The organism is Lysobacter niastensis, assembly GCF_031457115.1.
GTDB classification, from domain to species: domain Bacteria; phylum Pseudomonadota; class Gammaproteobacteria; order Xanthomonadales; family Xanthomonadaceae; genus Lysobacter_J; species Lysobacter_J niastensis_A.
In genome coordinates, this window is record NZ_JAVDVY010000003.1 from 225,841 (window position 1) to 334,332 (window position 108,492).

The 108,492-nt window shown below is 66.6% G+C and carries 123 protein-coding genes (2 of these 123 cut by a window edge); 50 read left to right on the forward strand and 73 right to left on the reverse strand.

Translation table 11 applies throughout. The features are described 5' to 3' along the window. On the reverse strand, positions 1-920 hold the beginning of the coding sequence (locus J2X06_RS15630) for a DEAD/DEAH box helicase (RefSeq protein ID WP_310064006.1). Its footprint begins 3,547 nt before the window's first position; 920 of the gene's 4,467 nt are visible here — the first part of the coding sequence; it begins with the start codon at positions 918-920; its stop codon lies off the left edge, out of view. 106 nt (positions 921-1,026) lie between these two features. Between J2X06_RS15630 and J2X06_RS15635 the strand changes: the two genes are divergently transcribed. Continuing rightward, positions 1,027-1,893 carry an NAD-dependent protein deacetylase gene (locus J2X06_RS15635; RefSeq protein WP_430539619.1) on the forward strand — a complete coding sequence of 289 codons (867 nt, stop codon included), beginning with the start codon at positions 1,027-1,029 and terminating at the stop codon, positions 1,891-1,893. A 48-nt stretch (positions 1,894-1,941) separates the two neighbouring features. Here J2X06_RS15635 and J2X06_RS15640 read toward each other — a convergent pair whose 3' ends face one another. The 6 genes from J2X06_RS15640 to J2X06_RS15665 form a co-directional block, all read right to left on the reverse strand. Continuing rightward, entirely contained in the window at positions 1,942-3,363 is a 1,422-nt protein-coding gene (locus J2X06_RS15640; RefSeq protein ID WP_310064010.1) for an amino acid permease, read from the reverse strand. Between the two features lie 146 nt (positions 3,364-3,509). Then, the gene (gene cfa, locus J2X06_RS15645) at positions 3,510-4,646 is read right to left on the reverse strand and encodes a cyclopropane fatty acyl phospholipid synthase (RefSeq protein ID WP_310064012.1); all 1,137 of its coding nucleotides are present in this window, start codon (positions 4,644-4,646) and stop codon (positions 3,510-3,512) included. An 84-nt stretch (positions 4,647-4,730) separates the two neighbouring features. Beyond that, a complete protein-coding gene (locus J2X06_RS15650; protein ID WP_430539611.1) occupies positions 4,731-5,588 on the reverse strand; it encodes a DUF3298 and DUF4163 domain-containing protein in 858 nt (285 codons plus the stop codon). 82 nt (positions 5,589-5,670) lie between these two features. Then, on the reverse strand, positions 5,671-6,384 hold the full coding sequence (locus J2X06_RS15655; RefSeq protein WP_310064016.1) for a pseudouridine synthase: 714 nt from the start codon (positions 6,382-6,384) through the stop codon (positions 5,671-5,673). Between the two features lie 87 nt (positions 6,385-6,471). Then, complete coding sequence (locus J2X06_RS15660) at positions 6,472-6,762, reverse strand: GNAT family N-acetyltransferase (RefSeq protein ID WP_310064017.1); 291 nt, start codon at positions 6,760-6,762, stop codon at positions 6,472-6,474. Between the two features lie 22 nt (positions 6,763-6,784). Next, positions 6,785-7,573: a hypothetical protein gene (locus J2X06_RS15665; protein WP_310064019.1), complete on the reverse strand. Its 789-nt coding sequence runs from the start codon at positions 7,571-7,573 to the stop codon at positions 6,785-6,787. A 129-nt stretch (positions 7,574-7,702) separates the two neighbouring features. Between J2X06_RS15665 and J2X06_RS15670 the strand changes: the two genes are divergently transcribed. After that, the gene (locus tag J2X06_RS15670) at positions 7,703-7,900 is read left to right on the forward strand and encodes a hypothetical protein (protein WP_310064020.1); all 198 of its coding nucleotides are present in this window, start codon (positions 7,703-7,705) and stop codon (positions 7,898-7,900) included. Positions 7,901-7,910: 10 nt separating this feature from the next. On the opposite strand, the gene J2X06_RS15675 is transcribed toward J2X06_RS15670, so the two are convergent. From J2X06_RS15675 to J2X06_RS15690, 4 genes are all read right to left on the reverse strand, one after another. Continuing rightward, positions 7,911-8,513 (reverse strand): rhomboid family intramembrane serine protease, encoded by a 603-nt coding sequence (locus J2X06_RS15675; RefSeq protein WP_310064022.1) that lies wholly within the window; start codon positions 8,511-8,513, stop codon positions 7,911-7,913. Positions 8,514-8,581: 68 nt separating this feature from the next. Then, positions 8,582-10,174 carry an oligopeptide:H+ symporter gene (locus J2X06_RS15680; RefSeq protein ID WP_310064024.1) on the reverse strand — a complete coding sequence of 531 codons (1,593 nt, stop codon included), beginning with the start codon at positions 10,172-10,174 and terminating at the stop codon, positions 8,582-8,584. 220 nt (positions 10,175-10,394) lie between these two features. Then, positions 10,395-11,153: a hypothetical protein gene (locus tag J2X06_RS15685; protein WP_310064025.1), complete on the reverse strand. Its 759-nt coding sequence runs from the start codon at positions 11,151-11,153 to the stop codon at positions 10,395-10,397. After that, positions 11,150-11,782 carry a glutathione S-transferase family protein gene (locus J2X06_RS15690; RefSeq protein ID WP_310064026.1) on the reverse strand — a complete coding sequence of 211 codons (633 nt, stop codon included), beginning with the start codon at positions 11,780-11,782 and terminating at the stop codon, positions 11,150-11,152. Before J2X06_RS15690 ends, J2X06_RS15685 begins: the two co-directional genes overlap by 4 nt. Positions 11,783-11,963: 181 nt before the next feature. Between J2X06_RS15690 and J2X06_RS15695 the strand changes: the two genes are divergently transcribed. Together J2X06_RS15695 and J2X06_RS15700 are read left to right on the forward strand one after the other, a co-directional pair. Next, a complete protein-coding gene (locus tag J2X06_RS15695; RefSeq protein ID WP_310064028.1) occupies positions 11,964-13,730 on the forward strand; it encodes a M14 family metallopeptidase in 1,767 nt (588 codons plus the stop codon). 54 nt (positions 13,731-13,784) lie between these two features. Beyond that, positions 13,785-14,255 (forward strand): YbaY family lipoprotein, encoded by a 471-nt coding sequence (locus J2X06_RS15700; protein WP_310064030.1) that lies wholly within the window; start codon positions 13,785-13,787, stop codon positions 14,253-14,255. Between the two features lie 13 nt (positions 14,256-14,268). On the opposite strand, the gene J2X06_RS15705 is transcribed toward J2X06_RS15700, so the two are convergent. From J2X06_RS15705 to J2X06_RS15715, 3 genes are read right to left on the reverse strand one after another with little or no spacing between them, the layout of a single operon-like run. Then, positions 14,269-14,394 (reverse strand): hypothetical protein, encoded by a 126-nt coding sequence (locus J2X06_RS15705; protein WP_310064032.1) that lies wholly within the window; start codon positions 14,392-14,394, stop codon positions 14,269-14,271. Positions 14,395-14,398: 4 nt separating this feature from the next. Continuing rightward, complete coding sequence (locus J2X06_RS15710) at positions 14,399-15,010, reverse strand: DUF1294 domain-containing protein (RefSeq protein WP_310064034.1); 612 nt, start codon at positions 15,008-15,010, stop codon at positions 14,399-14,401. A 58-nt stretch (positions 15,011-15,068) separates the two neighbouring features. After that, a complete protein-coding gene (locus J2X06_RS15715) occupies positions 15,069-15,674 on the reverse strand; it encodes a YdeI/OmpD-associated family protein (RefSeq protein WP_310064036.1) in 606 nt (201 codons plus the stop codon). Positions 15,675-15,757: 83 nt separating this feature from the next. Between J2X06_RS15715 and J2X06_RS15720 the strand changes: the two genes are divergently transcribed. Continuing rightward, positions 15,758-16,063, forward strand: coding sequence for a hypothetical protein (locus J2X06_RS15720; RefSeq protein ID WP_310064038.1), 306 nt, complete (start codon positions 15,758-15,760; stop codon positions 16,061-16,063). Here J2X06_RS15720 and thpR read toward each other — a convergent pair. From thpR to J2X06_RS15745, 5 genes are all read right to left on the reverse strand, one after another. Continuing rightward, positions 16,027-16,605, reverse strand: coding sequence for an RNA 2',3'-cyclic phosphodiesterase (thpR, locus tag J2X06_RS15725; RefSeq protein ID WP_310064040.1), 579 nt, complete (start codon positions 16,603-16,605; stop codon positions 16,027-16,029). The genes J2X06_RS15720 and thpR overlap by 37 nt on opposite strands. 29 nt (positions 16,606-16,634) lie before the next feature. Next, positions 16,635-17,204, reverse strand: a complete 570-nt coding sequence (locus J2X06_RS15730) for an SRPBCC family protein (RefSeq protein ID WP_310064042.1) — start codon at positions 17,202-17,204, stop codon at positions 16,635-16,637. A gap of 66 nt (positions 17,205-17,270) precedes the next feature. Then, positions 17,271-17,876: an alpha-ketoglutarate-dependent dioxygenase AlkB family protein gene (locus tag J2X06_RS15735; RefSeq protein WP_310064043.1), complete on the reverse strand. Its 606-nt coding sequence runs from the start codon at positions 17,874-17,876 to the stop codon at positions 17,271-17,273. Between the two features lie 62 nt (positions 17,877-17,938). Then, positions 17,939-19,822, reverse strand: a complete 1,884-nt coding sequence (locus tag J2X06_RS15740; RefSeq protein WP_310064045.1) for an ATP-binding cassette domain-containing protein — start codon at positions 19,820-19,822, stop codon at positions 17,939-17,941. Positions 19,823-19,887: 65 nt separating this feature from the next. Further along, positions 19,888-20,538 carry a hypothetical protein gene (locus tag J2X06_RS15745; protein WP_310064047.1) on the reverse strand — a complete coding sequence of 217 codons (651 nt, stop codon included), beginning with the start codon at positions 20,536-20,538 and terminating at the stop codon, positions 19,888-19,890. A 116-nt stretch (positions 20,539-20,654) separates the two neighbouring features. On the opposite strand from J2X06_RS15745, the gene J2X06_RS15750 reads away from it, so the two are divergent. Beyond that, positions 20,655-21,575 (forward strand): oxygenase MpaB family protein, encoded by a 921-nt coding sequence (locus J2X06_RS15750; RefSeq protein ID WP_310064478.1) that lies wholly within the window; start codon positions 20,655-20,657, stop codon positions 21,573-21,575. 30 nt (positions 21,576-21,605) lie between these two features. On the opposite strand, the gene J2X06_RS15755 is transcribed toward J2X06_RS15750, so the two are convergent. Both J2X06_RS15755 and J2X06_RS15760 read right to left on the reverse strand, forming a co-directional pair. Beyond that, a complete protein-coding gene (locus J2X06_RS15755; RefSeq protein WP_310064049.1) occupies positions 21,606-22,247 on the reverse strand; it encodes a DUF5666 domain-containing protein in 642 nt (213 codons plus the stop codon). Positions 22,248-22,315: 68 nt separating this feature from the next. Continuing rightward, on the reverse strand, positions 22,316-23,872 hold the full coding sequence (locus J2X06_RS15760) for a protein adenylyltransferase SelO (protein ID WP_310064480.1): 1,557 nt from the start codon (positions 23,870-23,872) through the stop codon (positions 22,316-22,318). Positions 23,873-24,015: 143 nt separating this feature from the next. On the opposite strand from J2X06_RS15760, the gene J2X06_RS15765 reads away from it, so the two are divergent. The 3 genes from J2X06_RS15765 to J2X06_RS15775 all read left to right on the forward strand — a co-directional run bounded on the left by J2X06_RS15765 (position 24,016) and on the right by J2X06_RS15775 (position 28,522). Continuing rightward, a complete protein-coding gene (locus tag J2X06_RS15765; protein ID WP_310064050.1) occupies positions 24,016-25,410 on the forward strand; it encodes a metal-dependent hydrolase family protein in 1,395 nt (464 codons plus the stop codon). A 97-nt stretch (positions 25,411-25,507) separates the two neighbouring features. Further along, positions 25,508-27,634 (forward strand): DEAD/DEAH box helicase, encoded by a 2,127-nt coding sequence (locus J2X06_RS15770; protein WP_310064052.1) that lies wholly within the window; start codon positions 25,508-25,510, stop codon positions 27,632-27,634. A 120-nt stretch (positions 27,635-27,754) separates the two neighbouring features. Continuing rightward, positions 27,755-28,522: a type 1 glutamine amidotransferase gene (locus tag J2X06_RS15775; RefSeq protein ID WP_310064053.1), complete on the forward strand. Its 768-nt coding sequence runs from the start codon at positions 27,755-27,757 to the stop codon at positions 28,520-28,522. Between the two features lie 18 nt (positions 28,523-28,540). Here J2X06_RS15775 and J2X06_RS15780 read toward each other — a convergent pair whose 3' ends face one another. Continuing rightward, on the reverse strand, positions 28,541-29,443 hold the full coding sequence (locus tag J2X06_RS15780) for a pseudouridine synthase (protein ID WP_430539612.1): 903 nt from the start codon (positions 29,441-29,443) through the stop codon (positions 28,541-28,543). 96 nt (positions 29,444-29,539) lie between these two features. On the opposite strand from J2X06_RS15780, the gene J2X06_RS15785 reads away from it, so the two are divergent. The 4 genes from J2X06_RS15785 (at position 29,540) to J2X06_RS15800 (ending at position 32,623) form a co-directional block, all read left to right on the forward strand. Further along, the gene (locus tag J2X06_RS15785) at positions 29,540-30,097 is read left to right on the forward strand and encodes a YaeQ family protein (protein ID WP_310064055.1); all 558 of its coding nucleotides are present in this window, start codon (positions 29,540-29,542) and stop codon (positions 30,095-30,097) included. Positions 30,098-30,099: 2 nt separating this feature from the next. Further along, the gene (locus J2X06_RS15790) at positions 30,100-31,290 is read left to right on the forward strand and encodes an NAD(P)/FAD-dependent oxidoreductase (RefSeq protein WP_310064056.1); all 1,191 of its coding nucleotides are present in this window, start codon (positions 30,100-30,102) and stop codon (positions 31,288-31,290) included. 209 nt (positions 31,291-31,499) lie between these two features. Continuing rightward, positions 31,500-32,039 carry an SRPBCC family protein gene (locus J2X06_RS15795; protein WP_310064057.1) on the forward strand — a complete coding sequence of 180 codons (540 nt, stop codon included), beginning with the start codon at positions 31,500-31,502 and terminating at the stop codon, positions 32,037-32,039. A gap of 149 nt (positions 32,040-32,188) precedes the next feature. After that, positions 32,189-32,623 carry an FKBP-type peptidyl-prolyl cis-trans isomerase gene (locus J2X06_RS15800; RefSeq protein ID WP_310064059.1) on the forward strand — a complete coding sequence of 145 codons (435 nt, stop codon included), beginning with the start codon at positions 32,189-32,191 and terminating at the stop codon, positions 32,621-32,623. Between the two features lie 36 nt (positions 32,624-32,659). Here the strand turns inward: J2X06_RS15800 and J2X06_RS15805 are convergent, their stop codons facing one another. Continuing rightward, positions 32,660-33,109, reverse strand: coding sequence for a hypothetical protein (locus J2X06_RS15805; RefSeq protein ID WP_310064062.1), 450 nt, complete (start codon positions 33,107-33,109; stop codon positions 32,660-32,662). A 110-nt stretch (positions 33,110-33,219) separates the two neighbouring features. Between J2X06_RS15805 and chrA the strand changes: the two genes are divergently transcribed. From chrA to J2X06_RS15825, 4 genes are all read left to right on the forward strand, one after another. Continuing rightward, positions 33,220-34,416, forward strand: a complete 1,197-nt coding sequence (gene chrA, locus J2X06_RS15810) for a chromate efflux transporter (RefSeq protein ID WP_310064064.1) — start codon at positions 33,220-33,222, stop codon at positions 34,414-34,416. Positions 34,417-34,595: 179 nt separating this feature from the next. Beyond that, entirely contained in the window at positions 34,596-35,309 is a 714-nt protein-coding gene (locus tag J2X06_RS15815) for an RNA polymerase sigma factor (RefSeq protein ID WP_310064065.1), read from the forward strand. 10 nt (positions 35,310-35,319) lie between these two features. Then, positions 35,320-35,664, forward strand: coding sequence for a hypothetical protein (locus J2X06_RS15820; RefSeq protein WP_310064067.1), 345 nt, complete (start codon positions 35,320-35,322; stop codon positions 35,662-35,664). Next, positions 35,661-36,095, forward strand: a complete 435-nt coding sequence (locus J2X06_RS15825; RefSeq protein ID WP_310064069.1) for a DUF2231 domain-containing protein — start codon at positions 35,661-35,663, stop codon at positions 36,093-36,095. Before J2X06_RS15820 ends, J2X06_RS15825 begins: the two co-directional genes overlap by 4 nt. 3 nt (positions 36,096-36,098) lie before the next feature. Here J2X06_RS15825 and J2X06_RS15830 read toward each other — a convergent pair whose 3' ends face one another. Next, complete coding sequence (locus J2X06_RS15830) at positions 36,099-37,760, reverse strand: serine hydrolase (protein ID WP_310064070.1); 1,662 nt, start codon at positions 37,758-37,760, stop codon at positions 36,099-36,101. Between the two features lie 108 nt (positions 37,761-37,868). Between J2X06_RS15830 and J2X06_RS15835 the strand changes: the two genes are divergently transcribed. Then, a complete protein-coding gene (locus tag J2X06_RS15835) occupies positions 37,869-39,113 on the forward strand; it encodes a TIGR03862 family flavoprotein (RefSeq protein ID WP_310064072.1) in 1,245 nt (414 codons plus the stop codon). A 338-nt stretch (positions 39,114-39,451) separates the two neighbouring features. On the opposite strand, the gene J2X06_RS15840 is transcribed toward J2X06_RS15835, so the two are convergent. The 19 genes from J2X06_RS15840 to J2X06_RS15930 all read right to left on the reverse strand — a co-directional run bounded on the left by J2X06_RS15840 (position 39,452) and on the right by J2X06_RS15930 (position 53,751). After that, positions 39,452-40,072 carry a hypothetical protein gene (locus J2X06_RS15840; protein ID WP_310064074.1) on the reverse strand — a complete coding sequence of 207 codons (621 nt, stop codon included), beginning with the start codon at positions 40,070-40,072 and terminating at the stop codon, positions 39,452-39,454. Positions 40,073-40,184: 112 nt separating this feature from the next. Next, on the reverse strand, positions 40,185-40,937 hold the full coding sequence (locus J2X06_RS15845) for a sulfurtransferase (RefSeq protein ID WP_310064076.1): 753 nt from the start codon (positions 40,935-40,937) through the stop codon (positions 40,185-40,187). Between the two features lie 9 nt (positions 40,938-40,946). Next, the gene (locus tag J2X06_RS15850; RefSeq protein WP_310064077.1) at positions 40,947-41,615 is read right to left on the reverse strand and encodes a DUF998 domain-containing protein; all 669 of its coding nucleotides are present in this window, start codon (positions 41,613-41,615) and stop codon (positions 40,947-40,949) included. A 13-nt stretch (positions 41,616-41,628) separates the two neighbouring features. Continuing rightward, on the reverse strand, positions 41,629-42,138 hold the full coding sequence (locus tag J2X06_RS15855; RefSeq protein WP_310064079.1) for a DUF1993 domain-containing protein: 510 nt from the start codon (positions 42,136-42,138) through the stop codon (positions 41,629-41,631). 89 nt (positions 42,139-42,227) lie between these two features. After that, the gene (locus J2X06_RS15860; RefSeq protein WP_310064081.1) at positions 42,228-42,704 is read right to left on the reverse strand and encodes a YbhB/YbcL family Raf kinase inhibitor-like protein; all 477 of its coding nucleotides are present in this window, start codon (positions 42,702-42,704) and stop codon (positions 42,228-42,230) included. A gap of 317 nt (positions 42,705-43,021) precedes the next feature. Next, positions 43,022-43,630 (reverse strand): HD domain-containing protein, encoded by a 609-nt coding sequence (locus J2X06_RS15865; protein WP_310064083.1) that lies wholly within the window; start codon positions 43,628-43,630, stop codon positions 43,022-43,024. Between the two features lie 37 nt (positions 43,631-43,667). Next, positions 43,668-45,485, reverse strand: coding sequence for a sensor domain-containing diguanylate cyclase (locus J2X06_RS15870; protein ID WP_310064084.1), 1,818 nt, complete (start codon positions 45,483-45,485; stop codon positions 43,668-43,670). 18 nt (positions 45,486-45,503) lie between these two features. Next, positions 45,504-45,782, reverse strand: coding sequence for a hypothetical protein (locus J2X06_RS15875; protein ID WP_310064085.1), 279 nt, complete (start codon positions 45,780-45,782; stop codon positions 45,504-45,506). A gap of 39 nt (positions 45,783-45,821) precedes the next feature. After that, positions 45,822-46,634 carry an SAM-dependent methyltransferase gene (locus tag J2X06_RS15880; RefSeq protein ID WP_310064087.1) on the reverse strand — a complete coding sequence of 271 codons (813 nt, stop codon included), beginning with the start codon at positions 46,632-46,634 and terminating at the stop codon, positions 45,822-45,824. Between the two features lie 68 nt (positions 46,635-46,702). After that, a complete protein-coding gene (locus J2X06_RS15885) occupies positions 46,703-47,275 on the reverse strand; it encodes a GNAT family N-acetyltransferase (protein ID WP_310064089.1) in 573 nt (190 codons plus the stop codon). Between the two features lie 16 nt (positions 47,276-47,291). Beyond that, positions 47,292-48,554 carry an RNA polymerase sigma factor gene (locus J2X06_RS15890; protein ID WP_310064091.1) on the reverse strand — a complete coding sequence of 421 codons (1,263 nt, stop codon included), beginning with the start codon at positions 48,552-48,554 and terminating at the stop codon, positions 47,292-47,294. A gap of 100 nt (positions 48,555-48,654) precedes the next feature. After that, positions 48,655-49,182: an SRPBCC family protein gene (locus J2X06_RS15895; protein ID WP_310064093.1), complete on the reverse strand. Its 528-nt coding sequence runs from the start codon at positions 49,180-49,182 to the stop codon at positions 48,655-48,657. 41 nt (positions 49,183-49,223) lie between these two features. Then, positions 49,224-49,616 (reverse strand): YciI family protein, encoded by a 393-nt coding sequence (locus J2X06_RS15900; protein WP_310064095.1) that lies wholly within the window; start codon positions 49,614-49,616, stop codon positions 49,224-49,226. 10 nt (positions 49,617-49,626) lie between these two features. Beyond that, positions 49,627-50,046 carry a VOC family protein gene (locus J2X06_RS15905; RefSeq protein ID WP_310064097.1) on the reverse strand — a complete coding sequence of 140 codons (420 nt, stop codon included), beginning with the start codon at positions 50,044-50,046 and terminating at the stop codon, positions 49,627-49,629. Positions 50,047-50,070: 24 nt separating this feature from the next. Next, a complete protein-coding gene (locus J2X06_RS15910; protein ID WP_310064099.1) occupies positions 50,071-50,511 on the reverse strand; it encodes a YciI family protein in 441 nt (146 codons plus the stop codon). Between the two features lie 106 nt (positions 50,512-50,617). After that, entirely contained in the window at positions 50,618-51,184 is a 567-nt protein-coding gene (locus J2X06_RS15915) for a YceI family protein (protein WP_310064101.1), read from the reverse strand. Positions 51,185-51,308: 124 nt separating this feature from the next. Then, positions 51,309-51,860, reverse strand: coding sequence for an NADPH-dependent FMN reductase (locus J2X06_RS15920; RefSeq protein WP_310064103.1), 552 nt, complete (start codon positions 51,858-51,860; stop codon positions 51,309-51,311). Between the two features lie 101 nt (positions 51,861-51,961). Beyond that, the gene (locus J2X06_RS15925) at positions 51,962-52,300 is read right to left on the reverse strand and encodes a zinc ribbon domain-containing protein YjdM (protein ID WP_310064104.1); all 339 of its coding nucleotides are present in this window, start codon (positions 52,298-52,300) and stop codon (positions 51,962-51,964) included. A 137-nt stretch (positions 52,301-52,437) separates the two neighbouring features. Next, positions 52,438-53,751, reverse strand: a complete 1,314-nt coding sequence (locus J2X06_RS15930; protein WP_310064106.1) for an aminotransferase class V-fold PLP-dependent enzyme — start codon at positions 53,749-53,751, stop codon at positions 52,438-52,440. Between the two features lie 241 nt (positions 53,752-53,992). Between J2X06_RS15930 and J2X06_RS15935 the strand changes: the two genes are divergently transcribed. Continuing rightward, the gene (locus J2X06_RS15935; protein WP_310064108.1) at positions 53,993-54,457 is read left to right on the forward strand and encodes a hypothetical protein; all 465 of its coding nucleotides are present in this window, start codon (positions 53,993-53,995) and stop codon (positions 54,455-54,457) included. 131 nt (positions 54,458-54,588) lie between these two features. Continuing rightward, entirely contained in the window at positions 54,589-55,056 is a 468-nt protein-coding gene (locus J2X06_RS15940; RefSeq protein ID WP_310064110.1) for a hypothetical protein, read from the forward strand. A gap of 15 nt (positions 55,057-55,071) precedes the next feature. Here J2X06_RS15940 and J2X06_RS15945 read toward each other — a convergent pair whose 3' ends face one another. Beyond that, on the reverse strand, positions 55,072-55,440 hold the full coding sequence (locus J2X06_RS15945) for a VOC family protein (protein WP_310064112.1): 369 nt from the start codon (positions 55,438-55,440) through the stop codon (positions 55,072-55,074). 140 nt (positions 55,441-55,580) lie between these two features. Then, a complete protein-coding gene (locus J2X06_RS15950) occupies positions 55,581-56,396 on the reverse strand; it encodes a helix-turn-helix domain-containing protein (RefSeq protein WP_310064113.1) in 816 nt (271 codons plus the stop codon). 133 nt (positions 56,397-56,529) lie between these two features. Here J2X06_RS15950 and J2X06_RS15955 point away from each other — a divergent pair, with 133 nt between their 5' ends. After that, the gene (locus J2X06_RS15955; protein ID WP_310064115.1) at positions 56,530-57,510 is read left to right on the forward strand and encodes an alpha/beta fold hydrolase; all 981 of its coding nucleotides are present in this window, start codon (positions 56,530-56,532) and stop codon (positions 57,508-57,510) included. A gap of 49 nt (positions 57,511-57,559) precedes the next feature. Here J2X06_RS15955 and J2X06_RS15960 read toward each other — a convergent pair whose 3' ends face one another. Then, positions 57,560-58,267 (reverse strand): DNA alkylation repair protein, encoded by a 708-nt coding sequence (locus tag J2X06_RS15960; RefSeq protein ID WP_310064117.1) that lies wholly within the window; start codon positions 58,265-58,267, stop codon positions 57,560-57,562. Between the two features lie 211 nt (positions 58,268-58,478). Here J2X06_RS15960 and J2X06_RS15965 point away from each other — a divergent pair, with 211 nt between their 5' ends. Next, entirely contained in the window at positions 58,479-59,465 is a 987-nt protein-coding gene (locus J2X06_RS15965) for an NAD-dependent epimerase/dehydratase family protein (protein ID WP_310064119.1), read from the forward strand. A gap of 41 nt (positions 59,466-59,506) precedes the next feature. Here the strand turns inward: J2X06_RS15965 and J2X06_RS15970 are convergent, their stop codons facing one another. Then, a complete protein-coding gene (locus tag J2X06_RS15970; protein WP_310064121.1) occupies positions 59,507-59,773 on the reverse strand; it encodes a DksA/TraR family C4-type zinc finger protein in 267 nt (88 codons plus the stop codon). A 265-nt stretch (positions 59,774-60,038) separates the two neighbouring features. Here J2X06_RS15970 and J2X06_RS15975 point away from each other — a divergent pair, with 265 nt between their 5' ends. Then, on the forward strand, positions 60,039-61,319 hold the full coding sequence (locus J2X06_RS15975; protein WP_310064123.1) for a hypothetical protein: 1,281 nt from the start codon (positions 60,039-60,041) through the stop codon (positions 61,317-61,319). Positions 61,320-61,376: 57 nt separating this feature from the next. On the opposite strand, the gene J2X06_RS15980 is transcribed toward J2X06_RS15975, so the two are convergent. Then, positions 61,377-62,810: a M20/M25/M40 family metallo-hydrolase gene (locus tag J2X06_RS15980; protein ID WP_310064125.1), complete on the reverse strand. Its 1,434-nt coding sequence runs from the start codon at positions 62,808-62,810 to the stop codon at positions 61,377-61,379. A 112-nt stretch (positions 62,811-62,922) separates the two neighbouring features. Continuing rightward, positions 62,923-64,152 carry a CapA family protein gene (locus J2X06_RS15985; protein WP_310064127.1) on the reverse strand — a complete coding sequence of 410 codons (1,230 nt, stop codon included), beginning with the start codon at positions 64,150-64,152 and terminating at the stop codon, positions 62,923-62,925. Positions 64,153-64,293: 141 nt separating this feature from the next. Between J2X06_RS15985 and J2X06_RS15990 the strand changes: the two genes are divergently transcribed. From J2X06_RS15990 to J2X06_RS16000, 3 genes are all read left to right on the forward strand, one after another. After that, positions 64,294-64,683, forward strand: a complete 390-nt coding sequence (locus tag J2X06_RS15990) for a BlaI/MecI/CopY family transcriptional regulator (RefSeq protein ID WP_310064129.1) — start codon at positions 64,294-64,296, stop codon at positions 64,681-64,683. Further along, positions 64,676-66,574: a M56 family metallopeptidase gene (locus tag J2X06_RS15995; protein WP_310064131.1), complete on the forward strand. Its 1,899-nt coding sequence runs from the start codon at positions 64,676-64,678 to the stop codon at positions 66,572-66,574. The genes J2X06_RS15990 and J2X06_RS15995 overlap by 8 nt, the downstream gene beginning before the upstream one ends. Positions 66,575-66,722: 148 nt before the next feature. Then, complete coding sequence (locus J2X06_RS16000) at positions 66,723-67,721, forward strand: cupin-like domain-containing protein (protein ID WP_310064133.1); 999 nt, start codon at positions 66,723-66,725, stop codon at positions 67,719-67,721. Between the two features lie 21 nt (positions 67,722-67,742). Here J2X06_RS16000 and J2X06_RS16005 read toward each other — a convergent pair whose 3' ends face one another. Then, on the reverse strand, positions 67,743-68,228 hold the full coding sequence (locus J2X06_RS16005) for a hypothetical protein (RefSeq protein ID WP_310064135.1): 486 nt from the start codon (positions 68,226-68,228) through the stop codon (positions 67,743-67,745). Positions 68,229-68,521: 293 nt separating this feature from the next. On the opposite strand from J2X06_RS16005, the gene J2X06_RS16010 reads away from it, so the two are divergent. Both J2X06_RS16010 and J2X06_RS16015 read left to right on the forward strand, forming a co-directional pair. Further along, complete coding sequence (locus J2X06_RS16010; RefSeq protein ID WP_310064137.1) at positions 68,522-69,505, forward strand: tetratricopeptide repeat protein; 984 nt, start codon at positions 68,522-68,524, stop codon at positions 69,503-69,505. Positions 69,506-69,667: 162 nt separating this feature from the next. Further along, the gene (locus J2X06_RS16015) at positions 69,668-71,206 is read left to right on the forward strand and encodes a phospholipase D family protein (RefSeq protein WP_310064139.1); all 1,539 of its coding nucleotides are present in this window, start codon (positions 69,668-69,670) and stop codon (positions 71,204-71,206) included. Between the two features lie 47 nt (positions 71,207-71,253). Here J2X06_RS16015 and J2X06_RS16020 read toward each other — a convergent pair whose 3' ends face one another. Beyond that, on the reverse strand, positions 71,254-72,648 hold the full coding sequence (locus J2X06_RS16020) for a pyridoxal phosphate-dependent decarboxylase family protein (protein ID WP_310064141.1): 1,395 nt from the start codon (positions 72,646-72,648) through the stop codon (positions 71,254-71,256). Between the two features lie 514 nt (positions 72,649-73,162). Between J2X06_RS16020 and J2X06_RS16025 the strand changes: the two genes are divergently transcribed. After that, on the forward strand, positions 73,163-73,765 hold the full coding sequence (locus J2X06_RS16025) for an MEDS domain-containing protein (RefSeq protein WP_310064143.1): 603 nt from the start codon (positions 73,163-73,165) through the stop codon (positions 73,763-73,765). A 291-nt stretch (positions 73,766-74,056) separates the two neighbouring features. Next, positions 74,057-75,352: a vanadium-dependent haloperoxidase gene (locus J2X06_RS16030; protein ID WP_310064145.1), complete on the forward strand. Its 1,296-nt coding sequence runs from the start codon at positions 74,057-74,059 to the stop codon at positions 75,350-75,352. 64 nt (positions 75,353-75,416) lie between these two features. Here J2X06_RS16030 and J2X06_RS16035 read toward each other — a convergent pair whose 3' ends face one another. The 3 genes from J2X06_RS16035 to J2X06_RS16045 form a co-directional block, all read right to left on the reverse strand. Beyond that, positions 75,417-75,872, reverse strand: a complete 456-nt coding sequence (locus J2X06_RS16035) for a PaaI family thioesterase (protein ID WP_310064147.1) — start codon at positions 75,870-75,872, stop codon at positions 75,417-75,419. A gap of 75 nt (positions 75,873-75,947) precedes the next feature. Further along, a complete protein-coding gene (locus J2X06_RS16040) occupies positions 75,948-76,862 on the reverse strand; it encodes a dienelactone hydrolase family protein (RefSeq protein WP_310064149.1) in 915 nt (304 codons plus the stop codon). Positions 76,863-76,960: 98 nt separating this feature from the next. Then, a complete protein-coding gene (locus J2X06_RS16045; protein ID WP_310064151.1) occupies positions 76,961-78,568 on the reverse strand; it encodes a winged helix-turn-helix domain-containing tetratricopeptide repeat protein in 1,608 nt (535 codons plus the stop codon). Between the two features lie 606 nt (positions 78,569-79,174). On the opposite strand from J2X06_RS16045, the gene J2X06_RS16050 reads away from it, so the two are divergent. Beyond that, positions 79,175-79,345, forward strand: a complete 171-nt coding sequence (locus J2X06_RS16050) for a hypothetical protein (protein ID WP_310064153.1) — start codon at positions 79,175-79,177, stop codon at positions 79,343-79,345. Positions 79,346-79,569: 224 nt separating this feature from the next. Here the strand turns inward: J2X06_RS16050 and J2X06_RS16055 are convergent, their stop codons facing one another. Beyond that, complete coding sequence (locus tag J2X06_RS16055) at positions 79,570-79,944, reverse strand: hypothetical protein (RefSeq protein ID WP_310064155.1); 375 nt, start codon at positions 79,942-79,944, stop codon at positions 79,570-79,572. Positions 79,945-80,149: 205 nt separating this feature from the next. On the opposite strand from J2X06_RS16055, the gene J2X06_RS16060 reads away from it, so the two are divergent. From J2X06_RS16060 to J2X06_RS16070, 3 genes are all read left to right on the forward strand, one after another. Continuing rightward, entirely contained in the window at positions 80,150-80,500 is a 351-nt protein-coding gene (locus J2X06_RS16060) for a hypothetical protein (RefSeq protein ID WP_310064156.1), read from the forward strand. Positions 80,501-80,519: 19 nt separating this feature from the next. Then, on the forward strand, positions 80,520-80,996 hold the full coding sequence (locus J2X06_RS16065; protein ID WP_310064158.1) for an NUDIX domain-containing protein: 477 nt from the start codon (positions 80,520-80,522) through the stop codon (positions 80,994-80,996). A 152-nt stretch (positions 80,997-81,148) separates the two neighbouring features. Further along, a complete protein-coding gene (locus tag J2X06_RS16070; protein WP_310064159.1) occupies positions 81,149-82,294 on the forward strand; it encodes a serine hydrolase domain-containing protein in 1,146 nt (381 codons plus the stop codon). Between the two features lie 20 nt (positions 82,295-82,314). Here the strand turns inward: J2X06_RS16070 and J2X06_RS16075 are convergent, their stop codons facing one another. After that, on the reverse strand, positions 82,315-82,674 hold the full coding sequence (locus J2X06_RS16075) for a helix-turn-helix domain-containing protein (protein WP_310064160.1): 360 nt from the start codon (positions 82,672-82,674) through the stop codon (positions 82,315-82,317). A gap of 369 nt (positions 82,675-83,043) precedes the next feature. On the opposite strand from J2X06_RS16075, the gene J2X06_RS16080 reads away from it, so the two are divergent. The 3 genes from J2X06_RS16080 to ahr all read left to right on the forward strand — a co-directional run bounded on the left by J2X06_RS16080 (position 83,044) and on the right by ahr (position 85,176). Further along, complete coding sequence (locus tag J2X06_RS16080; RefSeq protein WP_310064161.1) at positions 83,044-83,589, forward strand: peroxiredoxin; 546 nt, start codon at positions 83,044-83,046, stop codon at positions 83,587-83,589. Positions 83,590-83,592: 3 nt separating this feature from the next. Next, complete coding sequence (locus tag J2X06_RS16085) at positions 83,593-84,045, forward strand: hypothetical protein (protein ID WP_310064162.1); 453 nt, start codon at positions 83,593-83,595, stop codon at positions 84,043-84,045. Between the two features lie 123 nt (positions 84,046-84,168). Next, on the forward strand, positions 84,169-85,176 hold the full coding sequence (ahr, locus tag J2X06_RS16090) for an NADPH-dependent aldehyde reductase Ahr (protein WP_310064164.1): 1,008 nt from the start codon (positions 84,169-84,171) through the stop codon (positions 85,174-85,176). A 57-nt stretch (positions 85,177-85,233) separates the two neighbouring features. Here ahr and J2X06_RS16095 read toward each other — a convergent pair whose 3' ends face one another. Both J2X06_RS16095 and J2X06_RS16100 read right to left on the reverse strand, forming a co-directional pair. Next, positions 85,234-85,602: a YciI family protein gene (locus J2X06_RS16095; protein WP_310064166.1), complete on the reverse strand. Its 369-nt coding sequence runs from the start codon at positions 85,600-85,602 to the stop codon at positions 85,234-85,236. 188 nt (positions 85,603-85,790) lie between these two features. Further along, entirely contained in the window at positions 85,791-86,219 is a 429-nt protein-coding gene (locus J2X06_RS16100; RefSeq protein ID WP_310064168.1) for a VOC family protein, read from the reverse strand. Between the two features lie 209 nt (positions 86,220-86,428). Here J2X06_RS16100 and J2X06_RS16105 point away from each other — a divergent pair, with 209 nt between their 5' ends. Further along, positions 86,429-86,794 carry a DUF1428 domain-containing protein gene (locus J2X06_RS16105; protein WP_310064169.1) on the forward strand — a complete coding sequence of 122 codons (366 nt, stop codon included), beginning with the start codon at positions 86,429-86,431 and terminating at the stop codon, positions 86,792-86,794. 138 nt (positions 86,795-86,932) lie between these two features. On the opposite strand, the gene J2X06_RS16110 is transcribed toward J2X06_RS16105, so the two are convergent. Beyond that, positions 86,933-87,361, reverse strand: a complete 429-nt coding sequence (locus J2X06_RS16110) for a GFA family protein (protein ID WP_310064170.1) — start codon at positions 87,359-87,361, stop codon at positions 86,933-86,935. A 233-nt stretch (positions 87,362-87,594) separates the two neighbouring features. Here J2X06_RS16110 and J2X06_RS16115 point away from each other — a divergent pair, with 233 nt between their 5' ends. From J2X06_RS16115 to J2X06_RS16140, 6 genes are all read left to right on the forward strand, one after another. Then, on the forward strand, positions 87,595-88,899 hold the full coding sequence (locus J2X06_RS16115) for a BamA/TamA family outer membrane protein (protein ID WP_310064173.1): 1,305 nt from the start codon (positions 87,595-87,597) through the stop codon (positions 88,897-88,899). Positions 88,900-89,012: 113 nt separating this feature from the next. Continuing rightward, the gene (locus J2X06_RS16120; protein ID WP_310064175.1) at positions 89,013-89,501 is read left to right on the forward strand and encodes a plastocyanin/azurin family copper-binding protein; all 489 of its coding nucleotides are present in this window, start codon (positions 89,013-89,015) and stop codon (positions 89,499-89,501) included. 178 nt (positions 89,502-89,679) lie between these two features. Continuing rightward, positions 89,680-90,585: a hypothetical protein gene (locus J2X06_RS16125; RefSeq protein WP_310064177.1), complete on the forward strand. Its 906-nt coding sequence runs from the start codon at positions 89,680-89,682 to the stop codon at positions 90,583-90,585. 140 nt (positions 90,586-90,725) lie between these two features. Beyond that, positions 90,726-91,475, forward strand: coding sequence for a phosphatase PAP2 family protein (locus J2X06_RS16130; protein ID WP_310064178.1), 750 nt, complete (start codon positions 90,726-90,728; stop codon positions 91,473-91,475). Between the two features lie 120 nt (positions 91,476-91,595). Next, the gene (locus tag J2X06_RS16135; RefSeq protein WP_310064180.1) at positions 91,596-91,739 is read left to right on the forward strand and encodes a hypothetical protein; all 144 of its coding nucleotides are present in this window, start codon (positions 91,596-91,598) and stop codon (positions 91,737-91,739) included. Next, positions 91,736-92,197 carry a YaiI/YqxD family protein gene (locus J2X06_RS16140; protein WP_310064183.1) on the forward strand — a complete coding sequence of 154 codons (462 nt, stop codon included), beginning with the start codon at positions 91,736-91,738 and terminating at the stop codon, positions 92,195-92,197. The genes J2X06_RS16135 and J2X06_RS16140 overlap by 4 nt, the downstream gene beginning before the upstream one ends. A 71-nt stretch (positions 92,198-92,268) precedes the next feature. On the opposite strand, the gene fabR is transcribed toward J2X06_RS16140, so the two are convergent. Next, the gene (fabR, locus tag J2X06_RS16145; RefSeq protein WP_310064184.1) at positions 92,269-92,985 is read right to left on the reverse strand and encodes an HTH-type transcriptional repressor FabR; all 717 of its coding nucleotides are present in this window, start codon (positions 92,983-92,985) and stop codon (positions 92,269-92,271) included. Between the two features lie 65 nt (positions 92,986-93,050). Here fabR and J2X06_RS16150 point away from each other — a divergent pair, with 65 nt between their 5' ends. The 3 genes from J2X06_RS16150 (at position 93,051) to J2X06_RS16160 (ending at position 96,417) form a co-directional block, all read left to right on the forward strand. Further along, a complete protein-coding gene (locus tag J2X06_RS16150) occupies positions 93,051-94,172 on the forward strand; it encodes a ferredoxin reductase (RefSeq protein WP_310064186.1) in 1,122 nt (373 codons plus the stop codon). 7 nt (positions 94,173-94,179) lie between these two features. Then, a complete protein-coding gene (locus J2X06_RS16155; RefSeq protein ID WP_310064188.1) occupies positions 94,180-95,316 on the forward strand; it encodes a fatty acid desaturase family protein in 1,137 nt (378 codons plus the stop codon). 159 nt (positions 95,317-95,475) lie between these two features. Beyond that, positions 95,476-96,417, forward strand: coding sequence for an alpha/beta fold hydrolase (locus J2X06_RS16160; protein ID WP_310064190.1), 942 nt, complete (start codon positions 95,476-95,478; stop codon positions 96,415-96,417). A gap of 3 nt (positions 96,418-96,420) precedes the next feature. Here the strand turns inward: J2X06_RS16160 and J2X06_RS16165 are convergent, their stop codons facing one another. After that, positions 96,421-97,884 (reverse strand): HD domain-containing phosphohydrolase, encoded by a 1,464-nt coding sequence (locus J2X06_RS16165; RefSeq protein WP_310064192.1) that lies wholly within the window; start codon positions 97,882-97,884, stop codon positions 96,421-96,423. A gap of 198 nt (positions 97,885-98,082) precedes the next feature. Between J2X06_RS16165 and J2X06_RS16170 the strand changes: the two genes are divergently transcribed. Further along, positions 98,083-98,853, forward strand: a complete 771-nt coding sequence (locus tag J2X06_RS16170) for an alpha/beta hydrolase (protein WP_310064194.1) — start codon at positions 98,083-98,085, stop codon at positions 98,851-98,853. An 85-nt stretch (positions 98,854-98,938) separates the two neighbouring features. Here the strand turns inward: J2X06_RS16170 and J2X06_RS16175 are convergent, their stop codons facing one another. The 5 genes from J2X06_RS16175 to J2X06_RS16195 form a co-directional block, all read right to left on the reverse strand. Further along, positions 98,939-99,394 (reverse strand): DUF6010 family protein, encoded by a 456-nt coding sequence (locus J2X06_RS16175; protein ID WP_310064195.1) that lies wholly within the window; start codon positions 99,392-99,394, stop codon positions 98,939-98,941. Between the two features lie 133 nt (positions 99,395-99,527). Further along, a complete protein-coding gene (locus J2X06_RS16180; protein ID WP_310064197.1) occupies positions 99,528-100,181 on the reverse strand; it encodes a hypothetical protein in 654 nt (217 codons plus the stop codon). Between the two features lie 25 nt (positions 100,182-100,206). Beyond that, positions 100,207-100,992 carry a DUF899 domain-containing protein gene (locus J2X06_RS16185; RefSeq protein WP_310064199.1) on the reverse strand — a complete coding sequence of 262 codons (786 nt, stop codon included), beginning with the start codon at positions 100,990-100,992 and terminating at the stop codon, positions 100,207-100,209. 179 nt (positions 100,993-101,171) lie between these two features. Next, the gene (locus tag J2X06_RS16190; protein WP_310064200.1) at positions 101,172-101,858 is read right to left on the reverse strand and encodes a glutamine cyclotransferase; all 687 of its coding nucleotides are present in this window, start codon (positions 101,856-101,858) and stop codon (positions 101,172-101,174) included. 44 nt (positions 101,859-101,902) lie between these two features. Further along, positions 101,903-103,123 carry a helix-turn-helix domain-containing protein gene (locus tag J2X06_RS16195; RefSeq protein ID WP_310064202.1) on the reverse strand — a complete coding sequence of 407 codons (1,221 nt, stop codon included), beginning with the start codon at positions 103,121-103,123 and terminating at the stop codon, positions 101,903-101,905. A gap of 443 nt (positions 103,124-103,566) precedes the next feature. On the opposite strand from J2X06_RS16195, the gene J2X06_RS16200 reads away from it, so the two are divergent. Continuing rightward, entirely contained in the window at positions 103,567-103,965 is a 399-nt protein-coding gene (locus tag J2X06_RS16200; protein ID WP_310064203.1) for a tautomerase family protein, read from the forward strand. A 97-nt stretch (positions 103,966-104,062) separates the two neighbouring features. Here the strand turns inward: J2X06_RS16200 and J2X06_RS16205 are convergent, their stop codons facing one another. After that, on the reverse strand, positions 104,063-104,584 hold the full coding sequence (locus tag J2X06_RS16205; RefSeq protein WP_310064482.1) for a M48 metallopeptidase family protein: 522 nt from the start codon (positions 104,582-104,584) through the stop codon (positions 104,063-104,065). Positions 104,585-104,654: 70 nt separating this feature from the next. On the opposite strand from J2X06_RS16205, the gene J2X06_RS16210 reads away from it, so the two are divergent. Further along, a complete protein-coding gene (locus J2X06_RS16210; RefSeq protein ID WP_310064205.1) occupies positions 104,655-105,209 on the forward strand; it encodes a DUF2058 domain-containing protein in 555 nt (184 codons plus the stop codon). Positions 105,210-105,287: 78 nt separating this feature from the next. On the opposite strand, the gene J2X06_RS16215 is transcribed toward J2X06_RS16210, so the two are convergent. The 6 genes from J2X06_RS16215 to J2X06_RS16240 form a co-directional block, all read right to left on the reverse strand. Further along, positions 105,288-106,382, reverse strand: coding sequence for a M23 family metallopeptidase (locus J2X06_RS16215; protein WP_310064206.1), 1,095 nt, complete (start codon positions 106,380-106,382; stop codon positions 105,288-105,290). 257 nt (positions 106,383-106,639) lie between these two features. Beyond that, positions 106,640-107,089: a DUF1801 domain-containing protein gene (locus J2X06_RS16220; protein WP_310064208.1), complete on the reverse strand. Its 450-nt coding sequence runs from the start codon at positions 107,087-107,089 to the stop codon at positions 106,640-106,642. A gap of 56 nt (positions 107,090-107,145) precedes the next feature. Next, on the reverse strand, positions 107,146-107,361 hold the full coding sequence (locus J2X06_RS16225; protein WP_310064210.1) for a hypothetical protein: 216 nt from the start codon (positions 107,359-107,361) through the stop codon (positions 107,146-107,148). 73 nt (positions 107,362-107,434) lie between these two features. Then, positions 107,435-107,842, reverse strand: coding sequence for a VOC family protein (locus J2X06_RS16230; protein WP_310064211.1), 408 nt, complete (start codon positions 107,840-107,842; stop codon positions 107,435-107,437). Next, positions 107,839-108,300, reverse strand: coding sequence for a helix-turn-helix transcriptional regulator (locus J2X06_RS16235; RefSeq protein ID WP_310064213.1), 462 nt, complete (start codon positions 108,298-108,300; stop codon positions 107,839-107,841). The genes J2X06_RS16230 and J2X06_RS16235 overlap by 4 nt, the downstream gene beginning before the upstream one ends. A gap of 89 nt (positions 108,301-108,389) precedes the next feature. Beyond that, a protein-coding gene (locus J2X06_RS16240) for a nuclear transport factor 2 family protein (protein WP_310064215.1) crosses the window boundary here: on the reverse strand, positions 108,390-108,492 show its end. It continues 332 nt past the right edge of the window; 103 of the gene's 435 nt are visible here — the last part of the coding sequence; the start codon falls outside the window, past its right edge — the gene reads right to left on this strand; it ends in the stop codon at positions 108,390-108,392.

Consider the following 108,492-nt stretch of genomic DNA (forward strand, 5'->3'; position numbering starts at 1 on the left):
AGGTTCTTGGCCGTGCGTTCGGCCATGCGCCGCGTGTTGACGAACACCAGCGTGGTGCGGTGCTGTTTGACCAGTTCGGCCACGCGCGCGTAGACCTGCTCCCACTGATCGTTGGACATCACCGCACTCAGCGGCGTCGGCGGCAGTTCCAGGGCGAGGTCGCGCTGGCGCGTGTAACCGATGTCCACGATCTCGCAGTCGGGCGTGCCATCGGCCGCCACGGCGGCGGCGCCGACCAGGTAGCGGGCCACTTCCTCGATCGGCTTCTGCGTCGCCGACAGGCCGATGCGGGTGAGGCGCCGACCGCAGAGCGCCTCCAGGCGTTCCAGCGACAGCGCCAGGTGGCTGCCGCGCTTGCTGGCGGCGACCGCGTGAATTTCGTCGACGATCACCTCGCGCACCGTCGACAACATCGCGCGGCCGGATTCGGATCCGAGCAGCACGTACAGCGACTCGGGCGTGGTCACCAGGATGTGCGGCGGCTTGCGTCGCGCCTGCGCACGCTCGGCCTGCGGCGTGTCGCCGGTACGCACCGCGGTGCGGATCTCGACGTCGGGCAGGCCCAGGCGTTCGAGTTCGGCGCGGATGCCCGCCAGCGGCGCTTCCAGGTTGATGCGGATGTCGTTGGACAGCGCCTTCAGCGGCGAGATATAGACCACCACGGTTTCGTCCGGCAGACCCGACTCCGGCGGCTCGTAGCCGAACAGTCCCTGCCCGCCCCCTTCCAATCCTTGCCGCACCAGTCCGTCGATTGCGGTCATGAACGCGGTCAGCGTCTTGCCCGAACCGGTCGGTGCGGCCACCAGCGTGTTGCGGCCGCTGCGGATGGCCGGCCACGCCCGCACCTGCGCCTGCGTCGGCGCGGGAAACGCGCCTGCGAACCAGGCGGCGACGGCGGGATGGAAGGCGTCCAGGGGCATGGGATCGGATGCTGCCTTGGTGGCGTCTCAACCTGTGAGACAAGGCCCGGCGCTGCCTGAACGGCCCGACACGGCAGCGACGGCGCGGAATGAGAACATGGGCGCCATGAACCTGCTTTCCAACCCGGCGACCACCCTATCCAGCAATGGTCCGGAGGACGCCGCATTGCAGTTGAAGCAATGGCTACAGCCGCTCAAGCGCGTATTCGTGTTGACCGGCGCCGGGTGCAGCACCGCCTCGGGCATTCCCGACTACCGCGACACCGACGGCCAGTGGAAACGCACGCCGCCGGTCACCTACCAGGCATTCACCGGCGATGCGCAGATCAATGCCCGCTACTGGGCCCGCAGCTTCATCGGCTGGCCGCGCATGGCCCAGGCGCATCCCAACGACGTGCATCGGGCATTGGCGCGATACGAGGACGACGGCCGCATCTCCAGCCTGATCACGCAGAACGTGGATGGACTGCACCAACGCGCCGGCAGTCGCGAAGTGATCGACCTGCATGGCCGCATCGATGCCGTGGTGTGCCTGGGCTGCGGCGCGCAGCAGCCGCGCGCCGCGGTGCAGGAACGGCTGGCAGTGATGAATCCCGACTGGGCCGGGCTCGAGGCCGCGACCGCGCCTGACGGCGACGCCGACCTCGACGGCCACAACTTTTCACGCTTTCGCGTGCCGGCCTGTGACCACTGCGGCGGCATGCTCAAGCCCGACGTGGTGTTCTATGGCGAGAACGTTCCGCGAACCCGCTATCACCAGGCCCAGGCCGCCCTGGTCGCGTCCGACGCGGTGCTGGTGGTCGGCTCGTCGCTGATGGTCTATTCGGGCTATCGCTTCGTGCGGCAAGCCGCCGAAGCCGGTGTACCGATCGCGATCCTCAACCGCGGCCGTACCCGCGCCGACGATCTGGCCTCGCTCAAGCTGGAGGCCGATGCCGGACCCACGCTGTCGGCCGCGGTGACCAACGCCTGACAAAACGGCGGACACACACGCTGTGTCCGCCGCAAGTATCCGGATCGATCAGGCTTCCTGGCCGCGCGCCAGCAGACTGCCGCGTCGGCCCCACACCATGTAGGCCACCAGGCCGACCGCATTCCACACCAGGAACCACAGCTGCGTCTTATGCGGCAGGCTCCAGAACAAGTACATGCAGCCCAGGATCGCCACCGGCCCCACCACCCACGCCAGCGGCGTGCGGAACACGCGCGGACGCAGGGGCTCGCGCTTGCGCAGGACCAGCAGGCACGCCGCGACCGCGACGAAGGCCGCCAGCGTGCCGGCGTTGGCCAGCGCGGCGATTTCGTCCAGGCGCGCCACGCCGGCCAGCGCCGCGACCAGCACGGCGGTGAAGGCGGTGATGGCTACCGGTGTGCCGGTGCGCGGGCTGACCTTCGACAGCGCGCGCGGCAGCAGGCCGTCGCGCGACATGACGAAGAAGATGCGGCTCTGGCCGTACAGGAATGCCAGCAATACGGTCGGCAATGCGACCACCGCGGCACCGGCCACGATCTTCGACGCCGTACCCTGGCCCAGCTCGCGCATGATCAGCGCCAGCGGTGCCGGGCTCTGCGCGAACGCCGTGTAGCTCATCGCGCCCACGGCCGCCAGCGCGACGATGATGTAGATCAGGGTGCAGCCGACCATCGAACCGATGATGCCGATGGACAGGTCGCGGCCCGGGTTCTTGGTTTCTTCCGCCGCCGTGGAGATCGCATCGAAGCCGTAGAAGGCGAAGAAGATGATCGCCGCGGCCGCCATGACGCCGCGCTCGACGCCATCCGCGCCCATCTCCTTGGCGAAGCCGAACGGCATGAACGGCTGCATGTGGCCGGTATCGAAGTGCGGCATGGCGATGGCGACGAACACGCCCAGCGCCAGCACCTTCACGATCACCAGCACCGCATTGAGCGTGGCGCTCTCCTTGGTGCCCGCGATCAGCATGCCGGCCACCAGGAAGACGATCAGCACTGCCGGCAGGTTGACGATGCCGCCGGCATGCGGTCCGGCCGCCAGCGCCTGCGGTATGTGTATGCCCAACCCGTTGAGGAACTCCATCACCGAGCCGGACCAGCCCACCGCCACCGCGCTGACGACCAGCGAGTACTCCAGGATCAGGCTCCACCCCACGATCCAGGCGATCGACTCGCCCAGCACGATGTAGCTGTAGGTGTAGGCGCTGCCGGCGGCCGGCATCATCGTGGCCATCTCGGCGTAGGCCAGCGCGGCGCAGGCGCAGACGACGCCGGCGACCAGGAACGACAGGAGAACCGCCGGGCCGGCCAGGTTGGCGCCGACGCCGATCAGCGTGTAGATGCCGGTGCCGACGATGGCGCCGATGCCCAGCGCGATCAGGTGCGGCCAGCTCAGGGTCGGGACCAGCCGCCGCCCTTCCTCATGCACCGTGACCTGATTGATGTCCTTGCGCCGGAACCATGTCTGCATAAACCCCCCAAGGTGGATCGCCCCGCGTAGAGCGGACGAAATGGCGCCCATAGTGAGCCATCGGCGGCGGCGATGCGATGTGCAGTGCAGCTTGCGCGCGGGGCGTCGATGTTGTGGGTCCCGGGCACCCGACCTGCGGGACTCTGTCAGCGCGGTGCGACGTATCCGCCCGGCACGCCTTCCGGCGATAGCACCACCTGCCACAACTGCGCGCGGCGGCTGCGGAACGTGGCCATCGACGCACACAGATAGAACCGCCACATCCGGCGGAAGCGCTGGTCGTATTGAGGCGGCAGGCTGGCCCAGGCCGCATCGAGGTTATCGCGCCAGGCCTGCAGGGTGCGGTCGTAGTCGGTGCCGAAGTTGTGCCAGTCCTCGATGACGAAACGCCCCTCCACGCTTTGCGTGATCTGCTCGGCGGAAGGCAGCATCGAGTTGGGGAAGATGTACTTGGCGATCCAGCGGTCGGTATGGCGCACGGAGTGGTTGCCGCCGATGGTGTGCAGCACCAGCAGTCCATTGCGCGGATCCAGGCAACGGCGGGCGGTCTCGAAGTACGTGTCGTAGTTGCGCACGCCGACGTGCTCGAACATGCCGATCGAGAAGGCGCGGTCGAAGCGCTCGTCCACTTCCCGGTAATCCTGCAGGCGGATCTCGACGGGCAAGCCTTCGCACAGCCTGCGTGCGTATTCGGCCTGCTCCTTTGACACCGTCACGCCCACCCCGCTCACACCGTAGCGCTCGGCAGCGAACTTCAACGCCTCGCCCCAGCCGCATCCGATATCCAGTACGCGCAGCCCCGGCCCCAGGTCCAGCTTGCGGCAGACCAGGTCGAGCTTGGCTTCCTGGGCGGCGTCCAGATCGTCCAGCGGCATGCCGGTCGCATCGCGCCAGTACGCACAACTGTAGACCAGCCGCTGGCCCAGCATCGCCGAGTAGAGGTCATTGCCCAGGTCATAGTGCCGGCGCCCCACGGTGAAGGCGCGCCGCATCGACTGCATGTTGACCACCCGGGCTTTCACGCCGGCGAGTACGTCGCCGAGGCTGTGCACACGCTCATCCACGCGCGCGTGCAGCAGTTGGAACAGGAATCCGTCCAGCGAAGGCGCGTCCCACCATCCGTCCATGTACGACTCGCCCAGCCCGAGAGATCCCTGCGCCAGCACGCGGGCGAAGAAGCGCGGTTCGTGCACCTGCACGTCCCACGGCCGCTCGCCACCGACCCGGATATCGGCGGTGGCGAGCAGTTCCTCGACCTTGCTGCGGGAAGACAATGCCGGCATGGCGACCTCGGCGCGAAGACCGTCGGCGAGCGCCGGTTGGCGTCGGCGCCCCGTTCATCGTAACGAGGCGACGTATACGCGGCGTCAGCCGCCGGAGAACAGCGCGCGGTAATCCGGGGCAACGAAGGGCAGCAGCACCGATGCCGGCACATCCACGGTCTGGGTCCCGTCCGAATACGGGCCGACCTGGTAGGGCGCGAACACGAAGCGCAGCGCCGCCACCTTGCCGTCCCGCCCCATCACTGGTTCGAACTGGGCGAAATGCGCGGCGTCGGCCTCGGTGCCGTCGTCGATCATGCGTCCGGCGTTCTTGATCACTTCGGCGCGCTGGGTCGCATCGAGGTCGTCGGCGTCGATGCGCTGCGAAAGCGCGGTATGCAGTTGCTCGCGCACGTAGCCCGAGATCGCCGACCAGCCCTGCGCATCGGGCACCAGATCGCTGGCACGCAGGCGACGGTTCTGTTGCGGCAGCCAGACGAAGCGTTCGAGCAGTGGCGCGCCATGGGCGCCGCCGGTGTAGCTGCTGCCATCGGCAGCGACCGCCACCAGTGTCGGCGAGTCCAGCACCTGGGTGAAGCTGAGCGACAGATCGTAGGGTGCCGGCGCATCCGGCCTGCGCTCCGCCGCCGCCTCCAGCAGATCGGCGCGGGCGGCCTCGGCATAACGCTTCAGCTCGGCGGCCAAGCCCGGGTATTTGCTGGCCGAGGGCGGGTAGCTGATGCCGATCACGTAGCTCGACGTAGTTTCGACGACGTCCTTCAGCTCCCCCGTCACCGGAGCGCTCGGGGTAGTCGCGGTCGTGGTCGCGGACGGCTCCGGCTGCGGCGCAGGCGCCTCACGGCGGCAGGAGCACAGGATCAGCAGGGCAATGGACAGCAACGCCCAGCGCGAGAACCGGGCGAGTCTATTGGGGGAGGCGTACAGGACCACGACAGATTCCATTCCGAAGGAGTGATAACGGAATCATAACGAACGTGACGTGATGCTGAAATTGACATCGAAGTGCCGGACTTGCCCGGTCAACTCACCATTGCGTGCGCTGCGGCAGCAGTCCCTGCAGCTCGGCGTCGGTCAGGTTGCGCCACTGCCCCACCTTGAGATGCGCCAGCTTGACGTTGCCGATGCGCACGCGCACCAGCTGCTTCACGCGGAACCCGAAATGCGCAGCCATCAGGCGTATCTGCCGGTTGAGTCCCTGCACCAGCACGATGCGGAAGCCGAACTTGCCCAGCCGGCCTGTCTTGCACGGCAACGTGGTCTGGCCGTGGATCGGTACGCCACGGCTCATGTTGCGCAGGAATTCGTCGGTGACCTGATGGTTCACCCCGACCAGGTATTCCTTCTCGAGCTTGTTCTCCGCGCGCAGGATCTCGTTGACGATGTCGCCGTTGCTGGTCAGCAGGATCAGGCCTTCGGAGTCCTTGTCGAGCCGTCCGATCGGGAAGATGCGGCGCTCGTGGCCGACGAAGTCGACGATGTTGTCCTTCACCCCGGACTCGGTCGTGCAGGTGACGCCCACCGGCTTGTTGAGGGCGATGTAGATGTGCTGGCGTTTTCCGGGCGCGACCTTGCGCACGCGCAGCGGCTTGCCATCGACCAGGACCTCGTCGCCCTCGCCGATCTCGGCACCGATCCGGGCACGGGCGCCATTGACGGTGACCCGTCCCTCGCCGATCAGGCCGTCGGCCTCGCGGCGCGAGCAGAATCCGGTGTCGCTGATGTGTTTGTTGAGGCGCATGCGGGCCGGCGCCGGGGGGCGCCGCTATTCAAGACGGGCGCGCATGATACCCGGGCGGGGTGCGGCCCACGATGATGCCGCGCCCGGTCAGCCCAGAAGCTGGTTGTATTCCGGGTGCCGCTCCACCCAGGCCGCCGCGTAGGAGCAGGCCGGTCGCACGTGCCAGCCCTGCGACCGGGCGTACTCGAATGCGGCCCGCACCAGTTCGCCGGCGATGCCGCGCCCGCCAATGGCGTCGGGCACGCCGGTGTGGGTGATGACCATGCGCTGGCCTTCCAGGTGATAGACCAGCTGCGCCTGGACGCCATCCACGGTGGTGCTGAATTCGTGGGCCTCAGGGTCGTGCTCGATGGTGTGCGTGGTCATGCGATTGGCCATGCCTGGGACTTGGTCACCGGGTTCATCGATTATCGCGCTTGCCCTGGCTGTGCCGATCCTGGCTGCTGATGCTGCCCTGGATCGCCTGCATGCGGCTTTCGCCGGCGTGCAGTTCCTCGGCCTTTGCCGCCGCGCCCTCGGACTGGTACCCCGGTCCCGGCACGTGCCCGTGATGCGGATCGAGCTGCTGCCACGGCTGCGCCTGGCGATCGTGCTCGTGCTTGGCCTCCAGCAACTGGAGCGTGTTGGCCAGCGCCTGTTCCGGGCTGATCTTGCGGCGCGAGACCTTCTTCGGCGCGACCTTGCGGGCCGACGTCTTCTTCACCGCGACCTTGGCGACCTTCTTCGCCGCCGTTTTCTTCACGACTTTCTTCGCCGCCTTCCTGGTCACGGCCTTCTTCGCCAATGCCTTTTTCGCCACTGCCTTCTTCGCCACTGCCTTCTTCGCCACGGCCTTCTTCGCTACGGCCTTCTTGGCGACTCGCTTGGCGACCTTCCTGCCCGCTACTTTCTTGGTAGCAGCCTTTTTGGCTACGGCTTTTCTGGCTACTTTCCTGGTCACGGCCTTCTTGGCCACTTTCTTAGCCACCTTGCGGGCCGCGACTCTCTTCACGGCTTTCTTCGCAGCCTTCTTCGTGGCTTTCTTGGCGATCTTTTTCGTCGCGACTTTTCTGGTGGCTTTCTTCGCAGCGGTCTTGCCGGCACGGCGGGCACGAGTGGCCATGGCGTCTCCTTCGATCAGGTGAGCAACAGGTGAGCGAGGTTCGTGCGCGTAGCGATACCACGTTCGACCTGCACGACGGGTGAGCATGCGCCTAGCGTCATGGCGGGGTCTTGTCCATCCCCCGTCATCACCCGCCGCGACGTCCCCGATCCGGGGCCTGATCAGGACGACGGAGACGTTCTATATCCATACCCAGGCAACAAATGTGGACCTGACATGCGCATCATCCAATGCATGCCGGATGACAATAGCGACGATGGCCTACTCACCGCACGGCTGTTCGAGTTGGCGCTCAACGGCGATACCGACAGTGCGGAACTGAATGCGATCGATGCGGTGGTCTATGCCCGTCTCGAGGAAACCTACGGACGCGATGAGCAGCGTCCCCGGACGCGTACACACCTGACGTCCTGAGAGGACCGCCTCAGCCCCATCTCGGGTTCAGCAGACGCTGCACGAAGTCCGCCCCGACCCCGGGGTCCATGAACAACATGAACAACACGCCGTAGATCGCGCCGGACAGGTGCGCGCTGTGGTTGATGTTGTCCCCGCCGCGTCGGTCCATCCAGAACGAATACGCCATGTAGCCGATCGCATAAAGAAACGCCGGTACCGGGATCGGGATAAAGATCAGCGACCACGGTTGCAGCAGGATGAATGCGAACAGCACTGCCGACACCGCACCCGAAGACCCCAGGCTGCGGTAATGCGGATCGTGGCGATGTCGCAGGTAGGTCGGCAGGATCGCAATGACGATCGCCGACAGATAAAACAGCACGAACCCGACCGGCCCGATCAGCGCGCTGATCTCCCGTTCGATCACGCGACCGAAGAAGTACAGCGTGATCATGTTGAACAGCAGGTGCGACCAGTCGGCATGGATGAAGCCGTGGGTCAGCAGACGGTCGTACTGCTTGCTACGATCGATCGCCGGCGGCCACAGGATCAACCGGTTGAGAAGCGCCGGGCGCTCGAAGGCCAGCCACGACACCAGTACGGTCGCGGCGATGAGGGCGAAGGTCAGCATCCAGGCAGGGCTCGGAAGTCAGTCGGGTTGGCGAGGCAATGTAAAGCGGCGCTCAGGCGGCGCGATGTTCATGCGGCACGGTAGTTGTCCTGCATCGGATAAGTCCGCGCATACAGGGCGAACGCCGCTGCTGCCAGGAACGCGAAGCCGGCGAAGAAGAACATCAGGAACGCGTTCTCGCTGAGCCCGGTGCTGGCGATGTGCGAAATCACCGCGTCGTTGCGCACACCGGCATTGGTCAGCAGCACCCACAGGCTGCCGAAGGTGCTGGCCAGGTACCAGAACGCCATGATCACGCCCTTCATCGCCTGCGGTGCCTGGCTGTAGGCGAACTCCAGCGCGGTCGCCGACACCAGCACCTCGCCGAACGTCAGCAGCGCGTACGGCAGGGTCTGCCAGACCAGCGACACCGGATCGCCGCCGTCGATGTACAGCTGGATGATGCCTGCGACGATCCACGCCATACCCGAGAACGCGATGCCGAACCCCATGCGACGCAGCGCGGTCGGGTTGAAGCCGAACTTGCGCAGCGCCGGATACAGCACCAGGTTGTTGAACGGGATCAGCAGCATCACCAGCGCGGGGTTCAGCGCCTGCATCTGCGCGGCGTCCTTGACCAGCCAGCTCGGCCACCACCACGACTCGTGCGGCATGACCATCTCGTTGCCCTGCAGTATCCAGGTCGAGGCTTTCTGGTCGAACAGCGACCAGAACGGTGTGGTCAGCGCGAACACGATCAGGATGCGCAGCACCGCGCGCACGCCGTCGACCGCCTGATCCGGATGCTTGCCTCGGGCGCGGTCCAACTGCATCGACGCGCCGACACCGCCGAAGGCGATGACCAGGCCCAGCGCCATGCACGCGCAGATCACGAAGCCGAGCTTGGGAATCAGCAGCAGCGCGCCGATCGCAAGCACGCCGCCGATGGCCGCGACCATGAGCCCCGGACGCCCCTGCCCCGGCGCGTGCGCCAGCAGCGCGGTACGGGCCACGTGCAGGAACGAATCCGGATCGGTCTTGGTCGGCGGCACGTTGACGTACTGCTTGCGCCCCAGCCAGAAGATGAAGGTGGCAATGAACATCAGGATGCCGGGAATGCCGAACGCCACGGCCGGGCCGTAGCTGCGCAGGAAGATCGGCATCAGCAGCGAGGCGAAGAACGAGCCGAAGTTGATGATCCAGTAGAAGGCATCGAAGACGACCTTGGCCAGGTGTTTGTTGGTCTGGTCGAACTGGTCGCCGACGAAGGACACCACCAGCGGTTTGATGCCTCCCGACCCCAGCGCGATCAGGAACAGGCCCGTATAGAAGCCGCTGCGGTTGTCCTCGAAGAACGCCAGGCAGGCGTGGCCGGCGCAGTAGATCAGCGAGAACCACAGCACCGTCTTGTACTTGCCGAAGAACCGGTCCGACAGCCAGCCGCCCAGCAGCGGAAAGAAATACACGCCGATGACGAAGCTGTGGAAAACCTCCTTGGCGATGCCGGCGCGCTCGGCCTCGGGGGCGTAGAGCAGCAACGTGCTGACCAGGAACGGGGTCAGGATGTTGCGCATCCCATAGAAGCTGAAACGCTCGCAGCCTTCGTTGCCAATGATGTAGGGAATCTGGCGCGGAAGCTTGGCGGCGCTCTCGGCGGGAATCGCGCTGGCTTGGGTCGTCATCCGGTTCTACCTGGGGCGTACGCCTGTGGGCGTGTGGGTCGGAACGAATCCATTCGCGGACGGGCACGACCCGTCTTGAGTCACCGGGCGCGACGGCGCGCACCCGGTTCCGGACAGAAAAGCGGAGACAGGACTCGGCTCGCCGGCGAGAGTAGCAAGCGGCGAACGACAAGCGAAGGCTTGACGCCGCCCGGCATGCCCGGGCAGCGGCCAGAGCCCACTACTGGACAGCGCCCGCCACGTCGCCGGGTTCGCCATCCACTTCGAGTTCGTAGCGGAAGTTCTGCATCGTCTGGCGCGGGCCATCGCGGAACGTGGCGGCGACGGCGAGCTGGTGCTTGCCCGGCGGTAGCGGCTTCAACATCAGCCAATAGCCGTCGCTCGCACCGGACAATCCGTCGGGAGAGGCGAAGCAGTCGCCGCCGGCGACACGCATGCGCTGCAGTTCGCCGACCGGACGACCGTCGAGCAGGACCAGCCCCGAAACCACGTGATCGGCAAACCGCTTGGCCCGGGCCTGCTTGTCGGCGCACGACATTCCATCGTTGGGCAGATCGTGCGTGACCACCCAGGTGATCAGCGGCACGAACAGGTGCTTGCCCGCCGGGATTCGGCAGTCGCGCACGGCATCGAAATTGCCGTCGGTGCCCGCCAGGAACCAGACCGGTCCCTGCCCCTGATGCTGGGCGCAACGACTACCGTCCACGTCCAGGTACGGCGCCTGGTCGGAAAATTGCCCCACCCAGTGCCACCAGTGTTCGCTCCAGCGTGCCTGGCTGGTCGCATCGACGGCGCTGTTCGCCGGAATCCAGTGCGACGCCAGCGAAGTGGCTTCGACCGGCAGGGTTCTGGCCTCCTCCCGTTTGATCCAGCCCAGTTCCTCGCCGATGTCCTTGATCTCGTTGCAGCCGGTGGCCAGCAGCGGAAGCAACAAACATGCAGCGACCCGCGCCGCGAAGCGCTGACGAATGCGGATCATGCCCATTCGGTCAGCCCTTCGCGCTCATAGAGGGTCTTGAACGACGGGCGCGCCTTCATCCGCTGCGCCAGCGCGGCCAGGTGCGGCCACTCATGACCGGGCCGCGGCATGTTGCGGGTCCAGCGCATCAGCATGGTCAGGTAGAAATCCGCTGCGCTCACGCGCTCGCCGAGCAGGTACGGGCCATGGGCCGCCAGGTGCGCGTCGAGACGGTCCCAGGTCGCTTCTATGCGCCGGCGCGCGCCGTCCTTGATGGTGTCGGCCTGCGCCTCTTCGATGTCCTGCGGATACCACCACAGGCGCAGCGGCGATTGCAGCGTGTTGGCCAGGTTCAAGACCCACTGCAGATACTCGCCACGGCGGGCATCGTCCAACGCCGGTGCGAGACCCGATTGCGCATGGCGATCGGCCAGATGCAGCACCAGCGCTGCCGCCTCGTACAACGGCTTGCCGTCGTCATCGATCAGTGTTGGCACGACGCCGTTGGGGTTGAGGGCCAGGTATTGCGCGCTCTTGTGCTGCTTGGCCTGGGTATCCACCAGTCGCAGTTCGTGTGGCGCGCCCAACTCGATCAGCAACCAATGGACGACAAGACTCGCCGCGCCGGGCGCGTAATACAGGCTGTACATGCAGGGCTCCCCAGGGTGATGCCGCATCATCGCACGCGTCCGCGCGGGGCGGACGTGCCGCAACGCACACGTCCTGCTGCCATCGGCTGTCAGCAGCGTGACCCACGACGGGCAAGGCCCCTGTGTCACTGGGCTACCATGCGCCGACTTCATGCCCCCGTTCCGGCGAGACATCCGCACAATGACCCGCACCCTGCTGCTCACCGCGCTGCTGGCGATCCTGCCGTCCTCCGCATTAGCTTCCGACGACACGTTGACGACGTTGTCCGAACGCAGCGGCTTCGTCCGCACCGGTCGATATGACGAAGTGATCGCGCTGTGCGAAGCCTTCGCGCGACGCTATCCCGACGCCGTGCGTTGCGCCGACTTCGGCACGACGCCGGAAGGCCGGCCGATGAAGGTACTGATCGCGTCAAGGACCGGTGCGCTGACGCCCGAGGCCGCCAAGGCCAAGGGCCTGCCGGTGCTGCTGATCCAGGGCGGCATCCACGCCGGCGAGATCGACGGCAAGGACGCGGGCTTCCTGGCCCTGCGCCAGGTGCTCGATGGCCAAGCTGCCGCGGGCGCGCTGGACAAACAGGTGCTGGTCTTCGTGCCGGTCTTCAACGTCGATGGACACGAGCGTTTCGCCCGCTGGAACCGTCCCAACCAGCGCGGTCCCGAGGAAATGGGCTGGCGCACCACCTCGCAGAACTACAACCTCAACCGCGACTACGTGAAGGCCGACACGCCCGAGATGCAGGCGATGCTGCGCATGCTCGATGCGTGGGATCCGCTGGCCTACATCGACCTGCACGTCACCGACGGCGCCAAGTTCGAGCACGACGTGTCGATCCAGGTCGAGCCGGTCAACAGCGGCGACGAGTCCCTGCGCACGGCCGGCAAGGCGCTGCGCGACGGCGTCATCGAACGCCTGGCCGCACAGGGCTCGCTGCCGCTGCCGTTCTATCCCTCGTTCGTGGTCGGCGACGACCCGTCGTCGGGATTCGAGGACGGCGTCGCCACGCCGCGCTTCTCGCAGGGTTACTACCAGCTGCGCAATCGCCTGGGCATGCTGGTGGAGACGCATTCCTGGCGCGACTACCCGCATCGGGTCAAGGTCACCCGCAACACCATCGTCGCCCTGCTGGAACTGATCGCGCAGAACGGGACGCAGTGGCGACAGCAGGCCGCAGCCGCAGACGCGCGCGCCGCGAAGCTGGGGGGCGAGACAGTCGCGCTGGATTACAAGGCCACTGCGAAGACGCACACCATCGCGTTTCGCGGCTATGCCTACACGCGAACGCCGTCGGAGGTTTCCGGCGCGCTGATGACGCGGTACGACGAGAGCAAACCGGAAACCTGGCAGGTGCCGATGCGCGACGAGGTCGTGCCGGATCACGTCGTCGTCGCGCCCAGGGCCGGCTATCTGGTGCCGGCCGCGCACGCGGCGTCGGTCGCGGCCAAGCTCGACCAGCATGGGGTGAGCTATCGGCGCCTCGACAGCGCCCTGCCGAACGCCAACGTCGAAACCTTCCGCGCCGACCAGTCGAGCTTTGCGGCGCAATCAGTGGAAGGACATCAGCGTCTGACCGTTTCCGGCGCGTGGAAGGCGGAAACGCAGGACTTGGTCAAGGGTGCGCTGTTCGTGCCCATCGCCCAGCCCAAGGCACGACTGGCGATGGCGCTGCTGGAACCGCAGGCGCCGGACGCGCTGGTGGCGTGGGGCGAGTTCAACACCCACTTCGAGCGCAAGGAATACATGGAGGACTACGTCGCCGAGGAAGTGGCACGCGAGATGCTTGAGGATCCCCAAGTCAAGGCCGACTTCCAGCAGCGCCTGAAGGACGATGCCGGGTTCGCCAAGAGCCCGCAGGCGCGGCTGGAGTACTTCGCCCGCCGGCATTCGTCGTGGGATTCGCGCTACCAGCTGTATCCGGTGCTGCGTACCGATCGCGTGCCGCGATGACGCGGCCTGAACACCGGCAGGGCTAGTCTGCGCGCACATTCGAGGAGCCCTGCCATGACGATGACCCGCCGACTGTCCGGCCTTCTGCTCGTTCCCGCATTGGCCTTTTCGCTGGCTGCCTGCCAATCCACGCACGCCGGCGAATCCAGTGGTGGCACGCCCTCTGGAGAGAAGCCCTCCTCAGGGGCTGCCCAGAAGGTGATCACCGGCACCGCGACCTACCTGGAGCGCGTCAAGATGCCGCCCGGCGCGAGCCTGCATGTGCAGCTGATCGACAATCACATGGCCGACACGCAAAAGGCGGTGATGTCCGAGATCACGATGAAAGACGTGGCCGGCCCGCCCTACAAATTCACCCTCCCCTACGATCCGAACAAGCTGTCCGACGTCGGCGTCTACACTCTCAATGCGACCCTGAACGGGCCGGACGGGCAATTGTTGTTCGCCACCACGGAGCGGCAGCCGTTCGACCCGATGGACGGCACCCCCGTGGAACTGCGCATGCAGCGCGTGGGAAACCCCTGAAAAGGTTTGGCCTTTACGCCGCATCGCCCACCGGCGCGACTTGAGCCCGGTGGACGGGCGGCGCCAGCGGGATCGACACCTGCCAGCCGAGCGGTGCAGCGGCCTGGGGGCTCAGCCAGCGCCACGAAACCGCGCTCACGTTGTCATCCGCCTGTGACGTTGTGGGCGAACCGTTCTGCGATGCCGCTGGATGCCAGCCAAGCGGCGACGACCAGGTTGACGAGGACCGTGAGCCAAAAAGTGAGCTGGAACGACGCCTTGACCGTCTTGTGCCGGAACTGATGCTGGGCGACAAGCGCGCCGGGCCAACCGCCGAGCAAGTCCACGAAGTGCAAGTTGGCTTCCGGAGTACGGCGCTGGCCCTTGCTTGCCGCGGCCTTGTCCACGCAATACATGACGTAAGCGATCAGGCTCAACAAAACGTAGGCGGCAGCCAGGATCATCGGCAAGTGGCCGAGCCCGACGCCAACCGATACAGCGGCGAGGAAGCCGAGCGCGATGGGAAGGCGGGGGATCTGCCGATGGCGCCTGGGTGGCTCGATCTTTTGCCCAGCGAAACGAATGGTCTGCGCGTTGAGACGGCCTTTTGAGTCTTTGACCGCGTCATAGGAGATCAGATCGCCCTCCGCAGGCCGCCGCGACCCCGGTTGAAATGCCTTGATGTGCACGAAGGCGCGATCGCCTCCGCCGTGAGGGACGACGAACCCGAAACCTTTCTCGTCCTTCCAGTCGGTAATGCGTCCGACAATTCGCATGCAATGTCCTGTCAGCGGCCGACGATCATGACCAGGTCCGAGCCCTTTCGCGCCCGACTCAACACTTCATGTACTTCCAGTTGCGCGACTTGCCCTCGGCCAGCCACTCGACGGTCTGCTTCAGACGGCGCTGGCGCGTGTCCTCGCGCTTGGCTTCGGTGATCCACTCGATGTAGTCGCGGCGGTAGCTGGGCGCGAATCCGTCGAACGTCGCGCGGGCTTTCGCGTCCTTCTTCAGCGCCGCGGCGAGATCGTCCGGCACTTCGAGCGGCGCACGTGGCGTGGCGGCCCCGGTCGGCACGCGTTGGGCACCGCTGTCGATCAGGGCCATCGCTTGCCGTACGTAGCCGGTGAGTTCGCGCTTGCCGGGCAGATCGGACAGCCGGGTCAACTTGCCGAACTGCCCCATCCCCTCGCCTTCCGCCTCCGTCCCGTTCCCGGTCACCTGCGCGCCCTGCCAGAAACCGAACGAGGCATGCTGCTTGAACGCCGCCATGCTGCACAGGATCTTGCCGCGATAGGTGAAGCTGGGCATCCCCCACTTCACGGTCTCCTCCGCCTCCAGGCAGGCCGCGTGCACGGCCGCGCGCAGGTGACGGAGGATCGGCCAGGCGAATTCGGCCGATTTGGCGATGTAGGCGTCGATGCGCGGGTCTGGGGTCATGGCCTGTTCCGTCGGGTCGCGTCCTATTGTGCCGCTGCTTTCGCGTTGGCATCGACATGCAGGCCAGGATGGGAGGGGATGCCATGAACCTTCGCGACCGACGCGCGCCTTCGACGGGCATCGTGGTGCAACGACGGATCGGGCTCACCCGGCGGCAGGCACAGGCACTGAGCGATTGTGAACGCTTTGGCTGGAAGCTCGCCTTCGTCCGCGAGCCGCTCGAGGACCCCATGCCGGTGCTGTTCGCCACGGCCGACAATTACGTGGTGGTGCGCCTGGACGGCAGTGTCGACCTGAATCCGGACATCGAGGTCCGGCAGATCGGGATCGGGCACTGCCTCGACCCGGCGGCTCAGGCGGCCAGCGGCCAGCGGCCCACCACGGTGTAGGGACGACCGGGCTGGCTGTCGATCAGGGCGAACTCGCCGACGTGCCACCGCAGCGGCGCGATCTGCAGTGCTGCGATGTGCCGCCTCACGTCGCGTTGGATGGTCAGGTGCGGTGCGAACGGCTGCGCCGACGACTTCACGCGCACCCGCGCCTGCAGCAGCGCCTGCCCCAGGCTGTCCCACAGATTCTGCAATCCGGGCGGCATGGCATGGCTGCCGAGCCACCACACATTGCTGCCGCGGAAACTGCCTGCGCAGTCCAGCATCAACTCGAACGGCGCCAGACGTACCGTGGCGGCGGCGGCGCAGGCGTCCTCGACCAGGCGTGGCGGCAAAGGCTGGAAATCGCCGAGGAACTGCAGCGTCAGGTGATAGCGGTCAGCGCGAAGGCGACGGCCTCCCGGCGCATGTTCGCGTTCCAGTTGCGCGGCGACCTCGTCGATGCGCTTGCGCAAAGTGTCGTCTGGCCACAGCGCGAAGAACAGGCGATGCATGCCGTCCTGCGCTGCGTGCCCGCCAAGGCCGGAAAGACCGGGTTGCATCATCGTCTGCTCGAAACCTCAATCATGGATCAGGGTTTGGCGGCGGGCTTGCCCGCATTCTTGCGCAGGTAGTCGGCCAGGCCACCGAGCTGCAGGCCCTGCACCTTGTCGACCACCGGCGCGAATTTGCCCAGGTCGTCGGGTGAATAGCCGCCGCTGCGGCAGTACAGCGTGATGCGCGTGCCACCGCCTTCGGCCGGTGCCAGGCGGAACTCGACCACGCCGCCCAGGCCCATGCCCTGCAACGGCCCGAGGCCACCGACCATGCGCAGGGTCTTGCCCGGATCGACGAAGGTCACGGTCAGGTGCTGGGCCTGCTGCGCGCCAGCGATTTCGCAGAAGCAACCGCCCGCGCGCGCATCGATCGACAGCTTCGATGCTGCACCCCACCAGGTATGGTCCTTCGGCCACCAGCGATCGACGTCCTGGGTCAGCGCCTTCCATGCGGTTTCGGCATCGACCGGAACGACCTGCGTGTTCTCGACCGTGAATCCGTTGGCCGCCGCATCCTTCACGGCCGCCGACACGGATTGGCAAGGCAGGATCGTCAGCCCGGAAGCGACCAGTATCGAACCCAACACCAGACTCGTCATGCGCATGTTCGTGGCTCCCGTCGGTTGCGGCGCATTAACCCATTGCGACCTGACGATCGCAAGTGCGGCACGTCAACGATGTCCGGGTTCGAACGGCCGCACTCGAAACGCCAGGCTGATGCGCGGCCCCACCGCCTCACGCGTCTTGGGAATGCCGTGGTCGTAATGCCGCTGCGAGGCGTGGCTCATCACCAGCAGGCTGCCGGGTTCGAGATCGATATGGCAGGTCCGGTGCGGCGCCTGCTTGGTACGGATGGTCATGCGTCGCGGCGCCCCCAGCGAGAGCAGCGCGATCGGTTGTCCCGGCACCAGGCTGTGCAGCTTGTCGTTGTGCGGGGCGACGCTGTCGCGACCGTCACGGTAGTAGTTCAGCCCGACCGCGTTGAAGGGAGCCGGCAGCGCTTCGCGCAACCGCTGCTGCGCTTGTGCGAGCGGTGCGGGCAACTGCGGATCGTCGAGGCGGTACGCCGCCACCAGTCGCGGCACGTCGACGATATGTTCGTACATCGGCCGTTGCCGCGCTTCCCAGGCAACGCGGTCGCGCAAAGCCTCGAACCAGAGTTGCGCTTGCTGCCCCGCGATGAATCCGGGGCAGTAACGCACGCCGCCCTCCGCATCGTCGAGCAACGTGTGGGGGCCGGCATCGAACAATGAGGTCTGGGCGGCGGAGTGACGCATGGACAAAACATGCAATGCCTGCGTCTCACAGGCTGCGCCGGAACTGCGGCGCAGCTGAACCATCAACCTTCCAGTTCGTTCCACCGCGCGTAAGCCGCGTCGAGGTCGGCCTGGGCCGCGGCGAGCTGGCTGTTATGCGCGGCCACCGCCGCGCGATCGCCCTGGTAGAACGCGGGGTCGTGCATGTGCGCGGTAAGTGCAGCGACACGGGTTTCCAGCGCTTCGATGCGCGCCGGCAGTTGCTCGAGCTCGCGCGCGTCTTTGTAGCTGAGCTTGCGCTTGGGCGCTGCCGGTGTTGCGACAACCGTTGCTGCCGCCGCGGGCGTCGCCGTGGCTGCCTTGGCCGCGGATGTGATCGCTGGGACCGCAGGACGCTGCCGCACCCAGTCGCTGTAACCGCCGACGTACTCACCGACGCGCCCATCGCCCTCCATCACCAGCGTCGAGGTCACCACGTTGTCGAGGAAGTCGCGATCGTGGCTGACCAGCAGCAGCGTGCCCGGATAGTCGGCCAGCATTTCCTCCAGCAGTTCCAGCGTCTCCACGTCGAGGTCGTTGGTCGGTTCGTCCATCACCAGCAGGTTGGACGGCTGCGCGAACAGCCTGGCCAGCAGCAGGCGATTGCGCTCGCCGCCGGACAGTCGGGTGATCGGCGCGCGGGCACGTTCGGGCGTGAACAGGAAATCCTGCAGATAGCCGATGACGTGCTTGGACTTGCCGCCGACGTCGACGAACTCGCGACCCTCGGCCACGTTCTCCAGCGCGTTCCAGTCCTCGCGCAGCGTGGCGCGGTACTGGTCGAAATAGGCGACCTGCAGGTTGCTGCCCAGGCGTACTTCGCCCCTGTCGGGCTTCAGCTCGCCCAGCAGCAGCTTGATCAATGTGGTCTTGCCGCTGCCGTTGGGACCGATCAGACCGATGCGGTCGCCGCGGAATATCGTCGTCGACAGATCGCGCATCAGCGTGCGCTCGCCGTAGGCGAAGGAGACATCCTTGGCTTCGACCACCTTGCGTCCGGACGAGTCGCCCTGGGCCAGCGCCATCTTGACGTTGCCGGTCTGCTCGCGCCGTTGCGCGCGTTCCGTACGCATCGCCTTGAGCCGGCGCACGCGACCTTCGTCGCGGGTACGCCGCGCCTTGATGCCCTGGCGGATCCACACTTCCTCCTGCGCCAGAAGCTTGTCGAAGCGTGCATTCTCCTGCGCTTCGGCGTTGAGCCGCTCCTCGCGCCGGCGCAGGTAGTTGTCCCAGTCGCCCGGCCAGCTGGTGACACCGCCACGGTCGATCTCGACGATGCGCGTGGCCAGCGCACGCAGGAAGCGGCGGTCGTGCGTCACGAACACCAGCGCGCCCTGCCAGGCCTTGAGGAATCCTTCGAGCCAGTCGATCGCCTCGATGTCGAGGTGGTTGGTGGGCTCGTCCAGCAGCAGCAGGTCGGGCGACGACACCAACGCGCGCGCCAGCAGCACGCGACGCTTCATGCCGCCCGACAGCCGCGCGAACACCGCATCGCCATCGAGGTCCAGGCGCTCCAGCGTCTCGGTCACGCGCTGGTCGAGCGACCAGCCGTGCGCGTCCTCGATCTTCGCCTGCACCTTGGCCAGCGCATCGGTGTCGACGTGTTCGGCATGGCTGAGATGGTGGTATTGCGCCAGCCACGCGCCCAGTTCACCCAGGCCACCGGCCACCACGTCCCAGACATCGCCTTCGGCGCCGGCCGGCACCTCCTGCTCGAGCCGCGCGACGCGCACGCCACCCTCGCGGCGGATTTCTCCGTCGTCGGCCTGGATTTCGCCGGCGATCAGGCGCATCAGCGTGGATTTGCCGGCGCCGTTGCGGCCGATCAGGGCGATACGCTCGCCGGGTTCGATCGAGAGGACGACATCGGCCAGCAACAGCGGACCGCCGACGCCGTAGTCGACGTTGTTCAGGGTAATCAGGGGCATGACCGTATTCTACGGGCGACGGGGATTTCCGTCGCCGCGCCGGTCAGGTTGCCTTTTCGATCAGGTCAGGGCCCGCCGTGCGGCGGCAGCAGGACGACCTTGGTGGCCGTGCGGTCCTTGACATCCTTGCGAACGGCCATGTCCAGTTCATCGCCTGGTTTGAGCGAGCTCAACTGGATTGTTTTGCCGTCTGCGTCGAAGGCCCGAGTGTTGTCGTCGTAGCGGATCCGGACGAAGTTCAGCGTCTCGGCCTGGTCGATGTGGACGCTGCGGGTTGCCTTCTCGATCGAGCGCAGCGTGCCGTGCAGGTAGCGGCCCCAGTCCTGGCCCGGCGAGGTACTGGGCAGGACCCTCACGCGCGAGCCCTGCGTCCGGTTGCCGCTGCGCTGCGTCGCCACCAGCAGGCGCTCGCCCACTTTCAGGTCGGTCATTTTTACCGGGCTGCCGGACCGCGTGATCACGGTCGACGGCGACAGGTAGATGTTGTCAGGGGTCCCCTGGCCGACCGCGTTGCCAGTTTCCGAATCCCTGCTCAGCACGATCCGCGATTGACCCGAATCCACCCGCGCCAACGTGCCGACGGCGTGGTCCGCCTCCGGCGTTGCCGCCCAAGCCGCCATGCATATCCCGACGAGCCCTGCCAGCAGCACGGTCCGGGCCGCTGCGCGCAGCCTGGCCATCCGCGTGCCGCCACTGGAAACGACGATCGTTAGCATCGCTATGCCTCCCGCCCCAACGGGCCACCATGATGCGCTCGCTGCATGTAGGGGGCGTGTGAGCGGGGTGCAAACCGGCAGTGATCCAACGCGCGGCATGGGATCATCGCAGCGAGATGGAACCGCTGCTGCGCGCCCTTGCCGCTCCCGCTTCGGCCAGGATCCGGGCCTGGGTCCTGGGTGCGTTTCCGCGAGGCCAAAGCGGCATCGATTACGACCATCCTGCGGGCGATCCCGGCCTGTTCGGGCCCGACAGCACCACCTGGCGGATCCACGCCGACTTTCCCGGGATGCTGTCGGGCGGCCTGTGCGCGCTGATGTTGCAGACGCTGCACCCTCTCGCGCTCGCCGGGGTCTGGGACCACTCCCAGTTCCGCACCGACCTGGTCGGACGCCTGCGCCGCACCACCAACTTCGTCGCCGGCACCACCTATGCCGGCCGCAGCGAAGCCGAGCGGTTGATTGCGCATGTCGACCGGATACATGCACAGGTCAGCGGCGTCACGCCGGACGGTCGGCCCTATCGCGCGCGGGATCCGCAGTTGCTGACCTGGGTGCATGTCACCGAGAGCTACGGTTTTCTGGAAGGCTTCCGCCGCTACTCGCCGGTGGCCCTGCCCGCGGGCGCGGGCGATGCCTACTACGCCGAGGTGCGGCGCATCGCAGAGCGCCTGGGCGCGCGCGACGTGCCGGCATCGGAAACCGAGGTCAGCCAGTACTTCGCCGATATCGGCAAACTGCTGCGCTTCGATGAGCGTTCGCGCGAGGTGCTTGCGGTGCTGGCGCGCATTCGCCTGCCGGTGCCTGCGGCCAACCTGTCGCGCGAAGTATTTCTCGGTGCGGGTGCGGTTCTGCTGCCGGACTGGGCGGCATCGCGCCTGCACCTCACGCGGGCACAGCGCGCCAAGGCGCGCGTGTCGGCACGGGCACTGCGCGCGATGGCGCCACTGTTCCGCTCCGCATTGCGCGACGGCGTCGCCCAACGCGCCTGCAAGCGCGTGGGCGTGGATCCGGCGATCCTGGAGCGCTGGCCCTGATCGGCAGACTCAGACTCAACCAGGCGGCGCTCAACCTCCGCCGGAGGAACTCACCACCACCACTTTGGTCGCCGTGCGTACGTTGTTGACCAACCGGTACGCAATATCGACGTCGTCGCCCGTCTTCAATTGGGCGAAGGTCATCGGACTGCCATCCAGTGCGAGCACCTTGGTGCCCTGATCGTGGCCTATGCGGTAGCGGATGTTGGTCCCGGCCTGAGCGACCATGAAGACCTGCGTCCGGTCCACCATCTCGCTGATCGTGCCGTGCACATACCGTCCCCATCCCTGGCCGGGCGTGGTGTCCGGAAGCCACTGGACCGATTTCGCGCTGATCCGGTTGCGCGCCTCGGTAGTTTTCACCATCAGGCGGTCGCCCACCTTCAAGTCGGTTGCCGCCTTGGCACTGGATCCGCTGATCGTCGTCGTGCCGTCATAGTAGATGTCGATCGGCGCGCCCTGCCCGAGCGAGTCTCCCTCTGCGGCATCGGTGCCGAGAACCAGGCGATGCTCTTTGGTATCGATGCGATCCAGCGTGCCGACCGTGTGGCCATGATCCGAAGGCGTGGCCGCCATCGCCATGCCGCCGGCCAGTGCAACAATCGCTGCTGTTGTCGCCAACCGGGCAGACACTCGCCCGGCGGCGGTAGGAACCCATTTGCTGCAGGACATGACGCCACCTCCACGCTACTGGTGCTGGATCATGCGCCCAAGGGGAGTAAAAACCGCGTCGTCGCCAGTCAGGAACTGCAGGACAGCATCGAGCATCCGGCACGGCTGCGTGCCCAGTCCGGTCTTTTCGCCGCGTAAGCCTCGCGGCCCGGCTGATCGTCGTAGGGGCGGCGCATCACGTCCAGCAGTTCGGTGACGCCGGAAATATCGCCCTGGGTGGCCTGATCGATGGCCTGCTGCGCCAGGTAATTGCGCAGCACGTAGCGCGGGTTGGCCGCGTTCATGGTGTCGCGGCGCATTAGCTCCGGCAGGTCCTGCTGCTGCATCCGTGTGGCGTAGCGCGACAGCCATTCGCGCAGTTCCGGCTCGGCGGCATCGCGCTTCCCGTCGTCGTAGAACGCTTCGCTGAACAATGCAGGCTCCGGCGCCAGCGGGTCGAGATCGGCCAGGCGCCGGAAGAACAACGTCATGTCGACCTCCGCCTGCGTCAACAGGTCCTGCAGCGCCTGCATCAGGCCGATGTCCTCGTCGCGGCATTCGACCAGGCCGAGCTTGCGCGCGGTGTTGTCCCGATCGGCGGCGGTGTAAGTCTCGACGTAACGCCGCAGGCCGTCCTGCAACGGTGCGACATCGTCGAACAGCAGCGACAGCGCGCCGGCGAGCCGACCCAGGTTCCAGTACGCGACCTGCGGCTGCTGTCCGAACCGGTAGCGCCGCTGATGGCGATCGGTGGTATTGGGCGTCCAGCCGGGGTCGAAGTTGTCGATCCAGCCGTAGGGGCCGTAATCGATGGTCAGTCCGAGGATGGACATGTTGTCGGTGTTCATCACGCCGTGGACGAAACCGACCCGCATCCAGTGCGCGATCATCACCGCGGTGCGCTCGCAGACCTGGGCAAACCATTGCGCGTACAGCGCCTGTCCCTCGCCGCGCAGTTGCGGGTAGTCGCGGCGGATGCAGAAGTCCACCAGCTGCCTCAGCAGGGCTTCATCACCGCGTGAGGCCGGAAGCTCGAAGTTGCCGAAGCGAATGAACGACGGCGCGACGCGGCAGACCACCGCGCCGGGCTCCATCTCCGGATGGCCGTCGTAGAACATGTCGCGCTCGACCAGCTCGCCGGTGCCGACCAGGCTCAGCGCACGCGTGGTCGGCACGCCAAGGTGATGCATCGCCTCGCTGCACAGGAACTCGCGGATCGACGAGCGCAGCACCGCACGCCCGTCAGCGGTGCGCGAGTACGGCGTCAGGCCAGCGCCCTTGAGCTGCAGTTCCCAGCGCTCGCCTGCTTCGTTGACCAGCTCGCCCAGCGTGATCGCGCGGCCGTCGCCCAGTTGCCCGGCCCATTGGCCGAACTGGTGCCCGCCGTAATTGGCCGCGAACGGCTGCATGCCGGGCAGCAGCGCGTTGCCTGCGAACACACGGGCAAACTCTTGCGAGGCGGCGTCGGCCTCGGTGAAACCCAGCCGCCGCGCCATCTCGGCCGAATATGCCAACAGGCGCGGCGCCGCGACGGGGGTCGGATCGACCCGAGACCAGGCCTGGCCGACCTGACGGATGCCGGGGCCGGTATCAGGATCGCCCGGCAGCTCGCGGACGAAGGCATTGTCGAAATCGGGATTCAGCATCGGCGCAAGACGGGTGGACACCTTGGGAGATGGTGGTCGCTGCCGCAACAGACAAGCACGGCACACAGGAAACCGGGCGTGATCGCAAAACGGCCCGCCGCCAGCGCTTATGCTCCTGCGTCCAGACAGGGGAAACCAACGCAATGACCGCAATTTCCGGCCGCGCCGGCCGCACCGTGTTCGGCGCACGTTCCATGCTGTTCGCCTCCATCGCCCTGGTGGCGGCCGGGCCGCTGCAACCCGCACAGGCAGCCGGGGCAATGCCGGCGCAGTCCCCGCAATGGACCGTGGTCCACGCCGGCCACCTGCTCGACCGCCCGGGCCAGGCTCCTCGTGGCGCCAGCACGTTGCTGCTGCGCGATGGCCGGATCGAGGCGGTCCGCAATGGCTTCGTCGAACCCTCCGCCTTTGCCGGCGCGCCGGCGGACGCGTCTGTCGTCGACCTGCGCGACCGCTATGTGCTGCCGGGGCTGATCGACAGCCATGTCCACCTGACTTCGGACAAGGCCGGCGTCGAAGGCCAGCTCGAAGGCGTCACGGCCAATATCGCCGACCTGGCCTTTGAAGCGGCCGTCAACGCCCGCAAGACCCTCGCCGCCGGCTTCACCACCGTGCGCAACCTCGGCGACGAAGGCGGCGTGACGCTGGCGCTGCGCGATGCGGTGGCCGCTGGCAAGGTACCGGGGCCGCGCATTGTCGACGCCGGCAGCGCCATCTCCACCACGGCCGGCCACATGGATCCGACGCTGGGCTTCCGCGACGACCTGCACGCCGCCCTCGACGTCAACGGCAACACCTGCGACGGCGCCGAGGATTGCCGCCGCGCGGTGCGTCGCCAGGTCGGACGCGGCGTCGACGTGATCAAGATCGCCACCACCGGCGGCGTCAACAGCCGCATCGGCGCGGGCCTGGGCCAGCAGATGTTCGACGACGAGGCGCGCGCGATCGTGGAAACCGCGCACCTGTACAAGAAGAAGGTCGCCGTGCACGCGCACGGCGCCGACGGCATCGCCGTGGCCCTGCGCGCCGGCGCCGACTCGATCGAGCACGGCACGCTGCTGGACGACACCGACCTCTCGCTGCTGCGCAAGACCGGCGCCTACTACGTGCCGACGCTGTCGACGGTGAACGGCTACAAGGAGCGCCTGGCGAAGAACCCCGATGCCTACACCGGCGAGGTGCGCAGCAAGATCGAGTGGCGCATCGGCATCACCGGCAAGGCGCTGGAGCGCGCGGTCCCGGCCGGCGTGAAGATCGCCTTCGGCACCGATGCCGGGGTCAGCCTGCACGGCCGCAACGCCGACGAATTCGAGCTGATGGTCGCCCATGGCATGACGCCTGCGACCGCGATCCAGGCCGCCACCGTGAACGCGGCCGATCTGCTCGGCCTGGCCGACCAGGTGGGCAGCCTGGAACCGGGCAAGCGCGCCGACCTGATCGCCGTGTCGGGCGACCCGCTCAGCGACGTGACCACGCTCAAGCACGTCGATTTCGTCATGAAGGACGGGCGCATCGAGAAGGATCTGCGCGCTCGCTGAACAATGTGGTGGCGGCGTATACGGGAGCGATACGCCGCCGTCCGTTACACTGTTCGGTCTTCCGACCGGCGTATGCCGGCGCTGCCGAGCACCCCCCATGAGCGCCGAGACGCCCAGCTCCGCCGATTCGAGCCCGAACCCCGAATCCCCCCCGACCATCAAATTCACCGACCTGGCCCTGTCCGAGCCGCTGCTGCGGGCCCTGTCCGACGTCGGCTACGAGTCGCCCTCGCCCATCCAGGCCGCCACCATCCCGCCGCTGCTGGAAGGCCGCGACATGCTCGGCCAGGCCCAGACCGGCACCGGCAAGACCGCCGCGTTCGCGCTGCCGATCCTGGCGCGGATCGATCCCAGCCAGCACAAGCCGCAGGCGCTGGTGCTGGCGCCGACGCGCGAATTGGCCATCCAGGTCGCCGAAGCCTTCCAGAAGTACGCCCATCACCTGCCCGGCTTCCACGTGCTGCCGATCTACGGCGGACAGAGCTATTACCCGCAGTTGCAGGCGCTCAAGCGTGGCGTCCAGGTCGTGGTCGGCACCCCGGGCCGCGTCATCGACCATCTTGAGCGCGGCTCGCTGGACCTGTCGCAACTGCGCTGCCTGGTGCTCGACGAAGCCGACGAAATGCTGCGCATGGGTTTCATCGACGACGTCGAGACGGTGTTGAAGAAAACCCCGGAGACGCGCCAGGTCGCGCTGTTCTCGGCAACCATGCCGCCGCCGATCCGGCGCATCGCCCAGACCTACCTGAAGGATCCGGTCGAAGTTTCGATCAAGGCCAAGACCACCACCGCGGCCAACATCCGCCAGCGCTACTGGTCGGTCAGCGGCGTGCACAAGCTCGACGCGATCACCCGCATCCTCGAAGCCGAGCCGTTCGACGCGATGATCGTGTTCGCGCGCACCAAGCAGGCCACCGAGGAACTGGCCGAGAAGCTGGCGGCGCGCGGCCTGGCTGCCGCTGCGATCAACGGCGACGTGGTGCAGGCGCAGCGCGAGAAGACCATCCAGAACCTCAAGGACGGCAAGATCGACGTACTGGTGGCCACCGACGTGGCCGCGCGCGGCCTCGACGTGGAGCGCATCAGCCATGTGCTGAACTACGACATCCCGTACGACACCGAGAGCTACGTCCACCGCATCGGCCGCACCGGCCGTGCCGGCCGCAAGGGCGAGGCGATCCTGTTCGTCACGCCGCGCGAGCGCGGCATGCTGCGCGCGATCGAACGCGCCACCCGCCAGCCGATCGAGCCGATGTCGCTGCCGACGGTCGAGACGGTCAACGAGCAGCGCGTGAACCGCTTCCTCGGCCGCATCACCACCGCGCTGGAAAGCAACGAGATCGGCCAGTTCCGCGACCTGGTGGAACGCTACGAGCGCGAGCAGAACGTGCCGGCGGTCGAGATCGCCGCGGCGCTGGCCAAGCTGGTGCAGGGCGACATGCCGCTGCTGCTGGACGTGACCGCCCAGCAGTTGCGCCCGCACGCCGCCGCCGGCTTCGAGCGTGGACCTCGCGAGGACTCACGCGATCGCGGTCCGCGGCAGCGTGAATTCCAGCCGCGCGAATTCCAGCAGCGTGAATCGCACCGCGACCGCGACACGGCGCCCCGCCAGGCCCGTGAGCCGCGCAGCTTCGATCGCGACGAGCGTCCGCGTCATGCCGAACGCCAGTTCACTCCGCCGACCGCCGCCGGCGCCGGCGCCGGCGCCACCAACTTCGGCGAGACGATGTTCCACGACGACGCCGCGCCGCGTCGCGAGACGCGCGAACCCCGCGAGTCTCGTGAAACGCGCGCGCCGGAAGTCGGAATGGAAACCTTCCGTGTCGAGGTCGGCCACGTGCACGGCGTCAAGCCGGGCAATATCGTCGGCGCCATCGCCAACGAGGCCGAACTGGAAAGCCGCTTCATCGGCCGCATCGACATCCGCGACGACCACAGCCTGATCGACCTGCCCGAAGGCATGCCGCGCGAGGTCATGGATCACCTCAAGCGTGTGCGCGTGGCCGGCCAGCAACTGCGCATCAGCCGCGCCGACGAAAGCGGCCACGGGCAGCCACCACACGGCCGCTTCGAAGGTCACCGCGCCGGCGGACATGGCGAGGGCCGCCGCCCCGACGACGATGGCCGGCCGCCGCGCGGGCCGCGCCCGCATGGCGGCAAGCCTCACGGCGGCCCGCCCCGTCCGGGCGGCTTCAAAGGCAAGCCGCGCCTGCCGCGCGGCTGATGCCCCGCAGGGTGTCATGACGGACGCTCATGACACCCTGACGATCCGGAAGGGCGCGACGGCGCCCATCCATCGCGCTGATTTGGCATAGTCGGGCCGTATCTCGCCCGCTCCCGCACCATGCCCCGCCTGCTCGTCTTCCAGCACGTCGCCGCCGAACCTCTCGGCACGCTCGATCCGTTGATCCGGCGGCGCGGGCATCGCATCCGCTTCGCCAACTTCGAGCGGCATCCCGACCTGCAGCCCAACGTGGACCGCTATCGCGGCCTGATCGTGCTGGGCGGACCGATGAACGTCGAGGATCACGCGCACCGTGCGCACCTGCTGACCGAGATGCGCGCGATCGAGCGCATGCTCGAACTCGGCCGGCCAGTGCTCGGCATCTGCCTGGGCGCGCAATTGCTTGCGCACGTGCTGGGCGCGCCGGTGGTGCGCCACGAGCAGCCCGAGATCGGCTGGTATCGGCTGCGCACCACCGAGGCCGGCCGCGCCGACCCGGTGCTGGCGCCATTGGGCGATGGGACGCCGGTGTTCCAGTGGCATCGCTACCGCTTCGACGTGCCGACGGACGCCACCCACCTGGCCCGTACCGACAGCTGCGAGCAACAGGCCTTCCGCTATGGCGACAACGCCTACGGCTTCCAGTTCCACATGGAAATGGACCAGCCCTTGATCGAACGCTGGCTGGCCAACCCCGTCTATCGTGATGAACTGGCCGAACTGGCCGGCATCGAGCCTTCACATGCCACCGAAGAGCTGATCCGCACGCGCACACGCGAACACATCGCCACGATGCAGGCGCAGGCCAACGAAGTGTTCAACGGCTTCCTCGACCTGGTCGGCGTGCCTCAGCGGCGCTACACGCTCCCCTCGCGCGAATGGGTCTGATGGCGGGAATGCGCCCGTTCAAAGACGCCATTGGCTTTCGAACCGCCGCTCGACGCCGTTGAGCGGATCGACGAAGGACAGCGCGCGGGCCAGCAGCTTGAGCGGCTTTTCGTAGTTTCCATCGACGTGCTGCGCCACCAGCGATGGATACAAGGTGTCGTTGAGAATGGGCGCGCCCAGTCCGGCCATGTGCACTCGCAACTGGTGCTTGCGGCCGGTGACGGGTTCCAGCGCGTAACGCCAGACGTCCTCGCCACGTTCGAGCACGTCGATCCTGGTCTCGCTATTGGCTGGCCCCTCCACCTCGCACATGCGGAAGAACGGCTCGCCGGTTTGCAGGCGTGTCTTTCGCAACAGAGGAAATGCGCAGTCGGGCAATGGCGGCGCCAGTGCTTCGTAGCGCTTGTGGATGAGGCGTCGCGGAAACAGCGCCTGGTAGCGGGCACGCGAGTCCGGGTTCGGTGAAAACAGCACCAGGCCGGCCGTGCCGCGATCGATCCGGTGCAACGGCACCAGTTGCGGATTTGCGAGCCTGCGCACCAGCCGCGCCAGCAGCGTTTCGGCGACGAAGCCGCCGGCTGGCGTCACCGGCAGGAAGTGCGGCTTGTCGACGACGACCAGGTGCTCGTCGACGTGCAGCACGACCTCGTCGAACGGAATCCGGGGCTCGTCCGGGACCTCGCGGTAGTAGCGGATCTCGGCGCCAACCCGGTAGAAAGTGTCCGGCGTGATCGCGTTGCCGTCCGCATCGCGCACCAGGCCGCGCGCCATTCGATCGAGCCAACGCGCACGGTCGACCGCCGGGAAACGCGCGCACAGGCCATCCAGCACCGTCGCCCACGGCCCCGGCGGCAGTTGCCAGCGGCTCGCAGCGACGCCGTCACGATGCAGGGATGCTCCGGTCACGCCCCATTCTGGCATCGCCGATGGACATCGCACCGCCCCATCGCACCGCCATACAGGCAGCATCGGCCTCCAGCGCCTAGAATGCGCGCTGCTTCCCACCGGACATCGCACATGGCGCTCAAGGCCACCGTGGTCAAGGCCGAGCTTCAGATCAGCGACCTGGACCGGCATCACTACGCCACTTACCCCCTCACCCTCGCCCAGCATCCGTCGGAAACCGACCAGCGGCTGATGGTGCGGCTGATCGCTTTCGCGCTGTTCGCCAGCGAACGCCTGGAATTCGGCAAGGGCCTCAGCACCGAAGACGAGCCGGACCTGTGGCGCCGCGACTACACCGGCGAGATCGAGCTGTGGATCGACCTCGGCCAGCCCGACGAATCCCGCATCCGCAAGGCCTGTGGCCGTGCACGCCAGGTCGTGGTGGTTACCTACGGCGGCCGTACCGCCGACCTGTGGTGGGACAAGCAGTCCGCGGGACTGTCGCGGCTGGATAACCTGACCGTGATCGACATCGCCCCGGAATCCGTCGAAGCGCTGGCGGCCATGATCGAACGCAGCATGCGCCTGAACGTGCTGATCCAGGACGGAGAGTTTCAGCTGATGGGCGATACCGGCACGGTGATGCTGCGCACCGTCACGCGCATGGCGTCGGACCCGCAAGCAGTCTGAGCATGACCGGGCATTTCGATGTCCTGATCGTTGGCGGCGGCGCCGCCGGCCTGATGTGCGCGCTGACCGCCGGCCAGCGCGGCAAGCGCGTGCTGGTCGTCGAGCATGCCAACCGCGTCGGCAAGAAAATCCTGATGTCCGGTGGCGGACGCTGCAACTTCACCAATACCGGCACCACGCCCGCCAACTTCCTCTCGGCCAACCCGCACTTCTGCAAGTCGGCGCTTGCCCGCTTCACGCCATGGCATTTCATCGACATGGTCGAGCGGCACGGCATCGCCTACCACGAGAAAGAGCTGGGCCAGCTGTTCTGCGACGTGTCGTCGAAGCTGATCGTGAAGATGCTCGTCGACGAGTGTCATGCCGCCGGCGTGCGCATCGAGACCAGTTGCAGCGTCGAGCGCATGACGCATGGCGAGAGCGAGGATGCAGCCTTCCGACTGCACACCACGCACGGCAATTTCGCCGCGCCCGCGCTGGTCGTCGCCAGCGGCGGGCTGTCTATCCCCAGCATGGGCGCGACGGGCTTTGGGTATGAGCTGGCCAAACAGTTCGGCCATGCGGTGCTGCCCACGCGCGCGGGGCTGGTGCCGCTGACGTTGAGCGGCAAGCACCAGGAAAGACTGGCCGACCTCAGCGGCGTCGCGTTGCCGGTCACCGCCCGATGCAATGGACGCGCCTTCAGCAACTACATGCTGGTCACGCATCGCGGCCTCAGCGGGCCTGCGATCCTGCAGATATCGTCCTACTGGCAGCCGGGCGACGACCTGCGCCTGGACCTGCTTCCGCAGCACGATGCGTTGCAGGCGCTGCAGGACTGGCAACGCGAACGTCCCGCCGCCGAACTGAAGACGGTGCTGGGCGATGCCATGCCCAAGCGTTTCGCGCAGCGGTTGTGCGAACTGTGGCTGCCCAACCGGCCGATGAAGCAGTACAACATGCCGCAACTGCGCGAGATGGCGCAGGTGCTGAGCGACTGGTCGCTGGTCGCCAGCGGCACCGAGGGTTACCGCACCGCCGAGGTGACGCTGGGCGGTGTCGACACCGACGAGCTGTCCTCCAGCACCATGCAGTCCAGGCGCGTCCCGGGACTGTATTTCATCGGCGAAGTCATCGATGTCACCGGCTGGCTGGGTGGATACAACTTCCAGTGGGCATGGGCATCGGGGCATGCGGCGGGTAATGCCGTTTAGCGCAGACTCTCGCCTCAATATTTCACCGACTGGTTGACAATCGTCTCGACCGGGACCGAGATTTCCCTGGCGGCGGCCTCCCAGCACATCAAGGTGCTCGAACGCGCCCTCTGCGCCGATCGCATCCAATCCGGCTGGAACGACGTGCTGGCATCGCTGGCGCAACAGCGCTCCCCCACCCAGCTCTCCCCAACATGAAGGAGACCGACATGAACGACTACGGCACCGTCATCGCGCCAGGCACCGTGCGCATCGAACGCAGCCTGCCCGGCCCGATCGAACGGCTCTGGGACTACCTGACCGATTCGCGCAAGCGCGGCACGTGGCTGGCTGCGGGCGACATGGACCTGCGGGTCGGTGGAAAGGTCGAGCTGGTGTTCCGCAATTCCGAACTGACGACCGACGACGATCCACCCCCGGCCAAGTACGCGCAATACGCCGGCGAGAGCCGGATGGGCGGCCGCATCACCGCCTGCGAGGCACCGAACCTGCTCGCCCATACCTGGGGCGAGGACGGCGGCGGCGACTCGGAAGTACGCTTCGAATTGACGCCGCAGGGAGACCGCGTGCGACTGGTGGTCACCCACAGTCGCCTGCCCGATCGCGACACGCTACTCAGCGTCGCCGGCGGCTGGCACACGCACCTGGGAATCCTGCAAGCGCGACTGGACGGGCGCGAACCGCCGGGGTTCTGGCGCACTCACACGCGCCTGGAATCGGAGTATGCGCAGCGGATTCCGCCTGGCTGAATTCCGCACGCCGGACGAAGCCTTCGAGCGCTTGGCCGACGTACCGGCTCGGGCGCGATGATCGGTGCCATCGTCAGTCCGAGCCGCGGTTCGCTGGACGACTGAAGGAACGCGCTACCCTTGTCCGCTTCTCCTATCGAACGCCGACGATGCGCCTCGCCCTATCTGTTTTGCTTGCCGCCTGCCTGCTCACCGCCTGCGCCGATCCCGGCCCGCCGCCTGGCGGCACCATCGCGGCGTTCCAGGCGATCGACGAGAAAGTCGGCGACGGTGCCGTGGCGAAATCCGGCCAGGAAGTGGTCGTCCACTACACCGGCTGGAACTACGACGAGAAGGCGCCGGACAAGCACGGCAGCAAGTTCGACAGCTCGCGCGATCGCAACGAGCCCTTCACCTTCCTGCTAGGCGCCGGCCGCGTGATCCGCGGCTGGGACGAGGGCGTGGCCGGCATGCGAGTCGGCGGCAAGCGCGTGCTGATGATTCCGGCGGCCTACGGCTATGGCCGCAAGGGCGCCGGCGGTGTCATCCCGCCGAACGGTTCACTGGTGTTCGAGGTCGAGCTGCTCGAGGTGCGCGAGCACTGAGGGCGCGCGTCGCCTGACACGCTCGAGTGGTCGGGCTCACCACAAATCGAACGCGAGCCCTTCGCGCTCGTTGTCCCAGATCGTGCTGAACACCCACCAGCGACCGTGTTCGTGGCACAACTGGATGCTGTTGGCGCCGCGCTTGAGCAGCACCGGCGAGTCCGGCGCCGGGCGCGCCTCGTACAGACTCCATACGTGCGCAACCTGGCCGAAGCGCTGGACGCGCTGCTCGATCTCGACTTCATGGAAAGCGTGAAGCGCGAAGAACGGCGTCACATCGGCAATGTAGCTGTCGACGTCGAACACCTTGGCGCTGGTCGTGCCGTCGGCCTCGACCACGGTGCGCAGGCTGCGTGCCTGCGGATGCTGCAGGTAGCGGAACCGCTCCCAGTCGCGCGGCGCGCCCGCCGCTCCCGAAATGCATTCGTAGACCGCGCGCACCAGCCGCGGAATGTCCTGCGTGTCCTGCCACCAGGTTTCGTTCATGGGTGAGGTCCCTTCATGCCTGGCCGGAGAGTACGTGTACGACCAGCTCCCACCAAGTGCCTGAGGTTGTTCCTGCGTGATAATGCCGCGTCGCCACCGACGCTCATTCCATGGCCTTCAGCCAGCCGCTCCCGGCCCGCGAAGTGTTCCGCGTATTCCTGCACCTGGGCCTGACCTCCTTCGGCGGGCCGATCGCGCACCTGGGCTATTTCCGCGAGGAATTCGTCGTGCGGCGCGGTTGGCTCGACGATGCGCGCTATGCGCAGTTGCTGGCGGTCTGCCAGTCGTTGCCGGGACCGGCCAGCAGCCAGATGGGATTCGCCATCGGCCTGCTGCGCGCGGGCTGGCGCGGCGCCCTGGCGGCGTTCCTCGGCTTCACGTTGCCCTCTGTGCTGCTGATGCTTGCCTTCGCGGGGTTCGCGCCATGGCTGCAGCACGGCATGGGGTTGGCCTTGCTGCACGGTCTGAAGCTCGTGGCCGCCTGCGTCGTTGCATACGGCGTGTGGGGCATGGCCAGGCAGATGACGCCGGACCTGCCGCGCCTGCTGCTGGCCGCAGCGGCGTGTGCGCTGGTGCTGCTGTCGGGAACGGCCTGGGCGCAACTGCTCGCGATCGCGCTCGGCGCGCTGATGGGCCGATGGCTGTGCCGGCACGTGGCGGCGCAATCGCCCGCTGCGTTTCCCGCGCATTACGGACGCCGTCCTGCCGCGATGACGATGGCCCTGTTCCTGGCCGCGCTGGTCCTGGCCCTGTTGTGGCCGTCGCGTGATCCGACGGCGACAGCGATGTCCGCAGCGTTCTACCGCGCCGGCGCGCTGGTGTTCGGTGGCGGCCATGTGGTGCTGCCGCTGCTGCAACAGTCGCTGGTCGACAGCGGCTGGATCGGCTCCGACACGTTCCTCGCCGGCTATGGCGCAGCGCAGGCGCTGCCTGGCCCGATGTTCTCGATCGCCGCCTTCCTCGGCGCCGAAGTGCCGACCGGCCTGCCGCGCATGCTGGCCGCCGGCCTGGCCGTGCTCGCCATTTTCCTGCCCGGCTTCCTGTTGCTGACAGCGGCGCTGCCGGCGTGGCAACGGCTGACGGCCTGGCAAGGCGCCGCACCCCTGCTGGCCGGGATCAACGCGTCGGTGGTGGGCCTGCTCGCCGCCGCGCTGTACGACCCGGTGCTGACACAGGGCGTGCACCACTGGAGCGATGTCGCCATCGTCGCAGTGGGCCTCGTGTTGCTGTTCCGCCTGCGCCTGGCCGCACTGTGGACGGTGGCCTGGTGCGCGACGGCCTCCATCGCCGCGCATCTGCTGATGTGATCTGCTGATGTACTCCGGGCCGGCCTCGCACCGCTTCGCCCGCCCATCACGCCACCCGTCCGGGTGCGCTCTCGCTGCCATGCCAACAGCAGCCTAATGTGGCCTGCACGATCCCTTCACGGCCGGCGGGAACCTTTCGGCTACTGCTGCGTCTGCTGCTTAGGAGAAGAGGAGACACCATGGCCCCCACCGACGCACGGCACGCCATCGACTATGCCGCCCTGGACGACGCGGCGCTGATCGCGCTGGTGCAGCATGGCGACCGCGACGCCTTCCGCCAGATCATGCGCCACTGCAACCAGCGCCTGTTCCGGGCCGCACGTGGCGTGGTCAACGACAATGCCGAGGCCGAGGACGTGGTGCAGGAAGCCTACGTCCATGCTTTCGAGAAGATCGGCACGTTTCGCGGCGAATCCTCCGTCCTCACCTGGCTGACCCGGATCGTCCTCAACGGCGCACACAGCCGACTGCGCCAGCGCCGCGAGACCGTCGACATCGAAGAGGCCGACCGTTACGCAGCCTCTTACGGAGACCGCATCGTGCCGTTCCCATCGAAATTCGGAAGCGAGGACCCCGCCGCCGCGGCCGCACGCAGCCAGATCCGCACGCTGGTCGAGAACGCCATCGACGAACTGCCAGAACCTTTCCGCATCGTGTTCGTGCTGCGCGAGATCGAGGGCTGTTCGGTGGAGGAAACCGCATCGAGCCTGGAACTGCGCACCGAAACGGTGAAAACCCGGCTGCACCGTGCGCGGCGGATGTTGCGCGCGGCACTGACCGACACCGTTTCCGCGTCGCTGACCGATGCCTTTCCGTTCCTCGGTTCGCGCTGCGAGCGGATGACCGAAGCGGTGCTGGAAAAAATAGACACCGTTCCAAAAACCACCCCGTAAAGGAGTCGACATGCTGACCTATGCACTCATCTGTTTCGCCCTCGGCGCCATGGGCGGCCTGGTCCTGGCCGCGCACGTGCTCAAAGGCAAGTTCGCGCCGTGGGCGGTTTCCGTGCTGCATGCGCTGCTCGGCGCCAGCGGCCTGTTGCTGCTGGTCGTCCTGGTCGTGCAGGGCACGGCTTCGTCGCGCGTCATGGCGGCATTGGGGCTGCTGGTGCTGGCCGCGCTGGGCGGCTTCTACCTGGCCTCGCTGCACCTTCGACGCGCAATTCCGCCGAAGGGTGTCGTCTTCATCCATGCCGGCGTCGCCGTGGCGGGATTCCTGACGCTGCTCAGCGCGCTGCTGGCCGCATGAGGCATCGGCATCCACTGCATCCGGCGCTGGTCCACTTCCCCGTCGCCTGCTGGTCGCTGGCGACGGCCGCGGACTTCGCCGGATTTATCTGGGGCGAACCGGTGTGGCGCTTGGCCGGCATTCTCATGGTGACCGGGACCGTCATCGCCGTCGCGGCCATTGCCGCGGGCTTCATCGAATACATGAAGCTGGACGAGAACAGTCCCGCCCTGCCCGACGTGCACCGGCACATGCTGCTCGCCGCGACCGCATGGAGTTGCTATGCAGCGAGCCTGTTCCTGCGCGTGCAAACGGGCTCGCTCTCCAGCCCCGACGGCTTCGCCGTGGCGCTTAGCGCGGCTGGCTTCGTGAGCCTGGGGTGCGCCGGATGGATGGGAGCCAGGCTCGTATACGGTCACGGCATAGGCGTGGCGAAACCGCCTTCGTCCTAGGGCTCAGCTTCCGCTTTCGCTTTTGGCCTTCTGCGGCGCCAGGCGCAGGTCCTGGAAGTCGAAGCTGAAATCGGTCAGCGGCGAGATCGCCTCCATGCGCGCCTCGCGGATCGCGCCGTCGGCATCCAGCGCGAAGGTGACGAAGGCGTCGGCGTTGAGCCAGCGCTCGTCCCAGCGGACGATGAAAGTGTCGTGCTGCCAGTGCGACAGCTCGCCAACCAGTTGCCTGGTGTGGCTGAAACGCATCACCAGCTTGTCGCCGCGCTGCTCGATGACGACGTCGCCATACCAGGGATCGCGATAGGTCCGTGCATAGTCGGCCAGCGGCAGCGACGGAAGCGAGTTGGCCGCGCGCACCTTCTGGTGCTTTTGCCAATCCTCGTCGGCCTTGTCGCGCGACTTCGCCAGCGCTGCGGCATAGGCGGCGTTCCAATCGGTCCTGGGCGCCTCCAGGTAGGCATCGAGCACACGCATGGTGACGGCATTGAATGCGCCCGACAGCTCGGCACTGGTCAGGACGATCACGCCCAGCTTCTTCGACGGAACCAGCGTCAACCGCGAGACCATGCCCGGCCAGCCGCCGGTATGCCAGACGAGCTTCTGGCCACGATAGTCCGACAGCTGCCAACCCTCGCCATAGCCGAGGAAATTGGGGCTGACCGGTTCCAGTTCCGGCACCGCCGGCTTGGCGATCGGCATCGGCGTGACCACCGACCACATCTCCTGCTGGCGCTTCTCACTGAAAAGGGACGACTCCACGCCCTTTGCATCGCGGTACATGCCGCCCGCCAGCTGCATGCTCATCCAGCGGCTCATGTCGTGCACGCTCGAATAAAGTCCGCCCGCTCCCGACACATTGCCCCAGGACATGCGCGGCGCCGGCTGCAGGTCCCTGAAATCGGCCTTGGCGTAACCGGTGGCGACGTTGTCGCCGGGTTTGAGGGCATCGCTGTTGAACCGGGTTTCGTTCATGCCCAGCGGTCGCAGGATCCGCGCGCGCAGGAACTCCTCGTAGGACTGCCCGCTGACCTGTTCGATCACCAGCTGCGCCACGCCGTAGAGGATGTTGTCGTAGGCGTACTGGCTGCGGAATCCGCCCGTGAGCGGCACGTCGCTGAGCCGGCGCGCCACCTCCTGCGTGCTGTAGTCGGTGCCGGGCCAGTACAACAGGTCGCCGGCACCCAGGCCCAATCCGCTGCGGTGCGCCAACAGGTCGCGCACGCGCATCTCGCGGGTGACGTAGGGATCGGACATCCGGAACCACGGCAGGTGGTCGATCACGCGGTCGTCGAGGCTGAGCTTGCCTTCGTCGGCCAGGATCGACAGCGAGGCCGAGGTGAACGCCTTGGTGTTGGATGCAATCGCGAACAGCGTGTGCGCATCGACGGGCTGCGGCCTGCCGCGGCTGTCCTTCTCCAGTTCGCGCACGCCGAAACCACGCTCCAGCACGATGCGCCCGTCCTTGACGATGGCCACCGCGATACCGGGCACGTCGAATTGCTTGCGCACGCCTTCGACGTAGGCGTCGAAATCCTGCAACTGGGCCGGCAGCGCCAGAGCCGGGGTGGTGGATTCCGCCGGCGGAGCCGCTGCTGCGGCGATGCCGCCCCAGGCCAGTCCCGCACCCAACACCGCGCACCGCGCCCAACCGCCGTTCGATCGCATCCGCGCTGCTTCCCCATGGATTTCCGCCGTCGAAGATACCTGACGCAACGTCGGATCGGCGGTGGCGAGGCCGGCATAATGGCGCGCCACGCTTCCGGTTCCCGACACATGCCCTCGCCCCTCGCCTTGCCCGGACTGGCCATCATCGGCGGCGGCCCTGCCGGACTGATGGCGGCCGAGGTCGCACGCGCGGCGGGCGTGGAGGTGGATCTGTTCGAGGCCAAGGGATCGGTCGGGCGCAAGTTCCTGATCGCCGGCAAGGGTGGACTCAACCTGACCCATGGCGAGCCGCGCCCCGCCTTCGACCGCCGTTACGGTTCGCGCAGCGCGGAAGTCGGCGCCTGGCTCGACGACTTCGATGCCGATGCGCTACGCGAGTGGGCCCGCGGACTGGGCGTGGAAACCTTCATCGGCAGTTCCGGGCGCGTGTTCCCGCTCGACCGCAAGGCGGCACCGCTGCTGCGTGGCTGGGTACGGCGCCTGCGCGAGGACGGCGTGCGCTTCCACGTGCAGCATCGTTGGCTCGGCTGGAACGACGACGGCGCATTGCGCTTCGCCACGCCCGAAGGCGAAATCGTGGCGAATGCCCCCGCCACAGTGCTCGCACTCGGCGGCGGAAGCTGGCCGGAACTCGGCTCCGATGGCGCGTGGGAAGCGTGGCTGCGCGATCGCGGCATCGACGTGGCGCCGCTGGAACCTTCCAACTGCGGATTCGACATCGGCTGGAGCGAGCATTTCGCCACGCGCCACGCCGGCGCGCCGCTGAAGCCGGTGGTGGCGTTCTGGCACGATGAAAACGGAAAGGAACACTCGCTGCAGGGCGAATGCGTGGCCACCGCGACCGGCATCGAAGGCAGCCTGGTCTATGCCCTGTCGGCGACGCTGCGCGACGAGATCACGCGCGTCGGCGAGGCGTGGCTGCATCTGGACCTGGCGCCGGGCCGCGACATCGAACGCCTGCGTCGCGAACTGTCCAAACCCCGTGCCGGCCGCAGCCTAAGCGAACACCTGCGCCGCCAGGCGGGCCTGGACGGCGTCAAGGTGGCACTGGTGCACGAGGTGCTGGATCCATCGCAGCGCGGCGATGTCGACGCGATCGCGACCACGATCAAACGGTTGCCGTTGCGTCTGCTGCGCGCGCGTCCGATTGCCGAAGCGATCAGCAGCGCCGGCGGCGTGCGGTTGGAGGCGATGGACCAGCACTCGATGTTGCGTTCGATGCCGGGCGTTTTCTGCGCCGGCGAGATGCTGGACTGGGAAGCGCCGACCGGCGGTTACCTGCTGACCGCCTGCTATGCCAGCGGTCGTCGCGCGGGACTGGGCGCGGTGGAATGGATCAACTCGGGACAATGACGGCGTGCCGATGACAGCACGCCGGTGAGGGACGACTGCGGCAGGGCCAAACTGCGACGCGCACCATGGCCCAGGTTCCGCTACGCCGATTATTGCGACACGGGTCCGGGAGCAGACCGAACTTCAAGCGTCGTCCCCAGAATGCGCAGCGGCTCGAAGCTGCCGCGCTCTGGTGTTTCTCAGCGGTTCGCCTTCTTCTCGTTCTTCGCTGCCCGCTTTTCCTTCATCGTTTTCTCGGGCTTCTTCTTCTGCTCTTTCTTCTTGTCCAGGCCTTTGCTCATTTCCGTCTCCTCAGGTGGTCACCGACATGTGGAAGCATGGCATATCCGCGGCGGTTTTCACTTGCCTACGTAATGCGTGCTGGCGCACAAGGCAATACCGGAAGCGCCCGGCGCCGGCAGATCGGCCCCCTGCAACCCCATCAGCTTGACCACCTCGGTCTTGTCTTCCATGACCTTGGCCATCGCGATGTAGCCGGCGCGCCCGTTGGCGCACAGGGCATTGCCGGGAACCTTGCTGGGCGGGGTTTCCTCGAGCACGCGGCGCAGCTCGACCGTTTCGGTCGGCTCGATCATCATTGCCTCGGCGTAGGTCTCGCCGGCGGTGTATTCGTCGCCCCCCTTGAGGATGGCGACGCGCTCGGTGGTGAAGCTGGCGCCGTTGGCGCCGCGCAACGTGGTGTCCTCGACTTCGAGCTTGCCGGTGATGGCTTCGGCGACCGGGTTGCCGGGCTCGAACGTACCCAGGGCCACCGGCTTCAGCATCGGCGGCGCGGCGCGCTCCACCGGCGCGGCATTGGCGTCAGGCTCGGGGTTGGCGGCAGGCGCGGGCGCAATGGTCGTCTCCGGCTCAACGGCCTCGGCGGCGGGCTTCTTGGCCTCGCAACCAGCCAGGGCGAGGACCGCTACGGCGATCATCAGCCCGTTCGTGGCCAGGGAGATGGCAGAGGTTCCGCGCATTGGGCGAACTCCAGGTTCGATTCGACAGGCAAGCAAACACGACTTCAGTCGCACATGCAATGCGCGGCGCGTTAAAACCAGGGCCACCGGCACACCGATGGCAATGAATTGGTCACGCCGCGGCTTCGCGGCTGCAATCGTTCATGGGAGCCAGCTGCGCATCCAGCGCGACGCGCTCGTCGAAGACAAAGCAGCGACCGTCGTAGCCGTAGCCGCCCACCTGTTCGAAGTAACCGAGGATGCCGCCGTCGAGCTGCAGCACGTTGTCCATGCCATCGGCGCGCATCCACAGCGCGGCCTTCTCGCAGCGGATGCCGCCAGTGCAGAAGCTGACCACGGTCGCGTCGCGCAGCGATTCGCGATGCGGCTCCAGGGCCTGCGGCAGATCGGTGAAGTTGTCGATCGGCAGCGTCAGCGCATTGGCAAAGGTGCCGTAGCCGACTTCTTCGCGGTTACGCGTATCGAGCAGGACCACGCGCTTGCCGCTGTCATCGCGCCCCTGCTGCAGCCAGCGCGCCAGCTCGGCCGGCGCCACCGCGGGCGCCCGCCCCTGCAGCGGCGAGGAGTTGTCCCGACGGAAGCTGATGATCTCCGCCTTGACCTTGACCTTCAGCCGCGCGAATGGCTGCGTCGCGCTGCGGCTGAACTTCACGGTCAGCCCGGCGAAGCGCGCATCGGCGCGCAACCCGTCCAGGAATCCGTGCAGTGCATCGTCCGGTCCGGCCAGAAACAGGTTCAGGCCTTCGGGGGCGACCAGCACGGTGCCGCGCAGATCGGCGCTCCCTGCCCGTTCACGCAATAGCGCGGCCAGGGCCTGCGGGTCGTCGATGGTGGCGAAGTGGTAGGCGGCGGCATTGAGGATCATGGCGATATTTTAACCATCCCCGGTTGCAACCTTGCCTGACAGAACCACAGGCTCCCGGCTGGCCGGGGCCAGGCGGCGCAGCCAGTAGGCCGCCAGCGCCAGCCACGCCAGGATCAGCAGGATCACCGCCTTCTGGGTCAGGCCCCTCGGCGCCGAGCGCCACAGGGCATGTCCCCACAGCGCGGCGAAGCAGGCGACTGCCAGGATGAACGCCGGCGCGAAACGCGCTCGCCACTGCGCGTCGCCACGCAGGCACCACGACTGCAGCAGCATTCCCATGGTCACGAACAGGAACGCCAGCGGCGCGGCGATGGCGTGGACCGTGCCCGCCGTCGTCAGCGCTTGCCGGGGACGCTGGGTCTCCGCCGAGGCGGTGACGGCCAGGGCCAGGCCCGCCAGCACGAACAGCGCCCGCGCCACGCCGCTGCGCGCCTGTGGCGTCAGGACGCGGTAGTAGCCCACGCCGATCAGGCCCAGCGTCACGCTGAGCAGCCCATAGGCGACCCGCACCCAACCCCCGTAGGCGTCGATCAGATAGAAGCTCAGCGGCGTCCGCATCCAGTCCAGGTCGGCGCGCAGGAACTGCACCGCGCTGCACACCAGCACGAACACGAGCACGCCGGCAAGCGCCGCCGTGCCCATCCTGCGCACGCTGGCATCGTCCCCTGGCAAGCGCATCGGCAAGCCCCCCTCAGTAAGAGCCCATGAAATCCTTCTTGCCCACCTCCACGCCGTTATGCCGGAGCAGGCCGTAAGCGGTGGTGACGTGGAAGAAGAACTGCGGCAAACCGTACGCCAGCAAATAGGCCTGCCCGGTCAACTTGCGCTCCTTGGGCGTGCCCGGACGCAGCACGATCTCGCGTTGCTCGCTGCCGTCGAAGCCTGCCGCCTGCAGGCCATCGATGAAGGCCAGCGTCTTGGCGATGCGCGCGTGCAGGTCGGCGAAAGTCTGCTCATTGTCCTCGAACGCCGGCACGTCCACGCCGGCCAGCCGCGCCGGCACGCTCTTGGCGAAATCGCAGGCGATCTGGACCTGGCGGATGAAGGGGAACATGTCCGGGAACAGGCGGGCCTGCAGCAGCGCCGCCGGGTCGATGTTGCGCGCGGCGGCGTGCGCCTCGGCCTTGCCGAGCAGGTCGTCGAGGCTGCCCAGCATCTGCCGGAAGACGGGGACGCACGCGGTGTACATGGAAATCGTCATGGGGGTCGCGCAAGAAGAAGGTGGGCGCATGGTACATCCGCCGCCGTGCGAACCCGACGAGACAGCGGTCACGACATTGGAGGTGCGCCTCAGCGATTGCGCTGGTAAGTGCCGATGAGCTCGCCCTGGGCCACCACGTGCCCCTTCATCGCCTCCAACAATCGCGCCTTGTCGGGCTTGCCGAGGTCGGATAGCACCGTGTCCAGCGCATAGAGCTTGTGGAAGTAGCGATGCCGCCCGATCGGAGGGCACGGGCCGCCGTAGCCGGTGCGTTCCCAGTCGTTGAGCCCTTCGCGCGTTCCCGCCGGCAGTTGCGCCGACGCGACACCTTCGGGCAGTCCCGTCGCGTTCGCCGGAATGTCGTAGAGCACCCAATGCACCCAGGTGCGCTTGGGCGCGGCCGGATCGGGCGCATCCGGGTCGTCGACGATCAGCACCAGGCTGCGGGCACCGGACGGCACGCCCGACCACTGCAGCGGCGGCGATACGTCCTGACCGTCGCAGGTATGACGCGAAGGGATCGATGCCGACGCGGTGAACGCGGGTGAGGTCAGGGTCAGGCTCACGACGGGCTCCTTTGCTTCGCTGAACGGGACGACCATCGCGAGCGCGAGCGAGACGACGGCCGCGGGCCATGGGCGGATGAGGGTCATGGGACCGGTTCTCTGTCGGATTGTTCGATTTTAAGGATCCGTGCATCACGCTCATGCGAAGCGCCCCTCTCCGTGGCCGCCTTCGGCGGCCTGTCGTCTCAGGTGTTCGAAGGCCCACGCATTCCCTCGCTCTGTGGAGAGCGTGTTCAAAAGCCGCGATGCGAATCTCCCTCTCCCTTGTGGGAGAGGGACAGGCGCGAAGCGCCATGGAGAGGAGTGATCCGCGACCCCTACCGCTTTTCGGTCACCGCCCGCCGCAGATTGCGCCGCGCCTGCGCATCCAGCCGCGCATGGAAGAACTCGCTCAGGAAGATGCGCTCGCGCGCCAGCAATCCCTTGAGGAACCGCCGGCGATTGAGCTTGTACAGCCACCCGGGCACATGCCCCCGGTACTCCGCGGCGATGCCGCGATCGTAGGCATCGAACACAGCCGGCTCGGCACCGAGGATCGCCATGTCGCAATCAAGGAACAGCGACGCGTCCTCGTCCACCTCTTCGGCGGCGACACGTCCGTGGCGCGCGGTGAGTTCGATCAACGCGGCCACGCGCGCGGGATCGACGCCGGGCAGCCAGCGCGCGATGTGCTCGCGCGCCAGCTCGGCCGAACGCGCCTCATTGTCGTTGCGTCCGGGCTGGTAGACGGCGTCGTGGTACAGCACTGCCAGGTAGACCTCGGCTGGCTGCTTCCACCCGGGCCCGGCCGCCACCATGTCGTAGTTGCGCATCACGTCCTGGACGTGGCCGTAGTGATGGTAAGCGCGTGGGGGCGTAGCGTAGGCCGCTTCGATGGCGGCCTGCTGCTCGGGGAGAATCGTCACGGGTGCCACGGCGGCATTCATGCAGGAACTCTACCGCCGCCGGCGATGCCTGCGCGAATCAGGGCGCGGAAGAACCCACCGCGGCCGCGGAACGCGGGACTTCCTCTGCGGCGGCCTCGTCCACGCGCGGCGTGTCGAACAGCGGCAGATCCATCGTGAAGGCGCGTACCTGGTTGCGGCCTTCGCGCTTGGCCCGATAGAGCATGCGGTCGGCGTGCGAGATCAGCACGTCCAGCCCATAGCCGGACGACGCGGTCGCGCTGACGCCGAAGCTGGCCGTCACGGTGAACGTGTGCCCGCTCGGACGCGTGTCGATGCGGGTCAGGCGCAGACGGCAATCCTCGGCCAGGCGCGTCGCCGCCGCCAGGTCGCAGCCGCGCAGCAGGAACGCGAACTCCTCGCCGCCGAGCCGACCGATGTAGTCGATGGCACGGCAGAAGCCGCGGCAGTTTTCGGCAACCTCGCGCAGCACCCAGTCGCCGGTGGCGTGGCCGTAGGTGTCGTTGATCTCCTTGAAGCGGTCGAGATCGAACATCACCAGCGCGGCCTGCTCGCGGTTCTTCGCGCACTGCGCCAGCACCTGCTCGGCGCACTGGGTGAAATGGTGGCGGTTGCTGACCTCGGTCAGCGCGTCGGTCTCGGCGAACCGGCGCAGCGACTGCTGCCGGCGCCTGATCCAGTACGCCCAGTACCCGAGCACGGCGACGACCAGCAACAGCAACAGGACCACCAGCCGCGTGTTCTGCGCGTTCTGCTTGGCCACCCGCTGCTGCAGTTGCAGTACCTGGTTCTGGCGGTTCAGCAGTTCGATCTGCTGGGTCTTCTGCGCGGTTTCCTGGCGCACGAACTGGTAGGCCAGCTCACGCGTCTTGACGTCGTTGAGGTAGGCCCGGTCGGCCTCGGCATAGCGGCGGTAGTAACCCAGCGCATCGCTCGCGTTGCCGCGGCGGTTGGCGATCTCGTACAGCGTCTTGTAGGCAGCCACCAGCGGCTGCGAGTGCGGCATGGACGGACCGTGACCGATCGCGGCACGCGCATGCAGATCCGCTTCGGCCAGATCGCCCTTGGCAAGGAACAACTCAGCCAGCAGGGAATGCACTTCGCCGATCAGGCGGGCATAGCGCGTGGATTCCACCTCGGGGAGGTGGTCGTCAAGCAAGGCGATCGCCTTGTCGCCCTGCCCCTGCTCCGCCCATTTGCGCGCCAGCGTGCCACGCAGCAGGTTGGCGATCACGGCCTCGTTTTCACTGACGCAATTCTGGATGGCGCCACGCACGAGGGCATCATCGTCGGGCAGGCGCTTCAGACGCCACAACGCTTCCACCCGGTACTGTCCGGCGAAACAGCGCGCACGCCCATGCACGGGCCCAGCGAGAATGCGCTCGGCGTATTGCAGTCCCAGCCGGTATTCGCCGATCTCGTTGTACATCACCGCGGCCACGCCAAAGCCATGCTGGCGCAGTTCCGGATCCTTGACCCGTTCGGCCAGCTCCAGTGTCTGCTCGAGCTGGCGCAGCCCCTCAGCGAACTGGCGAGTGACCGCGTAACCGTTGACCATCAGCGCACCGGCGCGGAACCGCGTTTCCAGCGTGCTCGCACCGTTCGCCAGGCGCCGCAACGCCGGAATGGCGACGTCGTAATTCCCAACGTACGACTGCTGGTAGGCGTGCAGATAGGCGATCTGGTCGCGCTGGGGCGCCGTCGCCTTGCCCTTGGCGGCCTGCAGTTGATCCAGCAGGCGCTGGAAACGCTCCGGATCGGAACTGCGCACGCCCTCGGCCTCGCTCAGCAATGCCGCAACCGAAGTCGCGGCATTGCCGGAGCCAAGCGCCAGGCAGAGGCTGGCGAAGATCAACCAGGACAGCAGCCTGTACATGACCGAATAATCCGGAGGTCAGTTGACCTCGTCGGAATCCGGCGTCGGATCCTGCGAAGGCTCGCCGCCTTCCTGGTCATCGTCCTTGCGCTGCGGCTCGGAGTCCGGCGCCCATTGCGACAGCATCATCCGCTCGCGACCGCCCAGCAGGTCGTTGAGCGAGGACACATCGCGCTGCAGCAGCGCATGCTTGTGCGCGTCGTCGACCTCCAGCGCGGCCACGCTGGCGGCGAACTCGCCCGCCGTGATGGCCGGATTGCGGCCCATGCTTTCAAGAAAACGGATGACCTCGGACATGCTGCATTCCCCTTATGCGTACAAGACGAAGTATTGCGGTTACTGAAGCAGTGGCTCGCCCCGCGCGGCCTCACTGTCGAGTGCGGCAATACGGTCGAGCATCGCCTGGTTGCGCTGCAGCGGCCGGGCCGGCGGAATCACCAGCGTGGTCTGCAGCCTCAGGTCGGCATCGACGATCGCGGATAGCGGCATCCCCTCCGTCCGCGGCGTCGAGATGGGGAGAGTAGCAGCTTCGTAGGCGATCACCCCATGGTCGGGGGGGTAGTCCTGTGCCAGCAGTTCCACCAGCAGGCGGCGGTAGGCCGGGCCGGTGGCGGTCCGGCTGACCGAACGATCGCCTGCGTGACCGACCTGCCACAGGATCAGGTAGGCCGACGGATCCACTACGCGCCGGTAGAACATGAACTGGCTGGCCTCATAGTGCTGGCAGCCGACGTTGCCTGGGTCGATGCCCAGGTCGGCGTACAGGCAGTCCTCCGCCGAGATGCCCGGCTCCATGTGGGCCTGGAAGCCCTCACGCCGCGCCTGCTCGATCGCCCGGTGCGGGGCCTGCGCGAACACGCCCGGATGTCCGTAGAACACGCCGCACACGCGCCGCCCGGAGCGGACCTGCGCCAGCATCGCCTCGACCATCTCCCGGTAGGTGTCGTGGCGCGACTTGCCGGTCCCGTAGCACGACTGCAGGCTGCGCACGTCGCCATGCATCTGCTGCAGCCACAGCTCGACCAAGGGGTCGGAGACGGCGGCGAACACCACGTCGGCCTGTTCGATGTGGGCGCGCGAACGCGGGCTGACGTGGGCACCCAGCATCATGCCGAGGCCGACGCAGACCAGACTGCCTGGATGGGACATGGACCTCGTTCGCGATCGCGGCGGAAGCCGCAATCTACCGGGCTGCGCGGGCCGTGGCTACGTGCTTGTCACCGTTCGCCCCGGGCGTAGCGAAGCGAACTCGAAGGGTGCGCGGGGAGATCGGCCATTGCTGCGTGGGCCTGTTCCGCTTCACCCGCGCGCATCCGCCAGCGGCACGAATCCGGCCCCGGCCCGTCGTCCTCGCGGAACAGACCGAGTCGGGAGGCGACCGCCGCCATGGCCAGGTTCTGCGGGGCATGCCGCAACCAGAGCTGCGTGACCAGCCCCGTCGCCATCGCGCGCGCCGCCACGGCGGACATGGCCTCCCTGGCGATACCGCGCCGCTGCGCCTGCGGCAGCAGCACGATGCCTATCTCGGCGACGGCGTCCTCGCGCACCAGGCCCACCACGCCGACATCCGCCATCGACGCCGCCTCGTGGATCACCCACCAAGGCCGGCGCATCGGCCGCTCGAAGGCCTGCTCGCGGGCGACCTGGAAGCTGCGTCGTGCCACGTCGATCGCCAGCGGCTGGGCGATGTGATGCATCACCTGGGGGTCGGTATAGAGCCGGCAATAGAGGTCTTCATCGCCCTCGCCCATCACGCGCAGGCGCAGGCGCGGCGTGTCGATGCGCTCCATCAAGGCCGCCCGCGCTTCACGAGGCGCACTCGGCGGCACGCTGCAACAGCAGGTCGCGTTCGCGTGCGTTGCCGGTAAGGCCGGCGGCCTTCTCGAACTCGGCCCGCGCCTCGTCCAGGCGCCCCACCTTCTTCAGCAGGTCGCCGCGCACGCTCGGCAGCAGGTGGTAGCCCTCCAGCGAGGACTCCTCCACCAGCGCATCGACCACGCGCAGGCCCGCCTCGGGACCGAACAGCATCGACAAGGCCACCGCGCGGTTGAGCTCGATCACCGGCGACGGCGTGACCTGGGCCAGCGCGCCGTACAGGCCCACGATGCGCGCCCAGTCGGTTTCCTCGGCGGTCCTGGCACGCGCATGGCACGCCGCGATGGCGGCCTGCAACGCATACGGCCCGCGCGCGCCGCCCAGCTTTTCGGCACGATCCAGCGCCGCCAGGCCGCGATTGATCAGCAGCCGATCCCAGCGCGCGCGATCCTGTTCGAGCAGCAGGATCGGTTCTCCCGAGGGGCTGACCCGTGCATGGGAGCGCGAGGCCTGGATCTCCATCAGCGCGATCAATCCGTGCACCTCCGGTTCGTTCGGCGCCAGCCCGGCCAGCACGCGTCCCAGCCGCATCGCCTCCTCGCACAGCGCCGGGCGCATCCAGTCGTCGCCGGCCGTGGCCGAGTAGCCCTCATTGAAGATCAGGTAGATCACGCCGAGCACCGACGACAACCGCGCCGCCAGTTCCTCGCCACGCGGCACCTCGAACGGCACCTGCGCCTCCGACAGCGTGCGCTTGGCGCGGACGATGCGCTGGGCGACGGTGGCTTCGGGCACCAGGAACGCGCGTGCGATCTCGCCCGTGGTCAGGCCGCCGAGCATGCGCAGCGTCAGCGCCACGCGCGCCTCCATCGACAGCACCGGATGGCAGGCGGTGAACACCAGCCGCAGCAGGTCGTCGCCGATGGGGTCGTCGAGCGCGTCGAACACCGCTTCGGCCTCGTCCGCGCGCTCGTCCTCGAGTTCGCGCGCGAGTTCCTCGTGCTTGCGCTGCAGCAGCTTGCTGCGGCGAAGCCGGTCGATGGCGCGGTGCTTGGCGGTGGCCATCAGCCACGCGCCCGGGTTGTCGGGCACGCCGGACTCGGGCCAACGCTCGAGCGCGGCAACGAGGGCGTCCTGCGCGAGTTCCTCGGCCAGGCCGACGTCGCGCACCATGCGCGCCAGCCCGGCGATGAGCCGGGCCGATTCGATGCGCCAGACCGCTTCGATGGTGCGATGGATGTCGGTCGCCGTCATGGCGAGCGATCAGACCATCGCACCACGCGCGATGCAATACCGGGAACCGCCCTGTTCAAGAACGCGATGCCCGCAACATCGCATTCAATGCCCGCCGCATTCAATACTCGGCTGCGGTCTTGAGGTCGGCGAGCCCGTTCTCGAAGTCCTCGCCGATCATCTCGTCCATGTCGAACACCAGCCCCATCACCTTGGATACATAGGGACTGGGACCGTGCATGGTCCAGGTCACTTCGGTCGCGTTGCCGGTCGGCTGCAGGGTGAACTCGACGTTGTTGTGCGCCTTGAACGGCCGCACGAATTCGAGCGACAGCGCGACGCGCGAGGACGGCACGGACTCGACGATGCGCATCTGGCCGGCGCCGATGTTGCGGTCGCCGTCCCAGGCGTAGGCGGCGCCGGGGCCACTCGGGCTGCCGGAAAACTCGCGCGTCATGTCGGGGTCTTTCTTCTCGTAGGGCGACCACGCCTGCCAGCGATGGAAGTCGTTGATCAGGGCGAACACCTTGTCCGGCGGCGCCTGGATGCGGGTCGAACGCGCGATGCGGAACGTGTCGGGTTTGCTCGCGGCGAACGCGAGCACGCCGATCACGAGTACGGCAATAACGATGAGTACGGTCTTGAGCATGGGAGACTTCCTGGTCGTGGGGGGATGGCAAAAAGCAGATGTCAGCCGGAAGCGGCTTGCGCCTGCGCCGGTTTGCCGGTCGCAGCGCCCATCGGTTCGTAGAGTGGGCGGATTTCCATCGCGAAATCCTGGACGCCCGCCGCGATATGGACGTCGAGCACGCGCTGGGCCAGCGCCAGCGCCTGTTCGCGCGAATCGGCGCGCAGGATCGCGAAGCCGCCCACCAGTTCCTTGGCTTCGGTGAACGGTCCATCGACGACGGTTCGCCGCCCGTCTGAATAAGACAGGCGCATGCCCTGCGCGCTCGGCGTCAGGCCCTCGGCCGAAAGCAGCACGCCGGCCTGCGCCATTTCCACGGTCAGCGCGGCCATGCCGGCCATCAGCTCCGGCGGCGGCGGCTTTCCTGCCTCCATGATCATCATCAGGTAACGCATCGCAGTATCCTCAGGTTGGCAGCGCGATGACCATCCACATCACGCCGAAACGATCGACGGCCATGCCGAAACTCGGCGAAAAGAACGTCGGCGACAGCGGCGCCTGGACTTGGCCACCATCGGCAAGCGCATCGAATACTTTCTTCGCTTCCGCGGCGTCCTTGACCGTGATCGACAGCCCGAAGCCGCGGAACTCGGCCGGCGCGCCACCATGTCCGTCGGAAGCCATCACCAGCGTCTCGCCGATGCGGAACGACCCGTGCATCACCTTGTCTTCCCAGCCGGGCGGCACCGGGCAATCCGGGTTCGGCGGCTCGGGGCTTTCCCTGAAGCGGATCAGCGCTTCCACCTTCGCGCCGACGGCCTGGCGGTAGAACTCGATAGCCTCTTCGCAGCGGCCGTTGAAAAACAGATAAGGCTCGATCTTCATCGTGGGTAACCCTCGTTCGCAGGTTCAGGACTTGACGTGCCGCGCGGTGATCTGCTCGCGCAGGCGTTCTTCCTGCTCGCGCAGCTCCGGCGTGTATTCGGCGCCAAAATCCTCCGCCTCGAACACCGGTCGGATCTCGATCTCGCTTTCGATGTCGCCCTCGAACGGATTCGGGCAACGCTTGACCCATTCGATGGCCTCTTCCATCGAGCTCACTTCCCACAGCCAGAAGCCGGCGACCAGCTCCTTGGTCTCCGCGAACGGGCCATCGACCACCGCGCGCTTGCTACCGGAGAACCTCACCCGGGCGCCCCTGGAACTGGGGTGCAGGCCTTCGCCGGCCAGCATGATTCCCGCCTTCACCAGCTCTTCGTTGAAGCGCCCCATGTCCGCGAGCAGCTTCTCGCTGGGCATCTCGCCCGCCTCCGAGGCCGCCGTGGCCTTCACCATCACGATCACACGCATTGTCGTTTCTCCTGTTTATCGGGAACCGGTCACCGGCGGATTGACCGGGCCTTTGTGATGACGACGAACCGGGAACGGCCGGATCGACATCTCCGCGAAATTTTTTTCAGCCGTCCTTCAGCGCCTCGACCTGGATGCGCACGCGGATCCGGCCCATGCCGTCCTGGGTATAGCGGGTCAGGCCGAAATCGCCGCGATCGAGCTCGGCTTCGGCGTCGGCGCCGCACACTTCCTTGGGAAACACGGGGTGCCGCATGCACTTGAAGCTGCGAATGGCCAACGTGACCGGCCGGGTGACGCCGAGCAGCGTCAGTTGCCCGTCGACCGCCGTCGGCCGGTCGCCGTCGAAGCGGATCGTGCCGCGGTAGGTCATGGCGGGGAACGCCGCCACGTTGAGCCAGTCGGCCGTCACCGCGTGCTCATGCATCGAATCCAGGCCGAAGTCGATGCTGTCGGCGTCGATGCGTACATCGACCTGGCCGGCATGGCCGGCTCGGTCCAGCGTGACCGAGCCCGTGGTGCGGTTGAACTTGCCACGCCACACCGACAGGCCCATGTGCGACATCTCCAGGCTCGGATAGGTGTGTTCGGGATCGATCGTGTAGCGGTCGCCGGCCGCCATCGCGGGCATGGCCAAGCCAAGCAGGATCGGGAAAAGGAAGGTGCGGCGCATGATGGGTCCTGGGTCGTCGTCCGGCAGCCCGGGAGTGGGCTCCTGTCAGTACGACGAACCAGATACGGGCGGATCGACATTCCGAAGGCGCCCCACCCCACTCCGCGCCACCACCCGAACGGGATCACCCCGCGTGCTTTTGGATCCACTGCACGTAGCGGTCCATCCAGCCCTGCAGGAACTTGCGGCTGCCTTCGCCGATATTGCCGTCGGCATCGAACAGGTCGTCCTTGGCCTGGAGGAAGGCCTCGGGCTGGCCCAGCGTCGGCATGTCCAGGTACGCCAGGGTGTTGCGCAGGTGCTGCTGGGCGATCGCGGTGCCGATCGCGCCCACGGAGATGCCGATGACACCGGCCGGCTTGCCGGCGAACGCGCTGTGACCGTACGGGCGCGAGGCGTGGTCGATGGCGTTCTTCAGCACGCCGGGTACGGACCGGTTGTACTCGGGTGTGACGAACAGGACGCCTTGCGACTCGGTGATTTCCTGCTTGAGCCGCTTCACCGGGGCGGCCTGATGGCTGTCGTCGTCCTGGTTGTACAGCGGCAGGTCGCCGATCTCGCAGTGATGGAAGCTGAAGTCCTTGGGCGCAAGCCGGATCAGGCCCTCGGCCAGCTTTTTGTTGAACGACTCGCGGCGCAGGCTGCCGACGATCAGGGCGATGCGGTACTGGGTCATCTCGGACTCCCGTATGGCCGTATTGGGAGGCCTACTTTTGGAACCCCACCGTTACCGCGTCGTGACGGCTCGCTGAATTCTGGCGGCGATCATCGATTGCCCTACGCCTTGCGCAGGAAGCAGGTCTTCAGCACCAGGCCCTTGATCTTGTCCGAGTTGCCTTCGATGTGTTCGGCGTCGTCCTCGACCAGGCGGATGTTCTTGATCACCGTGCCCTGCTTGAGCGGGATCGAGGAGCCCTTCACCTTCAGGTCCTTGATCACCACCACCGTGTCGCCTTCAGCCAGCACGTTGCCGTTGCTGTCGCGCACCACGACGCCCGAGTCGGTGGCGTCGCCGGATGCGGCCCACTCGTAGCCGCAATCCGCGCAGACGTAATTTCCCCCGTCGACGTAGGTGTTCTGGAGGGTGCATTGCGGACAGGCGGGGGAAGTGGGCATCGCGGCTTCAAACACGGTGGGGACAGGCATTCTAAGGCCCGCGGCCACTGGCGTCGCGAAGCCGCCGTCCATTGATTCGTCATGCCAGCAAAAGCCGGGATGGCGAGGGCCAACGCGGGCAAGATGCGCCTGAGCTTTCAGCCCGATATCTCGCGCACGGCCCGCACGGCCTTGTCGACTTCTTCCGGCGTATTGACCAGGCTCGGCGCCAGGCGCGCATAAGTGATCGCGTACGGACTGGTGCTGGCGATGATATTGCGCGCCAGCAGCTGCTTGACCACTTCCGCGGGCTTGAGCCCCTCCACCTCGAACGCAACCAGCCCGGCCGACAAGTCGCCCGAACGCGGCGTGTGCACGCGTACCTTGCGGTTTTCCGCCAGGCCCTGCTTGAGCTGGTCGTTGAGGCTGCGTATGCGCGCGGCCACGCGCGGCCGGCCCATCTGCTTGTGCATGCGGAACGCGGCGGCCGCGCCCCACTGATGCTCGAAGGCGTGGAACCCGCCGGGGGTCATCCGCGCTGCGCTGGTGGGCGTGGCCGGGGCCCGGTCTTCCATCCAGGCCTCGTAGCTCTCCATGTCGCTGAAATTGGGAATGGTCGGCCGCAATATCGCCCAGCGCTGCGCGTTGGCCCATATCAGCGCGGTGCCGCGTGGGCCCAGCATCCACTTGTGCGTGCCCGCACAGAAGAAATCGACACCCATGGTGGCCACGGTTTCATCCACCGCGCCAAGCCCGTGCACGCCGTCGAGCACCACCAGCGGCGGTTCGCCCGATTCGCGCAATGCCGCGGTGATCTCGCGGATCGGCAGGCGGATACCGGTGCTCGAATGCACCCAGGTCAACCCGATCACGCGGGTCTTGGGAGTTATCGCCTGGCGCAGCCGCGCGATGATGCCGTCCGTGGTCGCCTGGGCCGCGTCCTCGAACAGCGGCACCTTGCGCATTGTCGCGCCGGCGCGCGCCGTGGCCAGCCGGATCGACTCGTGGTGCGAGTAGTGATCATGGGTGGTGCACAGCACCTCGTCGCCCGGACGCAGCGGCAATCCCTGGTACACCATCGCCAGTGATTCGGTGGTGCTGCGGGTCAGGCACACGTCCTGCGCACGTCCGCCCAGGTATTCGGCGATCTGGGTGCAGACCTTCAGCGGCACGTTGTGCGCCTCGTCCTCGAACATCGCCTGCTCGACCACCAGGAAAGGATTGCGATCGATGGCGCGACGGTAGCCCTCGATCGCCTCGCGCACCGGCGCAGGGTGGCTGGCAATGAAGAAGCTGGCGAAGTGCAGGTACTCCGGATCCAGCACGAACTGGGCGCGTACGCGGCTCCAGTCGGAGAGATCGGGCATGGCCGGGGTTTCCGAAATCACCGCCGCCAGCAGGCCGCCGGGGACCAGCGTGCTCGCCGCCAACGCGGCAGGCACAGCCAAAAATTCACGCCGTGTAAGGGACATGGTCGTCTCCGCGCTAAGGCCGAATGGCACAAGCCGTTCAACGCCCGATGCAGTGCGGGTCGGACAGGGCGCCGCACCGCATCCGGACGCAGCGTACTCGCGCACGAGCCGAATCACCCGGGTGCACCCGCCACGGATGAGGAGCGAGATGGCCCCATCCACTGCCACCGCAAGTGGCCCCTGGGCAGGCCAATCCACGCCCTATCGTCGGCAGCAGTCCCACCCACCACAGGAAACGGCAATGAAGACGAAACGCGCGACTCGCCCCATGGCCCTGCTGCTTGCCCTGACCGCACCCGCGGCCGCGCTCGCGGGCCAACCGGACTCGACTGCAACAGGCTGCGAGCAGCAGTTCGAAGTTGCCCAACGGATCGACATGGAGTCGTTCCGCGACTACGACGCCGATACCTTCCGCGCCATCCATGCCGACAACGCGGTGACCATTTTCGCGAGCGGCGCGGTGCGGTACGGCATCGATTCGATCATGCTGACGCTGGCCTCGCACTTCCAGAACCGCGAGGCGATCTGGAGCTGGACCGAGCTCTACCGCAACGTCGAAGGCTGCAAGACCGCCTACATCCTGTACGACACCGTCTACGAGATCCCGTTGATCGGGTTCCGCCAGAACGCGCGCGTCGGTGTCACCTATACCCACGATGGCAACGGCTGGCTCGGCGTTGCCGACCAGAGCACGCGGCTGCCTTGAGCCGGCGCGGGATGCGGCCGCTGCGGTGGCCGCATCCCGCGTTTTTTCCGTGCAGGGCTACGCCGGCCCTTCACGCGCGGGCAACGCGAGCGTGCGGATTCTGCCGCCATCGTCCACACCGCGTACCGTCCATGACCCTGCGCATCGACACTACGGCCGCCGTTCTCGTTCTCTGTGTTGCACTGGCAGCCTGCAAACCCGGCACCGAAACTCCGCGCTCCCCGGCCGCCACGCCATCGGATACCGCTGGCGCCGCACCGGCGCCGTCGTCGACCGCCACGCCGTCCAGCACTGTGTCGAAGGACACCGGCTTTCGCGCCACCGGCAACGAGCCGGGCTGGATGGCGCAGGTCACTGCCGGCGCCTCCCCCAGCCTGCATGCCGAAGTCGACTACGGCGAGCGCAAGTTCGACATCTCTCCCGTCGCCGAACAGGCCGATGGCTGGACCGGCAAGTCCGCCGACGGCACGGCCATCGTGCTGAAGTTCGAGCGCCGGGCCTGCCAGGATTCGATGAGCGGCCAGGCGTTCGAGGCCGTCGCCACGCTTACGGTCGGCGACCGGAGCTATCAAGGCTGCGGCAAATTCAACCCGCAATGAGTGGGGCGCGTCGCATCACTTGGGCTTGAGCTGGTGCAGCAACAGGGAGTTGCCCTCCGAATCCAGGCACACCGCCATCCGGCACACGGGACTGTGGATGACGTCGCTGCGGAAGGTCACCCCTTTTTCCTTCAGGTCACTCATCAGCATGTCGAGGTCCTCGACTTCGAACGCGATGGTCCCGCCCGCCGACTCGCTCGGCTTGTCCGGAATGAAATTGGTCAAGGCCAGACAGCCGCCGTCGGGAAGGTCGTACTCCACCCAGTAATTGTCGCCCTGGTTGCCGGCCGAACCCGGCGTGAGGCCCAGCGTGTTCTCGTAGAAATTCCGCGCGCGGGCCACATCCGTCATCGGGTACATCGTGAATGCCACCTTCTTGAACATGATCAGCTCCTTGCTGGGTCGACACCTTTAAGACGTCGGAAACACGAGCATGCGGCAACGGGGCCAGCCAATGCGCGCCGATTGGCTCCACGCCAGGCCCGCGAACGCCGGTGCCATGAGGCCCCGCGGTGAGCCAGCCGTCACACCTTCTCTGCGAGCGCCAGCTTCCGGCAAAACCGCGCCGTCGCTTCATCCTCGGGAAAGCAGCACTCGATGTGCAACTCGTCGAGGGTCACGTCGCGCGGCGTGCCGAAGGTCGTGATGGTGGAGAAGAAGCGCAATTCCTGGCCGTCGTGGCGGAACGCGGTGGTCAGCAGCGGCGAAGGCGCCGACTCCAGTTCGCGCGTGCGCCAACGCGCCGGCACGCCGGGAAAGGCCAGCACTTCATCCAGCAAGGCACGCGCTTTCGCATCCGACGGCGCCGACGCGACCAGGTTGTGCAGATGGCGGATCAGTCCGCCGGCAATCTCCTCCCAGTTGACGACGGCCGCGCGCAGATCCTGCGGGTCGAAGAAGTGCCTGAGCATGTTGCGATGCGGGCTGTCGCGTCCGCCGAGCACGAATCGATTGACCCGCATCGCCGCGCGATTGGCCATCAGCACGTCCCAATGGCGGTTCATCAGGAACGCCGGATACGGCTCCTGTTGCTCCAGAATGCACTCGATGGCGCGGCTCACCTGCGACAACTCGGGCGTCGACAAGGCGGTTTCCGGATATCTGGGCGCATAACCGGCAGCCACCAGCAGCGCGTTGCGCTCGCGTAACGGCATGTCGAGCGCATCGGCCAACCGCGCGATCATCTCGCGGCTCGGCTGGGACTTTCCGGTTTCCACGTAGCTGACATGCCGCGCCGATACTTCGGCGGCCAGCGCGAGGTCGAGCTGGCTCAGCCTGCGGGCGGCGCGCCAGTCACGCAGCAGGGCACCCACCTGAACTTGCGGCATAGGCGTGGACATGGAACCGAATTCGCTGGACCGAGGCGACAAGGATACGGTCGCGTCCAGCGCAGGACCATGACCTGCGAGGTCATTGATCGCGTGCAGTCGGGCAACCAGAGTGTGTCCCATCGATTCCTCCACGGAGACGGACATGCAACGCAGGCACTTTCTTGCCCTGGCCACCGGCACCTTGGCTGCTGGCGCGCTCGGCGGTTACCTTCCCGATGCGCTTGCAGGCCGGGCGCCCTCCGCCAACGGCGCGACCGGAACGCTGGACGCAGCAGCGTTTCGTGCGCTGCGCCGATTCGCCCGTACCGGGTTCGGCAACATCGCCTACATCGATCATGGCCGCGGCCCGGCAGCGCTGTTCCTGCACGGCTTCCCGCTCAACAGCTTCCAGTGGCGCGGCGCCATCGAACGGCTTTCGCCCCATCGCCGCTGCATCGCGCCCGACTTCCTGGGCCTGGGCTATACGGAGGTCGCCCCGGGCCAGAGCCTGGCTCCCGCCGAGCAGGCGGCGATGCTGGCGGCCCTGCTCGACCGGCTCGGCATCGACGACGTCGACCTGATCGCCAACGACAGCGGCGGCGCCGTCGCGCAGTTGTTCGTCGCGCGCTATCCCAAGCGCGTGCGCACGTTGTTGCTGACCAATTGCGATGCCCAGATCGAGTGCCCGCCTGCGGCGTTGCTGCCGGTCATCGACCTGGCCAAACAAGGACGGTTCGTCAGCGAATGGCTGGCTCCCTGGCATGCCGACACGACGCTGGCGCGCTCGCCGGAAGGCATCGGCGGCATGTGCTTCGCCAACCCGGATAATCCCACCGACGAGGCGATCGAGTACTACCTCACCCCACTGGTACGCGCGGCCGATCGCACCCATGCCTACGCCATCGCGCTGGAAAGCAATTCGCTGGCGGGCATCGCACCGGCACTGAGGCAATGCAACGCGCCGACCCGGATCGTATGGGGCACCAACGACAGCATCTTCTCCACGGCGGGCGCCGAACACCTCGACCGCAGCTTCGGCCAGTCGCGCGGCGTACGTTGGCTGGAGGGAAGCAAGCTGTTCTGGCCGGAGGAACGGCCGGACGTGATCGCCGAGGAAGCGCTCCGACTGTGGGGTGGCGCCTAGGCGCGCGCGCTACCGGCGCCGACAAGCGGCAGCGCGCAGTTGCAATCGCTCAGGCGGCTGGCCGTTTGCGAGCCGCCTTTGCGAAATCCCTCAGCGCATCCTTGCCGATCCAACGCGCGGTCGCATCCGGCGATTGCGCCAGTCGCTTGGCCGTCGCCAGCGCCGCGGCCTTGAGCTTCGGGCTGCGGCGCCGGCCGATCGAACGCAACGCCCAGCTCACGCCCTTCTTGACGAAGTTGCGCTCGTCACCGGCCTCGCGTTCGATCAGCGACAGCCCTTCGATGAATTGCGCATCGGCCGCTTCGCGATCGTGCAGCGCGAGACTGGCGAGCAGCGCGAAGCCCGCGCGCTTGGCGTACTCGTCGCGACGACCCGCCCACAGCGCCACCTTCTTCCACGCATGCGGCGAACGATCGAACAGGGCGAAGCACAGCGTGTCGCAGATGGCCCAGTTGTCGAAGTCGCGGCACCAGCGGTCCATCTGTGCGGATGTCAGCCGGGCGGGCTCGCCGACATAGGCCGCCAGCGTGCGTGCCTCGTACCACCCCGTTTCCCACAGTGCCTGCGCAAGCGCCTGATCGCGCCCCAGGCGCCTGGCGAGTTGCTGGATGTTGGCCATGGAGACGCCGAAGGCATGGTCCGATGGGATCGCGTAGCGCGCCATCCCTTCCAGCGTGGCCTTCGTGGCGTGTCGCTGGAGCCATGCGAGGGCGGCATCGACCTGTTCGTCGATAGACGGCTCGACAGGTATCAGCATGGGACTCGCCCCCTTCATCGGCGGAGCGGGAACCGCGCTTTCCGTCCTGGCGCTGGTGGAGGTCCTGGCCATGATGCCGACTCCGGGAGTATCAGTGCATCGATGTTAGCGACGCTCGGCCGCCCACGCTGCCTGATCCCAAATGGCTCCCTGCGCCGGACCCGATGCCCCCTAGAATGGCCCTACCCCCCCGCGAGCCAAGGTTCCCCTCATGAGCATCCTGGTCACCGGCAGCGCCGGCCATCTCGGCGAAGCATTGATGCGGACGCTGCGGGCGCAGGGGCGTCCGGCGACGGGAGTGGACCTCGTGCCCTCGCCCTACACCGACCGTGTCGGGTCCATCGCCGACCGCGCCTTCGTCGATCGCGTTATGGCCGGCGTTCACGCGGTCGTGCACACCGCGACGCTGCACAAGCCGCACGTGGCCACGCACTCGCGCCAGGATTTCCTCGACACCAACGTCACCGGCACGCTCAACCTGCTGGAAGCCGCTGCCGCCCACGGCGTGACGGCGTTCGTGTTCACCAGCACCACCAGCGCCTACGGCGACGCGTTGACCCCGGCCGACGATGCGCCCGCCGCATGGATCGACGAGAACGTCGCCCCCGTCGTCAAGAACATCTACGGCGCGACCAAGCTGGCGGCCGAGGACCTTTGCCGCCTGTTCCACCGCAACCAGCGCCTGCCGTGCCTGGTGCTGCGTACCTCGCGCTTCTTTCCGGAGCCGGACGACAGTCCGGCCAAGCGCAACGCTTTCGTCGACGCCAACCTCAAGGCCAACGAATTCCTGTACCGCCGCGCCGACGTGCAGGACATCGTCGACGCCCACCTGCTGGCGATCGAACGCGCGCCGCAGATCGGCTTCGGGCGCTACATCCTCAGCGCCACCACGCCATTCACGCGCGACGACCTGGCCGAACTGCGCGCCCATGCCCCTGCCGTAGTGTCGCGCCGCGTGCCCGGCTACGAGGCCGAATACGCACGCCGCGGCTGGCGCGTGTTCCCGGGCATCGAGCGGGTCTACGACAACACGCTCGCACGACAGGAACTGGGTTGGCGCCCAACCTACGACTTTGCCCATGTGCTGGATCGCCTGCGCGCGGACGAAGATCCGCGCAGCCCGCTGGCTCAAGCGATCGGGGCCAAGGGATACCACGCCGGGGCGTATTCGGACGGTCTGTATCCGGTCGAGAACTAGCGGGCCACGCGTCTGGATGGCGCGCTCCCACTTCGGTCGCCTCAACGAAGCTGACTGTCCTTGCTGCCACGCCGGTTGTAGCCGCTCTGGCCGGACTGCTCCTGGTCGTGGGCTTCCTGACAGGTGATGCACAGACGCACGCCCGGCAGCGCCTTGCGCCGCGCCTCGGGGATGGCGGCGTCGCATTCTTCGCAACGGGTCAGCCCCGGCCCCTGCGGCAACTGACTTCGGGCGCGCTTGATCGCGTCCGAGATGGTGGCGTCGATCTGGTCCTGCACGGCGCCGTCGCCTGCCCAACCTGTAGCCATGACGGTCTCCGGTGTCACTGAAGATGGGCGGAGGATAGCGTCGGCCGGCTTAACGGGACTTTGCCCGCGCCGGCCGTCCTCTCCGGCGCCTCCTCTCGCCGGCGCATTCGACCGCTTGTCCAGCACTTGCGTCGCGAACCCCTCGCGGCGCGCAGAGCGCACACCTCGTCGCGCGACTTCCCCTACGCTGCCTGCGGCCGGCGATCGCCGGCCGCTCCTGTTGTCCATGGATCTGCTTCGCGGAGAAGAAGTCATGACACGGTTGATGCTCATCCTTGCCACCCTGATCCTCGCCGCCCCTGCCCTCGCATTCGCAGGCAAGCCGGTAGCGCCGAAGAACACGACACCCTGGCAGACGCCGCAGTATTGGCCCTACGCCATCGGCGACCAGGCGCCGAATCTCTCGGACCATTTCGTCATCCACTACACCGATGCCGGCGACCTCGCCATGGCCGTCGAAGTACTCGGTCATCTCGAAGGCGCCTGGCACGACCAGATCATGGTCAACCATGCGCTGCCACCGCTCAGCGACAACGGCATCGCGCCGCCCAACGGCAAGCTCGACGTCTATCTCTGGCGCGGCATCGACACGCTGTACGTCGATTCGGTCACCGATAACCCCTCGACCTGGTGGGACGACGCGGCGACCTACATCGTTCTGGATCCCTGGGGCAAATACGGCGCTACGTTCGAGGAGCGCCGCGCCAACATCTACCATGAGTTCCGTCACGCCAGTCATCAGGCAGCGACCGACTGGTGGGAAGACTTCCCCATCTTCGAAGCCGACGCCACGTTCTGGGAAGCACGCAAATACGGCTTTGCACGACTGCCCTTCGCCTGGGTCGATTTCCAGGCCAGGCCCGACTGGAGTCCGTTCCGCGACGACGCCTTCCGCACCTGGTCGATGTACGGCGGCGCGCTTTACTTCGACTACGTGAGCCGACGCCACTTCAACAACAGCCTGGGCTTCACCAACGAGATGTGGCTGCTCAGCGTGAATCCGCCGGGGGCCGAGTTCGACCCGAGCAAGAACGAGCCGGACTTCATCGACGCGCTCGACCAGTTGCTTGGTGAAAAGGGCACGACGTTCTTCGATTCCATCGTCGGCTTCACCCGGGCGCGCTGGTACACGGGCAGCCGCGCGGCCGGACAGAACTTCTTCACCGCCGGCGCCGTGCTGGCCGAGGTGACGCCGCGCATCCACACCCGCGGCGGCGGTTCGCCGAAGAGTTCGGTGCGCGTCGACGCGCAGATGCTGGGCAGCGCCTTCATCACGGTGGTGCGCGGCGCGGCCGATCCGATCGAGCTCAATGTGTCGTTCAAGGCAGGCGGACAGAACACCGCAAGGTCCGTCGTGCAGACCGTGGGCAACGGTTCCGCCGATGCCGTGCTCAACCTGGCCTCGGGCCCTGCCCGCCTGCGCTTCGGCGCCAATGGCCGCGCCACGATCGCAGTCACCATCCTGCCCGGCCCGGGCATGACCTACGACCCGGATCTTGCCGACGACACGCAGTTCTCGACCGAACTGGTCTTCGATCGCCCCTGATCCAGCCGATCAGGCTATGCGGGACGGAGGTCGACTCCGTCCCGCATTGTTTTGCCCTTACCTGCTTGCCGACACCGGCGCCGCGTCTGCGTAGCGCTTGACCAGCTGATACAGGAAGCGGCGGCCGTCGAGCAGCGATTCGACGCGGATACGCTCGTCCAGGCCGTGCGCGTGACTGCCTTCGGCATCATGGAACATGCCGGACACGCCGTAGGTGGGGATTCCGGCCGCATTGAGGAATCGGCCGTCGGTGGCGCCGGTCGCCATCGTCGGCACGATCGCGACGTGGGGCCAGATGCCGTCGGCGACCGCGCGCACCGGACCGAGGATGTCGGCCCCCAACGGCGGTGGCACGGTCGATTGCCCGAGTTCGCCCACCGGCGCGACGCGGATGGCCGGATCGGCCAGCACGCGCTCGATCGTCTGCTGCACCTGCACGACCGGCACGTTGGGAAGGATGCGGCAGTTGACGTTGGCGGTGACCTTCTGCGGCAAGGCATTGGGCGCGTGGCCACCGTCCACCATCGTGGCGATGCAGGTCGTGCGCAGCATGCCGTTCCAGCCCGGGTTGACGTCCCACAGTCGCGACGCGGCCGCTTCATCGGCCGGGTCGCGCAGCACCGCGCGCATGTCGGCGGCCACGGCCGGCGCCGCCTGTTTCGCCTGCGCCTCGAAATAGCCGCGCACCGCTTCGTTGACCGCGATCGGAAACTGGTACGCGCCCAGCCGCGCCAGCGCCGCGCTCATCTGCACGATCGCGTTGTGCTTCTTTGGACGCGAGCTGTGACCGCCCTCGTCGCTGATGGACAGCTGGAAATCCTGATAGACCTTCTCGCCGGCCTGCACCTGCAGCGTCGCCGGTTTGCCGCTGGCGTCCAGCTCGCCACCCGCGCCTTCATTGAGCGCAAACCCGGCGTCCAGCACGTCCGGCCGGTTGGTGGTGAGCCAGCGCACGCTGTTGAAGATCTCCGGCGTTTCTTCGCCACAGGTCAGCGCCAGCTTGATCCCACGATTGGGCACGTAACCTTCCTTCCGATAGCGCACCAGGCTGTCGGTGAACGCCGCCGCCATCGCCTTGTCGTCGCTGGCACCGCGCGCATAGAACCAGCCGCCCTCTTCGACCAGCTTGAACGGATCGCGCACCCAATCCTCGCGCCTGGCTTCGACCACATCGATGTGGGCCAGCAGCAGCAGCGGCTTGAGGCCAGCGTCGCGTCCGCGCAGCAGCGCCACCAGTGCGCCGTCCTGCGGACGATCGGCCGGCGCCAGGATCTGCGCGTCGTTCGCCGGAAGCCCCGCAGCCAACAGCCGTGCGCGCATCGCTTCGGCCGCCTTGGTGCAACTGCCGGACGAGCGCGTCGTATTGATCTCGACCAGTTCCTGGTAGAGCGCGCGGAACGCGGGCTCGGTCGGATCGGCCGGCGTCGCCGCCGAAGCCGCGCCCATCGTCATTCCCAGCGCCATGACGGCGCCACATACCCGCTTTGCCATTGCCCCACCTGTGAACTGGATTTGGATCGATGTTACGACGCTGGCGCGTTGGACGGACCGCAGGGACGGCATGACTTCCGCCACAGGCCATGGACGCAGCGCACATTCCGCCCTAGGCGCACGCCACCGAGAAATCGCCATCTTCCCCACGCAAGGCACGGCAGCCGAAGCGGGCGTATTCGCGCTCCAGCCTGGCCAGCAGCCAGCGACGGTCGTCATCGCCGGCGCGGTTGACGCGAAAACCCTGCACGCGCGTTGGCACCAGCTCCAGTTCCAGCAACTTGCCGCTGACGCCATCCAGCGAGGGGAAATACATCAGTCCCAGTTCCCCGCGGTAGGACTCGTGGCCGGTGATGCCTTCGTAATCGTTGAGGAAGTCACCGCAGCCGTAAAGGATCAGGTGCCCGTGATGCACTTCGAGCGTGCGCGGATGATGCGACGAGTGGCCATGCACGAGGTCCACGCCGGCCTCGTCGATCAGCGCATGGGCGAAGGCGCGCTGCCCCGGTTCCAACTCGTAACCCCAGTTGTCGCCCCAGTGAAGCGAGAACAACACCCGGTCGCCGGCCTGCCGGTGGCGTGCGACTTCGGCGGCAATCGACGACACCGTCTTGTCGGACAGATCAGGCAGTCGCCAGACGCCGGGGCGGTCGGGTTCAGCGTCCCACGACTCGGGCACCCCCGAATCGTCGGTGGCGGCGGCGAACGCCAGCACGCGCGCGCCGTCGGGCAGCGGCAGGATCGCAGGGGCTCGTGCCGCGGCCCGGTCGGCGCCGGCTCCAGCGCTCGCGATGCGCAGGCCGCGCAACGTGCGCAAAGTTTCCAGCAGTCCTTCGCGCCCCCAATCGAGCACATGGTTATTGGCCAGCACGCAGCAATCGATTCCCGCGGCCACGAGACTCGGGGCATTGCGTGGATGCATGCGGTAATGGATGCCCTTGGGCCATGGCTGGTCGTTGCGCGTGATGCTGGTTTCCAGATTGACGATGCGCAGTTGCGGTTTGTGCGCGGCCAGCGCGTCGAGCGCGTCTCCCCACACGTAATCGAAATTCGCCGGCACCGGAATTTCGGCGCCGCGGCGTCGCGCAAGTTCGAGGTAATCGCGCGCATCGCGCACATAGGTTTCGTGCAACCTGGGATCGGAAGGCTGCGGAAGGATCTGGTCGATGCCGCGCCCGAGCATGACGTCGCCACACAGGAACAGGCGCACGGATCGGGCCTGGGGCGCGTCTTTCGCCGGCTTCGACTGGCGCTTCACCAAGCCTGCAACCGCCGCCGTCCCCGCCATCGCGCCCAGCACGATGCCGGTCGAGCAACGCAGAAAGCGCCTCCGGTCCTGCATGGGCCGATGCTAACTCCGCGAGCATCAGCGGCGGCTGACGGACCATGACTTTCGACATAGACAAAAAGGTCTAGACAAAGACGTCTACTTGATCTAGCTTGAGACCCACGCCTGGGACACAGGGCCAACGAGGACATCCGAATGACCAGGAAGGCGACCAAGCCGCCCAAGCCGACCGCCGCCGAGCTCGACCTGCTTCGGGTGATCTGGAAGCTCGGCCCGTCCACCGTGAAGGACGTGCACCAGGCCCGCCTGCGCGAACGCCCCGACCTCGCCTACGCCAACGTCCTGCGGCTGATGCAGGTGATGCACGGCAAGGGTCTGCTCACCCGCGACGAAAGCCAGCGCTCGCATGTCTATGCCGCGGCGCATGCGCGCGACGCCCTGCAGACCAACCTGCTGCGCGACCTCATCCAGAAAGCCTTCGCCGGCTCGGGCAAGGACTTGGTACTGGCTGCCCTGAGTGGGCACGTCACCGACAAGGAGCGAGCGGAGATCAGGCGCATCCTCAAGGAGAACGGCGATGACTGATCTGTCGATGACGGAACTGATGCAGGCGCTGGTTCCGGTTCTGGGACGCGCCTTGCTGCACTTCCTGTGGCAGGGCGCGATCATCGGCCTGCTGGCCGCTGCAGCATTGCAGTTGCTCCGCAACGCCCTGCCGCAGACGCGTTATGCCGTCGCATGCGCGGCGTTGCTGGCCTGCCTGCTGGCGCCGGCGATGTACATCGTCGCGCATATCGGTATCACGCCCGATGTCGTTGTCCCCGCATCGATGGCGGCGCCGGCTGTGTTCACTGCACTTGTCGCGCAACCGGCACCATCGATAGACGCCTGGTCAATTCGACTGGATTCCGGCCTGCCGTTCATCGTCGCGCTGTGGGCCGCAGGCGCCTGCGTGCTGTCGCTGCGCATGGCCATGGGCGTGGCCTGGCTCGGCCGCCTGCGCGCCACGCCACAGGGCCCGGCCCATGCCGCATGGCAGGCACGACTGGACGCCCTGTGTGGAGTGCTGGGACTGCATCGCCCGGTCGCATTGCGCCTGGTCGATGCCATCGACTCGCCGGCTTCGGCCGGATGGTGGCGGCCGGTGGTACTGCTTCCCACCGCGTTGATCGCCCGCATGCCCCATGAACTGATCGAGGCACTGCTGGCGCATGAACTCGCCCACATTCGTCGCCACGACTATCTGGTCAACCTGATGCAGGGCGTGGTGGAGGCGCTGCTGTTCTATCACCCGGTGACGTGGTGGCTGTCGCGCCAGATCCGCAACGAACGCGAACACATCGCCGATGGGCTGGCGGTCGAGGCAACCGGCGAACCGCGCCGGCTCGCGCTCGCCCTGTCCGAACTTTCCGAACTGCTGTCCCAACCGAACCAGTCCAAAGCGCATCACACGTCATTCCATCTTGCGCAAGCCGCCCACGGAGGCCACCTCATGTCCCGCATCGAAAAGCTCGTTCGTCCGGATCGCAAGTCCAACGGAGGCCGCCTCGCCTTCCCTGTGCTTGGCCTCGCCGCTGCATGCCTGGCCTTCTATGCCCATGCCCAGGTCACCAAGCCCGCTGTGATCACGCCCGCCGTCGTCGCGCCCGCGACGGTGAAGCCATCCGCCGCCCAGTACTCGCAAGCCGTGGCGAAAGCCGGATCGGGAAACACGATCCGCCTGCGCGATGACTCGCCGCAGGACGCCTATGCCCTGATCCGCAAGGGTCAGCACGGTTTCACGATGTCCGGCTCCTCCGACGATATCGACGAGATCAGGGCCGCCCAACACAGCCTGTCGGAGGACTTCATCTGGTTCCGCCGCGCCGACAAGGCCTACGTCATCGTCGATCCGGCCATCGTCGCCCGCGCCCAGGCGGCCTGGCGCGACAGCGACAAGCTCGGCGCCAGCATGGAGGCGCTCGGACAGCAGATGGAAACGCACGGCGACAAGATGGAAGCGATCGGCGAGCAGATGGAGCGGTTGTCCGAGCAGCATGGACAAAGCGCCGCCATGGAGGTCGCGTCGCAGCGCATGGAAGCTTTTGGCAAGCAGCAGGCCGCACTCGGCGCGAAGCAGGCGGCACTGGCAGCGTCGATGGCCACCGGCGATGAAGCGCAGCAGCGCTCGCTGGATCGGCAGATGGATGCCCTGTCCAGGCAACAGGACGCATTGGCGCGACAGATGGACGAGCAGGCCAGGGTATTGGATGCCGAATCCGATCGCATCGAAGCACAGATGAAGCCAATGGAAGCCCTGAGCCGGCAGATGGAAGAAGCGAGCAAGCCGATGGACGCCCTGGGCAAGCAGATGGACACCTTGGGCAAGCAACAGGAGAAGCTGGTGGAACAGGCTGAGCGCGAAACGCAGAAGCTGATCTCCGAAGCGATGGCCCAGGGCCTCGCGCGTCCCGTGCCAGGCAGCACGAAGCGATAACAGGCGCGAAGGGCTCGTGCTCGCGCGGGCCCTTCGCCATGTCGCGGTGAAGCCGGCCATCACCGCATGCAAGCGCGTTTCGCGCCGCAATAGGCCACAGGCCGACATTCCGATAGCATCCCGACAAGCCCTTCGCCTGATCCGACGCATGCCCGCCGCCATCGAGGAACTCCGGCTCACCGATCCCGCCATCACGCTGGAGCGCATCGTCGATGGCGCGCGACCGCTCGTGTTGCGCGGGTTGTGTCGCGACTGGCCGCTGGTGCAGCTCGCCCTGCAGTCGGATACCGCGTTCGCGCAAGGCCTGGTCGCCCATGACAACGGCACACCGATCGATGCGCTATTGATGCCGCCCGATGCGCACGGCGTCGTCGGCTACAACGCGGCGATGGACGGCTTCAACTACAAGCATTTCCGCGTGAGCGTGACCCAGGTGCTGCAACGCCTGGCGTCGTACAGCCGGCAGGACGACATGCCGGGCCTGGCGATGCAGAGCGCGCTGATCCAGACCAACCTGCCCGGGTTGCTGGAGAGCCATTCGATTCCTTTCCTCGACCCGGCCATCCAGCCACGCCTGTGGATGGGCAACCGGGTCACCACGCCTGCGCATTTCGACAGCTCGCACAACCTCGCCGTCGTGGCGTGCGGGCGACGACGCTTCACGTTGTTTCCTCCCGACCAGGTTAAAAACCTGTACGTCGGTCCGCTCGACTTCGCACCCACCGCCGCGGCGATCAGCCTGGCGCCGCTGGATGCCGTGGCCGATGCCCGTTACCCGCGCCTGCGCGACGCGCTGTACAACGCGCAGGTGGCCGAACTGGAACCTGGCGATGCGATCTACATCCCGCCGGTGTGGTGGCACCACGTCGACTCACTCGAACAGCTCAACGCGCTGGTGAATTACTGGTGGCGCCCGGCAGCGTTCCCGGGCCACGTCGCCGAACCGGGACTGGATGCGCTGCTGCACTGCATCCTGGCATTCAAATCGCTGCCGCACGCCGAGCGCGATGCGTGGAAGGTCCTGCTGGACCACTACGTCTTCAGCGACGAGGATCCCGCGGCGCACATCCCATCCTCACGCCGGGGCGTACTGGGCCCACTGACGCCGGAGATGGTGGCCAGGCTGAAGCAATTGATGGCCAAGTAACCCGCCCGCAGTTTCAGCGATTCACCGGCGCAGCGCCCGCCGCGCGAACAGCACGCAGATGACCCCGAACACCATGTGCGCGACGATGCTGGCGCTGATCCAGTCCAGGTGCTTGAACGAGGGCGACCGGCCCACGCGCGACAGCGGCATCACCACGAAATTCATCATCACGTACAGCACGACGCCGTAGAGCGGGCCATGGAGCCAGGGCCGGCGAAGCAACGCTGGCACGCGCCGGGCCACCAGCGTGTACGTCACCACGAACATCGTCGCCATGAACACATGCAGCGCCGCGCCCAGCCAGGCCGAAGTCAGGCCGCCCTCATAACTGCCCTTGCCGAGTACGCCGACGGCGATCGTCTGGAATACGCGCGTCAGCCCTTCCTGCGTCCATGAGAACCACAGCGTGGTGGCAAAGGCGATGTCGCCGATGGCCACAAGCAGCCCGCCGAGCAGCACCTGCCGCCACGCGATGGCGGCCGGCTGGGAAACGCTTGGGTAGGACATGGTCGATCTCCCGAAGGTTCGTGGAATGGGGACGGCGATCGTCGGATCGGCCGGCTGTTGACGCGAGTATCAGGCATGTGGGGCGCGTGCCGGTGGCCCCCCGGCCATTGCCACTGGCACATGCCCGGAACGGGACCGGGTTTACACTGTGCTTGGCCCACTTTGCTGCCCGCCGGCAGCGGGGGTTGCTGCGAATGTTCCCCTGGCTTCTCGCGTTGGCCCTGACGGTTTCCGCGCCCGTACCCGCGGCGGTCGCGTACCCCGCGCCGGTGCCCGCCCCACCGGAACAGGTCATGGCGATGCCGCCCGCATTGCAGGCACGCCTGCACGACGAAGTGCTCGCCGACCGGCCCTCGCCATCGCAGCGGCTCGAACGCCTGGCGCACTTCATGTTCGATGCGCAAAGCGGCTTGGGCATGACCTACCAGGAAGACGCCACCTACACCGTCGCAGGGGCCTACGACACGCGAAAGGCCAATTGCCTGGCCTTCACCATGCTGTTCCTGGCGCTGGCTCGCGAGGCAGGGCTGGACGCCTATCCGCAGGAAATCCTGCAAACGCTGTCCTGGCACCAGGATGGGGACATCGTCTACCGCAACAGTCACGTCAATGCCGTCGTGCGCATAGGCGCGCGCCATTACACGGTGGATGTCGCCGGAGACTCGGTGATCGCGCGAGACCAGCCCATTCCCGTGTCCGACGCGCGGCTGCTCTCGCACTACTACAACAACCTGGCCGTGGAACTGCTCGCGCGCAAGCAACCCGAGTCCGCAGCGCAGTACATCGCCACGGCCCTGCAACTGGATCCATCGCATGCGCCGCACTGGAGCAATGCGGGCGTGATCCGCCTGCGCAACGGAGACGCGCGCGCCGCCGAGGACGCCTACGAACGGGCGCTGGCCCTGGAGCCGGACGAACCGGGCGCGCTGTTCAACATGGCGGGGCTGGCGCACCGGCAGGGCGACAGTCGGCGCGAGGCCGAGTTCCGCAAGCGCCTGGACGCCGTCCAACGGAGGGACCCGTTCTATCAGGTCCTGCAGGCCATCCAGTACGAACGCGCCGGCGATTACCCTGCGGCGATCAGGCATTACCGTCGCGCGATCCGCCTGCACCCGGACGAACACCGTTTCTACTCCGCCCTCGCCCGCGCCTACCTCGGCGCCGGCGATACGCGCCGCGCCGCGAAGGCGCTGGCTCGCGCCCAGCACCTCAGCGACGGCGAGCAGCGCGCCGCCTACCGCGCACAACTGGACCACCTGCGGCGGGTATCGAACTGACCGGACAGGAGGGCAGCCGCGGCTTCCTCCCGGCCGAGATCGACCGCTTTCACCGTTGGGGCAGACATCGTGGCGGGCCATCAACCGCGTGGGCGCAATGGACGCAGCCCCTGCTCCGGGTCGGAAGTGACCCTCCGTCTGGAGAAAGGATCGCGAATGCCGATGGCATGGCTTGGGTGGATATTGCTGGCCGTGGTCGTCCTGGTGCTCAGCGGGCTGTTGCTGGCCAATCGGCTGACGCCACGGGCCACCGGTGCGCCGGCTAACACGCTGCCAATGCAGCCCGCACAAACGCTGATCGACCGCGAGCTTGCCGCACACCTGGAAGCGCACCCGGGCCAAACCGGCGCCGCCATGCTGAACCACGGATTGGAGGCGTTCGCCGCCCGCGCCGCCAGCGCCCGAGCGTCGGGGCGCAGCCTGGACCTGCAGTACTACATCTGGCACGACGACCTGGTGGGCAGCCTGCTGGCGCGCGAGGTGCACGACGCCGCCAGTCGAGGCGTGCGGGTGCGGATGCTGCTCGACGACATCAATGCGCACGGACTCGATCCCGCCCTGATGGCGCTGGACGCACATCCGAACATCGAAATCCGCCTGTACAACCCGTTCCGCAACCGCGCCGGGTTGTGGCGGCTGGTGGAAATGGTGCAACGCGTCTTCAGCATCAACCACCGCATGCACAACAAGGCGTGGATCGCCGACGGACGCGTTGCGGTGGTCGGCGGGCGCAATATCGGCAACGAGTATTTCGATGCCCACGAATCGGTGAACTTCCGCGACCTCGACCTGGTGATCGCGGGGCCGGCCGTGGCCGAAGCCAGCACCATCTTCGACCGCTTCTGGAACAGCGTGTCGGTGGTGCCGATCGCCGCCCTCAGCGACCCGGATCCGGAGGCCTTGCGCGCCTACCTGACCGGCACCGCAGATCGGTCCAACACCGCCGCAGCCCAGCAGTACCTGCAGCGGGTCTGGTCCTCGCTGCAGCAGGGACTGCAACAAGGGCATGGGCTGCACTGGAGCGACGGCATCCACGTCGCCTCCGATCCGCCGCAAAAGACCCGCCGCGGCGACCGCAGCCACTGGCTGGTAGAACGTCTGGTCGCGCAACTCCATACCAGTCGGCGCGAGGCCTTGTTGATCTCGCCCTACTTCGTGCCCGGCGATGCCGGAACCGATGCATTGGCGACGCTGGCGCGCACAGGCGCCCACGTCGGCATCGTGACCAACTCACTCGCCGCCAACGACGTGCCGGCCGTGCATGGGGGCTACATGCGTTACCGCGGCCGCCTGCTCGATAGCGGCATCCGGTTGCACGAAATCCGACGTAGCGGCCCGCGGTCAAGCGGGCTGTTCGGCAGCAGCGGCGCCAGCCTGCACACCAAGGCCTTCGTCATCGACGGCACGCGTGGGTTTGTCGGCTCGTTCAACCTCGATCCGCGCTCGGCGACCCTCAACACCGAGATGGGCGTGCTGTTCGAGGATCCGATACTGGCCGAGTCGCTGCGCCAGGAGTACGAGCGGCTGGCGAGTCCCGAACTCAGCTACCAGGTGATGCGCAACAGCCACGACGGCCGGTTGCAATGGATCGACGCCAGCGAGTCGCCGCCACGCGAGTTCAGCCACGAGCCCGATGCCGGCGTGACGGCGCGCGTCACGGCGCGCGTGCTGAGCTGGCTGCCGATCGAATCGCAGCTGTAACCGCCGCTATCAGGCGGTAGCGGCATCAGGCCCTGCTTCGGAAAAGATCAACCGCGCTGCAATGCGCGAAACACCTTCATGATCGCGTCCGCACTTCTGGCGACGTCTTCTTCCGACGTCGCCCAGTTCGATACCGAGATGCGCATTGCCGCCCGGCCGTGCCACGTGGTCCCTCCGAGCCAACAGGTGCCGTCCTGTTGAACGCCCGCGATGACCCGGCGGGTGGTGTCCTCGTCGTCGGCAAAGCGGACCAGCACCTGGTTCAGCACGACGTCGTTGAGGATGCGCACGCCGGATTCCCCGGACAGGATTTCGGCCACCTGGTTTGCCCGCGCGCAGCAACGATCCACGAGGTCTCCCACGCCATCCCGGCCCAGCGCGCGCAGCGTCGCGTAGACCGGCACGCCGCGTGCACGCCGCGAGAACTCGGGAACCCAGTCGACCGCATCCCGCTCGGTCCCCTGGGTCTGGATCAGGTATGCCGCAGTGGACGTCATCGCCGCACGGTGGTCTTGCGCATGGCGGACGATGGCCACGCCGCTGTCGTAGGGCACATTGAGCCACTTGTGCGCGTCGGTGGCCCAGGAATCGGCCAGTTCGATGCCGTCGGCCAGCGCCGCGTGGCGGTGGCTGGCGCGCGCCCACAAACCGAACGCACCATCGACGTGCAGCCAGGCCTGGTGCCGCTGCGCGATCGCGCCAATCTCGCGCAGCGGATCGACCGCACCGGTGTTCACGTTGCCCGCCTGCGCGCAGATGATCGTCGGGCCCTCTAGCGAGGCCATGAGCCCGGCCAGGCGGTCGGCGCGCATGCGTCCCTGTTCGTCGGCCTCCACACGTTGAATGGCCCTGGTGCCGAAGCCGAGGTAGCGCAGGGCCACGTCGATCGTGATATGGGCCTCGGCCGACGCCACGATATTCACGCGCGGCGCACCGTACAGGCCATCGGCCTCCACGTCCCAGCCGGCGCGGCGCAGCATGCCGTGACGGGCCGCGGCCAGGCAGGTGAAGTTGGCCATCTGGCAGCCGGTAACGAAGCCCACACCCGACTCGCGCGGCAGGTCGAACAGGTCCAGCAACCATCCGGCCGCCACCTCCTCCACCACCGCTACCAACGGCGAGATCACGTAGATGCCCGCGTTCTGGTCCCAGGTCGACACCAGCCAGTCGGCCGCCAGCGCGACCGGGTAGGCACCGCCGATCACGAACCCGAAATAGCGCGGCGAACTGCACGCCGCGGTCCCGCGCACCGCCTGCGTCGCGAGCAGGTCGATCACCGCCTCGCCGGCTTCGCCCCCCGCCGCCAGCGGAGCGCCGAGGGCAGCAAGCAATTCGTCGCGGGTGGCGGATGCGTCGACGTGCCGGTCCGGAAGTTCGCGCAGGTATTCGAACGCGTGGTCATGGGCCCGTTCCAGAAGCGGGCCGAAGGGGGTGGCGGTCATTCCGGACTCCTGCATGCGCGAGGACGGGCAACAGTGTGCACTCTCCCCGTGGCGCGCCGGTAGCCGTCCGGGATACGGCACCCGCCTGTCCCGAGACTGAAGAATTCAGCTGGACCGTTCGGATTTCACGCAACGTTTCTTTACGAAATCACCGACACCCGGCAATAGTTTCCGGCATGAGCCGTGCAGACACCCGCGACACCACCGCACCGGAAGTGGAGGAGGTCGCCATCGAAGTCATCGAAACCGCGGACGTGCTCGGGGGTTTCCTGTGCACGCCCCGGACGGCTGTGGAAGACGAGGGCATCCTCGTTTCCCCGCGCAACCGTCGGGCGACGAGGTGTCGGCCGGATATCGGAGTGCATACTGGTCCCGGCACTAGGCCGGATGGGGTGCTGGCACCTTGTCCGGGACATCGCACGTCCAGGGTCCGATATCCGGCCCGGCTCACGACATCACGCGTCGCTGGCAACTCCACAGGTCCAGATTGTCCGATCGAGGAACGCAGAAAACCATGACCCACCGTGCCGCATCCAGCGATGCCCCCGGGCTCGAATCCACGAACGGTCATGCATTGCATGTCTACGACAACGAGAGTGTCTTTCTCGACACGCTGGAAGGATTCGTGGCAGGTGGCTTGCGCCGCGGCGAGGCGGTGATCGTAGTTGCCACATCGGCGCACCTTTATTCGCTCGACTACCGCCTTGGAACATCGCCTGTCGATATCCAGGAGCTTCGGGACGACGGCAGCTTCATCTGCATCGAAGCGGACACCATGCTCGCGAGCCTGATGGTGGATGGCCGTCCCGATGAAGCCTCGTTCAACCGCAACATCGCGCAACTCGTGGAGAAGGCGCATGCCGGCGGCCGCCGGGTGCGGGTGTTCGGCGAAATGGTCGCGCTGCTGTGGCATCGTGGCGAACACGAGGCCACCATCGAACTGGAGCGACTGTGGAACAAACTGTGCTCGAGGCTCGAATTCTCGCTGCTCTGCGCCTACCCGCGTTCGGCCGAATCTGCGCAGGCCTTCGGCTCGGTCCGCGAGCAGCACGATAGCGGCCAGCACGACAGCAGTCGGCACGACTGCAGCCAGCCCCAGCCTGCGACCGAGACGTAGCCGGAAGCAGGCTTCAATCGCAGGGCACCTCCCGCCTCGCATCGAGCGGCCATCGGCGCTGCAGCCTGCACCTGCATGGGGGACGGGTGAAGTTGAGCGGAACGACGCCTTCATCCCGACAAGCCGATTTCAACGCGGTTTGCCGCGCAATTGCGTGCGCCGATCGCGCCGGGGCATCACCCCACCCGCCTGGCAATGCTGACCGAGGCACCAGTTGAGCTCCGTTTGTTGCTCATGCCGCGAGCTTCGCGGTCGCGCCCGCGCGCGATAAACACTGCCAGGAGTACTCCAATGAAGGTCCGCTCTGCGCACATCCCCCGCTCCGTATCCCGCCGCTGGTTGCTGGCCGGCGCCGTGGCGCTGGCACTGCCCGGCCCGGCGCTCGCCGATGCGGTTACCGATTGGAACGCCATCACCAACCAGCTGGTCGGCTCGGCGGGCGGCCCGCCCCAGCAGTTCCGCATCTTCGCGATCGCACAGATCGCCGTGCACGATGCACTGAATTCCATTGACCCGCGTTACAGGACGTATACGTCGGTCGGTGCGGCCAATCCGAATGCCTCACCGGAAGCCGCGGTCGCGCGCGCGACGGCCGACGTGCTGCTTGCCACGCTGCCTGCCAGTCAGGCCGCCGCCATCAATCTGGCGTATTCCAACTATCTCCTCACCCTGCCTTCCTGCCCCGTCGCGGCGCCGACCTGCATCACCGATGGCGAAGCCGCCGGCTCGGCGGCAGCGGACGCCATCCTCGACATGCGCACCCTGGACGGGTCCGAAACCCCGCACGTGCCTTACACGCTCGCCCCGGGCGTGGGCGTGTACCAGCCGACGCCTCCGACACCGGCACCGCCGGCACCCTTCCCGCAGTTCGGCGGGTGGGGCGACGTCAAGACGTTCTCTCTCAGCAACGGCAGGCAGTTCGCCTCCGGCCGCACCGACTTCTTCAACATCAAGGGCAAGACCTACACAGCCGACTACGACGAGGTCAAGGAACTGGGCTCCAACGCGGTCCGCAGTGCTGCCCCGGATTCCGAAGAGAGCCTGATCGCACGCTTCTGGTCCGGCGGCGGCGGCAACTGGAACGCCGTCCTGCGCGCCGCTGCAAGCCCGATCGATCTCGACTTGTGGGAGCGCGCGCGCCTGTTTGCACTGACCAACATCGCGGTGCACGACGCGGTCGTCGTGACATTCGGTGTGAAGTACCGCAACAACTTCTGGCGACCGTATACCGCGATCCACTGGGCCGACGACGGCAACCCGGATACCGAGCCGGATCCGGACTGGACGCCCTATGTCGTCACGCCTCCCTACCCTGACTACCCGTGCGGCCTGCCGAGCGTGGTCGGCGCCGGCACCGAAATACTGCGTGAGTTCTTCGACACCGACGAGGTGCCCTTCACCTTCACCGCGACCGGCCTCCCGCCCAGCGTGACGCGCACATACACGAGCCTGTCGCAGGCGGCGGCCGACTCAGCTTCGGCACGCGTGTACAGCGGCATCCATTTCCGCACCGGGTGCGAGATAGGCGTGCGGCAGAGCCAGAAGGTGGCGCAGTTCGTGTTCCGGCACGAATTGAAGCCCCGGTAAGAGGGCTCATCGGAACGGCGCAGCAGCGCGCCTGCTGCGCCGTTCCTTTCGACGCTCGTCTCGCCTACGCTGGCAGGAACTTGGGGATCCCCAGTTTCAGGCCCTTGCCTGGCAGCGCCATCAGCGTCGACGTCCCGTGCGCGACGAGTTCCCCGGCTTCGTCCAGCACGCTGGCCTCGGTGTAGCTGATCTGCCGGCCGGCGCGCAGGCAGCGGCCTTCCGCGCGCAGATGCCCTCGGGTCACCGCTTTCAGGTAGTTGAGCTTGAGATCGACGTTCACCAACCCGGCGTCCTCGGGCAAGCGCATGAAACCCGCCCAGAACGTGGCGGTATCGATCAGTGTGGCCAGTACGCCGCCGTGCACGATGCCGAAAGGCTGAAGGTGGCGTTCGCCGAGGTCCAGTTCGATGCGGCAACTGTCGAAGTCGAGCGCCGCGATCCTCATGCCGATCAGGTGCGGGTAAGGCGCTTCGCGGACGCTGTCCTGCAGGGCCTGGATATACGCGGGATTGGGAGTCATGGAAGACCTGTGATCAAACCGGGAAGGCGGCCCAATGTGGCCGACCCCGAACGAAGTTGCCAGCCCTGGCCCATGTCACGTCTTGCCCTTCTCCTTGCGCAGCGTGCGGTTGAACAGTTCCAGCGACCGGCGCCACGCCTCGCGCGCGGCATCCTCGTCATAGCGCGGCGTGGTGTCGTTGTTGAAGCCGTGCTGCGTGTCGGCCGGCTGGTAAAGCGAATAACGCACTCCCGCCGACTTCAGCGCCGCCTCGTAGGCCGGCCACCCGCCATTGATGCGCTCGTCGTTCGCGGCCAGCACGATCAGCATCTCGGCCTTGATCTTCGGCACGTCCTCCAGCGGCGCGGCACTGCCGTAGAACGGTGCCGCGGCGGCCAGGTCGGGCAGGCGCGTGGCCAGGAAATTGGCCATGCCACCGCCGTAGCAGAAGCCGATCACGCCCAGCCGGCCATTGCCGCCATCGATGTCGTCCAGCATGTCCGCGGCCGCGATGAAATCCTCGCGCGTCCTGGCCTGGTCGAGCTTCTGGAAAAGGGCGCGCGCCGCATCCTCGTCTCCCGGATACCCGCCCAGCGGAAACAGCGCATCCGGTGCGAAGGCGATGAAATTCTCCAGCGCCAGCCTGCGCGTGATGTCCTCGATGTGCGGATTGAGGCCGCGGTTCTCGTGCACCACCAGCACCACGGGTAACGGGCCGCTGGCCTTCGCCGGCCTGGCCAGGTAGCCGCGTGCCTTGCCGTAGCCCTTGGGCGAAGCAAACTCCATGTATCGGGTCGACAGACGCTTGTCATCGGCCTTGACCTGCTGCGCGGCCGCGAACTGCGGGCTCAACGCCGCCAGCAGGCTTGCCGCTCCCGTGGCGCCGACCGCGAAACGCGCCGCTCCGGCAAGAAAGCCGCGACGATCGATGTGGCCGTGCACGTACTGGTCGAAAAGCCGCAGCACCTCGGGGTCGAAATCGCTGGCCTTGCTACGGGGAGTGTTCGCCATGGAAGCCTCGCGCGGTTGGGTTGGACATCGGGTACTCGGATGCAGAGATTAACGGCAGCACCCGACAGGCGTCACCGCAGGGCACGTGGCGCCGCGCATCAGTCCGGCAACCCCGCCCGCGACATGCCTTCGGCGAGGAGAGCTGCGTCTTCCGGATTGCGAAATGGCGTCTTCGCCAGGAAATGGGCGATGGAGAACCCAGGTCGCGTTGCAAGGCATCGCCCGGCATGGAGCCTCGCCAGTTCCTCGTCTCCCCTCAATGCGTGGCAGGCGGCCTTCAGCGCGCAGATGCGGTAGGCGCGCCCCGGCAGATGGTTGAACATGGCCACCGCCTCGTCGTAACGATGCAGCAGCAAGTACGCCAGACCGTACTCGCGCCAGTACCACGGGACACTGAAGTAAGGATCGATGTCCCTTGCTCGCTGGAACCAGGCCAATGCCTCATCGGCCTGCCCGAGGTAGATCAGCATCATCCCCATGTCGGCCGCATTCCACTGGTTGGTCGGGTTGAGCTCGACCGCGCGTCGTATGTGCAGCGAACACAGGTCGAACTCGCGCCGCAGGTGGCAGACCTGGGCGTAGAGGGAATGACAGGTACTTTCGTTGGGATCCAGCTCCAGCGCCCGCAAGGCTAACGCATGGCCTTCGTCGAGCGCGTCATCGCATCCGATCGGTGCGTCGTACCACACGCCGTAACGCATTCCCGCCAGCAGCGAATGGGCCAGTGCGTAGCGGGCATCGAGCGCGATCGCCTGCTCGAACAGCTGGGCGGCCTCGGCCGCTGCCTCGGGATCGTCCCAGGGCAATGCATTGCCCTTCAGCACGCATTCGTATGCGGCGAGGCTGGCGGGTGGTCGGCGCCGGGTGCCCTCTTCGCCGCGGGCCCGCACGCGTCCTACCAGCGTGCTGACGATCGTGTGCACGACTTCGTCCTGCACCGTGAAGACATCGGCCAGTGCGCGGTCGTACTTTTCCGCCCAGACGTGGCTGCCCGCTTCGGCATCGATCAGCTGCGCGGTGATGCGGACGCGATCGCCCATGCGTCGGACACTGCCCTCGACGATGAAGCGCACCTGCAACTCGCGCGCCACCTGCTGCACGTCGACCGCCACGCCGCGAAAGCGGAACGACGCGGCGCGCGAACGGACGGCAAGCGAGCGCCAGCGCGATAACTCGGTGATGATGTCCTCGGTGATGCCGTCGCTGAAATAGGCCTGCTCCGGGTCGCCGCTCATGTTGGCGAAAGGCAGCACCGCGACCGGAACCGTCACGCCGTCGGCCGCGGCAGGCGACAGCGTGACCGCCTCGTCACCATCGATCTCGTCACGGTCGTTCGATCGCGTCGCGATCGGCGCTTGCGCCATCGCCGGCGGTGATGTCTCGTCGCTGCAGGTCACGGGTGCGATGAAGCGGTAGCCAAGCGCATGCACCGTCTGGATGTAGCGCGGATGCTCACTGTCGTCGCCCAGCGCCTTGCGCAACTGCGCGACCGAGCGGCTGAGCACGCCCGGCGTGACGAAACGATGGCCCCACACCATGTCCAGCAAAGCGTCGCGGCCCATCAGCTCGCCCCGGTGCTCCAGCAACTGCGACAGCAGCGCGAAAGCCTTGGGTTCGAGCGCCACCGGTTGGCCGTCGCGCAGAAGCTCGTGCTGTGCCGTCCGCAAGCGGAAACGGTCGAAGTCATAGCTCTGCGGGCCGTTCATGGGCGAAGACCTCCCACGGTGCATCAGCGTGCGGTCTGATCCATGGCCGGCCAGGACAGACCAGGTCGATGTGGCATCCGTGCCGGCAATGAGGGGCGAATTTTATCATTCGCGCTACAGCCCTTGCCCGGCAGCGCACAACATCCCTGCCCCGCTGTCCGCTCCACCGTCTTTCGCCCGTTGGCATGACGACAACGCGTACGTGCTTGCGTCATGCATCCGCGCTGGCGTTGAGTCTGATCATCGGCCCGTCTACGTGTCCAACCGCATCGAGGTGCTTTACCGGGGAAGTGCTGAAGATCGTGCCGCTCAAGCGGCTATAGCGGTAACGGACACGGCCGGGCCAGCTTCCACCGAAGCTGGCCCGGCTTCGTTTTGAACGCGTAAAGCTCCCGCATCGTCCGTCACCGGCATCTACGATCGAAGCGGCGCCATGGAATCGGCCTTCGTGCCCGCATGCCCTAACCCGTACGGGTGAGTCCTATCCGTGGTCTACGGCGCGTTCACCTTGTTAACCGAACCCGAGAACCCGCGCCCGTGCACGGACACCGACTCGCCACCTTTCTGCTCGCGCTATCGATGTCCTCGGCTATGGCCTCCGCGGCCATGACCGGGATGCTGGAATCGCTGGATATCGGAATGACGTTCTACGGCTGCGCCAATGCCGACGGCGAAATCGTCCTCGACTCGCTCGAAGAAAAAGTGCATCCGATCTGCCGACGCGAGGAAGTGCTGGTGTCCTGGCGTACGGACGAGCCCGCACTTGCACAAATGTAGGTTCCATTCGGACCGGATCAGCCCGCTCCACCGCCACTCTTGCCGAACAACGGCAGGCAGGCCTCCATGATCGCCGCGACATGACGCTCGTCGGTCCCGAAGCAACCCCCCAGCACCGAGAGTCCTGGCAGTCGAGGCTTCAGCTGCGCGTGCTCACGCGCGGGCTCGGCGGGTGGCCGCCTGGTCCAAGCCATTATCGACGGGCGTTCCCTTGGCGATCGGAGCTAGTACGGTTGTTTAAGCCAACTGATCGCTTCGGATTCCGATTCGAACACGTTCATCGAGAAACCAAAATTGCGGGCGGCGATCACGCCGAACCGCTCTGGATCGATGAACGCAGCAGGCATCACGATGGCCATGATGACCCGCCCCTCCGCGACATCCGCCCACTCGCGCACCATCTGGTGCCGCTCGGCAACGGAGGGCGGGTCGAACCCGCTGACGTGGGTGCCGACGATCAGCAGCTTGCCGATGCCCTCGTCCCGGGCCTGTGCGATCGTCCGCGCCACCAGCTGAACCGCCTCCGGAAAATTGAGGGTTCCAACCGGCCGCCAGACGGCGAAGCCATCCATTTTTTCCAGCGTTGTCGATTCGTCCACGGCATGCGAGGGGAATGTCGGAAGCCGAATACTACCGGTACGCCGTGGCGGACCGCTCAACATCGGGCTTGCCGGGCCCCATCCGCGACGCCGCGATGGCTCCGGAAGCGCTGATCTCATGGTCGACGCTGCCTTGCGCGTTGCACTCACGCCCGCGTCGATAGCATGGGACTCATCTCGCATGACATGCATGAAGGGAGACCCCATGAAGACCTTCCTCGCCATCTACACCGGTTCGCCATCGGGCATGGATGCCTGGAAAGCCCTGGATGCGACGCAACGCGCGGCCAAGGAGAAGTCCGGCAAGGAAGCCTGGATGGCCTGGGTGGAAAAACATCGGTCCGCGATCGTCGACGGCGGCGCTCCGCTGGGAAAGACCAGGCGGGTCTCCGCCGACGGCATCGCCGACATCCGTAACCAGATGACCGCATACACGATCGTCCGCGCGGACTCCCACGAAGCGGCGGCCAAGCTTTTCGATCAGCACCCGCATTTCACGATCTTCCCGGGCGATGGCGTGGAGATCATGGAGTGCCTGCCGATGCCGGACGTGTAAGTCGTTCGGCGAATCCGCCTTGGCTGCGACGAGCGCCGGCATCGTGCTCTACCGGCATCGCGACCGCGCGGTGCAGGTGCTGCTCGCGCATCCGGGCGGGCCTTTCTGGCGCGGTCGCGACGAGGGCGCCTGGACGATTCCCAAGGGCCTGGTCGAGCCCGGTGAGCACCCGCAGGCGACGGCGCGGCGCGAGTTCGAGGAAGAGATGGGGACGATGCCGGCCGGCGAACTGCGGCCGCTGGCCCGCATTCGCCAGCGCGGCGGCAAATGGGTCGAGGCCTTCGCGTTGGAAAGCGACTTCGAAGTGTCTGCACTGCGCAGCAATTCCTTCACGCTGGAATGGCCGCCGCACAGTGGACGCCCGGCCGAGTTTCCGGAGGTGGATCGGGCCGAATGGTTCGCGCTGGACGAGGCCCGTCGAAAGATCCTCGCCAGCCAGGAGCCGCTGATCGATGCGCTGGTAGAACTGCTCGATCAAGCGGCAGGTTCGGCGTGAAGAACAAAAGCGTCATCCCGGCGCAGGCGAGGATCCATCCCTCCGACCTTCGCTGACACTCGCGGTCTCACTGTCGCTTGCAGGGTGGATTCCCGCCCTCGCGGGAATGACGGCGTTATGCTGCGCGAAAAACACCCCCGGAGACACGCTTGATGCTTCGCTTCCTCCGCACCGCCATGGTCGCCGCGGTGCTGCTGCTCGGCACGCCCGCCTGGGCCGCCGACTACGTTCCGCCGCGCCACAACTGGGCCCGCCAGGTACCCGCGCAGGCCGGTTTCGATCCGGGGAAGCTGGCCGCGGCCGTCGACTACGCAAAGAGCAAGGCCGAAGTGCAACCGGCCGACATGCGCCAGGCGCTGCTGGACTACTACGCAACGCGCGAACCGGGTTACCGCATCCTGGGCCCAGTGGTGGCGCGCGACAAAAGCAGCGGCCTGATCGTGCGCGGCGGCCGCATCGTGGCCGAATGGGGCGACATCGACCGCGTCGACATGACCTTCAGCGTGGCCAAGAGCTACCTGTCGACGGTGGCCGGCCTGGCCGTCGAAGACGGCGCGATCGCCTCCGTCGACGATCGCGTCGCCCCGTACATGCCGGGTCCGTGGTTCGAAGGCGAACACAACGGGCCGATCACCTGGAAGCACCTGCTGCAGCAGACTTCGGACTGGAGCGGCACGCTGTGGGACGTGCACGACTGGGCCGACCGCCCCGAAGGCGACGATCCCTCCAAGCGCACGCTGCATGCGCCCGGCACGCACTACAAGTACAACGACGTACGCGTGAACCTGCTCGCCCTGGCCCTGATGAACGTCATGCGCGAGCCGCTGCCGCGGGTGTTGAAGTCGCGAATCATGGACCCGATCGGCGCTTCCTCCACCTGGCGCTGGCACGGCTACGACAATTCCTGGGTGCTGGTGGACGGGCTCAACATGCAGTCGGTGTCCGGCGGCGGGCATTTCGGTGGCGGTATGTTCATCAGCGCCACCGACCATGCGCGCTTCGGCCTGCTGATGCTGCGCAACGGTCAATGGGGTAACCGGCGCCTGTTGTCGAAGGACTGGATCGCGCGCGCCATCCAGCCATCGCCGATGAAATCCGACTACGCCTACCTGTGGTGGCTCAACACCGGTCGCAAAGCGATACCTGCCGCGCCGGAATCGGCGTTCTGGGCCGCGGGCTTCGGTGGCCATTACATCTACATCGATCGCGAGCACGACCTGGTCGTGGTGCTGCGCTGGACGCCGGATCTTGGGGGAGTGGTGACTCGCGTGCTGGAGGCGATCGAGCAGCGGGGATAGCCATCGCCTCGACGGCAGGCTCAGAGCGACAAGAGCTCGATCACCTTGACCACCGCTTCGCGCTTGCGCGGCGCCACGCGCCGCAATCCGATCAGCGCGCGGCTCTCCAGTTCGTCGCGGGCGTAGTCCTGCACGACCACTGCCATATCGAACGCGCCAGGCTCCGGCACGCTCTCGCCCCGCCCGGTGGCCAGCCACTCGAAATTCACCTTCGTCTCGCAGGCGATCTGCGCCAGGTGACCGACACTCGGGCTGGTCCCGTGGTCGCGCTCCCATTGCGTCACCGCGCTGCGCTGCACGCCGAGCCTGCGCGCCAACTCCGTCTGCGTGAGTGCGGCCATTGTCCGTGCGCGGCGGATGCGCGAAGCCATCGAAAACATGAAAGCCCTCCCTGTGCCTTTCCCAAAAATCCAAACGTAAGTCCCGCTTACGGCCGGCCCTTGGGGGATCACTGGACGGGGCATCCGCGGGCAGAGTTCAACAGGCCCGGGCGTGCAGCGCAAGCTATGGCAACAAAAGGCGCCAAGTGGAGAGAATGGCTGCCCTGCAAGCGTTTCTTCCCCCGGTTGGGTAACCCGGCTTACTTTCGTTGCAGCGTATGCCTTGGGGAGGATGGGCGATAGTGATACTTAACATGTTCGCCTGACACTGCAGCCACCGCGGGTGCCGGAAGCCCCGCCAGTCGCAGCAGGTTTGGAATGGAACAGAAAAGCGTAATCTCCCGCTTTCCCTTCACCCCGGAGCGTCCCATGAAAGCCCTGTCGAAGCTCGCCGCTTTCGCCTTCCTCGGCGCCGTCGCCTTCGCCGCACCGAGCCTTGCCGCGCTCAAAGCCGGCGCCAAGGCACCGGATTTCACCGCGCAGGCCTATCTCGCCGGCCAGCCTTTCACCTTCAAACTCGCAGACGCGCTGAAGAAGGGTCCCGTGGTGGTGTATTTCTTCCCCGCCGCCCACACGCCCGGCTGCAATCTCGAGGCGCACCTGTTCTCCGAGGCCGTCGAGCAATTCAAGGCGCACAACGCCACCGTGATCGGCGTCACCGCAGGCAACGTCAACGAACTCGCCGATTTCTCGAAGGAAACCGAGCACTGCGGAGGCAAGTTCCCGGTCGCCGCAGACCCTGGCGCGAAGATCGCCAAGCAGTACGACGCCATCCTGTCCATGAAGCCCGAATGGTCCAGTCGGACGTCCTACGTGATCTCGCCGTCGGGATCGATCGCGCATGTCTACTCGGATCTCAACCCCAACCAGCACGTGAAAGAAACGCTCGACGCGGTGAAGGCGATGCAGAAGTAGCGGTTGGCCACTGTGCTCAAGGCGCTTCTGTTGCTGACCTTGTCTCTGTCAGTGGTTTGCACGCCGGCAATGGCGGTGTCATGCGGCGGTCGCACGCCAGTAAGGCAGGCATTTGGCTCCGCGAGCGAAGTCTTCTCGGCGTACGTTGAAGAGATTTACACAGGATCCGGCTTCGGTCGCAACGATATTCGCCTGGCCAGGCTGAGGGTGCTGCAAGCATGGAAAGGCAGCCTCAAGCCTGGAGAGGTGGTCTCGGCTACCGCAGAGGACTCCATTAACTTCATCAGTGACGGCTTCGTTCCGCTTCAGCATTCGAGCGTCCTCGTTTATGCGAGCGGCGCACAGCCCTTCATGCTTCACGCGTGTTCGAGAACGACTTCCTTGGAGGCCGGCGACGACGATATTCCGGTGTTGAACAGGCTCTCCAGGAAGCGCGAGCCCCCATCCGGCGACTAGGTCCTCACGTTCGGCATGCTTCAGGAATCCGCAGGCTCGGCGTCCCACAGGCGCCGCCCTGCCCCGATCACGAAGCGACAACACCGCCCGCGTAGCATCGACGCCTCCATCCGGAATGCCTCCATGGCGACGATCAAGGCTTGGGCGGCCCGCGCCGTCGGCGAAAGACTGGAACCTTTCGAGTACGATCCCGGCGCGCTCGGCGCGGATGAAGTCGAGATCGCCATCGAGCATTGCGGCATCTGCCATTCCGACCTGTCGATGCTCGACAACGAATGGGGCATGACGGTCTACCCGTTCGTCCCCGGACACGAAGGCGTCGGTCGCGTGGTGGCGCTCGGCGCACAGGCCAAGGGGCTGGCGATCGGCCAGCGCGTCGGCATCGGCTGGAATGCCCACAGCTGCCTGCATTGCGAGCAATGCATCGCCGGCCGCCAGCATCTGTGCCAGGAGGTGCTGGGAACGATCACCGGACGCCATGGCGCATTCGCCGACAAGGTGCGCTGCGACTGGGTGTGGGCCGTGCCCATTCCCGACGCCCTGCCCTTCGCCGACGTGGGACCGCTGCTGTGCGGCGGCATCACGGTATACGCACCACTGGAAAATCTCGGCATCCGGCCCACGGACCGCGTCGGCGTCATCGGCATTGGCGGGCTGGGTCACATGGCGCTCAAGTTCTGTCGCGCCTGGGGGTGCGAAGTCACCGCATTCACCTCCAGCGACTCGAAGGCCGAAGAGGCCCGCGCGTTTGGCGCGCACCGTGTCGTGTCCAGCCGCGACAGCGCCGCGATCCAGGCGCTGGCCGGCACGCTCGATCTGATCATCGATACCGTCAACGTGCCGTTGGACTGGAATGCGCTGCTGGCCGCGCTCGCTCCGGGAGGCCGCATGCACGTGGTCGGTGCGGTGCTTGAGCCGATCCCGGTCGTCGCGTTCACCCTGATCTCCGGGCAGAAAAGTGTGTCGGGCTCGCCGACCGGCTCGCGCGGCAGCATCGACGCGATGCTGGATTTCGCTGCGCGCCACGGCATCGCGCCGCAGACCGAGCACTTCCCGATGAACCGCGTCAACGATGCGCTGGACCACCTGCGCGCGGGCAAGGCGCGATACAGGATCGTGCTGGACGCATAGGCGATTGGCCCGGGCAAGGCTGAAGGCCAGACCCGGGCAACCCGCACGGTCGTGGCATCAACCTTTGCCGCATCCCTCGCCCGCTTCCTCCAGTTGGCGCACCTCGCACTCCAGGTTCCACTCGTCGCCGTGGATCGCCAGGAACCGCTTGGTGTGCTCGATCGCCTCTTCCTTCGACCCGGCTTCGAGCAGGGCGAAGCCGCCGATCACTTCCTTGGTCTCGGTGAACGGCCCATCGGTCGTGGAAACCTTGCCGTTGCGCAGCCGCACGCGCGTGCTGTCGGACGTCGGTCGTAGCCCGGCGGTGTCGAGCAGTACGCCGGCCCGGGTCATCTCCTCGATCAGCTTGCCCATGTCGGCCATCAGTCGCTCGCTCGGCACCTGGCCGGTGTTTTCCTCGATACGGATCATGGAAAGGAAGCGCATGGTGTTCTCCTCGGAATCGTCGTTGCGGCGCGCGGTCGCCGGAGGTTTCCGGGCAGAAAACCGCGCTCCTTGCCAGTGCGACGAACGGCGGAGCTCCGGATCGACACAACCTCAAACAAAAAAACCAGGCAACCCACGCAGGGCGGGTTTCAGCCCACCGGCGCGAAGGCGGCCAACCCCGCCGGGCATCAGAACGCCACCTTCACCGAAGGCGCGCTGCGCCTGGCTTCGCCGTGAAACACGGCCTCGATATTGTTGCCGTCCGGATCCATTACGAATGCGGCGTAATAGCCCGGATGGTACGACCGCTCGCCAGGGCCGCCGTTGTCGCGGCCGCCGTTGGCGATGGCGGCCTTGTGGAACGCCTCGACCATCGCACGGTCGCGTGCCTGGAATGCCAGATGGTGCCGTCCTGTCAATTCGCCTTGCGCCGCCTCGTTGTCGGCCGTGGAGACAAACAGCTCGTCCGCCCAGAAGTAGCCATCGCCCGTCCCGCCCATGGGCACCTCCAGCACGTCGAATACGGCTGAGTAGAACGCCTGGCTGGCGGTGAGGTCGCGCACCACCAATTGCACATGGTCGATCAGACGCCCGCGATGCAGTTCGTTCGTTTCCATTCATCACTCCGCGAATCCAAGAACGTAACGGTGCAATTTTTAACAGGCGGTTAGGCCGGGCGCCGTCACACGGTGTTGATTCCAGATTCGGCATTGGCGCGTTCATCGAATGGCCCACGCCCACCTGACTTCTTCTTCGCGACGCTCTGACCGTGCATTAACCGCGAACGGTGCATCTTTTGATGCTCACTCTTGCATGGGAGGCAGGCATGTCCTACGTCGACGGTTTCGTATTGGCAGTACCGAGCGCCAACAAGCAGAAGTTCATCGATCACGCCAGACAGGGCGATTCTGTTTTCATGGAATACGGCGCCACCCGCGTCCTGGAATGCTGGGGCGACGATGTTCCGGAAGGAAAACAAACCGACTTCCGACGCGCCGTGAAAGCGAAGGACGACGAGTCGGTGGTGTTCTCCTGGATCGAGTGGCCGGACAAGAGCACGCGCGATGTCGGAATGAAGAAGGTAATGGAGGACCCGCGGATGAAGCCCGAAACCAACCCCATGCCTTTCGATGGGATGCGGCTGATTTACGGCGGCTTCTCGCCGGTGGTCGAACTCAAATCGAAGTCCTGATGAAGTCCTGATCGATTGCCTTCGTCCGCAAGGACGAAGGGGCAACCGCAGCTGGATGCAGAAGCTGCATACAGATGAAACGAGGCCCGCCTGCGAGCGGGCCTCGTTTCGTGCGAACCCTGCCGCGTCCTGCCGGCGCTACTCGGGCAGCGCCACTCCCGACCCGCCCAGTTCGGATGGAAAATCCTTGAGCTTGGGCAGCCCATCCTTCATCGGCAGCACCGTCTCCGCGTAATTCACGTGCACGGCCGGCGCGAACGCCACCGTCGGGATGATGGCGGCATAGACGTCGGTCAGCCCGAACGGCGGGTGATGGGTCATCAGGTGGCCGCCACAGCGCGTGCAGAACTGCCGGTCGCTGTTCGCGGTTTTCTGGTAATGCCCCACCAACTCCGCGCCCTGGGTGACCTTGACGTTCTCCGGCTTCCACAAGGTGAATGCATTGACCGGCCCGGCGGACCACGCGCGGCAGGACTCGCAGTGGCAGTAGCCCATCGCCTCGGGCGCCCCGGTGACCTCGATGCCGACGGCGCCGCAGAAGCAGGTGCCGGTATGTGTATCGCTCATCTGACCGTTCTCCCAAAGGTGCGTTTATGCATTGCACGCCCTCGGGCCAACGCCATGCCGTAACCGGGCCGGACACGCCATGGCCGACCGCCCTGGCTCCGCGCGTTCGCCCGGGTGACCACCTGCAAGAACGCCATACACACGGCACGAGAAAATAGGCGGAGCAAGAATCTCCGCACGAGGTCGAACCCGCTGTGCGGCCCGCCCCAGGTTGTCCGCGACCAGAGGGGAAAATGAACCGGCTGTCTTTCGTCACCTATTGCCTGCCTGGACTACTCATGTGCGCGCATGCCTCTACGGCGGCCGCGCAGGTGCCCGAACCCGAGCCGGTTCCCCGCATCGTCGAGATCCGGCTGAGCGGCAACGAAAAGACCCGCGACAAGGTCATCCTCCGCGAACTGGACCTGGCTCCCGGCGATCCCGCCGACCCCGGTGCGATCGAGAACGGCCGGCAGGCGGTGCTGGACCTGGGACTGTTCCGCACGGTCGAAGCCACCACACAACCGGTACCGGGTGGCGTGGTCCTCAACGTCGACATGCGCGAGAAGTACCACCTGCTGGTGGTCCCGCGCGTGGACGCCAGTTCCGACCGTGACGTCAGCTACGGCGCGCAGCTGCGCTGGTCCAACGTCTGGGGCCTGAACCACCGGCTCAACCTGACCGTGGAATCCGGAGACTTTCCCGAGGAACGCGACCGGCGCGAGGAAGACGACGCGCGATTGAGCTACCGAGCGCCGTATCTGTTCGATACTCCCTACGAACTGCGCGCCCGCCTGGAACGCCTGGAACGCATGACGCCGGTCATCGACCTCGCCACCAACGAAGTCACCGACGACACCTTCGACGAAACCTTCGACCAGGTCGAAATCGGCTTGGCACGCGACCTTCGCACCGATCGTCCGCGCAGTGGCTGGATCGTCGGCGGCGGCCTGTTCTGGCAGCGCCAGGACACGTCGGGCGATTTCGCGCCGCCGCCGGACGGTGAGGCCCTCGCATTGGTGGGCACCGCCGAGTTCGACGACGTGCGCTTCCACCTGTACAGCGAAACCGGCCGGCGCTTCAACGCCCGCGTCGAAGCCGCCGGCAGCGGCCTGGGCTCGGACTACAGCTATACCCGCAGCAACGTGGACTACTTCCAATCCAAAGCCCTGGGCGAAACACCGCACCAGACGTGGGAAGTGGTGGGCAGCGCCGGCCTGATCACCGGCGGCCCCAACAGCCGCAACGAGTTCTCGCTGGGGGGCTCCTCGCGCCTGCGCGGCTACGATTCGGACGACCTGGAAGGCAACCGCTTCTACTACGGTTCGTTGCAATACCTGCGCCCCCTCAAGTGGAACTGGCTGCGCCTGCTGGCCTTCGTCGAGGTCGGTGGCACGGACGATGATCGCGAAGGCCTGCGCGACGGTTCGCCCTACGCCGACATTGGCGTGGGTGTGCGCATCCGCCTGACCTGGTTCGTCAACGTCGAGATCGAAGCAGGCTGGGCATATCCGCTGCGCGGCGGTGAGGGTGTCAATTTCTTTGCGTCCGGCCATTGATCCGCGTAGGACTCGTCACCACTGCGCTTACATCCTTCGGGGGAAGGCCTCGCTTTCCGGCTCCGCGGCCGTCCGGCAGACCGTCGGTCGGTCGTTGTCACTGTCGCGCGCAATTGCGCTCCACAGCCCCTCCGATCGGCCTGCCCGGCAGCCACGCGTGGGCGGACAGTCCGCGCGAAAGCGCCACCGTCAGTTTCGGCCAGTGGTTGAGCTCGCCGCCGCTCGACCGCTTCCCCAACGCGCAGGGCACGCCCTTCGACAACGTGCATCAGCTCAATCCCAACGTGGTGACGATCAAGGCTGGCGGCAGCGTCAACTTCATCGTCTCGGGCCTGCACAACATCATCATCTACGACGACGGCACCGAGCCGGAAGACATCAACGCGAACCTCACCCGGCTAACCACCAACCCGAACCCGCCGACCGTGCCGATCATCGACGACCCGAACAACCGGATCTACCGCGGCCTCGATCCCACCCTGCAACCACGCGACCGGGTCGAAGTGGTCAACTTCTCCACGCCCGGCACCTACCTGGTGATCTGCGGCGTACTGCCGCATTTCAATCAAGGCATGTATGGATACGTGAGGGTGTTGCCGTAGCGATCGGCAAGATCGCGCCCGGCATCGGCGACACGGGATTTGACATGCACGACCCCGCCAAGACGGGGTCGTGCTTTTGTCGGGATCCCAAGGCGCTGCATAAGGCTCCGTTTGCACGCATGCGGAGCTCGGGGAAGCACTTGTATAGTGCGCGCCTGATGTCACAGGACCCGGCGCCATGCACGGCCATGTAATTGCAGGCGCAGCACTGCTCGTCGCGATAGTCGGACCTCTGCTGCTTGGGTTCGCTGGTCTGATGCATGCACGTCGTGCGCGGTCCGCCGCCGCAGCCCCGCCATGGGACTGGAAGCTGACGATCCGCTCGACCCTGCTGTACGTCCTGGCCTTCAACCTCACCTTCTTCATCCAGGAGTTGTTCCTGGTGCTGCCCAAGGCGTTCACGCCTGGCCTGCGCCCGACGCTGTTCCACAACAACCATCAGTGGGAAGGGACACATCCGCTGGCCAGCCTGTTCCAAGGCACCGGCGCGTTGGCGACGGTGCTGACCTCCGCGGGTTGCCTGTGGTGGCTCAAGCGTGGCTCGGGCACCTCGGGTAACGCACGGCTGCTGCTCATCTGGATGGCGTACTGCGGAATCTTCATGGCATTGCCGCAAGTAGCCATCGGCGCGATCAGCGCCAGCAGCGATCTGGGCATGGCCATGACCTACCTGCAGCTGGGCAATACCACCAGGCTCGTCGCCGCGATGGTCGCATTGGCCGCACTTCCGCCCATCGCGCTGTGGCTGACCGGCCCGCTGCTCGCTCTGGCGGATAGTCCTGATCGCATCGCCACTCCAGGTGCACGCACGCGCTTCGTCTTCCTCGTGGCGACGCTGCCAGTACTCCTCGGCACCGTGCTCATCATCCCGTTCCGCGTGCCGCGCGAGTGGATCGAAGTCGTTTTGCTGCCGGCCTGGGTGGCGGTGCTCGGCGTGACCTGGATGCAGGCCGGCGCCTGGCGCTTCGACGGGGTGCGCGCGAGCGGCAACCGGGCAGGCTCGGTGGCCAAACCCCTGGCCGCAGTCCTGCTACTGCTGTTTGTCTTCCAGTGTGTCCTGCGACCTGGCATCGCCTTCCACTGACTCCAACGCAGGCAGCGCGATCTGAACCCGCGATCCACGAATTGCGGGCCGGATCTTCGCAGTCGCCATCAGGAATCGACGCGCCCGCGACGAGGCATCCGCGAAGATCAGGTCAGCCTTCCAAGCGTACGGGCCATGCCATGCCTTCCGACGCACTCGTTCATGTCGGCCTCGCCGCGGCCGGACGCGCGCCCGCGGGCTTCTACCGGCGCCACCTGCTGTGGCCCTTGCTGGCGTTCATCGCGGCGGCTGCCGCACTCGAAGTGTTCGATATCGACCGCGCATGGGCCAGCCGGCTGTATCTGGCGCAGGGAAGCGATTGGACACTGCGCTCGTCCTTCGTTGCCGATACGGTGATCCATACCGGAGGCCGCCTGCTCGCCATCAGCGCATGGCTGGCGACGCTGACGATCTGGATCGTCGCCCTGAGACGCGAACACCTGGCGTCCTGGCGCTGGCCGCTGGCCTACCTGCTCCTGGCCACGGCCAGTGCGGCGCTGCTGGTGGGATGGATGAAGTCGTGGACCAACATGGACTGTCCCTGGGATGTGCTGGGCTATGGCGGCACGCGCCCCTATCACGGGCTGTTTGCAGCGCGTCCTGCCGGCGTTCGCGGAACCTGCTTCCCGGCTGCGCACGCCAGTGCCGGCTACTGCTGGCTGGCCCTGTACTTCTTTTTCCTCGCCACGCGCCCGCGCTTTCGCTGGCTCGGGCTGGCCGTGGCGATCGGCCTGGGCGTGCTGATCGGCTTCACCCAGCAACTGCGCGGCGCCCATTTTTTCTCGCACGACCTGTGGTCGCTGGCGATCTGCTGGCTGGTCGCGCTGGGGCTGTATGCGGCGATGCTGCAGGGCAGGACGCAGGCTGGATGTCCACGGCGTCTCAGGTAACCGGGAAATCGGGCTTTTCATGGCAGCGGCAGATGAACCCGTCCCCGAGCTCACCCGGCCCGAAAACAGCATCCCCCCCTGCAACCGCTACACTATTCGCCAATCCCCACGAGATCGCCCATGGCCAAGCCCAACTATTCCTTCGAGAAACGCCAGCGCGAAATCGCCAAGAAAAAGAAGCAGGACGAGAAACAGGCTAAAAAGCAGGCTGCCAAGGACGTCGCGAATCCGCCGGCACCCACCAAGGACGATTCACACGGGTGACCGGGCCCACCCGTATCTGGGTGGACGCCGACGCTTGTCCAGGCGTGATCAGGGAGATCCTGTTCCGCGCTGCGGAACGCGCGCAGGTCCAGGTCACCCTGGTCGCCAATCAATGGCTGCGCACCCCGCCCTCGCGCTTCATCCGGGCCTTGCAGGTTCCCGGCGGTTTCGATGCCGCTGACGCGGCCATCGTCGAGCGGGTCCAACCCGGCGATCTGGTGGTCACGCAGGACATCCCGCTCGCCGCACTGGTGCTGGAAAAAGGCGCGCAGGCCGTGAACCCACGCGGCGAGCGCTACACCCCCGACAACATGGCTGAGCGCCTGTCGATGCGCAATTTCATGGAGGAACTGCGTGGCAGCGGCGTGCAGACCGGCGGACCGTCTGTCTTCCACGCCCGCGATACCCAGGCCTTCGCCAATCAGCTGGACCGCTGGCTGGCACAGCGCTCTCGCTAGGCATCTGCCCCACTGGCAAAAAGCCCCGCTTCGAACAGACTTGGTGCCGTTCGCAGCGGACATCGACAGCGTCATTGGCCGGATCGACGCGACTCCGCCCGGCCCACCGCGCGCGCGCCGGCCAGGATCATGCGCACCATCTGCGTCATCTGGTCGATCAGTTCGGCGTCCTTTTCCGGTGGCGAATCCATGGCCGTGGCCCCCATGGCGAACACCAGCCGCGTGATCGCCTTGGCGACCAGCGCCGGTTCGTACAGCGCGACGTTGTCGGCGGCGTACAGGCGAACCAGGTCGATGCGCAGCTCCTCCTCGAAGAACATCAGCTCGCGATCCACCGCCCGCTTGAACGCATCCGACCCGACGGTGCCCTCGCGCAGCAGCACGTGCAGCAACTTGTCATCGGCCCGCACCTGCTCCACGAACGCCTCCACCGAGCCGCGGACGATGCTGTGATCGGTCGTCGCGCGATGGCGCGCCGCGCCCACGATCTTGCGCAGCGACTGTCCCGCCAGATCGATCAGCGCAACGGCCAGTTCATCGATGTCGCGGAACTGGCGATAGAAGCTGTTCGGGGCGATTCCGGCTTCTCGCGACACCTCGCGCAGGCTCAGGCTCGACACGCTGCGGTGCGGGCCGATCAGGCGCAGGGCCGCCACGAGCAGGTCGTCCCGGGAAATGGCGGCCTTACGCCCGGAGGTCAGATCGGTCTCGGCTGGGACGCTCTCGGCGGGAATGGCTCGGTGGGTCACGGCAGTGGTCATCGGCGGAAGGCGTACGTCAGAACGCATCATATCCATCAGACTTAATATACACGTGTATACACACTTGTCTTTCCATGTGTATAGTCAGGCCCATGAGTGCTGTCCGCCGCCCCACCCCGCGTCGTCCCCGTGGCCTCCTGAAGGGCCTGTTTCGCCCCCTGGCCACGCCGGAAGTGTTTGATTTCTGGGCCTCCAGGCTCAATCCGACCTGGTCCTGGAACCGTCCGCTGGCGAGGATCGTGGAGCGTCGCAACGAATCCAGCGATGCCGTCACCCTGCTGCTGCAACCCAACCGCCACTGGAAGGGCATACGGCCTGGCCAGCACCTCAACGTCAGTGCCGAGATCGACGGTGCGCGGGTCACGCGCAGCTACAGCCTGAGCGACACGCGCCGCGCCGATGGCCGCATCGCGATCACCGTGAAGGCGATCGCGGGCGGCAAGCTCAGCCAGCACCTGTGCCGCGTGGCCAAGGTCGGCGATGTGCTCGACCTCGGTGCGGCCTTCGGCGACATGGTCCTGCCTGAGCGGGTGGACGAGTCCTGGCTGTTTCTCGCCGCCGGCAGCGGCATCACGCCGCTGATGGCGATGATCCGCGAACTGGCGGCACGCTGCATGCCGACACCTCTGACCCTGCTGTACTGGGCACGCACCCGCGATGAACTTTGCTTCGTCGACGAACTGCGCGAACTGGCCGAGAAGCACAGTGGTTTCCACGTCCACTTCCTGCTGACCCGCGACACGGCGACCGCCGAAGACGAACGCGAGGGCCGCATCAGCGACGCGCAGTTGTCCGCTCTCGTGCCGGAACTTGAGGCGCGCCGCATCCATGCCTGTGGTCCGGGCGGGTTCGTCGATGCCGCCCGTGCGCTGGTGGCATCGCATGCGGTGGAGTTCAAGGCAGAAGCGTTCACCCCGCCGCAGCTCGTGCTTAAAGACAACGCGACCGAAGACAACGGCACCGTGCAAGTGACCTTGGCGGCAAGCCAGCGAACGCTGACGTTGCCGCGCGGCCAGTCGTTGCTGAAGGCGCTGGAGGCCGAAGGACTGAAGCCTGCCTCCGGCTGCCGCATGGGCATATGCAACACCTGCGCCTGCGGCAAGCGATCGGGCACGACCCGGCACCTCCACACCGGCGATACCGAACACGAACCCGTGTCCGCGCTTCGGCTGTGCGTCAACGCCGCGACCAGCGACCTGGTCCTTGAACTGTGATCCCGTGATGCGCTCGAATTCCAGGAACCGCACGAACCCCAGGAACCGCGCATTGACCGCGGCCGAACTCGAGCGCTTCGGCGTCGAACTCGATGCGGTGCGCGCCCGCACCGTCGCCACGCTCGGACAACGCGATGCCGATTACATCCGCGCGATCGTCAAAGCCGTGCGTTACACCGGAGTCGCCGGCCGGGGTTTGCTGTTCCTGGGCGCGTTCGTGCATAGCCTGCTGGTGCCCGCATGGATCGTCGGCGTGCTGCTGCTCGCCCTGTCCAAGATCCTCGAGAACATGGAACTCGGCCACAACGTCATGCATGGCCAGTACGACTGGATGCGCGATCCGCACCTGGACGGAAGAACGTACGAGTGGGACATCGTCGGCACCAGCGACAACTGGCGCAAGACGCACAACTTCAAGCACCACACCTACACCAACGTGCGCGGCATGGACGACGACATCGGCTACGGCCTGCTGCGCATCTTCCCCGAACAGCGCTGGAAGCCGTTCTACCTGGCGCAGCCGATCGTGGCGGTGATCTTCGCGATCCTGTTCGAATGGGGCATCGCGATCCAGGACCTGCGACTGGGTCGCTGGTGGTACGGCAAGACCAGCAACGCGCAGATGCTCAAATTGTTCCGCCCCGTGGGCCGGAAGATGGCCCGCCAGGTGCTCAAGGACTACGTGCTGTTCCCGCTGCTGGCCGGCCCGTTCTTCCTGCCGGTGCTGCTGGGCAACGTGGTGGCCAACGTCCTGCGCAACCTGTGGACCTACACGATCATCTTCTGCGGGCACTTCACCGCGGAGGTGGAAACTTTCCCGAAGGATTCGATCGTCGGCGAGTCGCGCGGCCATTGGTACCTGCGGCAGTTGCGCGGATCTTCCAACCTCACCGGTGGAAAGCTGATGAACCTGATGTCGGGCAACCTGAGCCACCAGATCGAACATCACTTCTTCCCCGACGTGCCGGCCAACCGCTACGCCGCGATGGCGGTCGAAGTGCGCGATATCTGCAGACGCTACGGCCAGCACTACAACACCGGCTCGCTGCCGCAGCAGTTCGGACAAGTGATCTGGCGCATCCTGCGTCATTCGTGGCCCAGCCGGCCCGTGACGAGGGCGCCGGCGACGCAGCTGCAATCCTGAGCGTGCGTCGCTGGCGGATGCAATGACCGCGCAGGTCGATAGCTTTCCTACTCAATTGACGGAGCGATACGGAGATATCGCTGCCGTGATGAAGCGTTCACCCGGCCCGCGTATGGTTGCAGCGAACCCGCGGCTGGTTCGCCCATCAAGGAAGCTGACATGTACCGCTCGAGGGCTATGACACGAGCCTGGCTCGTTGCGTTGTTGCTCAGCGCCCTGCCGACACTTCAGGCAGCGGCCGAGGTACGACCGTTCCCCACCGAATTTCGCGAAAGCCAGATGCCGGTCACAGGCGGTACGCAGTATGTCCGGGTCGGAGGAAAAGGACCGGCGGTGGTGCTGCTGCATGGCTTCGGCGACACAGGCGACATGTGGGAACCGCTGGCGGCGCAACTGGTCAAGGACCACCTGGTGATCGTGCCGGATCTTCGTGGCATGGGCCTGTCGTCGCATCCCGAAGACGGCTACGAGAAAGCGGCCCAGGCCCGCGACCTGGTCGGCATCCTCGACAGCCTGAAGGTGAAACAGGTGCAACTGGTAACCCACGACATCGGCAACATGGTCGGATACGCGCTCGCGGCGCGCCATCCGGGACGGGTGACCGCGTGGGTTGTGATGGATGCGCCATTGCCCGGGATGGGAACGTGGCAGGCGCAACTGGTAAACCCGAAAGTGTGGCACTTCAATTTTCGTGGCCCGGACGTGGAGCGTCTGGTTGCAGGTCGCGAGCGCATTTTGCTTGATCGGTTCTACAACGACCTCGGGGGGGACCCCGCAGGCATCGACGAACAGACCCGCAGGCACTACGCCGAGCTCTATGCGATACCAGGTGCCATCCACAATTCCTTTGGTGGACAGTTCGAGGCTTTCTCGCGCGACGCCGAGGAGAACAAGGCGAACTTCGCGAAGGTTGGCAAGCTCGACATTCCGGTACTCGCGATCGGCGGCGACCATTCCTATGGCGCCTCCATGAAAACCGAAGTGCAGTATGTTGCTTCTAACGTCGAAGGCGCCGTAATCGAGAATTCCGGGCACTGGATCATGGAGGAGCAACCGAAACAGGCGGTCGACCTGATCGCCGCATTCCTTGCCAAGCATTAGCGATCAGAGCAAACCCAGCTGTGTCGCCTTCAATGTAGCCGCCGCACGCGTCGAGCACTCCAACTTTCGGAACACGCTCTCGACATGAGTACGCACGGTGCTGGGACTGATGGACAGTTTCTGCGCCACCACCTTGTTACTCGCGCCAAGGCTGATCCAGCGCAACACATCCCGCTCGCGCTGCGTAAGCAGACCGGTCACCGGCGCGACAGGCAACCTGGCCTTGTCCGGTCGCGGCGTCTTCAGGAGGGCCCGGACAACGTCGGCGTCGTAGCGCCCGGCGTCGGCTTCGGCCATCAGCAGTGTGCCTGCGGCGTCTTGCGCAAATGCATCGCGCCAGGGACGCGCGACGCATAGAGCGGCCAGCGCCGCCGCCGCCGCAAGGATGCGTCCTTCGATCGGAATGCCCTCCGCCCTGGCTTCGCGGTAATAGCCGGAGCCATCCGTCCGTTCATAGGCATACGACGCGACTTCCGCCTCGCCCGAGAGCGAACCGATTTGTCGCGCGGCTCGCCCGGTCCAATAGGGAACCAACCGCACCCGCTCCCACGCCGACTCCGCCAGTTTGCCTGGCGTGTCCCAGATCATGTTCGGCACCGCGGCGCGGCCCATGCCATGGATGAGCGCGGCGCGATACACCTGCTGCTGGCGAGGTGCGTCCAGCCCGAGTTGGTGCGCGGCGTCCCTGGCCAGTTGCGCCACCCGAAGCGAATAGCCGGTCATCCATGGCAACTTAAGGTCGATGACATGGGCCAGGATTTCCAATGAAGTCGTGCGGCCGGAGAACGCGGCGTCGAGCGAACACGGGCCGGACAGCGTCGGGTCGTCCTCAAGCGCCGCCAGCCATTGCGAGGCATTGGCGATGACCGGCTTGGCTAGACTCAGTGGATACAGGACGTCCGCACGCTGTCCGATGAGCTTGCATGCCTGATCAAGGCCGTACAGGCGATTGAAGATTTCAAGATCGCCGGCGAGCGACGCCATGAAGACCGCGGCCGGAATCCGGTCGCCACTCAGGCCATCTGGAGCGCCGCTTCCGTCGTAACTTTCAAACAGGTGCCGAAGCGCGAATTGCGTCGCTTCATCAAGGCCCAACTGCGCGGCGATGTCTCCTGAGACCTCGCAGTGAATGCTCGACAACGAGTGGAACGCCGATCCCCTGCGGCGAGTACCGGACCGAAAGCTGCTGCCGGAGGATTGGATTGCGAGCAACGCCTTTCGTCCACTGACATCGTCACCGAACAACTGCGCGAACTCGGGCGCATTCGCAGTGCAGCCGGACCAGCGAAGCAGTGCGACGGCGGTGGCTTGCCTACAGGTGGCGTCATCGGCACCGACGGCCCTGGCCAATTGCCCGGCAATCCAGGCGGCACGCGGCGAGTGATCGGTGGGTTGCCCCATGGCCAGGTCGCCCACGAACGAGAGCGAGCGGATCACATCCAGCAGGGGAACGGAGGAAATGTCCACGTCGGATCGATTGCCTGTGCAGTGGCCGGGAAGTCTAGCGCTGCCCTACCCGCCGGGACCTCGGTCATTCAACCGATGGTGCGCGATGGGTGGGCCGCGCAAGCTGCGCCTCGAGCTGATTGCTATCCCGCTCTCCCCCAAGTGATGCAAGTCCCGCGTTTTGTTCTCTCGCCCTTCACCTGTTTTTTGGAGAATCCCATGAACCTCAAGATCCTCGCCGTCGCCACGGCCGCCGCCATGACCCTTGCGTCCACCGCCAATGCGGCAGCCTCCAAGACTGCGGAAGCCGCCAAGAACGTCGTGCTGGTGCACGGCGGTTTCGTCGACGGCTCCGGCTGGCAGAAGGTCTACAACATCCTCAAGAAGGACGGCTACAACGTCACCATCGTCCAGAACCCGACGACCACGCTTGCCGACGACGTCGCCGTCACCAGGCGCGCGATCGCCCAGCAGGACGGCCCCGTCGTCCTCGTCGGCCACTCCTACGGCGGCGTCGTCGTCTCGGAGGCCGGCACCGACCCCAAGGTCCAGAGTGTGGTCTACATCGCCGCGTTTGCCCCCGACCGGGGCGAGTCGGTGCAGACCCTGATCGCCAATCCGCCCCCGGGCGCGCCGGTCCCGCCGATTCTCCCGCCGCAGGATGGTTTCCTGTTCCTGGACCGCGCCAAGTTCGCGGACTCGTTTGCGGGCGACGTCACGGCCGACGAAGCCAACTTCATGGCGGACTCGCAGGTGCCGTGGGGTGTCGAGGCGTTGGGTGGCGCGGTCACCGAACCCGCCTGGAAGACGAAGCCGAGCTGGTACCTGGTGGCCACCGAAGACCGCATGATTCCGCCGCCGGCACAGCAGATGATGGCCAAGCGTGCGGGCGCAACGGTGGTCGAGGTTCGCGGCAGCCATGCGATCTATGTATCGAAGCCGGAAGCCGTCGCCAAGCTCATCGAGCAGGCCGCGCAAGGCAAGAAGTAACTACGATCAAGGAGCGGAGTGCCTTGCGCGCTCCGACTCCCCCTCCTGGCACGGCTCGATTCCGGCGTTGAATGTCCGCTTGGGCTCAGAGCAGGCCGCGATCGTGCCAGATCACCAGCAGACCGGCGCCGACGATCACGTCGATCACCACGCACCAGGGCACGTACCACTGCGGGATGGCGACCAGCGACAGCCGTGAACGGTTATGGTGCGCAAAATCCCATGCGGCATGCGCGAAATAGGCGACCGCGAGCAACACCGGCCAGTACAACAGCCCCAGCAGACCGGACACGGCGAACAGCCCGGCAACGTTGAATTCGATCCATTGATGGCGGCTCGAGCCGTTGACGACAGCGAAGCCGAAATAGATGCCGGCGATCAGGGCGATCAGGATCGCAGCGAACGCCAGCGATGCTTCGGTGGTGAGAAATGCATGCGGCAGAAGCGAAGCGATGCCGACCGCGATGCCGGTGAGGATCGGTCGGCGCGAAAACGGCGACGATTGCGCGTGCCCGTGTACATGGGAGGGGGCGGCGGACATGACGGAATACCCGGATACGGCAGTTTCGTAATGCTGCCATCGGGGATTGATGGACGAAGTGAAATCCAACGCAGGGGCCTTGGCGAGCATCGAGGCCTCCAGCCCTGCCGCCTGGTCGTCCTCGCTGGCTGTGTCAGCGAAGCGTCATCAACAGCACACCCGTGATGGCCAGTGCGGCAGTCCATGCATGACGCAGCGCGGCGCCGCTCAGCAGGCGGGGATGCACGGTGACGCCGAGGCACACGCCGGTGGCGATGGCGCCGGTCGTGACCAGCATGGCCGCCATGTGGACACCGACGGCCGCCAGTGCCAGGACCAGCGAGCCGGAGGCGGTGATCTCGCGCGCCGGCGTGTCGGCCATGCATAACGGCACCAGCGCTGGGACCAGCATCAAACCGGCGCCGTGCGCGGTGGCCATCAGGCAGGACCAGAGCGCGATGCCGGCGTGCGCGCTGATGTGGGTGCTGGCGACGTGATTGCTTGTCGTGCGCTGTCCGGCATTACGCAACCAGCGGAACGACGCCACGCCGATGAGCAACGCACCGGCCAGTCTCTGGACCAGCGTGCGGTCCATCAGGATGCCCTGCCCAACGGCGAAAACCACGATCGCGACCGATGCAGCGTGCCCGATCGCGATGGGCAGCAGAGCGCGTCGCACCTGTGTGCGTCGCAGCTGCGCGCAGCCGCGCGCGCCCCATGCAGCGGCGAACATCCAGCCATTCGCCGGGTTCAGCCCATGCAAGGCGCCGAGCCCGGCGACAGCCAGCCATGGCCACAGCATTTCCACGATGCATCCCGATCGGGCGTCAGGCTCACGCCTGCGACGCGCAGCACGCGGCGGCCATCGGCGACGCACTCGCCGGCGCTTCCGGCGCGTAGCGATCGTGGTGGCGCACCCACGCCATCGGATAATCCATCTCGTCCTCGTCGCGGCCCTTGGGCGTGAGATCCAGCAGGTTGTAGGTGTGCATCATCACCTCCACGCCGCGGCCGTAGCGCGAGTAGGTGTGGAAGACCTGGCCTGCTTCGTCGCGGCAGAAGATGCTGATGCCGGGCGCTTCCTCGTGCGGGAACGGCTGACGGGCGTAGTTGTAGTCCACCTTGCCGCGGGACATCTCGTCCTGGGTGAAATTGACGCCGAAGTCGTGGTTGAAGTCGGTGCCATGCGAGGACACCCACTTGAACCGCCAGCCCATGCGCTGGCGGAATCGTTCGATGTCGGCCAGCGGCGCGCGCGAGACGGCAACCAGCGTGACATCGCGCTGCACCAGATGGAGGTTGGCGCCATCGTTGTGGTCGGCCATGTACGAGCAACTCTTGCAGCCCTGCTCCCAGCCCGGCGCGAACATGAAATGCTGCACCAGCAACTGGCTTCGACCTTCGAACAGGTCGGCGAGGTTGCGAGGGCCTTCCGGCGTTTCGAAGACGTAGTCCTTCTCGACGCGCACCCACGGCAGCGCTCGGCGCTCGCGCGCGATCTGGTCCTGCAGGCGGGTGAGTTCCTTCTCGCGCGCCAGCAGCGTCCTGCGCGCGGTGAGCCATTGGTCCCTGGACACGACGGGATGATCAACGTTCATTTCCGCAATTGCGATGTTCATGGTGTGCTCCTCGGGCCCGATGGGCCTTCATGGATTAACGGATGCGCCGGTCCCGCATCGCGGTGGCAAAGCGCACCCGTCTCCGGTCGACGGACCGGAAGGGGGATGGACAGGCAGGGGCCGCTTCGTGCCCGGATGGGTGCTTCAGGCGCAGCCTGGTTCGCGCATCGAAGGGCCGTTCATGGCGCCACTCGCTTCGGTCGCCGCACGGCGCGGACCTTTCCGCTCGGTCCGCCGCCGCAATAGAACAGGTCGGCGCCGTCGGACTCGAGCCCGCTGACGCCCGTGCCAGGCGGCATTTCGAGCCGCTCGAGCACGGCGCCGCTGTCCGGGTCGATGTGGCGCAGTTCGCTCTCGTCGCCGTCCCAGGTGCCGTGCCACAACTCGCCGTCGACCCAGGTCACGCCGGTGACGAATCGGTTGGACTCGATCGTGCGCACGACGGCGCCGGTTTCGGGATCGACCTGGTGGATCCTGCGATCGCGGTACTGCCCTACCCACAGGCTGCCTTCGGCCCAGGCCAGACCCGAGTCGCGGCCTTCGCCCGGCGAGGGGATCGACGCCACGACGCTGCCGGTGGCGGGATCGATCTTGTCGATGCGCGCCTCGGCGATCTGATAGAGGTAGGTACCGTCGAAGGCGGTGCCGGCGTGGGCGGCGCAGTCGAGCGTGCGCGCGACCTCGCCGCTGTCGGGGTCGAAGGCGAGCACCTTGGATCCGGCGGCGGCCCACACGCGGCGGCCGTCGTAGGTGACGCCGCCGATCTGTTCGACGCCGTCGAACGGGCCGTACTCGCGCACGATTTCAGCGGCGCGCGCCGGTAGCTGCCCTGTCGCCTCGTCTGTCATGCCTGGGGTGCGGGTCATTGCCTGGCTCCTGATGGCGCCCGTCTTGGCGCCGCAGGGACAATCTACTCAGGCGGCAGCGCGGCGGGGAGTAACAAGATCGTCGTGAATCCGACCAATGGCGGTGCCAGCCAGCGCTGCGCGCGTGCGCGACCGATCGAGCGCACCTCCCCGGAGGCCTCAAGTTCGACGAGCGCACGCTGTACCGTGCGCTGGCTGTCGCCGAGGGCCAGCGCGATGGCCGAAGTGGACCAGGCCGCGCCATCGGCGAGCAGCGCCAGCAGCGACGCCTGGTCGCCATCGATGGGGGGCACCAGCACGACGACGGCTCGCCCATCGCGCGGCACGAGTGCGAAACCGTGCGCAGTGGCCTCGATATCCGCCAGCGGCGCGACCAGCGCGCGCAGCCGGCTGATCTCGACGCGCAGGCGTGCGCGGTGTGTCTCGTCGAGGCCACGGGTGTGGAAGACGCGCGCGATCAGGTCGTTGCGATCGACATCGCCGGGCCAGCCTTGCGCAAGCGCGCGCAGCAATGCGAACAACACCGGTCGGCGCGCCAGCGATTGCCAAACATCACCGGCGCGCAGCCCGCGCCGGCAGGCATCGACCACCAGCGCGCCCGAGGCCAGCAGCGCTTCGACCTCGTCGAGGCGCAATGGTTGCTCGTGGCCGGCGTGGATACGCCGGGCAGCGGAACGATCGAGCGCGGCGCGCGCCTCGTCCACCTCGGCGATGAGCGCAGGCACACGTGCGCGTTGCGCCGCATCGAAGGCGCGGCCGAGCGCCGCCCGCGCCGCCGCCGTTCGCAACGAGCGCAACGCCACTTCGGCCGTGGCCAGTTCGGCCACCGCCGCCAGCGATGGCGGCAGGTCGAGCGTGTCGAGGCCGGCCAGCGAGGATGCGGCCTCCTCGAGGCGGCCGAGCAGGAGCAGCCGGCGCACCGCGATCAGGCGCGCTTGCAGCGCATTGGCGTGATCGGCACGAGCGTCCAGCGCGGCCGCGGCCTGCGCGAGCGTACGCGGCGAGCCGCCCAGCTCGCGCATGGCGAGGGCCACCTCGGCCTCCGCAACGACACAGCGGGCGCGCGCCAACTCCTCGCGCGCGCCGAAGCCACGCGCGGCGCGCCGGAGAAGTTCGCGGGCGCGCGGATACTCGCCAAGCTGGGCCATCGCGATGCCGCGCAGGGCGAGCGCCGGCGGGTCGTCGCGCAGAGCGACGCGCTTGAGGGCGCCGAGCGCGTCGCCGGCGACCAGCGCGCGCCCGGCGGCAGCAATCAGGGAGTCCATCGCGACAGGCTACTGCGCCGCACCTGGTTTCGCACAGGGATCAAGCAGGCTGAACCGCTTGAATGGTGGCTCAGGGTCGGAAGAGGTCGTTAGCCCTGCCTCAAGATCTCAGCCTGAAGGTCCGCTCTCGGCCAGAAGCGGACGTTCAGGATTCACGCAAAAGTGCCTTCACCCCCGGTCGACTGAATCAGCGGTGTACTACCGCTCTTCGTTCCTGCTGCCCATGCTGGCTGGACATTGCTGACCTCCACAGATGACTCTTCGCGCCCAAGAAACATCGCATACGCTTATATCGCCACCGACAAACAAGACCTGAATCGACCGTCTTCCAGTGATTTGACGCCTCGACCGCACCTCTAAGCGTATGGGGGGATTCACTAGTAAAACCCCGGTCGGCCTTCGAGGTCGGCCGCTTTCCCCCGCCGCTTACGGATCTCCCTGTCATGCCTATGATCGACATCTACGCTTCGCCCGGCACCTTTGCCGATCCCGCGCGCCTCGCTCGCGAAGCTGCCAGTGAACTCATGGCCGCGGAGCGGTTACCTGACCTCCAGATATTTCGGGCGAACACCGCCGCCTTTGTGCACGACGTGCTGTTCCTCGCAGATGTCAACGGCGATGGCGCCTGCGTCCGCGTGCAAGTTCTGACGCCTCACGCCGCGCTTGATCGCGACAAGCAGAGGGATGCGGTCGCCCGCCTCACGACACTTGTAGCTGCTTCCAGCGCCGTGCCTCCAGACCGCGTGTGGGTGCTGCTGACAGAAGCGGCAGAGGGTGGCTGGGGCATCGCGGGCCGCGCGCTGGGTGCGGAAGACATAGCCGCAGTATCGCAGCAGACATAGACACTGGCGGGTGTCCGCTATGGGTCGAAAGCGGACGTTAGCACCGGCCCCGGCGCCCGGGTAACCCCGATGTCCGCTACCGGCCAGACGCGGACATTCAGGACTGCTTCTCGCCCTCGACGGCAGATCGCCCGGCATCAAGATGAGTCAGGTAGAGGCGCAAATCGAACTCCAACCGGTGGTAGTCAGGCTCCATGTGCGTGCACAGCTGATAGAAGGACTTGTTGTGCTCGGCTTCCTTCAGGTGCGCCAGTTCATGCACCACGATCATCCTCAGGAACTCGGCGGGCGCATCGCGGAAAACAGTGGCAATGCGAATCTCGCGACTGGCCTTGAGCCGATCGCCCTGTACCCGAGAGATGGCAGTGTGGGTACCGAGCGCGTGCTTCACCACCTGCAGCTTGCCGTCGTAGATCACCTTGCCCAGCGGCACCGATTTTCGCAGATGCCGGTCTTTGAGCGTTTGGACGTACTCGTACAACTGGCCGTCGCTGCGCACGGTGTGGGGCTGGCCATACTTGTCGGCCAGCATCGCGCCCAGCCGCCCATGCTCGATCAATTCGCGCACCCGCGTCTGCACGTGTTGTGGGTAGCCGGCGAGGTACTTCAAAGCTTCCATCAGTACAGGGGAGGCGGGCGGCGGGGACGGTAGTATGATGGGGCGGAAATCCTCAGCAGCAAACTGCGACATGGCGAAGGCGAATCCCCTTCAGGAACAGCTGCTCAAGGCGGGTCTGGTCAAGAAGGCCAAGGTGGCCGAGGTGGCGCGCGAGCAGAACAAAGCCCGGCATGCCAAAGGGCCATCCGAGCCTAGCGAAATCCAGTTGGAAGCGGAGCGGGCACGGGTCGAAAAGGCCGAGCGGGACCGCGCACTCGCTGCAGAGCGAAAAGCCCAGGCACGCATTACTGAACTTCGTGCCCAGGCGCGGCAGATCATCGAGGACAGGAAAGTACCGCGCTCGGGTGAGAGTGAGTACCGCTTCACCGCAGACGGCGCCATCCGCACACTGCTGATCAACGAGGACCTGCGAAAGAAGTTGTCCTCCGGCGCACTGGTGATCGTCCGCCTGGACGAACGCTACGAGTTGTTGCCGCGCGCGGCCGCCGACAAGGTGCGGGAACGCGACGCCAGCATGATCGTGCTCGATCACGGTTGGGACGTGGACACCAAGCCCTCGGCCGCAACCTCCGAAGACGATGCGTATTACGCGCAGTTCCAGGTGCCCGACGACTTGGTTTGGTAATCGCGCGGCCCAGACACCGGCCTGGCCCCGACATGGGTTGGCACCGATCAACCAACCTCACACGAATTGCCTCCCGCCCTACCGCACAGCATTGAAGAACACCCCACGATCGTGCTGCCCCTTCGGCCCATTCGCATACTCATGCGGCAAGGCATCCGCGCTCGTCCAATGAGGACCGTCCTGCAGTTGGTGGTGCACGTGCGGACTGCTGGAATCGCCTGAACTTCCGAGCAGGCCGATCTCCTGCCCCTGCTCCACCCGCTGGCCCTCTGCGACCTTCACGCTGCCGTGCTGCATGTGGCAGAGCAGGCTGAACTCGCCGTTGCCGTGATCGATCACGACGTGATTTCCCGGGTCGCCGCCATTCGGGAATTCCGCCACGAAGAACTTCGGATCGGACACGCCCAGCACGGGCTGGTCCGGGCGATCGTTGCGCGCGACCACGATCGTGCCGGCCGCAGGTGCGATGATCGGGCGTCCCCAACCCGCTGCCGCGGACGACTCATCGCCCTGCGCGTGCATGGCTGCGTACAGGTCGGCGAGGCCGATGGCATCGACCGCGAACATGCCGCTGCGGTTGCGGTGCCCGTCGTTCCAGGCACCGCCCTGCGAGATCATCCCGCGCCCCTCGAAGGGAAAGACGAGGCGCGTCTTCTGCGCGTACGCCTGCAACGGCACGGATTTCGTGAAGTGCTGCGCACCGTCCGCGGTGCGGCAGTGGAGTTCGCAGTCCACCCGATCGACCGCCAGGTCCGCGGGCACGGCATCGGCGATGCGGAATGCAGCCACCATCCACCCGCCTTCCTTCGCCGGCATCGGTGCGGCCGCCAGCAGGTTGGCGCTGCCGACCACAGCGGCCGGCCAGATGGTCGTGCGCCGCACCTCGCCACCCGACAGGCAACGCACCACCAGCGAATCAAGCATCGGCTTGTCATCCGACGCGGAAAGAAGCACGAGGTTGAACAGCCAGTTGTCAGTGCGCAGCGCGTTCCGGTCGGAACGGCGCTTGAACACGCGACCTGGCTGCACGGACAGATCCAGCCCCTCCGCGCCGGACGTGGTCGCCCTGGGCGTCGCATCGGGCACGGCGGCCGCGGCGACTGTCCTCAGCCCCAGCGCGATGCTGCCGGCAGCGGTCGCGGCGCCGGCGAGGAAATTCCTGCGAGTGGTCATAGCCGATCCAATGCGTATTTGCTCGCGGCCGAGTATGCGCGAGCACCACGGGGCCTCGCGTGCCGATGGTCACGAGGTCCGCCAGGATGTCCTTCTGCACGGTCGGGAACCGCGCGTGGCCGGCAACGAAGCGGGCGTTGCCTTCCTTCAGGCGCGCAATCGCCTCATCCGAGGTGCACAGCCCCCGTGGGGAATCGCTTTCGTTCGCGCCCATCACAGTCCTCCGCGCACCGATGTGCTCCGCGCATCAGGTGGTTCTACCTTCCAGAGTTTGTCCTCTTCTGGGCCCGCGAAGAAGTGTTCAGCGCCACGGCGGCGCGGATGAGTGCCTTAAGCGCGTCTTCATCGATCCTGTCGCCCTCGTGGAAATCGATGGCGCGCCGGGTGTTGCCGTCGAGGCTGGAGTTGAACAGGCGCGAAGGGTCCTCCAACGACGCGCCCTTGGCGAAGGTCATCTTCACGGCGCTCTTGTACGTCTCGCCGGTGCAGATGATTCCGGCGTGCGACCACACCGGAACTCCCCTCCACTTCCATTCTTCGACTACTTCGGGATCGGCCTGCTGGATGAGCATCCGGATCCGGGCGAGCGTCTCGCCGCGCCAATCGCTGAGCTCATTGATCCTCGCATCGATCAGCTCAGAGGCAGAGCCTTCTCCCTGTCCTTCTTTCGGGTCGCCCTTGCCAAGGGTGGTTGCCGCTTTCTTCATGGTAGTTGTCCTTCGCCCTTTTCGTTGAATACGCTGGTTAGCACTACGGCCGTGCGTCACCTGCTGCGCCACCTGGCGGCATACGGCAGCACGAACAGGTACAGGCCCGTGAGCAGGAGCACGGCGAGCGGGAGCAGCGGCGAGTAAGTGATCCAGGGCGGAGGCATCCCGCCTGCCCTCTGTGCGATCGCGACGAAGTTGGCGATGACCGTCACCGTGAAGGCGATGGCCACCCAGCGGTGGATCTGCCGAATCCAGTGGTTCCAGTTCAATGGGATCTCCTCGAAGAAGGACCGGCCCGCAGCGCAGCGGGCAACCGACAAGCACCTCGACGCGCGCCCTGCCTCAGCGGCGCGCCTCGATCATCTTCCACCCATTCCCCGACGGATCGCGGAAACCGGCGTCCACACTGCCGTAGCGCTCCATCGGGTCCTGCGTGAACTCCACCCCACGGGCGCGCATGCGCTCAAAGGCGGCGCGACAGTCGTCGACGACGAGCACCAGCGGCGGCATGGCGCCCTTCGCCACGATCTCGCGCAAGGTCTGCACGGTCGCCGCGTCGAGCATGGGCTGCTCCGCCGTGAACAGGCCGAGCTGGAAGGACGGCTGCTCAGGGTGCTGCACCGTGAGCCAGCGGTAGTTGCCGTTGCGCGCGTCGGTATGGACGCGGAATCCGAGCTTTCCGACATAGAACTCAACGGCCTCGTCCTGATCGCGAACGTAAAGACCGACTACTCCGACACCCTGGCTCATGGGACCTCCTTTTCTTTGGACCCGCTCACGATACCGCCCGCCTCCTGTCGTCGCTTCTCCGAAACTGCGATCGTGAGATCGGGCCGGTGGGCGGCGCTGACGAAGCAGGCCGGCACCCACTCGAGCTCGTGCGCGGCGGCCTGCGCCCGCGCACGGAACTCACCCGGACTCTCACCGGTGACGTCGCGGAACGTGCGCCCGAACGTTCCCAGGCTCTTCCAGCCGGTCTGGAACGCGATGTCGGTGATGGACTGGTCCGTGTCGCGCAACAGCGCCGTGGCCCGCTCGATGCGGCGCGTGAGCAGGTAGCGGTGCGGCGGGACGCCGAAGGCATCCTTGAACGATCGCGCAAAGTGGGCCTGCGAGACGCAGCTCACGTTCGCCAGCCGGCGCACGGGCCACTCCTCGTGCGAGGCGGCATCGATCCGGTCCTTCGCGCGCAGCAGACGGCGCAGCAACTCGGGGTCCTGGCTTACCGGCCCTCTTCCTTGATTGTTCCCGATGTCTATTGCCACGCACGCACCTCGCACCTGCCCAGACCAAGCATTCACTTGGGCTTCGGATACCAAAGCGCATTGATGATGATCCAGCGATCGCCGAACTTGCCCATGTGGAAGAAATCCACGAACCATGGGGTTTCCGCGCGGACC

Excerpts from the sequence above, each read along its gene's own strand:
- J2X06_RS15635 (WP_430539619.1), top strand. The coding sequence starts at position 1,027 with ATGAACCTGCTTTCCAACCCGGCGACCACCCTATCCAGCAATGGTCCG.
- J2X06_RS15640 (WP_310064010.1), bottom strand. The coding sequence starts at position 3,363 with ATGCAGACATGGTTCCGGCGCAAGGACATCAATCAGGTCACGGTGCAT.
- cfa (WP_310064012.1), bottom strand. The coding sequence starts at position 4,646 with ATGCCGGCATTGTCTTCCCGCAGCAAGGTCGAGGAACTGCTCGCCACC.
- J2X06_RS15650 (WP_430539611.1), bottom strand. The coding sequence starts at position 5,588 with ATGGAATCTGTCGTGGTCCTGTACGCCTCCCCCAATAGACTCGCCCGG.
- J2X06_RS15655 (WP_310064016.1), bottom strand. The coding sequence starts at position 6,384 with ATGCGCCTCAACAAACACATCAGCGACACCGGATTCTGCTCGCGCCGC.
- J2X06_RS15660 (WP_310064017.1), bottom strand. The coding sequence starts at position 6,762 with ATGGCCAATCGCATGACCACGCACACCATCGAGCACGACCCTGAGGCC.
- J2X06_RS15665 (WP_310064019.1), bottom strand. The coding sequence starts at position 7,573 with ATGCTCACCCGTCGTGCAGGTCGAACGTGGTATCGCTACGCGCACGAA.
- J2X06_RS15670 (WP_310064020.1), top strand. The coding sequence starts at position 7,703 with ATGCGCATCATCCAATGCATGCCGGATGACAATAGCGACGATGGCCTA.
- J2X06_RS15675 (WP_310064022.1), bottom strand. The coding sequence starts at position 8,513 with ATGCTGACCTTCGCCCTCATCGCCGCGACCGTACTGGTGTCGTGGCTG.
- J2X06_RS15680 (WP_310064024.1), bottom strand. The coding sequence starts at position 10,174 with ATGACGACCCAAGCCAGCGCGATTCCCGCCGAGAGCGCCGCCAAGCTT.
- J2X06_RS15685 (WP_310064025.1), bottom strand. The coding sequence starts at position 11,153 with ATGATCCGCATTCGTCAGCGCTTCGCGGCGCGGGTCGCTGCATGTTTG.
- J2X06_RS15690 (WP_310064026.1), bottom strand. The coding sequence starts at position 11,782 with ATGTACAGCCTGTATTACGCGCCCGGCGCGGCGAGTCTTGTCGTCCAT.
- J2X06_RS15695 (WP_310064028.1), top strand. The coding sequence starts at position 11,964 with ATGACCCGCACCCTGCTGCTCACCGCGCTGCTGGCGATCCTGCCGTCC.
- J2X06_RS15700 (WP_310064030.1), top strand. The coding sequence starts at position 13,785 with ATGACGATGACCCGCCGACTGTCCGGCCTTCTGCTCGTTCCCGCATTG.
- J2X06_RS15710 (WP_310064034.1), bottom strand. The coding sequence starts at position 15,010 with ATGCGAATTGTCGGACGCATTACCGACTGGAAGGACGAGAAAGGTTTC.
- J2X06_RS15715 (WP_310064036.1), bottom strand. The coding sequence starts at position 15,674 with ATGACCCCAGACCCGCGCATCGACGCCTACATCGCCAAATCGGCCGAA.
- J2X06_RS15720 (WP_310064038.1), top strand. The coding sequence starts at position 15,758 with ATGAACCTTCGCGACCGACGCGCGCCTTCGACGGGCATCGTGGTGCAA.
- thpR (WP_310064040.1), bottom strand. The coding sequence starts at position 16,605 with ATGCAACCCGGTCTTTCCGGCCTTGGCGGGCACGCAGCGCAGGACGGC.
- J2X06_RS15730 (WP_310064042.1), bottom strand. The coding sequence starts at position 17,204 with ATGCGCATGACGAGTCTGGTGTTGGGTTCGATACTGGTCGCTTCCGGG.
- J2X06_RS15735 (WP_310064043.1), bottom strand. The coding sequence starts at position 17,876 with ATGCGTCACTCCGCCGCCCAGACCTCATTGTTCGATGCCGGCCCCCAC.
- J2X06_RS15740 (WP_310064045.1), bottom strand. The coding sequence starts at position 19,822 with ATGCCCCTGATTACCCTGAACAACGTCGACTACGGCGTCGGCGGTCCG.
- J2X06_RS15745 (WP_310064047.1), bottom strand. The coding sequence starts at position 20,538 with ATGCTAACGATCGTCGTTTCCAGTGGCGGCACGCGGATGGCCAGGCTG.
- J2X06_RS15750 (WP_310064478.1), top strand. The coding sequence starts at position 20,655 with ATGGAACCGCTGCTGCGCGCCCTTGCCGCTCCCGCTTCGGCCAGGATC.
- J2X06_RS15755 (WP_310064049.1), bottom strand. The coding sequence starts at position 22,247 with ATGTCCTGCAGCAAATGGGTTCCTACCGCCGCCGGGCGAGTGTCTGCC.
- J2X06_RS15760 (WP_310064480.1), bottom strand. The coding sequence starts at position 23,872 with ATGCTGAATCCCGATTTCGACAATGCCTTCGTCCGCGAGCTGCCGGGC.
- J2X06_RS15765 (WP_310064050.1), top strand. The coding sequence starts at position 24,016 with ATGACCGCAATTTCCGGCCGCGCCGGCCGCACCGTGTTCGGCGCACGT.
- J2X06_RS15770 (WP_310064052.1), top strand. The coding sequence starts at position 25,508 with ATGAGCGCCGAGACGCCCAGCTCCGCCGATTCGAGCCCGAACCCCGAA.
- J2X06_RS15775 (WP_310064053.1), top strand. The coding sequence starts at position 27,755 with ATGCCCCGCCTGCTCGTCTTCCAGCACGTCGCCGCCGAACCTCTCGGC.
- J2X06_RS15780 (WP_430539612.1), bottom strand. The coding sequence starts at position 29,443 with ATGCCAGAATGGGGCGTGACCGGAGCATCCCTGCATCGTGACGGCGTC.
- J2X06_RS15785 (WP_310064055.1), top strand. The coding sequence starts at position 29,540 with ATGGCGCTCAAGGCCACCGTGGTCAAGGCCGAGCTTCAGATCAGCGAC.
- J2X06_RS15790 (WP_310064056.1), top strand. The coding sequence starts at position 30,100 with ATGACCGGGCATTTCGATGTCCTGATCGTTGGCGGCGGCGCCGCCGGC.
- J2X06_RS15795 (WP_310064057.1), top strand. The coding sequence starts at position 31,500 with ATGAACGACTACGGCACCGTCATCGCGCCAGGCACCGTGCGCATCGAA.
- J2X06_RS15800 (WP_310064059.1), top strand. The coding sequence starts at position 32,189 with ATGCGCCTCGCCCTATCTGTTTTGCTTGCCGCCTGCCTGCTCACCGCC.
- J2X06_RS15805 (WP_310064062.1), bottom strand. The coding sequence starts at position 33,109 with ATGAACGAAACCTGGTGGCAGGACACGCAGGACATTCCGCGGCTGGTG.
- chrA (WP_310064064.1), top strand. The coding sequence starts at position 33,220 with ATGGCCTTCAGCCAGCCGCTCCCGGCCCGCGAAGTGTTCCGCGTATTC.
- J2X06_RS15815 (WP_310064065.1), top strand. The coding sequence starts at position 34,596 with ATGGCCCCCACCGACGCACGGCACGCCATCGACTATGCCGCCCTGGAC.
- J2X06_RS15820 (WP_310064067.1), top strand. The coding sequence starts at position 35,320 with ATGCTGACCTATGCACTCATCTGTTTCGCCCTCGGCGCCATGGGCGGC.
- J2X06_RS15825 (WP_310064069.1), top strand. The coding sequence starts at position 35,661 with ATGAGGCATCGGCATCCACTGCATCCGGCGCTGGTCCACTTCCCCGTC.
- J2X06_RS15830 (WP_310064070.1), bottom strand. The coding sequence starts at position 37,760 with ATGCGATCGAACGGCGGTTGGGCGCGGTGCGCGGTGTTGGGTGCGGGA.
- J2X06_RS15835 (WP_310064072.1), top strand. The coding sequence starts at position 37,869 with ATGCCCTCGCCCCTCGCCTTGCCCGGACTGGCCATCATCGGCGGCGGC.
- J2X06_RS15840 (WP_310064074.1), bottom strand. The coding sequence starts at position 40,072 with ATGCGCGGAACCTCTGCCATCTCCCTGGCCACGAACGGGCTGATGATC.
- J2X06_RS15845 (WP_310064076.1), bottom strand. The coding sequence starts at position 40,937 with ATGATCCTCAATGCCGCCGCCTACCACTTCGCCACCATCGACGACCCG.
- J2X06_RS15850 (WP_310064077.1), bottom strand. The coding sequence starts at position 41,615 with ATGCGCTTGCCAGGGGACGATGCCAGCGTGCGCAGGATGGGCACGGCG.
- J2X06_RS15855 (WP_310064079.1), bottom strand. The coding sequence starts at position 42,138 with ATGACGATTTCCATGTACACCGCGTGCGTCCCCGTCTTCCGGCAGATG.
- J2X06_RS15865 (WP_310064083.1), bottom strand. The coding sequence starts at position 43,630 with ATGAATGCCGCCGTGGCACCCGTGACGATTCTCCCCGAGCAGCAGGCC.
- J2X06_RS15870 (WP_310064084.1), bottom strand. The coding sequence starts at position 45,485 with ATGTACAGGCTGCTGTCCTGGTTGATCTTCGCCAGCCTCTGCCTGGCG.
- J2X06_RS15875 (WP_310064085.1), bottom strand. The coding sequence starts at position 45,782 with ATGTCCGAGGTCATCCGTTTTCTTGAAAGCATGGGCCGCAATCCGGCC.
- J2X06_RS15880 (WP_310064087.1), bottom strand. The coding sequence starts at position 46,634 with ATGTCCCATCCAGGCAGTCTGGTCTGCGTCGGCCTCGGCATGATGCTG.
- J2X06_RS15885 (WP_310064089.1), bottom strand. The coding sequence starts at position 47,275 with ATGGAGCGCATCGACACGCCGCGCCTGCGCCTGCGCGTGATGGGCGAG.
- J2X06_RS15890 (WP_310064091.1), bottom strand. The coding sequence starts at position 48,554 with ATGACGGCGACCGACATCCATCGCACCATCGAAGCGGTCTGGCGCATC.
- J2X06_RS15895 (WP_310064093.1), bottom strand. The coding sequence starts at position 49,182 with ATGCTCAAGACCGTACTCATCGTTATTGCCGTACTCGTGATCGGCGTG.
- J2X06_RS15900 (WP_310064095.1), bottom strand. The coding sequence starts at position 49,616 with ATGCGTTACCTGATGATGATCATGGAGGCAGGAAAGCCGCCGCCGCCG.
- J2X06_RS15905 (WP_310064097.1), bottom strand. The coding sequence starts at position 50,046 with ATGAAGATCGAGCCTTATCTGTTTTTCAACGGCCGCTGCGAAGAGGCT.
- J2X06_RS15910 (WP_310064099.1), bottom strand. The coding sequence starts at position 50,511 with ATGCGTGTGATCGTGATGGTGAAGGCCACGGCGGCCTCGGAGGCGGGC.
- J2X06_RS15915 (WP_310064101.1), bottom strand. The coding sequence starts at position 51,184 with ATGCGCCGCACCTTCCTTTTCCCGATCCTGCTTGGCTTGGCCATGCCC.
- J2X06_RS15920 (WP_310064103.1), bottom strand. The coding sequence starts at position 51,860 with ATGACCCAGTACCGCATCGCCCTGATCGTCGGCAGCCTGCGCCGCGAG.
- J2X06_RS15925 (WP_310064104.1), bottom strand. The coding sequence starts at position 52,300 with ATGCCCACTTCCCCCGCCTGTCCGCAATGCACCCTCCAGAACACCTAC.
- J2X06_RS15930 (WP_310064106.1), bottom strand. The coding sequence starts at position 53,751 with ATGTCCCTTACACGGCGTGAATTTTTGGCTGTGCCTGCCGCGTTGGCG.
- J2X06_RS15935 (WP_310064108.1), top strand. The coding sequence starts at position 53,993 with ATGAAGACGAAACGCGCGACTCGCCCCATGGCCCTGCTGCTTGCCCTG.
- J2X06_RS15940 (WP_310064110.1), top strand. The coding sequence starts at position 54,589 with ATGACCCTGCGCATCGACACTACGGCCGCCGTTCTCGTTCTCTGTGTT.
- J2X06_RS15945 (WP_310064112.1), bottom strand. The coding sequence starts at position 55,440 with ATGTTCAAGAAGGTGGCATTCACGATGTACCCGATGACGGATGTGGCC.
- J2X06_RS15950 (WP_310064113.1), bottom strand. The coding sequence starts at position 56,396 with ATGTCCACGCCTATGCCGCAAGTTCAGGTGGGTGCCCTGCTGCGTGAC.
- J2X06_RS15955 (WP_310064115.1), top strand. The coding sequence starts at position 56,530 with ATGCAACGCAGGCACTTTCTTGCCCTGGCCACCGGCACCTTGGCTGCT.
- J2X06_RS15960 (WP_310064117.1), bottom strand. The coding sequence starts at position 58,267 with ATGCTGATACCTGTCGAGCCGTCTATCGACGAACAGGTCGATGCCGCC.
- J2X06_RS15965 (WP_310064119.1), top strand. The coding sequence starts at position 58,479 with ATGAGCATCCTGGTCACCGGCAGCGCCGGCCATCTCGGCGAAGCATTG.
- J2X06_RS15970 (WP_310064121.1), bottom strand. The coding sequence starts at position 59,773 with ATGGCTACAGGTTGGGCAGGCGACGGCGCCGTGCAGGACCAGATCGAC.
- J2X06_RS15975 (WP_310064123.1), top strand. The coding sequence starts at position 60,039 with ATGCTCATCCTTGCCACCCTGATCCTCGCCGCCCCTGCCCTCGCATTC.
- J2X06_RS15980 (WP_310064125.1), bottom strand. The coding sequence starts at position 62,810 with ATGGCAAAGCGGGTATGTGGCGCCGTCATGGCGCTGGGAATGACGATG.
- J2X06_RS15985 (WP_310064127.1), bottom strand. The coding sequence starts at position 64,152 with ATGCAGGACCGGAGGCGCTTTCTGCGTTGCTCGACCGGCATCGTGCTG.
- J2X06_RS15990 (WP_310064129.1), top strand. The coding sequence starts at position 64,294 with ATGACCAGGAAGGCGACCAAGCCGCCCAAGCCGACCGCCGCCGAGCTC.
- J2X06_RS15995 (WP_310064131.1), top strand. The coding sequence starts at position 64,676 with ATGACTGATCTGTCGATGACGGAACTGATGCAGGCGCTGGTTCCGGTT.
- J2X06_RS16000 (WP_310064133.1), top strand. The coding sequence starts at position 66,723 with ATGCCCGCCGCCATCGAGGAACTCCGGCTCACCGATCCCGCCATCACG.
- J2X06_RS16005 (WP_310064135.1), bottom strand. The coding sequence starts at position 68,228 with ATGTCCTACCCAAGCGTTTCCCAGCCGGCCGCCATCGCGTGGCGGCAG.
- J2X06_RS16010 (WP_310064137.1), top strand. The coding sequence starts at position 68,522 with ATGGCGATGCCGCCCGCATTGCAGGCACGCCTGCACGACGAAGTGCTC.
- J2X06_RS16015 (WP_310064139.1), top strand. The coding sequence starts at position 69,668 with ATGGCATGGCTTGGGTGGATATTGCTGGCCGTGGTCGTCCTGGTGCTC.
- J2X06_RS16020 (WP_310064141.1), bottom strand. The coding sequence starts at position 72,648 with ATGACCGCCACCCCCTTCGGCCCGCTTCTGGAACGGGCCCATGACCAC.
- J2X06_RS16025 (WP_310064143.1), top strand. The coding sequence starts at position 73,163 with ATGACCCACCGTGCCGCATCCAGCGATGCCCCCGGGCTCGAATCCACG.
- J2X06_RS16030 (WP_310064145.1), top strand. The coding sequence starts at position 74,057 with ATGAAGGTCCGCTCTGCGCACATCCCCCGCTCCGTATCCCGCCGCTGG.
- J2X06_RS16035 (WP_310064147.1), bottom strand. The coding sequence starts at position 75,872 with ATGACTCCCAATCCCGCGTATATCCAGGCCCTGCAGGACAGCGTCCGC.
- J2X06_RS16040 (WP_310064149.1), bottom strand. The coding sequence starts at position 76,862 with ATGGCGAACACTCCCCGTAGCAAGGCCAGCGATTTCGACCCCGAGGTG.
- J2X06_RS16045 (WP_310064151.1), bottom strand. The coding sequence starts at position 78,568 with ATGAACGGCCCGCAGAGCTATGACTTCGACCGTTTCCGCTTGCGGACG.
- J2X06_RS16050 (WP_310064153.1), top strand. The coding sequence starts at position 79,175 with ATGACCGGGATGCTGGAATCGCTGGATATCGGAATGACGTTCTACGGC.
- J2X06_RS16060 (WP_310064156.1), top strand. The coding sequence starts at position 80,150 with ATGAAGACCTTCCTCGCCATCTACACCGGTTCGCCATCGGGCATGGAT.
- J2X06_RS16070 (WP_310064159.1), top strand. The coding sequence starts at position 81,149 with ATGCTTCGCTTCCTCCGCACCGCCATGGTCGCCGCGGTGCTGCTGCTC.
- J2X06_RS16075 (WP_310064160.1), bottom strand. The coding sequence starts at position 82,674 with ATGTTTTCGATGGCTTCGCGCATCCGCCGCGCACGGACAATGGCCGCA.
- J2X06_RS16080 (WP_310064161.1), top strand. The coding sequence starts at position 83,044 with ATGAAAGCCCTGTCGAAGCTCGCCGCTTTCGCCTTCCTCGGCGCCGTC.
- ahr (WP_310064164.1), top strand. The coding sequence starts at position 84,169 with ATGGCGACGATCAAGGCTTGGGCGGCCCGCGCCGTCGGCGAAAGACTG.
- J2X06_RS16095 (WP_310064166.1), bottom strand. The coding sequence starts at position 85,602 with ATGCGCTTCCTTTCCATGATCCGTATCGAGGAAAACACCGGCCAGGTG.
- J2X06_RS16100 (WP_310064168.1), bottom strand. The coding sequence starts at position 86,219 with ATGGAAACGAACGAACTGCATCGCGGGCGTCTGATCGACCATGTGCAA.
- J2X06_RS16105 (WP_310064169.1), top strand. The coding sequence starts at position 86,429 with ATGTCCTACGTCGACGGTTTCGTATTGGCAGTACCGAGCGCCAACAAG.
- J2X06_RS16110 (WP_310064170.1), bottom strand. The coding sequence starts at position 87,361 with ATGAGCGATACACATACCGGCACCTGCTTCTGCGGCGCCGTCGGCATC.
- J2X06_RS16115 (WP_310064173.1), top strand. The coding sequence starts at position 87,595 with ATGAACCGGCTGTCTTTCGTCACCTATTGCCTGCCTGGACTACTCATG.
- J2X06_RS16125 (WP_310064177.1), top strand. The coding sequence starts at position 89,680 with ATGCACGGCCATGTAATTGCAGGCGCAGCACTGCTCGTCGCGATAGTC.
- J2X06_RS16130 (WP_310064178.1), top strand. The coding sequence starts at position 90,726 with ATGCCTTCCGACGCACTCGTTCATGTCGGCCTCGCCGCGGCCGGACGC.
- J2X06_RS16135 (WP_310064180.1), top strand. The coding sequence starts at position 91,596 with ATGGCCAAGCCCAACTATTCCTTCGAGAAACGCCAGCGCGAAATCGCC.
- fabR (WP_310064184.1), bottom strand. The coding sequence starts at position 92,985 with ATGCGTTCTGACGTACGCCTTCCGCCGATGACCACTGCCGTGACCCAC.
- J2X06_RS16150 (WP_310064186.1), top strand. The coding sequence starts at position 93,051 with ATGAGTGCTGTCCGCCGCCCCACCCCGCGTCGTCCCCGTGGCCTCCTG.
- J2X06_RS16155 (WP_310064188.1), top strand. The coding sequence starts at position 94,180 with ATGCGCTCGAATTCCAGGAACCGCACGAACCCCAGGAACCGCGCATTG.
- J2X06_RS16160 (WP_310064190.1), top strand. The coding sequence starts at position 95,476 with ATGTACCGCTCGAGGGCTATGACACGAGCCTGGCTCGTTGCGTTGTTG.
- J2X06_RS16170 (WP_310064194.1), top strand. The coding sequence starts at position 98,083 with ATGAACCTCAAGATCCTCGCCGTCGCCACGGCCGCCGCCATGACCCTT.
- J2X06_RS16175 (WP_310064195.1), bottom strand. The coding sequence starts at position 99,394 with ATGTCCGCCGCCCCCTCCCATGTACACGGGCACGCGCAATCGTCGCCG.
- J2X06_RS16185 (WP_310064199.1), bottom strand. The coding sequence starts at position 100,992 with ATGAACATCGCAATTGCGGAAATGAACGTTGATCATCCCGTCGTGTCC.
- J2X06_RS16190 (WP_310064200.1), bottom strand. The coding sequence starts at position 101,858 with ATGACCCGCACCCCAGGCATGACAGACGAGGCGACAGGGCAGCTACCG.
- J2X06_RS16195 (WP_310064202.1), bottom strand. The coding sequence starts at position 103,123 with ATGGACTCCCTGATTGCTGCCGCCGGGCGCGCGCTGGTCGCCGGCGAC.
- J2X06_RS16200 (WP_310064203.1), top strand. The coding sequence starts at position 103,567 with ATGCCTATGATCGACATCTACGCTTCGCCCGGCACCTTTGCCGATCCC.
- J2X06_RS16205 (WP_310064482.1), bottom strand. The coding sequence starts at position 104,584 with ATGGAAGCTTTGAAGTACCTCGCCGGCTACCCACAACACGTGCAGACG.
- J2X06_RS16210 (WP_310064205.1), top strand. The coding sequence starts at position 104,655 with ATGGCGAAGGCGAATCCCCTTCAGGAACAGCTGCTCAAGGCGGGTCTG.
- J2X06_RS16215 (WP_310064206.1), bottom strand. The coding sequence starts at position 106,382 with ATGACCACTCGCAGGAATTTCCTCGCCGGCGCCGCGACCGCTGCCGGC.
- J2X06_RS16220 (WP_310064208.1), bottom strand. The coding sequence starts at position 107,089 with ATGAAGAAAGCGGCAACCACCCTTGGCAAGGGCGACCCGAAAGAAGGA.
- J2X06_RS16230 (WP_310064211.1), bottom strand. The coding sequence starts at position 107,842 with ATGAGCCAGGGTGTCGGAGTAGTCGGTCTTTACGTTCGCGATCAGGAC.